Source organism: Streptomyces lacrimifluminis, from assembly GCF_014646095.1.
Classification (GTDB): domain Bacteria; phylum Actinomycetota; class Actinomycetes; order Streptomycetales; family Streptomycetaceae; genus Streptomyces; species Streptomyces lacrimifluminis.
Map to the genome: position 1 here is coordinate 57,672 of NZ_BMMU01000008.1, position 111,352 is coordinate 169,023.

Genomic DNA, 111,352 nt, shown 5'->3' on the forward strand with positions numbered 1-111,352 from the left:
GTACGCCCTTCGAGTACCGGGTGAGGTCGTCGGTGCCGTGGCTGGTGGTGGACCGGCCGAGGGGGCGGGTCGAGCAGCAGGTGCGGTTGAGGGTGGGAGTGGACTGGGCCCGGGTGCCTGACGGTCGTACGGACGCCTCGTTGACGGTGTCGGGAGCGGGGGCGTCGGTGACCGTCGCCTGCGTGCTGGAGAAGCCGTCGCGCAGAGAGCGGCGAGGGCTGCGCGGATTCGTGGAGGCGGGTGGCTATGTGGCGATCGACGCCGACAACCACGCCCGGATGGTGGAGAGTTGGCGGCGACTGGACCGCGTCGGCCGCACCGGCGCGGGGATGACGCCGTGGCCGGTGACGGCTCCGCGCCGCACGCCGGGCGGGGCTTCGGCACGGTTGGAGTACGAGGTCGGCCTGCTGTCGGCGGGTGAGGTGACGGTGTGGGCGTATCTGTCTCCGCGCAACCCGGCGCTTCCGACGGGCGGGCTGCGGTACGCGGTGTCGTTCGACGAGGCAGAGCCGCAGCAGGTCGACATCCACGCGGTCACGGGCGCGGACGACGGACTGATGAACAAGCAGTGGGCCCGCCATACGTCCGACAACGTGAACGTGACGGCGACCAGGCACACGCTGGCCGCGGCGGGCGTCCACCGGCTGAAGTTCTGGGTGGTCGACCCGACGGTGCTGGTGCAGCGGCTGGTGATCGACACGGGCGGGCTGACACCGACGTATCTGGGGCCCTTGGAGAGCCGTCGCATCCGCTGAGTACGTACAGGCAGCACACCGAGTGAGGGGACCGTACATGAACGTCTTCCGTATGCCCGTTTCCGCCGTGGCGCTGGCGGGGGTGGCTCTCCTGATCACCGGGGCAGCCGCCCAGCCCGCGTCGGCGCACCCGAAGCCGGTCCCGCTGAGGGCGCTGGCGGCCGGCACCGGCGTACGCATCGGCACCGCCGTGGACATGGCGGCGCTGGCCGACGACACGACGTACCGCAGGACGACCGCACGGGAGTTCAACTCGGTGACCGCCGAGAACGTCATGAAGTGGGAGTCGGTGGAGCCGAGCCGGGGGACGTACGACTGGCAACCGGCGGACGACCTGGTCCGCTCCGCGAGGGCGCACGGGCAGGCGGTACGGGGGCACACGCTGGTGTGGCACAGCCAGTTGCCGGGTTGGCTGACGACGGGGGTGGCGGACGGCTCGATCGGGGCGACTGAGCTGCGCGGGATCCTCAGGAACCACATCACCACGGAGGTGAAGCGGTACAAGGGCAGGATCTACCAGTGGGACGTGGTGAACGAGGTCTTCGAGGAGGACGGTTCGCTGCGGAACTCGATCTGGTTGCAGCAGCTGGGCCCCTCGTACATCGAGGACGCCTTCCGCTGGGCGCACGCGGCCGACCCGAAGGCCAAGCTGTTCCTGAACGACTACAACGTCGAGGGGATCAACGCGAAGTCGACGGCCTACTACGACCTGGCGAAGCGGCTGCGGTCAAAAGGGGTCCCGGTACAGGGTTTCGGCATCCAGGGACACCTGGCCATCCAGTACGGCTTCCCGGGCCAGGTCGCCGAGAACCTCGCCCGCTTCGAGAAGCTGGGCATGCAGACGGCGTTCACCGAGGTCGACGTACGCATGATCCTGCCGGTGGACGAGGAGAAGCTCGCGACGCAGGCGACGTACTTCCGGGGACTGCTGGACGCGTGTGTCCAGGCGCGGCGGTGCACCTCGTTCACGGTGTGGGGGTTCAGCGACAAGTACTCGTGGGTGCCGGGGGTCTTCGACGGGCAGGGAGCGGCGACGCTGATGAACGAGGAGTTCGCGCGGAAGCCGGCGTTCGCGGCGGTGGGGGAGGGGCTTGCGGAGGGCGCCTGACGGTCCTGGGTGACGCGTTCCGGGTGACGGGTTCCAGATAACGGGCTCTGGTGGCTCTGGCAGCACGGCAGGTCAGAGGAAGTGTCCGCTGGCGAGGTAGGGCGCCGGTGCGGGCATCCCACGGACGGCGATGTAGCCCTCCTGCCCGATGTCGAGACGGGCGGCGAGGCCGATGTCGACCGCCCACTGGTACTGGTCAGCAGGCGGGCCCGCACCAGGCGTACGCGGGAGGCGCGGGTCACCGATTCCGTCAGCAGCGCGCTCCACGCGTCGAGGGACGAGACCCGGGGGGTTCTCCGACAGGCTCTGCCGCCGAGAGGAAGAAGGCACGCGCCCGGCCGGCTCCGCGCAGCTCCACGGTGATCTGGACCTGCCAGGACGGGAACTCGATCCGTACGGCCAGGGCGTCCGCGGCCCTTGCCCACAGGACGTCCGAGACGCGCAGGCCCTCCGCCCGACAGACCCGTATGTGCGATTCCAGGCGGGCCACCGCCAGGTTCAGGTCCATGTCGTGCGTCACACCAGGGATCATGGCCGGTGCCGCCGACCGGGGGACATGCCCCGGCCGGGTTTGACCTTCGTCACCCTGGGGGTATTCTCTCCGGCTCGATTGGCAAAGGCCCCGCCCCGTATGGCAGACTGTCGGAGTTGCTCGGTCGAGCGCCGATGCTGCGCGCCTCCCGTCGGGAGGACCGGAAGCGAGTCCCACAGTACTCGTCGCCTCAACTGCCGTAAGGCAGCGCTGGGGCGGACGTACGGGAATCTTTCGGGAAGTGTCAGCGGGGTGCAGACCAGGCACCCGGTGGGTGTTTCAACCCCCGGTCCTGCGGTTGCTTTCGGGCGGGCCGCGTCCCTCGTAGGGAAATCCGTAACGGATATCTGTGCGGCAGGAGCGCGACACACCCGACCGCGTGGGTCGGAGGACGGGACGCGAACCCCCGGGTTCCGGAGCGTTTCACTAGACAAAGGACTACTGAGTAGCCATGGCGGGACAGAAGATCCGCATCCGGCTCAAGGCCTACGACCACGAGGTCATCGATTCCTCGGCGAAGAAGATCGTCGAGACGGTGACGCGAACTGGTGCGTCGGTCGCGGGCCCGGTGCCGCTGCCCACTGAGAAGAACGTGTACTGCGTCATCAAGTCGCCGCACAAGTACAAGGACTCGCGCGAGCACTTCGAGATGCGCACGCACAAGCGCCTGATCGACATTCTCGACCCGACGCCCAAGACCGTTGACTCTCTGATGCGACTCGACCTCCCGGCCGGTGTCGACATCGAGATCAAGCTCTAGGGGACGGTGATCTGAGAATGGCTAAGCAGATCAAGGGCATCCTGGGCGAGAAGCTCGGCATGACGCAGGTGTGGGACGAGAACAACCGTGTTGTTCCCGTCACCGTCGTCAAGGCCGGTCCGAACGTCGTGACCCAGGTCCGTACGAATGACTCCGACGGCTACGAGTCGGTCCAGATCGCCTTCGGCGAGATCGACCCTCGCAAGGTGAACAAGCCCCTCAAGGGTCACTTCGCCAAGGCTGACGTCACCCCCCGCCGCCACCTCGTCGAGATCCGTACCGCTGGTGCCAGCGAGTACACCCTCGGCCAGGAGATCACCGCCGAGACCTTCGAGGCCGGCGTCAAGGTGGACGTGACCGGCAACAGCAAGGGCAAGGGCTTCGCCGGTGTCATGAAGCGTCACAACTTCAAGGGCCTCGGCGCCGGCCACGGTGTCCAGCGCAAGCACCGCTCTCCCGGCTCGATCGGTGGCTGTGCCACCCCCGGCCGTGTGTTCAAGGGCGTCCGCATGGCGGGCCGCATGGGCAACGAGCGGGTCACCACCCAGAACCTGACCGTCCACGCCGTTGACGCGGAGAAGGGTCTGCTGCTCATCAAGGGCGCGATTCCTGGTCCGAACGGCGGCCTCGTCCTGGTCCGCACCGCGGCCAAGGGGGCCTGAGGTACCGATGAGCACTGTTGACATCCTTTCGCCCGCTGGCGAGAAGGCCGGAAGCGTCGAACTCCCCGCGGAGATCTTCGACGTAGAGAAGATCAGCATCCCGCTGCTTCACCAGGTCGTCGTCGCACAGCTGGCCGCTGCCCGTCAGGGCACGCACAAGACCAAGACCCGCGCCGAGGTCCGTGGTGGCGGTAGGAAGCCCTACCGTCAGAAGGGCACCGGCCGCGCCCGTCAGGGTTCGACCCGTGCGCCGCAGTTCGCGGGCGGTGGTGTCGTTCACGGCCCCACCCCGCGTGACTACTCGCAGCGGACCCCGAAGAAGATGAAGGCCGCGGCCCTGCGCCACGCCCTCACCGACCGGGCCCGCAACGCTCGAATCCACGTCATCACCGGCGTGATCGAGGGCGACACCCCCTCCACCAAGGCCGCGAAGAGCTTCCTCGGCAAGGTCAGCGAGCGCAAGAACGTGCTCCTGGTCATCGAGCGCTCCGACGAGGCCGGGCTGCTTTCCGCCCGCAACCTGCCCCAGGTGCACATCCTGGACCCGGGCCAGCTGAACACGTACGACGTTCTCGTCTCGGACGACGTGGTCTTCACCCAGGCCGCTTTCGAGTCCTTCGTGTCCGGCCCCAAGGCCACTGACACCGAAGGGAGCGAGGTCTGATGGCGATCCGTCACCCCGCCATTGCCTCCAAGGCGGCCAAGGCCGCCAAGGCCGCGCGCGTCGCCAAGGCGAAGCGCCACGAGGCCGAGGGCAAGAACACCGTCGTCACGCCGATCAGCAAGTCGTTCACGGACCACCGTGACGTCCTGCTGAAGCCGGTCGTGTCCGAGAAGAGCTACGCGCTCATCGACGAGAACAAGTACACGTTCATCGTCGCTCCCGGAAGCAACAAGACCCAGATCAAGCAGGCCGTCCAGGCGGTCTTCTCGGTCAAGGTCACCGGGGTCAACACGATCAACCGCATCGGCAAGCGCAAGCGCACCAAGAGCGGTTTCGGTAAGCGCGCTGACACCAAGCGCGCGATCGTGACCCTCGCCGAGGGCGACCGTATCGACATCTTCGGCGGTCCGGCCGCGTAAGCGGGTCGGATCGTCCGATATCGGACGAGGACTGAGAAATGGGAATCCGCAAGTACAAGCCGACTACGCCGGGCCGCCGTGGCTCCAGCGTCGCCGACTTCGTCGAGGTCACGCGGTCCACGCCGGAGAAGTCGCTGGTTCGCCCCCTGCACAGCAAGGGCGGCCGTAACAATTCCGGTCGTGTGACCGTTCGCCACCAGGGTGGCGGACACAAGCGCGCCTACCGAGTGATCGACTTCCGTCGTCACGACAAGGACGGCGTGCCGGCGAAGGTCGCGCACATCGAGTACGACCCCAACCGCACCGCGCGCATCGCGCTGCTGCACTACGCGGACGGCGAGAAGCGCTACATCCTCGCCCCCCGCAACCTGTCGCAGGGTGACCGCGTCGAGAACGGTCCTGGGGCCGACATCAAGCCGGGCAACAACCTGGCGCTCCGCAACATCCCGGTCGGTACCACGATCCACGCGATCGAGATCCGTCCCGGTGGCGGCGCCAAGTTCGCCCGCTCCGCAGGCGCCTCGGTACAGCTGCTGGCGAAGGAGGGCACGATGGCCCACCTTCGTATGCCCTCCGGTGAGATCCGTCTGGTCGACCAGCGCTGCCGCGCCACGGTCGGCGAGGTCGGCAACGCCGAGCAGAGCAACATCAACTGGGGCAAGGCCGGCCGTAAGCGCTGGCTGGGCGTCCGCCCGACCGTCCGCGGTGTGGCGATGAACCCGGTTGACCACCCGCACGGTGGTGGTGAAGGCAAGACCTCCGGTGGTCGTCACCCGGTCTCGCCGTGGGGTCAGAAGGAGGGTCGTACTCGTTCGCCGAAGAAGGCTTCGAACAAGTACATCGTCCGCCGCCGCAAGACGAACAAGAAGCGCTAGGAGCGGGTTTAGATGCCGCGCAGTCTCAAGAAGGGACCCTTCGTCGACGGACACCTTGTAAAGAAGGTGGACGTACAGAACGAAGCCGGTACCAAGAACGTCATCAAGACCTGGTCCCGTCGCTCGATGATCATCCCGGCCATGCTCGGCCACACGATCGCGGTGCACAACGGCAAGACCCACATTCCGGTGTTTGTCACCGAGTCGATGGTCGGCCACAAGCTCGGCGAGTTCTCGCCGACGCGCACCTTCCGGGGTCACGTCAAGGACGACCGGAAGTCGAAGCGCCGCTAACGCGGGGTGGAATCGACCATGACAGACACTGGAAGGACAACCATGGAAGCCAGGGCCCAGGCGCGGTACATCCGCGTTACGCCCATGAAGGCCCGCCGCGTGGTGGACCTTATCCGTGGCATGGATGCCACGGAGGCTCAGGCGGTCCTGCGTTTCGCCCCGCAGGCCGCGAGCGTGCCGGTCGGCAAGGTGCTTGACAGCGCCATCGCCAACGCCGCACACAACTACGACCACACCGACGCCGGCAGCCTCGTCATCACCGAGGCGTACGTCGACGAGGGTCCGACTCTGAAGCGGTTCCGTCCGCGTGCCCAGGGTCGCGCCTACCGGATCCGCAAGCGGACCAGCCACATCACCGTGGTCGTCAGCAGCAAGGAAGGAACCCGGTAATGGGCCAGAAGGTTAACCCGCATGGGTTCCGGCTCGGCATCACCACGGACTTCAAGTCCCGGTGGTACGCCGACAAGCTGTACAAGGACTACGTCGGTGAAGACGTCGCCATCCGTCGGATGATGACGTCCGGCATGGAGCGCGCCGGCATCTCGAAGGTTGAGATCGAGCGCACCCGTGACCGCGTCCGCGTCGACATCCACACCGCGCGTCCGGGCATCGTCATCGGCCGCCGTGGCGCCGAGGCCGACCGTATCCGCGGCGACCTGGAGAAGCTGACCAAGAAGCAGGTCCAGCTCAACATCCTCGAGGTCAAGAACCCCGAGCTCGATGCTCAGCTGGTCGCTCAGGCCGTCGCTGAGCAGCTGTCCTCCCGCGTCTCCTTCCGTCGGGCCATGCGTAAGAGCATGCAGTCGACGATGAAGGCCGGCGCCAAGGGCATCAAGATCCAGTGCGGTGGCCGTCTCGGCGGCGCCGAGATGTCCCGCTCGGAGTTCTACCGCGAGGGCCGTGTGCCCCTGCACACGCTCCGCGCGAACGTGGACTACGGCTTCTTCGAGGCCAAGACGACCTTCGGCCGTATCGGTGTGAAGGTCTGGATCTACAAGGGCGACGTCAAGAACATCGCCGAGGTCCGCGCCGAGAACGCCGCTGCCCGTGCGGGTAACCGCCCGGCTCGCGGCGGTGCCGGTGGCGGCAGCGACCGTCCGGCCCGTGGTGGTGGCCGCGGTGGCGAGCGTGGCGGCCGTGGCCGCAAGCCGCAGCAGGCTCCCGCTGCCGAGGCCCCCAAGGCCGAGGCTCCGGCGGCTGCCGCTCCGGCTGCTGAAAGCACCGGAACGGAGGCCTGACCGAAATGCTGATCCCCCGTAGGGTCAAGCACCGCAAGCAGCACCACCCGAAGCGCCGTGGCATGGCCAAGGGCGGTACGGCGGTCTCGTTCGGCGAGTACGGCATTCAGGCCGTCACGCCGGCATACGTGACCAACCGCCAGATCGAGGCGGCCCGTATCGCGATGACCCGCCACATCAAGCGTGGCGGCAAGGTCTGGATCAACATCTACCCGGACCGCCCGCTCACGAAGAAGCCTGCCGAGACCCGCATGGGTTCCGGTAAGGGTTCTCCCGAGTGGTGGATCGCGAACGTGCACCCGGGCCGGGTCATGTTCGAACTGTCCTACCCCAACGAGAAGATCGCCCGTGAGGCCCTCACTCGCGCAGCCCACAAGCTGCCGATGAAGTGCCGGATCGTCAAGCGCGAGGCAGGTGAAGCGTGATGTCGGCCGGTACCAAGGCGTCCGAGCTGCGCGAACTGGGTGACGAGGAGCTTCTCAACAAGCTCCGCGAAGCCAAGGAAGAGCTGTTCAACCTCCGCTTCCAGGCGGCGACCGGTCAGCTCGAGAACCACGGTCGGCTCAAGGCCGTCCGTAAGGACATCGCGCGGATCTACACCCTGATGCGTGAGCGCGAGCTGGGCATCGAGACGGTGGAGAGCGCCTGATGAGCGAGAGCAACGTGACTGAGCAGAGCAGCACCGAAGCCCGAGGCTTCCGCAAGACCCGTGAGGGTCTCGTCGTCAGCGACAAGATGGACAAGACCGTCGTCGTCGCCGTCGAGGACCGCGTGAAGCACGCGCTGTACGGCAAGGTCATCCGCCGTACGAACAAGCTCAAGGCTCACGACGAGCAGAACGCCGCCGGCGTCGGCGACCGTGTCCTCATCATGGAGACCCGGCCGCTGTCCGCCTCGAAGCGGTGGCGCATCGTCGAGATCCTCGAGAAGGCCAAGTAATTCCTCCTGCGGCCCTACGAAAAATAGGGGCCCCGCAGGTCAGTTCCGCCAGGCTCGGTGGGCTCCGTAAATCACTTACGGAGCCCACCGGGAACCGGCAGACAATCAGGAGATAGACGTGATCCAGCAGGAGTCGCGACTGCGTGTCGCCGACAACACTGGTGCGAAGGAAATCCTTTGCATCCGTGTCCTCGGTGGCTCCGGTCGCCGCTACGCGGGCATCGGCGACGTCATCGTCGCCACCGTCAAGGACGCGATCCCCGGTGGCAACGTGAAGAAGGGTGACGTCATCAAGGCCGTCATCGTTCGCACCGTCAAGGAGCGCCGCCGTCCCGACGGCTCGTACATCCGCTTTGACGAGAACGCCGCTGTTGTTCTGAAGAACGACGGCGACCCTCGTGGCACCCGTATCTTCGGCCCGGTGGGCCGGGAGCTGCGCGAGAAGAAGTTCATGAAGATCATCTCGCTCGCGCCGGAGGTGCTGTAAGCATGAAGATCAAGAAGGGCGACCTGGTTCAGGTCATCACCGGTAAGGACAAGGGCAAGCAGGGCAAGGTCATCGCGGCCTTCCCCCGCGAGGACCGCGTCCTGGTCGAGGGTGTCAACCGGGTCAAGAAGCACACCAAGGCCGGCCCGACCGCAAAGGGTTCGCAGGCCGGCGGCATCGTCACGACCGAGGCGCCCGTCCACGTCTCCAACGTCCAGCTGGTCGTTGAGAAGGACGGCAACAAGGTTGTCACGCGTGTCGGTTACCGCTTCGACGACGAGGGCAACAAGATCCGCGTTGCCAAGCGGACGGGTGAGGACATCTGATGACTACCACCACGACTCCGCGTCTCAAGACGAAGTACCGCGAGGACATCGCGGGCAAGCTGCGTGAGGAGTTCTCCTACGAGAACGTCATGCAGATCCCCGGCCTCGTCAAGATCGTGGTCAACATGGGTGTGGGCGACGCCGCCCGCGACTCCAAGCTGATCGAGGGCGCCATCCGCGACCTCACCACGATCACCGGTCAGAAGCCGGCCGTCACCAAGGCCCGTAAGTCCATCGCGCAGTTCAAGCTGCGTGAGGGCCAGCCGATCGGTGCCCACGTCACGCTTCGTGGCGACCGCATGTGGGAGTTCCTGGACCGCACCCTGTCGCTCGCGCTGCCGCGCATCCGCGACTTCCGTGGTCTGTCCCCCAAGCAGTTCGACGGCCGTGGCAACTACACCTTCGGTCTCACCGAGCAGGTCATGTTCCACGAGATCGACCAGGACAAGATCGACCGCACCCGGGGTATGGACATCACCGTGGTGACCACGGCGACCAACGACGCTGAGGGCCGCGCGCTCCTCCGTCACCTCGGCTTCCCCTTCAAGGAGGCGTAAGCGAGATGGCGAAGAAGGCTCTGATTGCCAAGGCTGCTCGTAAGCCCAAGTTCGGCGTACGTGGCTACACGCGCTGCCAGCGCTGTGGCCGTCCGCACTCCGTGTACCGCAAGTTCGGCCTGTGCCGCGTGTGCCTTCGTGAGATGGCTCACCGTGGCGAGCTGCCGGGCGTGACCAAGAGCTCCTGGTAATCCCTCTTTTTAGGGATTCCCGAAGCTCTCGGTAAGCAATGGGCGTGTCAGGCGCCCACCCTTTCATGGCTTAGGCTTGGAGGGTTGGGCGCCTGATTGCCGCCCGTACGACTTACTACGCCGTAGGTCCCCCGCACCGCACCCGTCCCGCCACTGAGTGAGTGGGGAGAGGGATGGCGCATCCAGGAAACCCCGGCGAGAGAGGCCGAAGGCCAATTCATGACCATGACTGATCCGATCGCGGACATGCTGACTCGTCTGCGTAACGCGAACTCGGCGTACCACGACGATGTCGCGATGCCGCACAGCAAGATCAAGTCGCACATCGCGGAGATCCTCCAGCAGGAGGGCTTCATCACCGGCTGGAAGGTCGAGGACGCCGAAGTCGGCAAGAAGCTCGTCCTCGAGCTGAAGTTCGGCCCGAACCGTGAGCGCTCCATCGCGGGCATCAAGCGGATTTCGAAGCCTGGTCTGCGTGTGTACGCGAAGTCCACCTCCCTGCCCAAGGTGCTCGGTGGCCTCGGCGTGGCGATCATCTCCACGTCGCACGGTCTCCTCACCGACAAGCAGGCCGGCAAGAAGGGCGTAGGCGGAGAAGTCCTCGCCTACGTCTGGTAGAAGGGAACGGAGGAAACAGCTATGTCGCGTATTGGCAAGCTCCCCATCACGGTTCCCGCCGGCGTGGACGTCACCATCGACGGCCGTACGGTTTCGGTGAAGGGCCCCAAGGGCTCTCTCTCCCACACCGTCGCTGCGCCGATCGACATCGCCAAGGGTGAGGACGGCGTTCTCAACGTCACCCGCCCCAACGACGAGCGTCAGAACAAGGCCCTGCACGGCCTGTCCCGCACGCTGGTGGCGAACATGATCACCGGCGTGACCACGGGTTACGTGAAGAAGCTCGAGATCAGCGGTGTCGGTTACCGCGTGGCGGCGAAGGGCTCGAACCTCGAGTTCGCGCTCGGCTACAGCCACCCGATCACCGTCGAAGCGCCCGAGGGCATCAGCTTCAAGGTCGAGAACCCGACGCGGTTCTCGGTCGAGGGCATCGACAAGCAGAAGGTCGGCGAGGTTGCGGCCAACATCCGCAAGCTGCGCAAGCCCGACCCGTACAAGGCCAAGGGTGTCAAGTACGAGGGCGAAGTCATCCGCCGCAAGGTCGGAAAGGCGGGTAAGTAAGCCATGGCATACGGTACGAAGATCGCTAAGGGCGACGCTTACAAGCGTGCTGCCATCAAGCGGCGTCACATCCGGATCCGTAAGAAGGTCAACGGAACGGCTGAGCGTCCCCGCCTGGTTGTCACCCGCTCGAACCGCCACATCGTGGCCCAGGTGATCGACGACATCCAGGGTCACACCCTGGCGTCGGCGTCGACCCTGGACGCTTCGATCCGCGGTAACGAGGGCGAAGACAAGTCGGCGCAGGCAGGCAAGGTCGGCGCACTCGTCGCCGAGCGTGCCAAGGCCGCAGGTGTCGAGGCCGTCGTGTTCGACCGTGGTGGCAGCCGGTACGCCGGGCGTATCGCCGCCCTGGCCGACGCCGCCCGCGAAGCCGGGCTCAAGTTCTGAGCCGCCCGTCGCGCTCGCGACTTAACCGTCGCAGCGCAGCGTAGCTAGCGGAAAAAGAGAGAGGTAATCCAATGGCTGGACCCCAGCGCCGCGGAAGCGGTGCCGGTGGCGGCGAGCGGCGGGACCGGAAGGGCCGTGACGGCGGCGCTGCTGCCGCCGAGAAGACCGCGTACGTTGAGCGCGTTGTCGCGATCAACCGCGTCGCCAAGGTTGTGAAGGGTGGTCGTCGCTTCAGCTTCACTGCGCTCGTCGTAGTGGGCGATGGCGATGGCACCGTCGGTGTCGGTTACGGCAAGGCCAAGGAGGTGCCGGCCGCGATCGCCAAGGGTGTTGAAGAGGCCAAGAAGCACTTCTTCAAGGTCCCCCGTATCCAGGGCACCATCCCGCACCCGATCACGGGCGAGAAGGCCGCGGGCGTCGTCCTGCTCAAGCCTGCTTCCCCCGGTACCGGCGTTATCGCCGGTGGCCCGGTGCGTGCTGTCCTCGAGTGCGCCGGCGTTCACGACATCCTGTCGAAGTCGCTCGGCTCGTCCAACGCGATCAACATCGTGCACGCGACCGTGGCGGCCCTCAAGGGCCTGCAGCGTCCCGAGGAGATCGCGGCTCGCCGTGGTCTGCCCCTCGAGGACGTCGCCCCCGCGGCTCTGCTCCGTGCGCGTGCGGGAGCGGGTGCGTAATGGCTCGCCTCAAGGTCACGCAGACGAAGTCGTACATCGGCAGCAAGCAGAACCACCGTGACACCCTGCGGTCCCTTGGTCTCAAGGGGATCAACACCGTGGTCGTCAAGGAGGACCGCCCCGAGTTCCGCGGAATGGTTCACACCGTCCGCCACCTCGTGACGGTTGAGGAGGTCGACTGATCATGGCGGAGAACAACCCGCTCAAGATCCACAACCTCCGTCCTGCCCCGGGCGCCAAGACCGCCAAGACCCGTGTGGGTCGTGGTGAGGCGTCGAAGGGTAAGACGGCTGGACGTGGTACCAAGGGCACGAAGGCTCGTTACCAGGTTCCGGAGCGCTTCGAGGGTGGCCAGATGCCCCTCCACATGCGTCTCCCGAAGCTCAAGGGCTTCAAGAACCCGTTCAAGACCGAGTACCAGGTCGTGAACCTCGACAAGCTGGGCGCGCTGTACCCGGAGGGTGGCGAGGTCACCGTCGAGGGTCTCGTCGCCAAGGGTGCCGTTCGCAAGAACAGCCTCGTCAAGGTCCTCGGCCAGGGCGAGATCTCCGTGGCGCTGCAGGTGACGGTCGACGCCGTCTCCGGCTCCGCCAAGGAGAAGATCACCGCCGCCGGCGGTACCGTCACCGAGCTGCTCTGAACACCACAGGCGTCTCGATGACTTGAGCGATCCCTGCCGGGGATACCCCACAAATGGGGTATCCCCGGTTGGTCGTTCCTAGGAAGCATGGTCGCCGGTAAGGTGGCCAGCACTGTCAAGTTGAGTCCGTTGTGTTCGCGAGGAACTCCGGACGCCTCTTGGCTGTTAGTTATCTGTCAACGTATTCGTCGAACCTCAAAACCGTCACCTCTACGCAGTAGCGCGGGGGTCGCAGGAGGCACCGTGCTCACCGCGTTCGCCCGGGCGTTCAAGACGCCCGACCTGCGCAAGAAGCTGCTCTTCACGCTCGGCATCATCGTGGTCTATCGGGTGGGTACGCACATCCCGATCCCAGGTGTCGACTATCAGAACGTCCAGACGTGTATCGACGCCGTCTCGAAGGATGGAAGCCAGGGCCTGTTCGGTCTGGTGAACATGTTCAGCGGCGGGGCGCTGCTGCAGATCACGATCTTCGCGCTGGGCATCATGCCGTACATCACGGCGAGCATCATCCTGCAGCTGCTGACGGTGGTGATCCCGCGTCTGGAAGCCCTCAAGAAGGAGGGCCAGGCGGGCACAGCGAAGATCACGCAGTACACCCGTTACCTGACAGTGGCGCTCGCCATCCTCCAGGGCACCGGTCTCGTCGCCACCGCGCGCAGCGGTGCGCTCTTCAGCGGCTGCACGGTCGCGAGCGAGATCGTCCCGGACCAGTCGATCTTCGTGACCGTCACCATGGTCGTCACCATGACCGCCGGTACGGCCGTCGTCATGTGGCTCGGTGAGCTCATCACCGACCGTGGTATCGGCAACGGCATGTCCATCCTGATGTTCATCTCCATCGCCGCGACCTTCCCGTCGGCGCTGTGGGCCATCAAGACCCAGGGTGACCTGGCGGACGGCTGGATCGAGTTCGGCACGGTCATCGCCGTCGGCCTCGTCATGGTCGCGCTGGTGGTCTTCGTCGAGCAGGCGCAGCGCCGGATCCCGGTCCAGTACGCGAAGCGCATGATCGGCCGCCGGTCCTACGGCGGCACGTCGACGTACATCCCGCTCAAGGTCAACCAGGCCGGCATCATCCCTGTGATCTTTGCCTCGTCGCTGCTCTACATCCCCGCGCTGGTCGCGCAGTTCTCCGGGGGCACGTCCGGCTGGAAGACGTGGATCGAGGCGAACCTGACCAAGGGTGACCACCCGATTTACATCACCACGTACTTCTTGCTGATCGTTTTCTTCGCGTTCTTCTACGTCGCCATCTCCTTCAACCCCGAAGAAGTAGCCGACAACATGAAGAAGTATGGTGGCTTCATCCCGGGCATCCGGGCTGGCCGGCCCACTGCTGAGTACCTGAGTTACGTACTCAACCGGATCACCTGGCCGGGTTCGCTGTACCTGGGTCTGATCGCTCTCGTACCGACGATGGCGTTGGTAGGTTTCGGGGCAAACCAGAACTTCCCGTTCGGCGGGACCAGCATCCTCATCATCGTGGGTGTCGGTCTTGAGACCGTGAAGCAGATTGAGAGCCAGCTCCAGCAGCGCAATTACGAAGGGTTCCTCCGCTGATGCGAATCGTCCTCGTCGGGCCGCCTGGTGCCGGGAAGGGAACGCAGGCCGCGTTCCTCGCCAAGAACCTGTCGATCCCGCACATCTCCACGGGCGACCTCTTCCGGGCCAACATCAGCAAGCAGACGGAACTCGGGAAACTCGCGAAGTCCTACATGGACGCGGGCAACCTGGTGCCGGACGAGGTCACGATCGCGATGGCCAAGGACCGCATGGAGCAGTCCGACGCGGTGAACGGCTTTCTGCTGGACGGCTTCCCGCGGAACGTCTCGCAGGCCGAGGCGCTGGACGAGATGCTGAAGGCCGAGTCCATGAAGCTGGACGCGGTCCTCGACCTGGAGGTCCCCGAGGACGAGGTGGTCAAGCGCATCGCCGGCCGCCGCATCTGCCGTAACGACTCGGCGCACGTCTTCCACGTCACGTACCAGGCGCCGAAGGCCGAGGGTGTCTGTGACACCTGCGGCGGCGAGCTGTACCAGCGGGACGACGACTCCGAGGAGACGGTCCGCAAGCGGCTGGAGGTCTACCACACCCAGACCGAGCCGATCATCGACTACTACAAGGCCCAGGGCCTCGTGGTGACGATCTCGGCGCTGGGCAAGGTGGAGGACGTCACAGGCAAGGCGATGGCCGCGCTGAAGGGTGACGGCGAGGGCGAGTAGTCCTTTGGTCAGTGCCTTAGTGCCTTAGTGCCTTAGTGCCTAGGTGCTTGGTGGTTGGTGCTTGTCAGTACGTAGGACAGCCGCGGTTTCCTCTCAGGGGACCGCGGCTGCTGCGTGGGGGCGGGTCGCCGTATCGTTGGCTTGTTGTGTGTTCGTTCGGTTCCCAGACTGATCGGTTCAGGAAAGGCCGTAGTTCCCATGGTGCAGATCAAGACCCCCGAGCAGATCGCCAAGATGCGCGAGGCGGGGCTTGTCGTCGCCGCCATCCACGCGGCCACTCGTGAGGCGGCCGTGCCGGGCGCCAGTACGAAGGATCTGGACGAGGTCGCGCGGAAGGTGCTCGCGGAGCACAACGCGAAGCCGAACTTCCTGGGGTACGGCGGGTTCCCGGCGACGATCTGCACCTCCGTCAACGAGGTCGTCGTCCACGGCATCCCGTCCGACGAGGTCGTGCTGAAGGACGGGGACATCATCTCCATCGACTGCGGCGCGATCATCGACGGCTGGCACGGGGACGCGGCGTACACGGCGTTCGTGGGGTCGGGGCACGCTCCGGAGCTGATCGAGCTGTCGCGGGTGACGGAGGAGTCGATGTGGGCGGGGATCGCCGCGATGAAGCTGGGGAACCGGCTGGTCGACATCTCGCGTGCGATCGAGACGTACATCCGTCGTCAGCCCAGGGCGGGGGGCGGGCGGTACGGGATCATCGAGGACTACGGCGGGCATGGCATCGGGACCGAGATGCACATGGACCCGCATCTGCTGAACTACGTCGAGCGCAAGCGGGGGAAGGGGCCGAAGCTGGTCCCCGGCTTCTGTCTCGCCATCGAGCCGATGGTGTCGCTGGGCACGCCGAGGACCGAGGTTCTTGCGGACGACTGGACGGTCATCACGACGGACGGGACGTGGTCGTCGCACTGGGAGCATTCGGTGGCGTTGACTGAGGCGGGGCCGTTGGTGCTGACGTCTCCCGACGGGGGGAAGGCGAAGTTGGCGGAGCTTGGGGTGACTGCGGCGCCGGATCCGCTGGCGTAGGGCTTTCCTCGCCCCCGCCGCCCCTACCCGTCCCATCCCCAGGGGCTCCGCCCCTTCGACCCCACCAGGGGGCGCTGCCCCCTGGCCCCCGGCGGGGACTGTGTCCCCTGCACCCCGCTTGGGGCGGCGGAGTCTGCATTCTGGCGGGGGCTGCGTACTCTGCACCTCGTTTGGTGCTCTGTCTTGGGGCGTTGGTGGCTTCACCCTGCTTGGGGCTCCGCCCTTCCCCCGGGTGGTGTCCGGCCCGAGCCTTCGCCTCCGGCCCCTGGCGGGAACCGTGCTGTCCCTGGTGCTCGGCGGGAGGCTGCGTCCCCTGTGCCCTGCCTGGGGCTGCGTCTCTGGGGCGTCTGCGGCTTCACCTCTCCTTGGGGCTGTGCCCTTTCCCCCGGTGGTGTCCGGCCTGGGGCTTTGCCTCTGGGTGCTGGTGGGAGCTGTGGACCTGCGCCCCCTGGTGGCCGGTGGGGACTTGCTTCCCCTGTATCCCGCCTGGGGTTGTTTCCCTGAGCCGTGGCGCCCGGCCTGGGGCTTTGCTTGTTGGAGGTCGGTGGGAGCTGTTGTCCTGCGACCCCACAACAGGGCGCTGGCCACTGGCTTCCGGCGGGTGCTGGGTTTTCTGGCGTTGGGGCTCCGGGGTGCGTGTCCTGCGTCCTCGGCCGGGGTTCCGGTTGCTCGTGTCGGGCCTGGGGTTCGGCAGGGAGTGTGTCTGCCCTGTGCCTTGTGTCCGCTGTAGTCCGCTTCGGGGCCTGTGGGGGGCCGGGCGGGTTAAGGATCACGGCTGCGGGGCATCCTTCCTCGATTCGTCTTTCCGGGTGTGCTGACGTAGACTGACTCGTCGGCTCTCGTGCACCCGCATGTCCGCATGCGCCCCTTAGGGGGACGCAAGGGAGTCGATCAAGGTAGTCGATTCGAAGGGCGAAGCGTGGCCAAGAAGCAAGGTGCCATCGAGATCGAGGGCACTGTCGTCGAGTCTCTTCCGAACGCAATGTTCAAGGTTGAGCTCCAGAACGGCCACCAGGTCCTGGCACACATCAGCGGCAAGATGCGGATGCACTACATCCGTATCCTCCCTGACGACCGGGTCGTGGTGGAGCTGTCTCCGTACGACCTGACGCGTGGCCGCATCGTCTACCGATACAAGTAGATCTTGCCCACGTCCCGTGCAAGCGGGGCCGCAGGCAACTGACCCGGAGAACCTCACCCCATGAAGGTCAAGCCGAGCGTCAAGAAGATCTGCGACAAGTGCAGGGTGATCCGCCGTCATGGTCGGGTCATGGTCATCTGCGAGAACCCGCGGCACAAGCAGCGCCAGGGCTGACGCACGACCCACCTTCTGCACCCGCAGAAATTCGCGCGACGCGAGCAGCAGTACATGTTCATACGCAGGGCCCAGGTCCGAAGTTCGGTGGTCGCGGTTCGACCGTCGTTCAGTGGAGCTGATACCCCCGGTCGGAGGCCGGGGACCCAGTTCGTACCTCATACGGCGGCTGGGAAACGGCTTTGTGGAAGACCTCCGAACGACAACTGGAGCCATTGAATGGCACGCGTTTCCGGTGTTGACATCCCGCGTGAAAAGCGTGTGGAGGTCGCCCTCACCTATGTGTTCGGCATCGGCCGGACCCTTTCCCAGCTGACGCTGGCGGAGACGGGCATCGACCCGAACACCCGTGTTCGGGACCTCTCCGAGGAGCAGCTCGTCGCGATCCGCGAGTACGTGGACGCCAACATCAAGACCGAGGGTGACCTCCGTCGCGAGATCCAGGGCGACATTCGCCGGAAGATCGAGATCGGCTGCTACCAGGGTATTCGCCACCGCCGTGGCCTGCCCGTCCACGGTCAGCGCACCAGCACGAACGCTCGTACCCGCAAGGGCCCGCGTCGCGCCATCGCCGGCAAGAAGAAGCCGGGCAAGAAGTAGTCCTCAGCGGACAACGCTTCATCAGCGGTCTTCGCTGTAGGACCGACCACCTCCCCGTAGGAGTAGTAGATGCCCCCCAAGGGTCGTCAGGGCGCTGCCAAGAAGGTGCGCCGCAAGGAAAAGAAGAACGTCGCTCACGGGCACGCTCACATCAAGAGCACGTTCAACAACACGATCGTCTCGATCACCGACCCCTCGGGCAACGTGATCTCCTGGGCCTCCGCCGGCCACGTCGGCTTCAAGGGCTCGCGCAAGTCCACCCCCTTCGCCGCGCAGATGGCCGCCGAGTCGGCTGCCCGTCGCGCGCAGGAGCACGGCATGCGCAAGGTTGACGTCTTCGTCAAGGGCCCGGGCTCGGGTCGTGAGACGGCCATCCGTTCGCTTCAGGCGACCGGTCTTGAGGTCGGCTCCATCCAGGACGTCACCCCCACCCCGCACAACGGTTGCCGTCCGCCCAAGCGCCGTCGCGTCTGACGCACCGGTTCAGGGTGGCTCGGCTGCTTTCGGCTGGGGGTGTGGGGGTTAGCCCCCACATGGCGGAGCACGGTTGCCGTCCGCCCAAGCGCCGTCGCGTCTGATCTGACGTTCGGCTGTCGTTTGGCGGTTTGAGGTTTCGGGCGGTATGGCTCCTTGGAGCTGTATCGCCCGTACCCTTGTCTTACTAGTCGGGCATCAAATAGCGGGTGTCCATGACTGAAGGATCTCCACATGCTGATCGCTCAGCGTCCCTCGTTGACCGAAGAGGTCGTCGACGAGTTCCGCTCCCGGTTCGTCATCGAGCCGCTGGAGCCGGGATTCGGCTACACCCTCGGTAACTCCCTCCGCCGGACTCTTCTGTCCTCGATTCCGGGTGCGGCTGTCACCAGCATCCGTGTCGACGGCGTTCTGCACGAGTTCACCACCGTGCCGGGCGTCAAGGAAGACGTCACGGACCTCATCCTCAACATCAAGCGGCTGGTCGTCAGCAGCGAGCATGATGAGCCGGTCGTGATGTACCTGCGCAAGCAGGGCCCGGGCATCGTCACCGCCGCCGACATCGCGCCGCCGGCCGGTGTCGAGGTGCACAACCCCGACCTCGTCCTCGCCACGCTCAACGGCAAGGGCAAGCTGGAGATCGAGCTGACCGTCGAGCGCGGTCGCGGCTATGTCTCGGCTGTGCAGAACAAGCAGGTGGGGCAGGAGATCGGGCGTATTCCGGTCGACTCGATCTACTCGCCGGTTCTGAAGGTCACGTACAAGGTCGAGGCCACGCGTGTCGAGCAGCGCACCGACTTCGACAAGCTGATCGTCGACGTCGAGACCAAGCAGGCCATGCGTCCCCGTGACGCGATGGCGTCGGCCGGTAAGACGCTCGTGGAGCTGTTCGGGCTCGCCCGTGAGCTCAACGTCGACGCCGAGGGCATCGACATGGGTCCGTCCCCGACGGATGCCGCGCTGGCCGCCGATCTCGCGCTGCCGATCGAGGAGCTGGAGCTCACCGTCCGGTCGTACAACTGCCTGAAGCGGGAGGGCATCCACTCCGTGGGTGAGCTCGTGGCCCGCTCCGAGGCGGACCTGCTGGACATCCGCAACTTCGGTGCGAAGTCGATCGACGAGGTCAAGGCTAAACTCGCGGGGATGGGTCTTGCGCTCAAGGACTCGCCTCCCGGGTTCGACCCGACCGCCGCGGCTGATGCCTTTGGCGCCGACGACGACGTGGACGCGGGCTTTGTGGAGACCGAGCAGTACTGAGAGCTCGGTACTCACGATCTGATTTTGGGTGCGGGTGCGCTGTGCTTGCGCAGTTCCCCGCGCCCCTTCCGAGCCTCGCTCCTTCGGGGCTTAGCTCGGATCTTCGACGGGCATCCGCCCGCTCGGATACTGACTTCGGTACCTGATACGGCCGGGGCAGACAACAAGGAGAAAGATCATGCCGAAGCCCGCCAAGGGTGCCCGTCTGGGCGGCAGTGCCGCGCACGAGAAGCTGCTTCTCGCGAACCTCGCGAAGTCGCTCTTCGAGCACGGCAAGATCACGACCACCGAGGCGAAGGCGCGCCGGCTCCGTCCGTACGCCGAGCGTCTGGTCACCAAGGCGAAGAAGGGCGACCTTCACAACCGCCGTCAGGTGCTCCAGGTCATCACGGACAAGAGCATCGTGCACACGCTCTTCACCGAGATCGGCCCGCGCTACGAGAACCGCCCGGGTGGTTACACCCGTATCACCAAGATCGGTAACCGTCGTGGCGACAACGCGCCCATGGCTGTCATCGAGCTGGTGGAGGCCCTGACCGTGGCCCAGCAGGCCACCGGTGAGGCCGAGGCGGCGACCAAGCGTGCCGTCAAGGAAGACACCCTCAAGAAGGACGAGGCCGTCGAGGCCAAGTCCGACGAGGTCGTCGAGGACGCGGCTCCGGCCGCGGACGAGACCACCAAGGCTCCCGCCGAGGAGTCCAAGGACGCGTAAGCGTTCTGCCGGGGACTGTTCGTTGGCGGCTGCGGCTTCGTCGTGGTTGTTCGCGCCCACGCGGCGGTAGCCGCAAATCGACACAGCCCCGCGCCCCTAAAGGCGGGTCCGTTCCTTTCGAGGGGCGGGCCCGCTTTTGTGTTGTTGAGAGGATCTCCGTGTGAGCGATGACGTAGCGCCCGGGTTCGTACGGGTGCGGCTGGACCTTTCCTATGACGGCACCGCGTTCTCCGGGTGGGCCAAGCAGGCCGGTGGCCGCAGGACCGTACAGGGGGAGATCGAGGACGCCCTGCGGACGGTGACCCGGTCCGGGGAGACCATGTACGAGCTGACCGTGGCCGGGCGTACCGATGCCGGGGTGCATGCGCGGGGGCAGGTCGCCCATGTCGATCTGCCGGTGGAGTTGTGGGGCGAGCACCAGGAGAAGCTGCTCAAGCGGCTTGCCGGGCGGCTCGGCAAAGACGTGCGGGTGTGGAGTGCGGTGGAGGCGCCGGCCGGGTTCAACGCGCGGTTCGCCGCCCTGTGGCGGCGTTATGTGTACCGGGTCGGTGATCGGGTCGGTGGTGTGGATCCGTTGCTGCGCAATCATGTGCTGTGGCACGACTGGGAGTTGGACGTCGTCGCCATGGACGCTGCGGCCAAGTCGCTTGTCGGAGAACATGACTTCGCCGCGTACGCGAAGAAGCGCGAGGGGGCGTCGACGGTCCGGGAGATCCTCGGCTTCGGGGTACGCCGGCGGCTGGACGGCATCGTCGAGATCGAGGTCCGCGCCGACGCCTTCTGCCACAACCAGGTGCGGTCCATGGTCGGCGCGCTGCTGTTCGTGGGCGATGGGCACCGGGGGGTGGAGTGGCCGCGGCGGGTGCTGGACGCGCGGGTGCGTGACAGCGCCGTCCACGTCGTACGGCCGTACGGGCTGACCCTGGAGGAGGTCGCCTATCCGGCGGACGACCAGCTCGCCGGGCGGCAGCTGCTGGCTCGGCGGGTGCGGGGCGAAGTGCACCGAGAAGTGCGCTGAGCGTGCTGAGACGTGCATGACGTGAGATGGCCGACGATCAGGGATCGTCGGCCATCGAGAGCGGGAGGGGGGCTCCCGGGGTGCACTACTGGCTGGCTGCTGAAGCCTGGGCCTCGCCGCGGCGTCTGATCTGGCGGAAGGCGAACTCGCCCAGGTCGTCGCCCGTGGTGAAGACCGCCGTGCTCTTCGTCGTCACGTTCTTGCCGTCGGTGAAGCCGGCGATCGTGAAGTAGGCGTAGCGGCCGTAGGAGTTGGTCGTCGAGCGGCAGATCGCCGCGCGGCAGAAGGTCGGGACGCCGCCGCCGGACAGGGACTCGACGATGCTCTTCTTGTCCGCCGTGGCCTTGACCTTCGTGGCCTGCGCCTCGGTGTCGAAGACGGCCACGCCGACCGTCACCGCGATGCCGTCCTTGCTGTACGTGACGCGCAGGAAGCGCGTGCACCTGTTGTCCGTGAGGATCTTCGGAAGGGTGTTCTTCGCGGCCGACGCGCAGTTCGTGGTGTCGGCGGTCGGACCCTTCTTGTAGAGGCGCTCGCCCATCGTCAGCTGCGTACCGGGGAAGAGGATGTCCGGGTTCAGCGGCGCCGTGTCCTTCTTCGCACTGGATATGAAGTCCTTCGGATCCAGCGGCGGCGGCGCGCTCGTCGGCGCGAACGACGGCACCGTCGAGGCGGTGTCGCTGGGGATGTCCGCGGTGGCGGGCAGGCCGGAGGTCGGTCTGTTGGATGCCTGGCTGTCGCCGTCCGCGTTGACCACGGCCATGGCGACGGCCGTGCCCACGCCGACGGTGGCCACCGCGGCCCCGACGATCAGCAGGAGTCTGCGGCGTCTGTTACGGGTCTCGGACGCCTCGGCGAGCGCCGCCCAGTCGGGGGCCTGGCCGCCGACCTGGCCGCCCCACGGCTGCTGCGGGGCCCGGCCGCTCTGGTCGTCCCACGGTTGTTGCGGGGAATTCGGTTTCCAGGGATCCCACTGAGGTCCCCCCTGCCCAAAGCTCATGCGCGCATCTTAGACGCCGTGAACCCCTGTGCCGATGCGTCTCAGGGCCTTCTCCTGGGCCACAGGGGCAACGTCGTCGGGGTTCTGTCGGGGTTCGGTCGGGGTTGAGGAGGGTTTCTCACACACCGGCCCGTACTGTCCCTTGCGGCGGTCGTTGGGCGGTTCCACACGTGGCCGTCCGCTTGCGTTCGCCCGGTGCCCGCCGGGCTCGTTTTGACCCGTCCGGGGCAGCGCGGGTAGCCTGGGCGTTCGTTATGCGTATCGGCTTGGTCGCTCTCACGCGAGAGGCCCTTACGTAGGTTCCCTGGAGCAGTTTCCAGTGGGCGGCATACGGGCAGCAGCGTTCCCGGCATTGTCGTCCCCAGCTGCACGATCGCTTCAGTGATGCCATGTGTCAGGACCCATCCACTGAAGAAGCGAAGGCTACGAAGTGCGTACGTTCAGCCCTAAGCCCGGCGACATCACTCGCCAGTGGTACGTCATCGACGCCCAGGATGTCGTCCTGGGCCGTCTGGCCACCACTGCCGCGAACATTCTGCGCGGCAAGCACAAGCCGATTTACGCGCCCCACGTCGACGCTGGTGACTTCGTCATCATCATCAACGCCGACAAGGTGCACCTCTCCGGCAACAAGAAGACCCAGAAGATGGCGTACCGCCACTCCGGCTACCCGGGTGGTCTGCGCTCCGTCCGTTACGACGAGCTTCTGGCGAAGAACCCCGAGAAGGCCGTCGAGAAGGCCATCAAGGGCATGATCCCCAAGAACACCCTGGGCCGTCAGTGCCTGTCGAAGCTGAAGGTCTACTCGGGCGACCAGCACCCCCACGCTGCCCAGCAGCCGGTGCCGTTCGAGATCACCCAGGTCGCGCAGTAGTTCCGGCCACCCCCTAAGACGTAGAGAATTCTGAGGAGAATCGTGGCCGAGACCACTGTCGAGCAGCCGCTCGACGAGACTGCCGACGTCGAGTTCGAGAACGCCGACGTCGAGAGCTACACCACCGAGTCCGAGGCGCCCGTAGTCGAGGGCGAGTACACCTCGGAGGCGCTGGACGGCCGCTTCGGCGACCCGCAGCCGGCCGCCGGCCTGGGCCGTCGCAAGAACGCCATCGCCCGCGTCCGGATCGTCCCGGGCACCGGCAAGTGGAAGATCAACGGTCGCACCCTTGAGGACTACTTCCCCAACAAGGTGCACCAGCAGGAAGTCAACGAGCCCTTCAAGGTGCTCGAGCTCGAAGGCCGCTACGACGTTGTCGCCCGTATCTCGGGTGGCGGTGTCTCCGGTCAGGCCGGCGCCCTGCGCCTCGGCGTGGCCCGCGCGCTGAACGAGGCCGACGTGGACAACAACCGTGGCGCCCTCAAGAAGGCCGGCTTCCTCCGTCGCGACGACCGTGCGGTCGAGCGCAAGAAGGCCGGTCTCAAGAAGGCCCGCAAGGCCCCGCAGTACAGCAAGCGTTAATCGCTCCGCTGTTCTCGGACGTTTCACACGTCTCGTACGCATCGCCCCGGCGGCACTTTCCGTGCCGTCGGGGCGGTTCGTTTACAGGGGACGTTACTTTTCAGAGGCTCATGGCTACCTATCACAGGCCTGCGGCACAGGATCGGGGAACGCTCCCGACAGCCTGGAAACAGGCACAGGGGATATACGTAGCCAGGTCCGGCATGGACACTCGGTCCAATGAGCCGCACGACACACAGGCCCCTCAGCGCATGAGCCGTATGTACTGTGCGCACATTCCCAGCATCTTCGGAGGACACCAGTGGGACGACTCTTCGGCACGGACGGCGTGCGCGGTGTCGCCAACGTGGACCTGACGGCCGAGCTGGCTCTCGGCCTGTCCGTCGCGGCGGCCCATGTACTCGCCGAGGCGGGTTCGTTCGAGGGCCACCGGCCGGTCGCCGTGGTCGGACGGGACCCACGTGCGTCGGGGGAGTTCCTGGAGGCCGCCGTGGTCGCGGGCCTCGCCAGCGCGGGCGTCGACGTCCTGCTGGTCGGCGTGCTGCCGACTCCGGCGGTGGCGTACCTCACCGCCGAACTGGAAGCCGACCTCGGCGTGATGCTCTCGGCCAGCCACAACGCCATGCCGGACAACGGCGTCAAGTTCCTGGCCCGCGGCGGCCACAAACTCGACGACGAGCTGGAGGAGCGGATCGAGGCGGTGTACGAGGAGCACCGCACCGGCGCTCCCTGGGACCGTCCGACGGGCGGCGGCGTGGGCCGGGTGCGGTCGTACGACGAGGGCTTCGAGCGGTACGTCACCCATCTCGTCGGGGTGCTTCCGAACCGACTGGACGGTCTGAAGGTCGTACTGGACGAGGCGCACGGCGCTGCCAGCCTGGTCTCGCCCGAGGCGTTCACCCGGGCCGGCGCCGAGATCGTCACCATCGGCGCGGAGCCGGACGGCCTCAACATCAACGACGGCTGCGGCTCCACCCACCTCGGCAAGCTCCAGGCCGCCGTTCTCGAACACGGCGCCGATCTCGGCATCGCCCACGACGGTGACGCCGACCGCTGCCTCGCCGTCGACCACACCGGCGCGGAGGTGGACGGCGACCAGATCATGGCCGTACTCGCGCTGGCGATGCGGGAGCGTGGCGTACTGCGCGCCGATACCGTTGTCGCGACGGTGATGTCGAACCTGGGCTTCAAGCTGGCGATGGAGCGGGAAGGGCTGTCGATCATCCAGACGGGGGTCGGGGACCGGTATGTGCTGGAGGAGATGAAGGAGCACGGGTACGCGCTGGGCGGTGAGCAGTCCGGGCACGTGATCATCTCGGATCACGCGACCACCGGTGACGGGACGCTGACCGGGTTGCTGCTGGCGGCTCGGGTCGCGCAGACCGGTCGTACGCTGAAGGATCTGGCGGCGGTGATGGAGCGGTTGCCGCAGGTGCTGGTGAATGTGCCGGACGTCGATCGGGCCCGGGTGGGTTCTTCGGCTGAGCTGGCGGCTGCGGTGGCCGAGGCCGAGCGGGAACTCGGGGCTACGGGGCGGGTGTTGTTGCGGCCTTCCGGGACCGAGCCGTTGGTTCGGGTGATGGTCGAGGCGGCGGATATTGATCAGGCTCGGTCTGTGGCTGGGCGGTTGGCGGATGTGGTGAAGTCGGCGTTGGGGTAGTTCGGGGTGCCGGGTTCGGGGCGGGGGTTCTCTGCGTGGCGGGCTGCCTGTCCGTTGTGGCTTGTCGCGCCCACGCGGCGGAGCCGCAAATGTCAGAGCCCCGCGCCCCTTATAGGGGCGCGTCTGCTTGCGCCTCTTAGGAAGCTCGGCTTGATTTTCTTTGGGTGCTCCACAGCCATTTCTGGGCCAGCAGGGTGAGGGTCGCGGCCAGGGCGATGCCCAGGAGGTTCAGGAGGAGTTGGACCGTGGAGCCCCAGGTCTGGCCCATGTCGCCGTAGCTCAGTGCCACGGCGGCGTTGGCCGCGGCCGGGATCGTGGTCACGGAGATGGCCACGCCTACCAGGGCGCCGGACTTCGCGGAGGTCAGGGAGAGCGTGCCGGCGATGCCGGCGAGGGCCGCGACGACGAACGAGAACCAGTCGGGGGCGTAGACGAAGCCGGTGTTGGGGCGGTCCGCCTCCAGTTTCTCCTCGGTGAACAGGCCCACGGCGTCCATGAAGTAGCTGAAGCCGACCGTCACCGCCATCGCCGCCGCGAAGCCCACCAGCAGGGCGATCAGGGAGCGGGCCGCCAGTCTCGGGCGGCGTTGGACGAGGGCTGTACTCAGGCCGGCCAGGGGGCCGAACTCCGGGCCCACCGCCATCGCGCCCACGATCAGGATGGCGTTGTCGAGGACCACGCCGCAGGCCGCGAGCATCGTGGCGAGCGTGATGAAGGCGACGTACGTGATCGACAGCGTCGACTCCTCGTGCGTCGCGTCCGTGAGGTGCTCCCACAGGACCGCGTCCGCACTCTCGCCGGGCGCGTCCTTCTCCGCCTTGTCGGCGCGCTTGGAGAGCGACAGGTCGATGTTCTCGACGGCGATCGAACCGGTGGTGTCGAGGTCCAACTCCCGCAGACCGGCGATGAGTTCGTCGCCCGCCTCCCGGGCCACGTCACACATCACGACGTCCCCGGCGGGGTTGCGGGCAGCGCCGGGGAGGACGACGAGGTGGGCGGTGCCGATCGTCTTCTCGATCAGGCGGACCACGTCGTCGGTTCTGTCGGTCGGGGTGATGAGGCGTAGGTGGAGCATGGGGGCAGGGTAACCGGGCCGTGTGCGGTGACGGTTGTGGCGGGGTTACAGCTTGCGCAGGCTGAGGCGTTGCACCTTGTGGTCCGGGCCCTTGCGGATGATGAGGGTGGCGCGGCCCCGGGTGGGGGCCACGTTCTCCAGGAGGTTCACCTTGTTGATGGTGCGCCAGGTGGTGCGGGCGTAGTCAAGGGCCTCCTCCTCCGACACCTGTGTGTACTTGCGGAAGTACGAGGACGGGTTCTGGAACGCCGTCTCGCGCAGCCGGTGGAAGCGGTTGAGGTACCAGCGCTCGATGTCCTCGGGGCGGGCGTCGACGTACACGCTGAAGTCGAAGTAGTCGGCGAGACCGACGCGGGTGCGGCCGTCGTTGCCGGGGAGGGCGGGCTGGAGGACGTTCAGGCCCTCGACGATCAGGATGTCGGGGCGGCGGACCGTGAGCCTCTTGTCGGGGACGATGTCGTAGATGAGGTGGGAGTAGACCGGGGCCGTGACCTCGTCCTTTCCCGCCTTGATGTCCGCCACGAAGCGGGTCAGGGCCCGGCGGTCGTACGACTCGGGGAAGCCCTTGCGTGACATCAGGCCACGGGACGTCAGCTCCTCGGTGGGGAGCAGGAAGCCGTCTGTGGTCACCAGTTCTACGCGTGGGTGTTCGGGCCAGCGGGAGAGCAGGGCCTGGAGGAGACGGGCGACGGTCGATTTGCCCACCGCGACCGAGCCCGCGACCCCTATGACGAAGGGCGTGCCGGTCTGGGCGCCCTGTTCGCCCAGGAAGGTGTTCAGGGCTCCTCTCAGCCCGTGTGTGGCGCCCACGTAGAGGTTGAGGAGGCGGGAGAGCGGGAGGTAGATGTCCCGCACCTCGTCGAGGTCGATGACGTCGCCCAGGCCGCGCAGCTTCTCCACCTCCTCGGCGTTGAGGGGGAGGGGCGTCTTGTCGCGCAGGGCGCTCCACTCGGCGCGGGTGAGGTCGACGTAGGGAGTCGCCTCCGGCCGCTGCCGGTGGGCGCTCCGGGGCATCGAGGAGACCGGAGAGATCACAGTCCATTGTTACGGGAGTGTGGACGGGGTGGGGGGTGGGGCGGGGTGGGGTGCGTCACGCCGGGTGTGGCGCGGTATGTCACGTCACGACTGGGTGTCGAATGCGAGTTCGAGGATTTTCCTGTGGGGTCCCTACGTAAAGTGCGTGCGAAACAGTTATTGCGAAGATCCAAAGAGCCCGAAGAGAAAGAGCTTTCCCCCTTGAGGAACACCGTCGTTCGCCGTACCGCACTCACCGCCTCCGTCGCCGCGCTCGCCCTTCTCGGCACCGCCTGCGGCAGCTCCCCCGAACCCGCCGCCGACGCCGTCGGCGGAGGAGGCGACAAGGCCGGCGAGAGCACGACCGCCGCCAAGGCGCTCACCGCCGCCGAGCTGGGGAAGGCCGCTCTCGTGCAGGCGGACGTCAAGAGCGGGACCCTCAACGAGAAGGTGCCGGCGAAGGACGACATCGCGCAGGACAAGGTGTCGTCGGCAGACGCGGCGTGCGCGCCGCTGGCGTACCTCCAGTCCGCCACCTACGTCGGCAAGCCGGCGGCCGTGGTCAAGCGGACCTGGAAGGGTGACGCGGAGAAGCCCGCCGCCGGGGCGAGCGATGAGGAGCAGTTCCTCGCCGCCCTCGACCTTGAGCAGGCCGTCATCACGCTGGCCTCGTACGAGGACGGCGGCGCCGAGCAGGCGATGAAGGACCTCGACACGGCCGTCGGCAAGTGCGCCGGAGGGTTTTCCTACACCGTGACCGGCACGAAGAACGACACCGTGAGGGTCACCACCACCACGGCGCCCGAGGGGGCCGACGAGGCGCTCGCGCTGACGGTGAGTGTGGACACCGGCGAGTTGAAGGCGCCGATGAAGTCCGTCGTCGTCCGCAAGGGCGCCACCCTCGTCTACATCCCCACCGTCAACTTCGCCGCGGCCTCCACCGGCAAGGACTTCCCCTTCCCCACGGAGCTCGTTGACGCGCAGCTGGCCAAGCTCGGCTGAGCAGCTCACTTTCGGGCTCAGGCTCGGCCCGTTCCCGTCGGGGGCTTCGTGCCACCGGCAGGAATTCCCGATATCGGGCACGCGGTGCCCGGATGCGGCGCGTCTTCGATCGTAGGCTGCGCAGCATGTGCGGAATCGTGGGTTACGTGGGGTCGCAGTCGGCTCTCGATGTCGTGATGGCCGGGCTGAAGAGGCTGGAGTACCGGGGGTACGACTCGGCCGGTGTGGCTGTGCTGGCCGATGGCGGGCTGGCCGGTGCCAAGAAGGCCGGGAAGCTCGTCAGCCTGGAGAAGGAACTCGTCGAACGGCCGCTGCCGGCCGGCGGTACGGGCATCGGGCACACCCGGTGGGCCACCCACGGCGGGCCGACCGACGCCAACGCCCATCCACACCTCGACAACGCGGGGCGCGTGGCCGTCGTCCACAACGGGATCATCGAGAACTTCGCCTGTCTGCGGGCGGAGTTGGCCGAGCGCGGGCATGAACTGGCCTCCGAGACCGACACCGAGGTCGTCGCCCATCTGCTCGCCGAGGCGTTCTCCTCCTGCGCCGACCTGGCCGAGGCCATGCGGCTCGTGTGCCGACGGCTGGAGGGTGCGTTCACGCTGGCCGCGGTGCATGCCGACGAGCCCGATGTAGTGGTCGGGGCGCGGCGGAACTCGCCCCTCGTGGTGGGCGTCGGGGAGAGCGAGGCCTTTCTCGCCTCCGACATCGCCGCGTTCATCGCCCACACGCGGTCGGCGATCGAGCTGGGTCAGGACCAGGTGGTCGAGCTGCGCCGGGACGGGGTCACGGTGACGGGCTTCGACGGCAGTCCGGGGGAGGCACGGTCGTACCACGTCGACTGGGATGTGTCGGCCGCGGAAAAGGGGGGCTACGACTACTTCATGCTCAAGGAGATCGCCGAGCAGCCCAAGGCCGTCGCCGACACCCTGCTGGGCCGTATCGACCCGGCCGGGTCACTGACGCTCGACGAGGTGCGGATTCCCGCGGGTGCGCTGCGGGAGGTCGAGAAGGTGGTCGTCGTCGCCTGCGGTACGGCCTTCCACGCCGGGTTGATCGCCAAGTACGCCATCGAGCACTGGACGCGCATTCCGTGCGAGGTGGAGCTGGCGAGCGAGTTCCGGTACCGGGATCCCATTCTCGACGCGCGGACCCTGGTCATCGCCATCTCCCAGTCCGGCGAGACCATGGACACCCTGATGGCGCTGCGGCACGCCCGTGAGCAGGGTGCCAAGGTGCTGGCGGTCTGCAACACCAACGGCTCGACGATCCCGCGCGAGTCGGACGCGGTGCTGTACACGCACGCGGGGCCCGAGGTCGCGGTCGCCTCGACGAAGGCTTTCCTCACGCAGTTGGTGGCCTGCTATCTGGTCGCCCTCTATCTGGGGCAGGTGCGCGGCACCAAGTGGGGTGACGAGATCCGGGCCGTCGTGCGGGACCTGGCGGACATCTCCGGTGCGGTCGAGCGGGTGCTGGAGACCATGGAACCCGTGCGTGAGCTGGCACGTTCGCTCGCGGACAAGAACACGGTGCTGTTCCTGGGGCGGCACGTCGGATATCCGGTGGCGCTGGAGGGCGCGCTCAAGCTGAAGGAGCTCGCGTACATGCACGCCGAGGGCTTCGCGGCGGGCGAGTTGAAGCACGGTCCCATCGCGTTGATCGAGGAGGACGTGCCGGTCGTCGTGGTCGTGCCTTCGCCGCGTGGACGGTCCGTTCTCCACGACAAGATCGTGTCCAACATCCAGGAGATCAGGGCCCGGGGTGCGCGGACCATCGTCATCGCGGAGGAGGGGGACGAGACGGTGGTGCCGTACGCGGACCACCTGATCCGCATTCCGGCCACACCGACTCTGCTCCAACCGCTCGTCGCCACGGTGCCGTTGCAGGTCTTCGCCTGTGAGCTGGCGACCGCTCGGGGTAACGAGGTGGACCAGCCCCGGAACCTGGCGAAGTCGGTGACGGTGGAGTAGGCAGGGGAGTAGTTCGAGCACCGGGAGCGGCCAACCCGCCTGACGGGGTTACGGGTTCACGGCGCCGCCCGCGCCACCGTGCTCGCCCGTTCCGTCAGGCCGGGTGGCAGGAGTGTCGCCTCCGGGGCGTGGCCCGTGCCGTTGAGCTTCCTCATCAGCAGGTCCACGGCCCGTGTCCCGATCTCCGCCGACGGTATGGCGACCGAGGTGACCGGTACCGGCAGGTTCTCGGCGACGTCGTCCGGGCAGATCGCGGTGACGGAGAGGTCGCCGGGGACCCGTAGGCCGAGGTGTTCGAAGGCGTCGATCAGGGGTTCCAGGATCGCCTCGTTGTGGACGACGACCCCCGTCAACGCCGGTTGCTCGCGCAGGAGTTGCTCCGCGACCACCCTCGCCGCGGCCGGTGTCGCCTCGCACGGGTGCACCGAGGACGACAGTCCGCCCCGGTCCGCCGCCGCCGTGAACCCCTGGACCACGCGCTGGGCGAACGCGGTCCGGCGTACGTACACCTCGGGCGGTGAGCCGACCAGGGCGATCACCCGGTGGCCGAGGGCCGCGAGCCGTTCGACGCACAGTTCGCCCGCCGCCCTGAAGTCCAGGTCGATACAGGTCAGGCCCACCGGGTCGGACGGGAAGCCGATCAGAACCGACGGCAGGTCCAGCGCACGCAGTAACGGCAGCCGGGGATCGTTGAGTTGGACATCCATCACGATCAGCGCGTCCACCAGGGCCGTGTCCGCGACCCGGCGCAGACCGTCCTCGCCCTCCTCCTGGGTGAGGAGCAGCACGTCGTGGTCGTGGCGGCGCGCCGCCGTCACCACCGACACCGCGAACTGCATCGCGACCGGGACGTGGATGCCGGTCCGCAGGGGGATCACCAGCGCCAGTACGTTGGAGCGGCTGCTCGCCAGGGCACGGGCGCCCGCGTGGGGGCGGTAGCCGAGTTCGTGGATGGAGCGTTCGATGCGCTGCCGGGTCTCCTCGGAGATCGGGCGCTTGCCGCTGAGGGCGTACGACACCGTGCTCGGGGAGACCCCGGCATGCCGTGCCACATCGGTGATCTTCACCATCACTCGCCTCCCGGCTCGACCGACTCCAGTGCCACCGACCCCTGTTCCGCCGATCCCTGTTCCACCGGCTTCGGTTCGGCCGGTCCCAGCTCCACCGTCAGGAACCCGGTGCCCGCCTTCGCCCGCACCTCACGTCTGCCGGCCGCCAGTCCCCACGGCGCCGACGGGTCGCTGCACGACGCCCGCAGCGTGTCGCCCTCGCGGACAACCGTGAACGTCAAGTCTCCTATCGGGACGGTGACTTGGGCCCCGCGTTCCAGGCCGTACGCGTGCAGCGTGACCCCGTCGGCGTACGCGTAGTCGGGGCGGTCGTCCACCGCGCCCACCGGGATCACCGACCCGGGGCGCACCAGCAGCGGCACGCTGTCGAAGCCGTGGCGTTCCCGTATCCAGCGGGGGCCGGTCACTGTGCGGCCGGTCAGGAAGTGGGTCCACTCACCCTCGGGGACGTAGTACGAGACCTCGCCCTCGTCGCTGAACACCGGCGCGACCAGCAGGTCCCGGCCGAGCATGAACTGCCGTTCCAGGTGGGCGCATCCGGGGTCCTCGGGGAACTCCAGGACCATCGCGCGCATCATCGGGACGCCGTCGGTGTGGGCGGTGCGGGCGGCCTCGTACAGATACGGCATGAGGCGGAGCTTGAGCCGGGTGAACAGCCGCAGGACGTCCACGGCCTCCTCGTCGAACAGCCAGGGCACCCGGTAGGTGGAACTGCCGTGCAGGCGGCTGTGGGAGGAGAGGAGGCCGAAGGCGATCCAGCGTTTGAAGAGCGCCGGGCTCGGTGTGCCCTCGAAGCCGCCGATGTCGTGGCTCCAGTAGCCGAACCCGGAGAGCCCGAGGGACAGGCCGCCGCGCAGTGACTCGGCCATCGACTCGTACGTCGCCTCGCAGTCGCCGCCCCAGTGGACCGGGAACTGCTGGCTGCCTGCTGTCGCCGACCGAGCGAACACGACCGCCTCGCCTTCTCCGCGATGCTTGCGCAGCACGTCGAAGACGGTCCTGTTGTAGAGGTACGTGTAGTAGTTGTGCATCCGCTCCGGGTCGGAGCCGTCGGCGAACTCCACGTCCAGCGGGACCCGTTCACCGAAGTCGGTCTTGAAGCAGTCGACGCCCTGCGCGAGCAGCGCCTCCAGCTTCGAGGCGTACCAGTCGCGGGCGGCAGGGCTGGTGAAGTCGACCAGGGCCATCCCGGGTTGCCACAGGTCCCACTGCCACACGCTGCCGTCCGGTCGGCGCAGCAGGTGGCCAAGTGCCTTGCCCTCCGCGAAGAGTGGCGACCGCTGGGCTATGTAGGGGTTGATCCAGACGCTGATGTGCAGGCCCTTCGCCTTCAGCCGCTGGAGCATGCCCTCGGGGTCGGGGAACACCCGCGGGTCCCACCGGAAGTCGCACCAGTTGAACTCGCGCATCCAGAAACAGTCGAAGTGGAAGACGGACAGCGGGAGTTCGCGCTCCCGCATGCCCTCGATGAACGACGTCACCGTCTCCTCGTCGTAGGAGGTGGTGAAGGACGTCGACAGCCACAGGCCGAACGACCACGGTGGCGGGAGTGCCGGGCGGCCGGTCAGGGCCGTGTACTTGCGGAGGATGTCCTTGGGGGTCGGGCCGTGGATGACGTAGTACGTCAACTGCTGTGTCTCGGCGCTGAACTGAACCCGCGAAACCGCCTCCGAGCCGACCTCGAAGGACACCCGGCCGGGATGGTCGACGAAGACTCCGTAGCCCGCGTCCGTGAGGTAGAATGGGACGTTCTTGTAGGCCTGCTCGGTCGCCGTGCCGCCGTCGGCGTTCCACATGTCGACGACCTGGCCGTTCTTGACCAGCGGGCCGAAGCGCTCGCCGAGGCCGTACACGCTCGTCCCGACCCCCAACCCCAGTTGCTCGCGCAGATAGTGGGCGCCCGTCGTCGCGTCCCGCATGATGCCCATGCCCTTGGGGCCGCTGCTGGTGAGGACGCGGCCGTGGGCGAGGAAGTCGACGTGCCAGGGGCTGGTGCGGCTGACCCGGACGGAGAGGGTGCCGGAGGTCAGGGTCGCGTGCTCCTCGTCGTACTCGGTGTGGGCCGTCAAGTCCTCCTTGCGCAGCTCGAATTGAGGACTCTGCGGCTGCTCGCCCTGGAAATGCGTGAACGTGACGCCGATGACGTCGGGCATCGGGGCGTGGGCGCTGATCGTCACGACCGGTCCCTTCAGCAGGTCGCCGCGGTGGCGGATGGGCTGGGTCGGCGCGTGGACGTCCAGCGTGCCGTCGGCGTCCGTGACATCGAGGACCTCTACCGGGTGGGCGGCGGTGACGCCTTCGCGCAGCAACCAGTAGCCGTCGGTGAACTTCACAGCCGGAACCCCTTCACTTGACGGCACCCACGGCGATGCCGCGCGTGAGCGTTCGCTGGAAGACGAGGAAGAAGACGAGGGCGGGCAACACGCCCAGCAGCGCAGCCGCGTTGGTCATCGTGGCGTCCATCAGGCGCTGGCCCTGGAGGACGCCGAGGGCCACCGACACCGTCTGGTTGTCGTTGGAGATCAGCATCACCAGGGGGAGCAGGAACTCGTTCCAGGTCCAGATGAAGAAGAAGACGAGGAGCACACCGAGGGTGGGGCGGCTGACCGGGACGACGATCCGCCACAGCACCTGCCACTTGTTCGCGCCGTCGATCCGCGCGGCCTCGATGATCTCCCGGGGGAACTGGCCCAGCACCGAGGAGAGGAGATACGTACCGAAGGCGGCCTGGATCACCGTGAAGACGATGATCACGCTCAACCGGGTGTCGTACAGGCCGACTTGCTTGCTCAGGTAGTACACCGGGTAGACCAGCGCCTCCTGCGGCAGCATGTTCGCGAGGACGAAGAAGGCCAGTACCCAGGTGCGGCCCCTGATCCGGCCGATGCCGATCGCGTACGCGTTCAGCACGGACAGGACGACCGCCAAGGCCGCCACCGATCCGCTGATCAGTACCGAGTTGACGAGCTTCTGCCCGAAGTCGACCCGCTCCCAGAAGTCCTTGACGCCGTCGAGGTAGAGGCCCTCGGGGAGGCTGAGCGGGCCGTTCGCGGAGTACTCGGCGGGCGACTTCACGGCGTTGACCGCGACGATCAGGAACGGCACGACCATGAACAGGGCGGCGAGGACGAGGGCGATGAGCACCGGGTGGCGGCGGTAGCGGCGCAGGGCGGTCGTCATGCCCGTCCCCCCGTCGGAGCGTCCTCGGCGTCCTCGGACCGGGTCTGGAGCTTCAGCCCGATGAGGGAGACGGCGAGGATGATCACCGTCAGGACGGTCGAGACGGCCGCGCCGTAGCCGACCTGGGTCTTCTCGAAGAACGTGGTGAAGGAGAAGTAGGACGGGACATTGGTCGCGCCGCCCGGGCCGCCCTTCGTCAGGACGTACACCGCGCCGAACACCTTCAGCGCGGCGATCGTGCACCAGGTGAGGACGACGTAGATCTCGGGGCGGATCTGCGGGACCGTGATGTGCCGGAAGCGGCGCCACCAGCCGGCGCCGTCGAGTTCGGCGGCCTCGTAGAGCTGGGGGTCGACGCGTTGCAGGCCCGCCATGAAGACGACCAGTGGGAAGCCGAGTTGGACCCAGACCATCACCCCCATCACGCTGTAGAGCGCGAGGTCCGGGTCGCCGAGCCAGTCCTGCTGCCAGGAGCCGAGCCCGACGGCCTTCAGGACCTCGTTCAGCGAGCCGTTCTCGGGCGCGAGGATCCAGCTCCAGACGATGCCGGCGACCGCGATCGGCAGCACCTGGGGGAGGTAGAAGCAGGCGCGGAGCACGGCCGCCCAGCGACTCCCGAAGTGCTTGCCGACGTAGTCGAACAGGGCGGCGGCGAGGACGAGTCCGACCGCGGTGGGCACGGCGGCCATCGCCACCACCATGAACAGGCTGTGCCGGAACGACGCCCAGAACTCCGAATCGTCCGGCAGCACGCGGTAGTTGGCGAGCCCCGACCACCCCGGAGTGCCCACGCCCCGCCAGTCGGTGAAGCTCACCGCGGTGTTCATCAGGAACGGCACGACGATCACGGCGAGGAAGGCGACCGCTCCGGGGAGGAGGAAGAGGGTGTAGGAGTCCTTGCGGCGGAGCGAACTCCTGTGCCGCCGGGCGCCGTTGCTGACCCGGCCCCGCCCGCCGGGCCGTTCGACGGTGACCGTCATGTCTTCGGTACGCCCTTGTCGTAGGCCTCCTGCAACGAGTCGAGGACCTCGTCCGGTTTCGCGCTGCCTGTGATCAGCTTCTGGATCTCGGAGACGAGGACGTCGTAGTAGCCGGGGACCGGCCAGTCGGGGTAGAAGGCGAGTCCGTCCCGCTCGGAGAGGGTGTTGAAGTCGGCGATGAGCGACTTGGCCTGCGGGTCGGTGATGGCGGCCGGGTCGGCGGCCACCGGGACCCCGCCCTTGTTGCCGAGCAGGTTCTGGATCTTCTTCGACATGGTGATGTCGATGAAGTCGTAGGCGAGTTCCTTGTTCTTCGCGCCCTTGGGCACGACCCACAGGTTGCCGCCGGAGCCGAGGGTGAGGCCGGTGCCGGGCCACAGGAACGTGCCCCAGTCGAACTTCGCCTCGCTCTTGAAACGGCCGTACCACCAGCTGCCGGAGAACAGGATCGGGCTCTTGCCCTGGATGAAGGAGACGCCGGCGTCCTCCGCCTTCAGGCCGCTGGAGTTCTTGCCGAAGTACCCCTTCTTCACCCAGTCGGCGAAGGTCTCGGCGCCGTACGTCCAGGCGGCGTCGTGGAAGTCCGTCTTGCCCTTGTACAGCTCGTACGTGTCGACCCAGGCGCGGTCCGCCTTCGACAGGGCCAGCTGGTACAGGTACTGCTGGGCCGGATACTCGGCGCCCGCGCTCGCCAGCGGGGTGATGCCCTCGGCGACGAACTTGTCCATGGCGGCGGTGAGTTCGTCGATCGAGGTCGGTTCGGCGATCCCGTGCCGCTTGAAGAGGTCCTTGTTGTAGAACACCATCGTGTACTCGGCGTAGTTGGGCACTCCGTACCAACTGCCCGTACCCATCACGCCGTTGGCGTCGTACTGGCTGGTGGTGCGGACACCGGCGCCGATCTTCCTGTCCCAGCCGCGCTTCGTCACCTCGGCGGTCAGGTCGGTGAGCAGGCCCTGCGTGGAGAGCAGGCCGGCCGTCGCGTTGCCCTTGTTGTACTCCATCAGGTCGGGCGCGTCGGAGGAGTTGAGGACCATCGGGGCGGTCTTCTGGATCTGTTCGAAGCCCTTCTCCTCGAACTCCACCTTCACACCCGGATGCGTCGCCTCGAACTCCTCGACGGCCACCTTCCAGGCCGCGCCCATCGCGCTGTCGGGGCCCTCGTAGTGCCAGAGGCGTAGGGTCTTCCCGTCGGACGATCCGCTGTCCGAGCCGCCGCAGGAGGCCAACAGCAGCGCCCCGACCAGGGTCGAGGCCGCCGCGATCATGAATCTGCCATGCCTTGTCGCCGTCAACATCCAGTGCCTCCAGGGGAGTCGGATGGATCTCGGTCACCTGTCGTGCAGGGTCGTCGAACTGATTCGACGTGTGTAGTCGAAGCGCTTCGACGGGCGAAGGTATGTGTGGCGTGTGAACGAGTCAATGGGGTGCGCGCGAATTGGCCCGCGGGTCACGCCGTTGGCGCGGTTGACGCGGGTCGTGAAGTGCGGGTGGCGGGGCCCCGGTTCGTGCGGGTGAGCAGTGCCAGCAGCAGCGCGCTCGCCGCCGCCGCGACCGGGACGCCGTACCCCGCCGTCGCCGACACGCGTTCCGCGGCCCAGCCGCCGGCCGCCGCACCGCAGGCCATGCCGCCGAGGAGGCCGGTCACCGCGAGGGTCATGCCCTCGTTGAGGCGGTCCTCGGGGGTGCGGCTCTGGACCAGGGCCATGTTGGTGATCATGGTGGGCGCGGTGGCCATCCCCGCCACGAGCAGCGCGCCCGCGAGGACGAGGAGCGACCCGGTCAGGGCGGCGGCGAGCAGGGGCAGCGTCATCAGTGCCGTCATCGCGGCCAGGCACCAGGGGTGACGCCGTTCGGCGGGCCCGGCCGGCCGCAGCGACCCGTACAGCAGACCCGCCGCGCACGACCCGGCCGCCTGGAGGGCGAGGACGGCACCGGCAGCCGCCCGGTGCCCCCGCTCGTCGGCGAAGGCGATCGTGACGACCTCCATCGACCCGAACACGGCACCCGTGGCCAGGCACACGGCGAGCAGCGGGCGCATCCCGGGGGCGCGCAGCGGAGGCGTACCGCGCGGGTGAGGCCCGGCGACCCGGGGCCGGACCGGCGGTTCGGTCGATCGCTGGGCGGTGAAGAGGAGGACGCCGGTCATCATCAGGACCGCCCCGACCAGTGTGCCCGCCTCCGGGAACAACGCCCCGCAGAGGAAGGCCGCGAGGACCGGGCCGAGCATGAAGCAGAATTCGTCGGCGGCCTGTTCGAAGGAGTTGGCGGTGTGCAGGGCTTCCCCGTCGGCCCTGCTGTTGTCTTCGCTGTTGTCCCTGCCGCCACCCGTGCCGCCGTCCTTGAGGAGATGGGCCCAGCGGGCGCGTGACATACCCCCCGTGTTGGGGGTCGTGGCGGTGGCGGCGTACGCGGCGAACAGGGCCCAGTCGGGAGCGCCGTAACGCGCGCAGAGCAGCAGGGTGAGGGAGCCGAGGGCGGCAAGTGCCGTGGCCGGTACGGCGATTCGGGCCTGGCCGTAGCGGTCGACGAGCCGTGCGGTCCAGGGGGCGACCACGGCCGTCGCGGCGAGCCCGGTCGCGGTGACGGCGCCGGCGAGGGCGTACGAGCCGCGCGACCCGGCGATCATGATGACCGCGCTCACGCTGAACATGCCCATGGGGACCCGGGCGATCAGGTTCCCGGCGGTGAAGGCGCGGGCGCCGGGGACGGCGAAGAGGCGGCGGTACGGGCCGGGCGGGCGGTGGCCGCCGTTCGTACCGCTCCGGTCGCGGGGGCCGAAGTCGGCGATGACCAGACTGTCCTGGGTGACGGCGAAGAGTGGCTGGGAGGGCGGGCGGGGTGGTGGTTGCGGCATGCGTCCACCGTCGCCCGGAGTCGATCACGGGGTCCAACACCTGATCCCCCGCGATTAACGCACTTTCGTTGTAAGTTCGCCGGCATGTCTGCCTCGACGCATCTGGACCCCCGTCTCCTCCGCGCCTTCGTCGCCGTGGCCGAGGAACTGCACTTCACCCGGGCCGCCGCCCGTCTCTACGTGGCCCAGCAGGCGCTGAGCCGCGACATCCGGCGCCTGGAACGGGAGTTGGGCGCCGATCTCTTCGTACGGTCGACCCGGCGGGTGACGCTGTCGGCCGACGGTGAGCGGCTGTTGCCGTACGCCAGGCGGGTGTTGGCGGCCCACGACGAGCTGCTCGCCGCGTTCGGGGAGGCCCGGCCGCTGCTGGTGGACCTGAACTCACCGGGACTCGCGACCGGGCGGCGGGTGCTGCACCGGGCGCGTGAACTCGCCCCGGAGTACGAGCTGATGGCCCGGTTCGAGAGCGGGCTCACCTTCGCGGTGGGGGAGATGCTCGCGGGCCGGCTCGACGCGTCGTTCGGACGGTTCGCCGGCCTGGATCCGGTGCTCCGGGCGCAGTTGGTCCAGCAGATCGTGCGCTACGAGCCGATGGCGGTCGTCCTGCCCGAGGACCACCGGCTGGCCGCGCTGCCCGAGGTGCCGTTGGCCGCGCTGGCGGGGGAGAGCGTGTACGCCGGTGCCGGGAACCCCCGGACTCCGGAGTGGACCGACCTCGCTCGTCAACTGTTCGAGGGGCGCGGCATCGGGATCGCGTCACCCGTGCCGCTCGCCGTGGGTGACGAGGAATTCCAGCGGATCATGGCCAGGATGCGGACCCCGGTCCTCGCCGTGATGGACTTCCCCGCCCTGCCTCAAACGGTGGTGCGGCCGTTGGTCGGCCCCGTTCCGCTGTCCCCCGTGTCGCTGGTGTGGCGGAGGGGTCTGACGCATCCGGGATTCGACGCCCTTCGGCGGGCCGCCGCCCAGCTCGCGGGGGAGGAGGGGTGGCTGCGGCGGCCTGTGGGTAGCTGGATTCCAGCCACGGACATCAACATCATTTCATCGCACAAGTGACACATGGCAAACACCGGACCCCCAACTGCGCTACATTCGTGGCCCGGGTGCAGTGTGACAAATGGGGGCGCTCGGACCGGATGGGGGTCCGGTTCGAACATAGGTAGTACGAAAATCCCGGAATCGTACGCGCACCCGAAAGGTTCCCGTGGGGGGATGTGCGTGCGTGTGAAGAATTGGCGTGAAGAGGCCCAACCTGAGTCCGTTTCTGACACTCCGGCCGGTGGCCGGTCAGGAGCCGGATCCGGGTGGCCCGAGGCCGCGACGGAGACGAAAGGGCTTTCCGGGAGGGCGGGCAGCACAGCCGCGAACTCCGCGCCTGTGCCCAGGCAGAGACACACGGATGCTCCGCGGGATCCCGGGGACAGCGGAATCTCCTTCGGGGTCCCCTACCAGCGTCCCTGGGAGAACCCTGTCGAGGCCGGGCACACCCATGACCCGCACGAGGTGACCGTCCAGCTCGACGGCGTGGGCCGGCAGGTCGACGAGCTTCTCGTACGACAGGCCAAGGAGGGCCAGGACGCCGACGGGGTCGGCGACGGGCCCGTCTTCGTCGACGAGACCGGCCGCCGCAGCCGCAGATACCGACGGATCGGCATGGTCGTCGGCATCTCCTGCGCGGTGTACGCCGTCGTCATCGTCGCCACGCTCCTGTCGGGCAACTCGAACGCGCCCTGGCTGCCCGTACCGGGCCAGAAGGACGAGCAGCCGGCCGGTCAGGTCGAGACGAGCCCGCTGCCCACCGATTCGGCACCACCGTCGGAGGCGGCGGCCGGAGTGTCGCCCGCACCGGACGCACCGGTTAGTACGAGCGCCACGCCGTCGCGGAAGGCAGGCGCGTCCCCGGCCCCGTCCGTGAGCGCCGCCCCGAAGCCGAGCGCGTCCGCCAGCTCCAAGCCCGCGCCCAGCACCACCCGCCGCGATCCGGGTCCCAGCCCGAGCGTCTCGGAGGCCGGACCGTCCCCGTCGGTGTCCGTCTCCCCGTCCCCGTCCCCGTCCGACGGCGGCAACACCTCACCCGACCCGTCGCCGTCGACCGACCCCGGCACCGATCCGGTCGCGAGCGGTCCGCAGGAGCCCTCGCCCATCGCGTCCGAAAGCCCGAGCGGCGAGGCCCCGAGCCCCGCCGAACCGAGCACCGCCAGCTCCACGTCCACGGAGTACGTCATCTGATGGCATCCCGCCCCAGCCGCCGAGCCCGCAAGTCCGCTCCCCGAGCCCGGCGGCGGCTCCCCATGCGCCAGCTGCTTCCCTCGCTCGTCCTCGTCGCCCTGATGGCGATGCTGATGCTGCGCGGGTACGTGCACAACGAGATCCTCGCGGATCACCGCGTCCAGCCGCCCGCGTCCGCCGACCAGGTTCCGAAGGAGATCCTTGAGGGCGGTCCGGTCATCGACACCCGCAGCGGCCAGGGAACCAGTCTGAAGGTGCCGGACCGTGAGCTGGTCCTCACGTTCGACGACGGCCCCGACCCCACATGGACCCCCAAGGTCCTCGACGTACTGAGGAAGAACGACGCGCACGCCGTCTTCTTCATCACCGGCAGCATGGCCTCGCGCTACCCGGACCTGGTCCGGCGCATGGTCGCCGAGGGCCACGAGATCGGTCTGCACACCTTCAACCACCCCGATCTCTCCCTCCAGTCGAAGAAGCGCATCGACTGGGAGCTGACCCAGAACCAGCTGGCGCTCGCGGGCGCGGCCGGGATCCGCACCTCGCTCTTCCGGCCGCCGTACTCGTCGTTCGCCGCCGACATGGACAACCGGACGTGGCCGGTCACCGAGTACATCGGCAGTCGCGGCTACATCACGGTCGTCACCAACACCGACAGCCAGGACTGGCAGCGCCCCGGCGTCGAGGAGATCATCCGCCGGGCCACACCGAAGGGCGACGACGGCGCGATCGTCCTCATGCACGACTCCGGCGGCGACCGCTCACAGACCGTCGCCGCCCTCGACCGCTACATCGGCCGGCTCCAGGACAGGGGCTACGAGTTCCACACGCTCACCGCCGCGCTCAAGGCCCCGAGCGCGCACACCGCCGTGGCCGGGATGGACCGCCTGAAGGGCCAGGCGTGGGTGTACGCCGTCCAGGCGTCCGAGCACACGACCGGTGTCCTGGTGGTCGGCCTCGCCGTGATCGGCGCGCTGGTCATCGCCCGCTTCGGACTGATGCTCCTGCTGTCCGTCCTCCACGCCCGCCGCGTGCGCCGCCCGAACTTCCGCTGGGGCCCGCCCGTCACCGAACCCGTCTCCGTCCTCGTCCCCGCCTACAACGAGGCCAAGTGCATCGAGCAGACGGTCCGTTCACTGATGGAGAGCGACCATCCCATCGAAGTGATCGTCATCGACGACGGGTCGAGCGACGGCACGGCCCGCATCGTCGAGAACATGGGCCTGCCCAACGTACGCGTCGTCCGCCAGCTCAACGCGGGCAAGCCCGCCGCCCTCAACCGGGGTGTGGCGAACGCCCGGCACAACCTGATCGTGATGATGGACGGTGACACGGTCTTCGAACCGTCCACCGTCCGCGAACTCGTCCAGCCCTTCGGCGACGCGCGCGTGGGCGCGGTCGCGGGCAACGCGAAGGTCGGCAACCGGGACCGGCTCATCGGTTCCTGGCAGCACATCGAGTACGTGATGGGCTTCAACCTCGACCGCCGTATGTACGACGTCCTGCGCTGCATGCCGACGATCCCCGGCGCGGTCGGGGCCTTCCGGCGCAGCGCGCTGAAGCGGGTCGGCGGGATGAGCGACGACACCCTCGCCGAGGACACCGACATCACCATGGCGATGCACCGCGACGGCTGGCGCGTCGTGTACGCGGAGAACGCCCGCGCCTGGACCGAGGCCCCCGAAACGGTCCAGCAACTGTGGTCCCAGCGCTACCGCTGGTCGTACGGCACCATGCAGGCGATCTGGAAGCACCGCAGAGCCGTCATCGAACGCGGCCCGTCGGGACGCTTCGGCCGGGTCGGCCTGCCCCTGGTCTCCCTCTTCATGGTGCTGGCTCCGCTCCTGGCGCCCCTGATCGACATCTTCCTCCTCTACGGGCTGGTGTTCGGCCCGACGGAGAAGACGATCCTCGCCTGGCTGGGCGTCCTGGCGATCCAGGTGGTGTGCGCGGCCTACGCGTTCCGCCTCGACAAGGAGCCCATGACCCACCTGATCTCCCTGCCGCTCCAGCAGATCCTCTACCGCCAGCTCATGTACGTCGTCCTGCTCCAGTCCTGGATCACCGCGCTCACCGGAGGCCGGCTGCGCTGGCAGAAACTGCGGCGGACGGGAGCGGTGGGCCTGCCCGGCGGGGCTCCGGCAGCGGGGACGCAGCAACGACCGCAGGAGCGGAAGCCGGTCGGATGAGCACGCACCCTCCCCAGAAGGCACCGCACGCGATGACCGTACCCAGCACCCGGACCGGCGTCACCGACCAGCCGTCCGAGCCGGACCAGGCTCCCGGGCCGGCCCCGTCCACCCGGGACCGCTACTTCGACCTGCTTCGCGCGCTCGCCCTCTTCCGCGTGGTCCTCTACCACCTCACCGGCTGGGCCTGGCTCCCGCTCCTCTTCCCGTCCATGGGCGTGATGTTCGCCCTGGCCGGCAACCTGATGGCCCGCTCGCTGAAACGCCCGGCCGGCCAGGTCATCAAGAGCCGCGTCCGCCGACTCCTGCCTCCGCTCTGGCTGCTGGGCGTCGTAGGAGTCACCGGCATGGTGCTCCAGGGCTGGGGACCCGACTCCGAGGGCCACCCCGGCTGGTGGCTGCTCCACCTCACCTTCTGGATCCTCCCGCTGAGCGACCCGCCGTACGCCGAGGGACTGCCCGGCGTCCAAGGCTTCATCGGCGAGAACTGGGCCGCCGACCTCGCCGGACCGCTGTGGTACCTCCGTGCGTACCTCTGGTACGTCCTCCTCTCGCCCTTCCTGCTGCGTGCCCTGCGCGCGATGCCGGCGGCGACCGTCGCCGCGCCGATCGCGCTGTCCGCCGCGTTCGAACTGGGGTACCTCACCCTCCCCGGGGAGCGGATTCCCTCGGCGCTCACGGACTTCAGCACCTTCGGGGCCTGCTGGATCCTCGGCATGGCCCATCAGGAGGGCATCCTCCAGCGCCTGCCGGGCTATGTGATCCCGTCCGTGGCCCCGGTCGTCGCTCTGGTGGGCCTCTGGTACGCGCTGAACCACGACTTCGGCGAGGGCCACGACCTGGACAGCATGCCCCTGGCCCAGGCCCTCTGGTCCTGCGGCACGGTCATGCTGTTGCTGCACATCAGCCCGTCCTGGTCGGAGTGGCCGCGCCGCCTGCGCCGGTGGGGCGGAGCGATCACGCTGCTCAACTCCCGGGCGGTGACGATCTATCTCTGGCACAACACCTGCATCCTGGTCGCGGCGACCCAGTGGGACCGGCTGTGGAGCGTCGAGCCACTCGAACAGCACGCCTCCTGGCTGCTGGAGAGCCCATGGCCGGTACTGGCGATCACCTGGGTGCTCATCGCCGGGTGCGTCGTCTGTTTCGGCTGGGCGGAGGACCTGGCCGCGAACCGCAAGCCGAGGATCTGGCCGAGCGGCGCGGAACCTCGACGACGGCCGGCGCGGAGCGGCGCGGGGCACCGGAGGTGACAGACGTTTGGGAACGGCCCGGCGCCCTGGGGGTGCCGGGCCGTTCTGTGTCGTGTTCGCGAGGTGAAGGCCATGGGCATCTCATGATTCGCTCTGGTGCCCGCCCCTCGCGCCCGGCTAGCGTGACGCTGCCCCCGCGGCAGTCCCCTTTTTGTGTCGAGTGAGAGAACGAAGTTGAGCAAGGCACCGCCAACCCAGCCGTCCCCCGGACGCGCGCCGGTCTTCGGACTGATCACGCCCGAGGACTGGTACCGCATCCCGCTCCAGCCCCGGGAACGCCGCGAGGCGTCCGTGAACGCGCTGATCAGGCGGCAGTTCACCGGCGTCGACGACCAGCCGATCCTGCGCCGCAAGGCCGAGGAGCAGTTGCTGGGCACGGCCGAGGCCGGGGCCGAGCAGGGCGGTGTCGTGCTGTACCTGTCGTTCCTGGAGGTCGGTGGCATCCCGCTGTCCGCCTCCCTCCTGGTCTCCCGCCTGCACCGGAAGTTCGACGGCTTGGACGCCGTCGCCGCGCTGGCCGGTTCGGGCGAGGTCGAGCTGATGACGCTGCCCGCCGCCGGACGGGCGGCCCGGCTGGTCCGGCGTGAGCGGTCCAAGCAGTCACGGAAGATGGGCTCCGAGTTCGCGGACACCGTCGTGGAGTACTTCGTACCGGTCCCGGACCGTGACGAGGTGCTGATGCTGACCTTCAGCACTCCGCTGGAGCCCATCGCGGACGCCATGGTGGGGCTGTTCGACGCGGTGGCCGGTACCTTGCGGTGGCAAAAAGCCGACAACGCGGGCAACGGCGTAGAGGGCAAAGGCGTAGAAGGCAACGGGGAGGAAGCAGCGGGATGGGCGAGCGACTGAGGGTCGAAACGGCCGACCTGGCAAAGGCCGGCACCGGTCTGCGGACGGTGGCGACCGAGCTGGAAGGGCTCGACAAGCTCATGGACGCGTACGACCGCCGTACCGTCGGACACCAGCAACTCCACGAGCGGCTGCAGGACTTCTCGGACGGTTGGGACGACAACCGCAAGAAGATGATCGAACAGATCCAGGGACTCGGGCAGGTCGCCCACGAGTCCGCCAAGGCGTACAAGGAGCTCGACACCGCGCTGTACGACGCACTCGTGGGCAAGGGGAAGAAGAAGTGAGCCGCCCGGCGGACCACCGGTGGCAGGTGCTGGGGGAGAGCGGCGACCCGGTGCCCGGTGACGTCCACGACCTGCAGGCCCTCTCGCGCCGGTTCGAGGCCACGGCCAAGACCATCACCGACACGACGGAGGCGCTGCGCCGGCTCGGAAACCTGGAGAGCTGGGACTCCGAGGCCGGGAAGGCCTTCGCCGAGAAGGCCAACGACACCGCGAAGACGGTGAGCAAGGCGCACGACCGCTACGCGGGCGCCGCGACCGCGCTGAAGACGTACTACACCGACCTGGAGACCATCCAGGAGGACGCGGACAAGCTCCTGCGCGACGCGGAGACGAAGAGCGGCGACCTGACCACGGCCAGGTCCGGCGCCGACAACCCGCCCAAGGGCACCACCGAGGGCGACCAGAAGAAGCTCGACAAGAAGGTGACCGTCCTCCAGGAGGGCCTGGACGACCTGCGCGGAAAGCTCGCCGCGGTGAAGACCCGCCACAAGGAGGCCGGGGACAAGGCGGCCAAGGCGATCCACGACACCACCGAGGGCGACGGTCTCAACGACGGGTGGCTGGACGATCTGCGGGACTCGCTGAAAATCATCAGTGACATCTCCGGGGCGATCGCGGCGTTCTGCGGGATCGCGGCGTTGGCGGTCGGCTGGATTCCGATCATCGGCCAGGCCCTTGCGGGAGTGCTGGGCACGGTCGCCCTGGTGATGACGGTCGTCTCACTCGTCTGTCACGTCCTGCTCGCCATCAACGGCGACGGGTCCTGGGGCGATGTGGCGATGGACGTTCTCGGGCTCGCGACGTTCGGTATCGGGCGGGTCTTCGGCGCGGGCGCGAAACTCGCGGCCACGGCCAGCCGCAGCCGGGTCTGGAATGCCGCGAGGCAGTACGTCCGCGCCTGGAACCCGGGAATGAACTCGCGAGCGACGCGTGCGCTCGTCGAGTCGATGGTCGGACCGCGCGCCGGAGCCGTCGACGACGTGGTGCTGCCGAACGTATCGCTGGCAGCCGCCTTCAAGGGCTTGCCGAGATCCTTCGCGGACGACATGAGCACGGTGACCAGCCGTATCGGAGACCTGTTCAAGGGAAGCGACAACATGGCCGCGCTCCGCAACGCCTACAACACGGCGGGACCGCGCGGCGTGGCCAGCATGTACGTGGGGCCGGGCATGGTCGACGAGCTCGGGCGCATGAAGAACATCGGCGCGACCGATCTCGCCCTCATCGGTACCCCCGATGCCTTCAAGCAGGCCCTCACGTACAACTCGATCGGGCTCGGTGGCACCGCGGTGGGCGCTGGCTCCGACCTCAACAGCTTCATCGGCCTGTTCACCGAGGGCCCGGAGCCCGACGTCACCGGGTCCGACGCCTCGCTGGCGGGGCGGTGACGTCCATGGTCACGAACGACTGGCGGGAGTGCCGGGTCATGCTGCCCGCCCCGCAGAACTGGCTGGTCCTGGACCTGCGCAGCGAGGACCCCGAGACCTGGGCCCGCGAGGTCGCGGAGGTGCATCTCGCCGAGGACGCCCTTGCGGAGTTGCGCGACGCGTTCGCCACGGACGTCCTGTGGTACTGGGGCGTGGCCGTCCGGCAGCGGGCGCTGTGTGCGGCGGTACTGGCTCCTCCGGCGAGCGCGGTCATCGCCTCGTACACGGTCCGGGAGCTGAGAATCCCGCCGGAGTCCCTCTCCGTCGCCGCCTTCCGCGCTGAGGCGGCCCGTGCGAAGGGGCCGTACTTCGGCAGGCAGGGGCTCACGCAGGTCGAGCTGCCACTGGGACCGGCCCTCAGGGTCCACCGGCTGGAGCCGTCGGCGCCGGACTCCGACAGCGGCACCATCGTGGAGGGGGTGATCCACTACGTACTGCCGCACGCGCATCCCACAGCGCTGGAGTGCCGACTGCTGTGGTCGACCCTGGGTTTCGGCGAGGAACTGGAGAGGATCGCCGACGAACTGGCGGACTCAGTCCGTCTGGGGTGAGGCCGAGGGGCGCGGAGACCCTGGGCGGCGGATTCCGATCACGCCGTCCAGGCCGAACTTCTCCCAGGGGAACAGCATCACGGGTGCGTAGCTGAAGCCGAGGACGACGACCGCGACCAGGTTCATGACGAACTCGGGCAGAATCCATCCCAGCAGGGACACGACGACTGCCAGGACGAACACATAGACGTCGAAGGCGAGCAGCACGAGGATCTTTCGGGACGCCTCGCCGGCCCCCAGCCGGGGAATGTCCTTGCTCCCCCGCACCACGCGGAACAGAGTGACCGGAAGGAAGAGCCCCGTGACTGCGCCCAGAACGATCCCTCCGACCACCAGGCCGCCCCGCCCGTCCTCGTGAATCAGGGACGACAGAGGTGCGGAGTCCCCCAGCCTCAGCATCAGGAACACACAAGCGAACGCGCCACCCAGCGTCGTCGCGGCGACCGAGAGGAAACCCGTCGCGAAGAGCACGTTCCCGGCGAAGGTGCGCTGAGCATGCTGTGCCGTGGGCCTGTCGGACCTGGGCTCGGCGGACATGGACCCTCCCGTTCCCTGTGTGGGGTCCGGTAGAGGATAGCGGGACGCGGTGCCCCGCCAGAGGGGCGCCGTGCTCTGGCCGTGACCTCCGTCTGCGTAACCTCTCATCCCACCTCCTCGCGGGGTGAGAGCAAAGTTCCCTTCCGGTCACCCACAGCCACAGTGCGGAAACGCGCCCTCTCTACCTTCGGGACTCATCACCGCTCAGCACCCCAAAAAGAACCACCCGAGCCCCGGACCACCGTGGAGGCGTCATGACAGCCCCTAGTTCAGCCCCCGCACCCGGCAGGGGAGGCCGCTGGATCGAGCACTGGGATCCCGAGGACGAGGCCTTCTGGAACGCGACCGGCGAGAAGGTCGCCCGCCGCAACCTGTACTTCTCCGTGCTCTCCGAGCACATCGGCTTCTCCATCTGGACGCTGTGGTCCGTGATGGTGCTGTTCATGGGACCGGAGTACGGGCTCACCCCGGCCGACAAGTTCTTCATCGTGTCGATGGCCACGGCCGTCGGCGCCGTCGTCCGCGTCCCCTACACCTTCGCCGTCGCCCTCTTCGGTGGCCGGAACTGGACCATCGTCTCCGCGGCGCTCCTGCTCATCCCGACGACCGCGGCGTTCATCGTCATGGAGCCGGGGACGTCCTTCAACACGTTCCTCGCCTGCGCCATGCTGGCCGGCATCGGTGGCGGCAACTTCGCCTCCAGCATGACCAACATCAACGCCTTCTTCCCGCTCAGGAAGAAGGGGTGGGCTCTGGGGCTCAACGCCGGCGGCGGCAACATCGGCGTCCCGGTCGTGCAGCTCATCGGTCTCGCCGTCATCGGCGCGAGCGGCGGGCCGCGGGTGCTCCTGGGGATCTACATCCCGCTCATCCTCATCGCCGCCGTCCTCGCCGCGGTCAAGATGGACAACATCGCGCACCTGAAGAACGACACGGGCGCCGCCAAGGAGGCCGTCAAGGACGCGCACACCTGGATCATGTCGTTCCTCTACATCGGGACGTTCGGGTCGTTCATCGGCTACAGCTTCGCCTTCGGCCTGGTCCTCCAGACCCAGTTCGGGCGTACGCCGCTCCAGTCCGCGTACGTCACCTTCATCGGCCCGCTGCTCGGCTCGCTGATCCGGCCCATCGGCGGCGCCCTCGCGGACAAGTACGGCGGCGCGAAGATCACGCTGTGGAACTACGTCGCCATGGCGGGCGCCACCGGTGTCATCGTCATCGCCTCCATGCAGAAGTCGCTGCCGCTGTTCACCGTCGCGTTCATCGTGCTCTTCGTCCTCAGCGGACTCGGCAACGGCTCCACCTTCAAGATGATCCCCGGCATCTTCCAGGCCAAGGCCCTCGCCAAGGGGCTTGAGGGCGAGGAGGCCGCCGCGTACGGGCGCCGGCTCTCCGGTGCCACCATGGGCATCATCGGCGCGGTGGGCGCGCTCGGCGGCCTCGGTATCAACCTCGCCTTCCGCCAGTCCTTCCTGAGCGTCGGCTCCGGTACCGGAGCCTTCGTCTCCTTCCTCGCCTTCTACGGACTCTGCTTCCTGGTCACCTGGGCCGTATACCTTCGCCGCCCGGCGTCCGCCCGGACCGCGGAAACCACCGCCTCGGAAGCAAAGCCGCAGCTCAGCTACGCCGAGGTGTGACATTCGCCCGAAGCGGCTTAAGTAACACCAGCGACATGAAGCCGAACCGAGCCTGTCACGCGCTGTTGACAGGCTCGTTCGGCACGCTTGTGCAGATGTGACCCGACTGCGGGACGAGAGCCATGTACGACGAACAGCAGCGACCAGAACACGGGCCACCGGATCACGGCCCCCTCGCGGGGTTCACCGTGGGTGTCACGGCCGCGCGTCGGGCCGACGAACTCGGGACCCTGCTCCAGCGGCGGGGTGCCGCCGTGCTCCACGCCCCCGCTCTGCGGATCGTGCAGCTCGCCGACGACAGCGAGCTGCTCGCGGCCACCAAGCAGTTGATCGCCCAGGCGCCGGACATCGTCATCGCCACCACCGCCATCGGTTTCCGGGGCTGGATCGAGGCCGCCGACGGCTGGGGGCTCGGTGACGACCTGCTCGCCTGTCTGGGCGGTGTGGAACTGCTGGCGCGCGGGCCCAAGGTCAAGGGGTCCGTCCGGGCCGCGGGGCTCACGGAGGACTGGTCGCCGTCCTCCGAGTCCATGGCCGAGGTGCTCGACCGGCTCCTGGAGGAGGGCGTCGAGGGACGCCGTATCGCCATCCAGCTGCACGGCGAGCCCCTGCCCGGTTTCGTGGAGTCGCTGCGTGCCGCGGGTGCGGAGGTCGTCGGTGTGCCCGTCTACCGGTGGATGCCGCCGGAGGACATCGGGCCCGTCGACCGGCTCCTCGACGCCACCGTCTCGCGGGGCCTGGACGCCCTCACCTTCACCAGTGCCCCCGCCGCCGCGTCCCTTCTCTCCCGTGCGGAGGAGCGGGGCCTGCTCCCGGAACTCCTCGCCGCCCTCCACCACGACGTCCTGCCCGCCTGCGTCGGCCCGGTCACCGCGCTGCCGCTCCAGGCCCACGGCGTCGACACGGTGTCCCCCGAACGCTTCCGGCTCGGCCCCCTCGTACAGCTCCTCTGCAAGGAACTCCCGTCCCGCGCAAGGGCGTTGCCCATCGCCGGGCACCGGGTCGAGATCCGTGGGCACGCCGTCATCGTCGACGGCGTCCTGCGACCCGTACCGCCCGCCGGGATGTCCCTGATGCGGGCACTGTCCCGGCGGCCGGGGTGGGTCGTCGCCCGCGCCGAACTGCTGCGCGCCCTGCCCGGAGCCGGCCGCGACGAGCATGCCGTGGAGACGGCGATGGCCCGTCTGCGTACCGCCCTCGGCGCCCCCAAACTGATCCAGACGGTCGTCAAGCGCGGCTACCGCCTGGCCCTGGACCCGGCTGCGGACGCCAAGTACGCCGACGCGTAGCCTCTCCCGCTCACGATCGGGGCAGTCGGGGCCGTGACCTGAGGCGAGGGCCGTGCGCTCAGCCTGGTCCGGGCGGCTGTCCTGCGCGGCCACCGCCTGGCCCGCCCGCCCCGGCCGCTGCCGACGCCGAGTACGCCGACGCGTAGCCTCTCCCGCTCACGATCGGGGCGCGGGTGGGGCAGTCCGGCCGGGGTCGGGTGCGAGGGCCGTGCGCTCAGCCTGGTCCGGGAGGCTGTCCTGCGCGGCCACCGCCTCACTCCCCGGCCCCGGTCGCCGCCGACGCCAAGTACGGCGACATCCGCCCCCTGCCCCCCCCTGCCCGCCACCATGACCCGGCGCGTACGGCGGCGGGGTCGGCGAGGGCGTACGCGAGCAGCGCGGACCCCACCCACCGGCGCACCGGGCGCAGCGCGCCGCCGCCCGGCGGCCAGACGCCCTTCGAGGAGTCGAGCCCCGCAAGGGGCGCGGGGCCCTGGCAATGTGCGGCTCCGCCGCGTGGGCGCGACCAGCCCGCACCGGCCCGCGGCGGACGAACCGCGCGGACGAACCGCCCATGATCAGGCCCGGGGCGGCCTCCGTGACCGTGACACGGCCCAGGCGCGTGGCCCCACAAGAGCGCGTCCACCTCAGTACGAGGGGTTCCGGCCGCGACAGTGGGCAGGCACTGTAGAGGGAACGGTTCCCCGGACCCCCTCACTGGCATCCCACCGGCATCCCGGCTGCCCCGCACGGTGGCGACTCCTAGGCGGTGACAGGCACATGGCATCGGAAACGACCGTGGCCACAGCCTCGTACGAACTGCGTTTCGACGCCGGGCGGATCTGCCTGGACCTGCTGGCGACCGCCCACCCCGACGAACGGCTCGGCGCCGTCGAGCCGCTCCGCGCCTGGATCGCCGTATCCGGACTCGTCCCGGCGGGCACGTCCCTGCATCACGCCGACGCCTCCTGGGTCGCGTACTTCCGCGAACTGCGGGACCTCACCGGCCGGTTGGTGCACAGCCCGCCGGCCGCCGACCCCCGCCCCCTCGACCAGGCACTCACCCGCCTCAACGAACTCGCCCGCCCGGCACCCCCGGCTCCCCGCGCGATCCGCGGCGTGGACGGCACGCTCGTCCGGGAGTTGCACGGGCCGCCCGACTGCGCGGCCCTGCTCGGCGCGGTCGCCCGGGACGCCGTGGAACTCCTCACCGACCCCGTGGCACGCGCGTGCCTGCGCCAGTGCGAGGGCGACAGCTGCTCGATCGTCTACCTCGACACCTCCCGGGGCAGGCGACGCAGATGGTGCTCCAGTGAAATCTGCGGCAACCGGGAACGGGTCGCGAGACACCGGCGACGGGCCGCCCTGGCACGCGCGTAGAACGTTCCCGGCACGCGCGTAGATCTTCGCAGACACCCTCCACAGATCCCCCATAGCGGGCCTGTCGGGCGGAATCGGGCCTATCAACTCCGCACGGTTGCAGTGACGTTGGTTACACGTGAGTTTCCGGTCGACATGCCACGGGCATCGCCCCGATCTTGCCAATGTGGCGAAAATGTAAAGCACTTGCGGCAGGAATGTGCTCCCTTGTCCCTCACGTCGCGTCCAGATAAAGAAAGTTGTGGTCGCACGTTGAACATCCCGCAGCCCCCTTCCGTACCTCGGGGGGAGCGACCGGCCGGGGGAACCCGGGACAGCGGAGGTGGGCGTGCGCAAGGATTCCGTCGTGGCCAATGAACGAGCACCGAGGGCCCGACATCGCATGTCCCAGCCCTCGGAACCCGACGAGGACCTGATGCGTGCGCTGTACCGAGAGCACGCAGGGCCCCTGCTGGCGTATGTCCTCAGGCTGGTCGCCGGAGACCGGCAACGAGCCGAGGACGTCGTGCAGGAGACACTGATCCGTGCCTGGAAGAACGCCGGTCAGCTCAATCGAGCAACCGGTTCGGTACGCCCCTGGCTGGTGACGGTCGCCCGGCGCATCGTCATCGACGGCCACCGCAGCCGGCAGGCCCGGCCGCAGGAGGTGGACCCGTCGCCGCTGGAGGTCATCCCCGCGGAGGACGAGATCGACAAGGCGTTGTGGCTGATGACGTTGTCGGACGCGCTGGACGACCTGACCCCCGCACACCGGGAGGTCCTGGTCGAGACCTATTTCAAGGGGCGTACCGTGAATGAAGCCGCCGAAACGCTGGGCATACCCAGCGGCACGGTGCGCTCACGGGTCTTCTATGCCCTGCGTTCGATGAAGCTCGCACTGGAGGAGCGGGGGGTGACGGCATGAGCATTTACGGGGGGTTCGGAGCGGGTAGTCCTGGTTCCATGCGAGGAATGCAGGGTTCCCAAGGCCCGAACGAACACGAGACCGTAGGCGCCTACGCCCTCGGCATCCTCGACGACGCGGAGGCCACGGCCTTCGAGGCACATCTCGCGGGCTGCGAGTGGTGCGCCCAGCAGCTCGACGAGCTGGCCGGGATGGAACCGATGCTGGCCGCCCTCGCGGACCTGCCCGGTGCCCAGGGATCTCCCGCCATCGGCGAGTCGCTGTCCGCCCGCCCGAGCCCACAGCTCGCGACGCGCCTGGTCGACGAGGTCGCGGAACGGCGTGCGAGCAAGCGCCGGCGCAGCTTCTACATGGTGGCCGCCGCGGCGGCCCTCATCGTCGGCGGCCCGGCGACGGTCTTCGCGACCACCGGCGGCGACACCAGCAGCGTGGCCACTCCCGCGCCGACGGTGACGACGAAGACGGCCTCCGCCAAGGAGGACTTCTCCACCATGACCGACCGCGTCTCCGCCACCGACCCCGCCACCAAGGTCACCGCGACCGTGGCGATGTCGTCGAAGGCCTGGGGCGTCGGCGCGGTGCTGGAGCTGGGCGGCGTCAAGGGCCCGATCAAGTGCTCCCTCATCGTGGTCGGCAAGGACGGCTCGCGCGAGACCATGTCCAACTGGTCCGTCCCCAAGTGGGGATACGGCATCAAGGACGCCACGACCGAAGCGGCCCGCAGCCCGCTCTACATCCACGGCGGAACGGCCTTCAACGCCGACGAGATCGACCACTTCGAGGTCGTCACCTCCGCGGGCAAGAAGCTCGTCGAGGTCGACGCCTGACCTTCCACAACCGCTCCAGCACCGCTCCGTGACCGCCCCGGGACACCTCGTACGAAGACTCGTACGGTGTCCTGGGGCGGACTCGTAGCATCAGGGCCTCTTTTTCGCGTACGGTTGACGGCTGCCCAGCACGTCAGAAGGGGGCCCGGTGGCCGCTCAGGCTCAGCAGGAAACGGCGCTCGTACCGGTCGAGGACTCCTCAGTACAGGACTCCGTCCGCGACCGCGAGATCAGCGTCGAACAGGAACACCTGGACCGGGTGTACCGGCGTCTTGAGGAGAAGATCGACGAGGCCGAGTTCCTCATGCACGACGCGGCCAAACGAGGCCAGGTCGGCACCCCCGGCGCGCTCGCCGAACGGGACGCCCAGGTGTTCCGCGCCGGCATCCACCTCAACAGGCTGAACAACGAGTTCGAGGACTTCCTCTTCGGCCGTATCGACCTGCTCCGGGGCATGGACGGCAAGAAGGGCCCGGACGGCGCCTACACGGCCGTGGAGGCCGCGGAAGGGGCCGTACGCCCCGACAGCACCGCGGACATCGCGGAGACCCTCCACATCGGCCGTATCGGCGTCCTCGACGCGGACTACTCGCCCCTCGTCATCGACTGGCGCGCCCCGGCCGCCGCGCCCTTCTACCGCTCGACCCCGGTCGACCCGGGCCGGGTGGTCCGCCGCCGCGTCATCCGCTCCAAGGGCCGGCGGGTCCTCGGCGTCGAGGACGACCTGATGCGTCCCGAGCTGACGGCGTCCCTCGACGGCCAGGAACTCGCGGTGATCGGCGACGGCGCCCTGATGGCGGCCCTCGGCCAGGCCCGCAGCCACACCATGCGGGACATCGTGTCGTCCATCCAGGCCGAACAGGACCTGGTGATCCGCGCCCCCGCCGCCTCGGTGACCTACGTCGAGGGCGGTCCGGGCACCGGCAAGACGGCCGTGGCCCTGCACCGCGCCGCCTACCTCCTCTACCAGGACCGCCGCCGGTACGCGGGCGGCATCCTGATCGTCTCCCCGACGCCCTTGCTCGTGGCGTACACGGAGGGTGTCCTGCCCTCCCTCGGCGAGGAGGGCCAGGTCGCCATCCGTGCCATCGGCTCCCTCGTCGACGGCGCCGAGGCCACCCTGTACGACTCCCCGGCCGTGGCCCGCGCGAAGGGCTCGTACCGCATGCTCGCGGTGCTGCGGAAGGCCGCGCGAGGCGCCCTGGAGCAGCACGACTCGCCGACGGTGACCAGCCGTCTGAGGGTCGTCGTCTTCGGCCGCCGGATCGAACTGGAGGCCCCGGAACTGGCCCGCATCCGCGAGTCGGCGCTCAGCGGCACGGCCCCCGTCAACCTGCTGCGCCCCCGCGCCCGCAGGCTGCTCCTGGACGCCCTGTGGGCCCGCTCGGGCGCCCAGGGCCGCCACACTGACCCTGAGCTGGCCGCGGAACTGCGCTCCTCCTTCGACGAGGACGTCACGACCGAGGACGACTTCATCGCGTTCCTGGACGCCTGGTGGCCGGAACTGACCCCCGCGTCGGTCCTCGCCGCCATGTCCGACGAACGCCGCCTCGGCCGCTGGGCCCGCCGCATCCTCAACCCGGGCGAGGTCCGCCGGGTCGCCCGCGCCCTCAAGCGCGACGGTCTCTCGGTCCACGACGTGGCCATGCTGGACGAGCTGGGAGCGATCCTCGGCACCCCGGCCCGTCCCCGCAAGAGACGTGACCTGGACCCCATGGACCAGCTCAGCGGCCTCGAAGAGCTGATGCCGGTACGGGAGGAGTCGCAGCGCGAACGGGCCGAGCGGCTCGCCCAGGAGCGCACCGAGTACGCCCACGTCATCGTCGACGAGGCCCAGGACCTCACCCCGATGCAGTGGCGCATGGTCGGCCGCCGCGGCCGGCACGCCACCTGGACGGTCGTCGGGGACCCGGCCCAGTCCTCCTGGTCCGACCCCGACGAGGCTGCCCAGGCCCGTGACGAGGCCCTGGGCAGCCGCCCGCGCCGCCGCTTTACCCTCACCGTCAACTACCGCAACCCGGCCGAGATCGCCGAACTGGCCGCCAAGGTGCTGGCCCTGGCGATGCCGGGCTCGGAGTCCCCGAGGGCGGTCCGCTCGACGGGCGTGGAGCCCCGCTTCGTGGCCGTACGGGATTCCCTGGCCCAGTCGGTCCGGGAGGAGGCCGCCCGCCTCCTGGATCTCGTCGACGGCACGGTCGGCGTCGTCGTGGCCATGAACCGCCGCGAGGAGGCGGCCCGCTGGCTGGCGGGTCTCGGCGACCGCGTGGTGGCCCTGGGCAGCCTGGAGGCCAAGGGCCTGGAGTACGACGCCACCGTGGTCGTCTCCCCGGCGGAGATCGCCGACGAGAGCCCGGCCGGCCTGCGGGTCCTGTACGTCGCCCTGACCCGCGCCACCCAGCAGCTCACGGTCGTCTCGGCGGACCGCGACGAGCCCGATGCGCAGGGGGTGCCCGACCTTCTCCGTGACTGAGGCCAAGACTGGCCAAGACAGAGCCCGATGGGAATTGCCTTACGGGGATCGTTTGTTACCGTTGACGATGGCACCGGCTCGATCCAAGCCCCCGGGCCCAACCTTCGTCGCTACGAGCGACCACTTGCCGCGAGGCGAGCATGGCGGGTCGGTGCCACTGAACGTCGCAGTGCAGGAGAGGCCCACGTCACCAGTGACGTGGGCCTCTCCTGCACTGCGTTTGCCCTGAAGAACTTATTGAGAACAAAACGTTCGCAATCGAGGCCCCGCTACCAGCTACTCCGCGGTAGGTGCGACGATCGGACGGCAAACCAAGCATCAGGGTGAAAGCAGAAGGAAGTCGGCCATGGCAACGGCGCCCAGCGTCTCCTACTCGATCACGGTCCGGTTGGAGGTGCCCGCGAGCGGAACCGCGGTCTCCCAGATCACCACCGCCGTGGAGTCCTCCGGAGGCTCGGTGACCGGCCTCGACGTCACCGCCTCCGGCCACGAACTGCTCCGGATCGACGTCACCATCGCGGCGACCTCGACCGCGCACGCCGACGAGATCGTCCAGAAGCTCCGCGGTATCGAGGGCGTCAGCCTCGGCAAGGTCTCGGACCGTACGTTCCTCATGCACCTCGGCGGCAAGATCGAGATGCAGTCCAAGCATCCGATCCGCAACCGGGACGACCTCTCCATGATCTACACCCCGGGCGTGGCCCGCGTGTGCATGGCGATCGCCGAGAACCCCGAGGACGCCCGCCGCCTCACCATCAAGCGCAACACCGTCGCGGTCGTGACGGACGGCTCCGCGGTCCTGGGCCTCGGTAACATCGGCCCGATGGCCGCCATGCCGGTCATGGAGGGCAAGGCGGCCCTCTTCAAGCGCTTCGCCGACATCGACGCCTGGCCGCTGTGCCTGGACACCCAGGACACCGACGAGATCGTCGCGATCGTCAAGGCGATCGCTCCCGGCTTCGCCGGCATCAACCTCGAGGACATCTCGGCCCCGCGCTGCTTCGAGATCGAGGCCCGCCTCCGCGAGGCCCTGGACATCCCCGTCTTCCACGACGACCAGCACGGCACCGCGATCGTCGTCCTCGCCGCCCTCACCAACGCCCTGCGCGTCACGGGCAAGGCCATCGGCGACATCCGGGTCGTCATGTCGGGCGCCGGCGCCGCCGGTACGGCCATCCTCAAGCTGCTGATCGCGGCCGGCGTCAAGCAGGCCGTCGTCGCCGACATCCAGGGCGTCGTCCACGCCGGCCGCGCGGACCTGGTCAACGCGGCCCCGGACTCCCCGCTGCGCTGGATCGCCGACAACACCAACCTCGAGGGCCTCACCGGCACCCTCAAGGAGGCCGTGCGCGGCGCCGACGTCTTCATCGGCGTCTCGGCCCCGAACGTCCTCGACGGCGACGACGTGGCCGCGATGGCGGAGGGCGCGATCGTGTTCGCGCTCGCGAATCCCGACCCCGAGGTCGACCCGGCGATCGCCCGCCAGACGGCCGCCGTCGTGGCCACCGGCCGCTCGGACTTCCCGAACCAGATCAACAACGTGCTGGTCTTCCCGGGTGTCTTCCGCGGTCTCCTGGACGCGCAGTCCCGCACGGTCAACACCGAGATGATGCTCGCTGCGGCGAGCGCACTCGCGAACGTCGTCACCGAGGACGAGCTGAACCCGAACTACATCGTGCCGAGCGTCTTCAACGACAAGGTCGCGGGCGCGGTGGCGGGTGCGGTGCGGGAGGCCGCGAAGGCGGCGGCCGAGTAGTTCCCGGTTCCCCGTGCCGTGTATGTGACGGTTACCACGGGCCCTCGTACCGGCGCGTCGGGGGCGCACGGCCCCCGGGCGCCTCTAGGGTGGCGGCCAGGTTCAGCCTGTCGGTCCCGGCCGCTGACGCTTTCCGTCTTACTCCCAAGGGTGTGCGTGTGACTCCCCCAGGGGTTCCGGATTGGCTTTCCCGCCGCAGGTGGGGGCAGGATGCGTCTTCGGGCGTGAGGGTCCGACGGCGGACCCGGGTCCGGGGACCCACCGAGGACCCTGGCAGCATCGGCTTCGCTGTGCCCCCCATGCGGCTCCGCCGCGGGGCACGCCTCAACAGCAAGAAGAACACGGGAGTAACAACATGAACCGCAGTGAGCTGGTGGCCGCCCTGGCCGACCGCGCCGAGGTCACCCGCAAGGACGCCGACGCCGTTCTGGCCGCGTTCGCCGAGACCGTCGGTGAGATCGTCGCCAAGGGCGACGAGAAGGTCACCATCCCCGGCTTCCTGACCTTCGAGCGCACCCACCGTGCCGCTCGCACCGCGCGCAACCCGCAGACCGGCGACCCGATCGACATCCCCGCCGGTTACAGCGTCAAGGTCTCCGCGGGCTCCAAGCTCAAGGAAGCGGCCAAGGGCAAGTAAGGGCGCCTGTTCGCCGACATGGCTTGGCGCCATGGGCGACTGCGGGGCCGTCGTGGCTGGTCGCGCAGTTCCCCGCGCCCCTTGAGGGTGCTGCAGTTGACGCCGATGGGGCGGTCACCCGGGTTCGGGTGGCCGCCCCATCGGCGTTCGTACGTCTGGTGGCTATCCGAGGGCCTTGCCGGGCAGCTCGACCTTCGCGCCCAGTTCCACGAGCTTCTCCATGAAGTTCTCGTAGCCCCGGTTGATCAGGTCGATGCCGTGCACCCTGGACGTCCCCTGGGCGGCCAGGGCGGCGATGAGGTACGAGAAGCCGCCCCGGAGGTCCGGGATGACCAGGTCGGCGCCCTGGAGGCGCGTGGGGCCCGACACGACCGCCGAATGGAGGAAGTTGCGCTGGCCGAAGCGGCAGTGGGAGCCGCCGAGGCACTCGCGGTAGAGCTGGATGTGCGCACCCATCTGGTTGAGCGCGGAGGTGAACCCGAGGCGGGACTCGTACACCGTCTCGTGGACGATGGAGAGGCCGGTGGCCTGCGTCAGCGCGACCACCAGGGGCTGCTGCCAGTCCGTCTGGAAACCGGGGTGTACGTCCGTCTCCAGGGCGATCGACTTCAGCTGGCCGCCGGGGTGCCAGAAGCGGATGCCCTCGTCGTCGATCTCGAAGGCACCGCCCACCTTCCGGTAGGTGTTCAGGAACGTCATCATCGACCGCTGCTGGGCGCCGCGGACATAGATGTTGCCCTCGGTCGCCAGCGCCGCCGACGCCCACGACGCGGCCTCCAGGCGGTCCGGGAGGGCTGCGTGGTTGTAGCCGTCGAGCTTGTCGACCCCGGTGACGCGGATGGTGCGGTCCGTGTCCATGGCGATGATCGCGCCCATCTTCTGCAGTACGCAGATGAGGTCCTCGATCTCGGGCTCCACGGCCGCGTTGGACAGCTCCGTGACGCCCTCCGCCAGCACGGCCGTCAACAGCACCTGCTCGGTGGCGCCCACGGACGGGTACGGCAGCGCGATCTTCGTGCCGCGCAGCCGCTGCGGAGCCTCCAGGTACTGCCCGTCCGCCCGCTTCTCGATCGTCGCGCCGAACTGCCGCAGCACCTCGAAGTGGAAGTCGATGGGCCGGCCGCCGATGTCACAGCCGCCGAGACCCGGGATGAACGCGTGTCCGAGGCGGTGCAGCAGCGGGCCGCAGAGGAGGATCGGGATACGGCTCGACCCCGCGTGCGCGTCGATGTCGGCGACGTTGGCGCTCTCCACGTGCGACGGGTCCATGATCAGCTCGCCGGGCTCCTCGCCCGGACGGACCGTCACCCCGTGCAGCTGGAGCAGCCCGCGCACGACACGGACGTCACGGATGTCGGGGACATTGCGCAGTCGACTTGGCGCACTGCCCAGCAGGGCGGCGACCATGGCCTTCGGTACGAGGTTCTTCGCACCGCGGACACGGATCTCGCCCTCCAGCGGGGTGCCGCCGTGGACAATCAGTACGTCGTCTGTGCCGTTGACCGTCATGTATCTCGCGTTCCGATGAGTTGGGCGGGGAGTGTTGGCGGGCCCGTCGTACAGGACGCGGCCGTACAGGCACGCGCAGGAGCCGAAGAGCAAGGGTAAACGCCGCACACCCCCCTTCTGTAAGCCCAAGCGCCGCCCAGCCGTGTCATAGGTTTGCCACAACACGAACCGTTCGCCGCCGGGTACATGCCGTCACCGGCGCAGGCGCGCGCCCGCTCCGCTTCCGTACGCCCTGACCTGCCTTCACCCTGGTACCCCGATTGGCTCCCCTCAGAGGGGGAAGATGCGAGATCATGTCTGGCATGACCGAGGTGTCCTCGCTCACAGGGCGACTGCTCGTGGCCACGCCCGCCCTGGCGGACCCGAATTTCGACCGCGCGGTCGTGCTCCTTCTCGACCACGACCAGAAGGGTTCCCTCGGCGTCGTCCTCAACCGTCCGACCCCGGTGGACGTCGGGGACATCCTGGAGGGCTGGGCGGAACTCGCGGGTGAACCGGGGGTCGTCTTCCAGGGCGGCCCCGTCGCCCTCGACTCGGCGCTCGGCGTCGCGGTCATCCCCGGCGGCGGCGTGTCCGGCGAGCGCACCCCTCTCGGCTGGCGGCGCGTGCACGGCGCGATCGGCGTCGTCGACCTGGAAGCGCCGCCGGAACTGCTCGCGAAGGCGCTCGGGTCACTGCGCATCTTCGCCGGGTACGCGGGCTGGGGACCGGGGCAGCTGGAGACCGAGTTGACGGACGGCGCCTGGTACGTCGTCGAGTCGGAGCCCGGAGACATCTCCTGCCCGTCCCCGGAACGCCTGTGGCGCGAGGTTCTCAGACGCCAGCGCAGCGAACTGGCGATGGTCGCGACGTATCCGGACGACCCTTCGCTGAACTGAGGGGTGTGACCTTCAGTACCCTGGGCGCTATGAGCACTCTTGAGCCTGAGACCCAGCCCCAGCGCGGGACTGGTACGGGGACCCTCGTCGAACCGGCGCCGCAGACCTCGCACGGCGACGGCGACCACGAGCGCTTCGCCCACTACGTCCAGAAGGACAAGATCATGGCGAGCGCCCTCGACGGGACTCCCGTCGTGGCGCTGTGCGGCAAGGTCTGGGTACCGGGCCGCGACCCGAAGAAGTACCCGGTGTGTCCCATGTGCAAGGAGATCTACGAGTCCATGGGCTCCGGTGGCGACGAGGGCAAGGGCGACGGCAAGAAGTAGGCCGCGCTGGTTGGCCGTTCAGTAGTGCGAGGTCCCCAGGTGCGTTTTGCGCGCCCTGGGGACCTTTGTGCTGTCTGTCGTTGCACGGGATGCGTCGGCCGGTCACAGAGTGGTGGAGACGTGGTCAAGACCTCTTGTGGCCATGTCCGTGGAGTCCATAACCTCCGTGGTGTTGTGCAGAGCGAAACATCCATTGCGTATGTTGCAACGCTTTCACCGGAGGAAACGCCAGATGAAGCCCTCTGTCCGATCTGTTCGATCCGTCCGACTGGTCGCCCCCGTTGCCGCCCTGGCCCTCGCCGGGTTCACCGCCACCGCTTGTGCCCCCGAGACCTCCGACAACTCCTCCTCCGGCAAGGACGAGCAGACCGGCACCCTGCGCGTGTGGCTCTTCCAGGAGGTCGGCAACACCCCGAAGGAGAAGGTCGTCACGTCGGTCGTCGACGCCTTCGAGAAGGCCCACAAGGGGGTCGACGTCAAGGTCGAGTACATCCCCGTCGAGACCCGCGCCCAGCGCATCAAGGCCGCCTTCAACGACCCGAAGAGCGCCCCCGACGTCATCGAGTACGGCAACACGGACACCGCCGGCTATGTCGCCGACGGTGGACTCCTAGACGTCAGCAAGGAGTTCGCGGCCTGGGACGAGGCCACGGACACCGACCCGACCGCCCGTCAGTCCGTCACCGTCGACGGCAAGGTCTACGGCGCCCCCTTCTTCGTCGGCGTCCGCGCCCTCTACTACCGCACCGACGTCTTCAAGGAGCTCGGCCTCGACGTCCCGAAGACCATGGCCGAGTTGACCACGACCGCCCACGAGATCCGCGCGGCCGAGCCCGACCTGTACGGGCTCGTGGTCGGCGGCGCCTTCACCTATGGCGCGATGCCCTTCATCTGGGCCAACGGCGGCGAACTCGCCACCGGCCGAGGCGGTTCGTACGCCTCCGCCATCGACAGCACCGCCGCCCAGAAGGGCATCAAGGCCTACACCTCCCTCTTCGGCGACGACAACTGCCCCGCCGCCAAGTGCGCGGGCATGGGCGGCAACGACACCATCACCGCCTTCGCCGCGGGCAAGGCCGGCATGGCGATCGGCGGCGACTTCAACCACGCGGCCGTCCAGGCGGGCAAGGTCAAGGACGACTACGCGGTCGTACCGCTGCCGGGCGTCGAGGCCGGCTCGGTGGCACCGGCGTTCGCGGGCGGGAACAACCTCGGTGTGCTGAACAGCACTTCGCATCGCACGCTCGCCGTCGACCTCATGGAACAGCTCGCCTCCAAGCAGACACAGACCCGACTGTTCGACGCCATGGGCTTCCTGCCGACCTTCGCCGACGTGCGCGAAACCGTGGCCAAGAAGCAGCCGTACGTCGCGCCCTTCGTGAAGACCCTCGCCGCGGGCACCAAGTTCGTGCCGGCGTCGCCCGCCTGGTCCCGGATCGACTCCTCGCTGGTCCTGCCGACGATGTTCCAGGAGATCGTCAGCGGCAAGAAGGACGTCGCGGCGGCTTCCGCGGAGGCGGCGAAGAAGATGGACGACGCGTTCGGCTCCGCCGGGTGACGCAGAGTGCAGCGCCTAGTAGCTCGCGGGCTGATGAGCGTCGGCGGGTGCGGGTGGTCCGTGGCTTGTCCCGCAGTTCCTCGCGCCCCTCTGGTGGGTCCAGCACCCCTTGGTTGTATCTTGCCCCTGCTCTTGTGGTCCTTGGGGGGCTGCTCCTCTACCCCATTTACCAGCTCGGGCTGATCTCGTTCTTCCACTACACCCAGGCACAGGTCAGCGGTGGTCAGCCGGCCACCTTCGAGGGGTTCGGCAACTACCGGGAGATCTTCTCCGACGCCCAGTTCTGGCAGGTGCTGCTGGCGACGGTCGTCTTCGCGGCGGCCTGTGTGGTCTCCACGCTCTCCGTCGGCTGCGCCCTCGCGGTCCTGCTGACTCGTGTCCGTGCCCTGCCCCGCCTCGCGTTGATGCTGGCGGCGCTCGGCGCGTGGGCGACCCCCGCGGTCACCGGCTCCACGGTCTGGCTGCTGCTCTTCGACCCCGACTTCGGGCCGGTCAACCGGATGCTGGGCCTCGGCGACCACTCATGGACGTACGGCCGGCTCAGCGCCTTCCTTCTGGTGCTGCTCGAAGTGGTGTGGTGCTCCTTCCCGTTCGTGATGGTCACGGTGTACGCGGGCATCCGCGCCGTACCGGCCGAGGTCCTGGAGGCGGCGGAACTGGACGGCGCCTCCCAACTGCGCGTCTGGCGCTCGGTGCTGGCGCCGATGCTCCGCCCGATCCTGGTGGTCGTCACCATCCAGTCGGTCATCTGGGACTTCAAGGTCTTCACCCAGATCTACGTGATGACGAACGGGGGCGGCATCGCCGGCCAGAACCTCACCCTCAACGTGTACGCCTACCAACAGGCCTTCGCCTCCTCCCAGTACAGCCTCGGCTCGGCGATCGGGATCGTGATGCTGCTGATCCTGCTCGCCGTGACCCTCGTGTACCTGCGGCTGCTGCGCAGGCAGGGGGAGGAGCTGTGATGTACGGCAACGTTGTCCAAGCCGGCCGAGGTGTCCGAGGTGTCCGCCGCTTCGTACGGCGGCCCTGGCGACTGGCCGCCGAGGTGTCGGCGCTGCTGATCGCGGCCGTCGTCGCCTTCCCCCTCTACTGGATGGTGCTCAGCGCCTTCAAACCGGCCGGTGAGATCGAGTCGACCGAACCGCGCCCCTGGACGTCGGCCCCCTCCCTGGACTCCTTCCGGCGCGTCTTCGGGCAGCAGGAATTCGGCCGGTACTTTCTCAACAGCCTTGTGGTCGCCTGCTCCGTGGTCATCGTCTCGGCGCTGATCGCGTTTCTCGCGGCGACCGCGGTGACCCGATTCCGGTTCCGTTTCCGGACCACCCTGCTGATCATGTTCCTGATGGCCCAGATGGTGCCCGTGGAGGCGCTCACGATCCCGCTGTTCTTCCTCATGCGGGACTTCGGGCAGCTGAACACGCTGGGCGCGCTGATCCTGCCGCACATCGCCTTCTCGCTGCCCTTCGCGATCTGGATGCTGCGGGGTTTCGTGAAGGCGGTTCCGGAGGCGCTGGAGGAGGCCGCGTACATCGACGGGGCGAGCCGGTCGCGATTCCTGTGGCAGATCCTTTTCCCGCTGGTCTTCCCGGGGTTGGTGGCCACCAGCGTGTTCTCCTTCATCTCGGCCTGGAACGACTTCCTGTTCGCCAAGTCGTTCATCATCAGTGACACCTCCCAGTCGACGCTGCCGATGGCTCTGCTGGTCTTCTACAAGCCGGACGACCCGGACTGGGGCGGCGTGATGGCCGCCTCCACGGTGATGACGATTCCGGTGCTGGTGTTCTTCGTACTCGTACAGCGCCGACTGGTGTCGGGGCTCGGTGGAGCGGTTAAGGACTGACGTGACTGAACTGATTCCGGCGCCCTTGCGGGACGTCGGCAACGCGGGCGGCTTCGTCCTCGACGAGACCACGGTGATCGACGCCGGGCCCGGCACCGAGGCGACAGCGCGCTGGCTGCGCGGTGTCCTGGGGGCTGCGACGGGCCTCGCGCTGCCGCCCGGAGCGGGGGCCGCGGGCGAGACCGTCCGGCTGCGGGTCCTGCCCGAGGACGCCGGTCACCTGGGCCCCGAGGGCTACAAGCTGTACGTCGACGGGGACGCCGTCTCCCTCCACGGCGGCGGGCCGGCCGGGGTGTTCTGGGGCGCGCAGACGCTCCGTCAACTGCTCGGCCCCGATGCCTTCCGGCGTGCCCCTGTCACTCCTGGCCGACAGTGGCTCGTCCCCGGCGTATTCGTCGAGGACACCCCCCGTTTCCGCTGGCGTGGCCTCATGCTGGACGTGGCCCGGCACTTCATGCCCAAGGAAGGCGTCCTGCGCTACCTGGACCTGATGGCGGCGCACAAACTCAACGTCTTCCACTTCCATCTGACGGACGACCAGGGCTGGCGCGTAGAGATCAAGCGGTACCCGAAACTGACGGAGGTCGGCTCCTGGCGGGCCCGGACCAAATTCGGCCACCGGGCCTCACCACTGTGGGAGGAGAAGCCGCACGGTGGCTTCTACACCCAGGACGACATCCGCGAGATCGTCGCCTACGCCGCCGAGCGGCATATCGGCGTGGTCCCCGAAATCGACGTACCGGGGCACTCGCAGGCCGCCATCGCCGCGTATCCGGAACTCGGCAACACAGACGTCATCGACACCACCTCCCTCTCCGTCTGGGACAACTGGGGGATCAGCCACAACGTACTCGCCCCCACTGACAACACCCTGCGCTTCTACGAGGGCGTCTTCGAGGAAGTCCTCGACCTGTTCCCGGCGGGCGCGGGGAACTTCTCGGAGTTCGTCCACATCGGCGGCGACGAGTGCGCGAAGGAGCAGTGGCGGGAGTCGCCCACCGCGCAGGCCCGCATCGAGGAACTCGGGGTCGGCGACGAGGACGGGCTCCAGTCGTGGTTCGTACGGCACTTCGACACCTGGCTCACGGAACGCGGGCGCCGGCTCATCGGCTGGGACGAGATCCTGGAGGGCGGCCTCGCACCCGGCGCCGCCGTCTCCTCCTGGCGCGGATACGCGGGCGGCATCACGGCCACGCGCGCGGGTCACGACGTCGTCATGTGCCCCCAGGAGCACGTGTACTTGGACCACCGTCAGCACGGAGGCGCCGACGAACCCGCCCCCATCGGGTACGTCCGCACCCTTGAGGATGTCTTCCGCTTCGAGCCGGTTCCGCCGGAGTTGGGCCCCGAGGAGGCCCGGCACGTCCTCGGCACGCAGGCCAACCTGTGGACCGAGGTGATGGAGGACACCGGGCGGGTGGACTACCAGGCCTTCCCTCGGCTGGCCGCCTTCGCCGAGGTCGCCTGGAGCGCTCTGCCCGCGCCCGCCGAACGGGACTACGCCGACTTCGAACGCCGGATGACCGCCCATTACGGGCGACTTGACGCCCTCGGCGTCGGTTACCGGCCGCCCGCGGGGCCGCATCCGTGGCAGCGGCGGCCAGGCGTCCTCGGACGTCCGATCGAGGGGACGCCCCCGAACGTGTGAGGCGGACCGGGGCGCGGCGTGTCCCCGCGCGCGTGCCCCGAAACTCTTTCCCCACAGCACCCCATGAGGCCTCATGAGGAGAAACGCGCACAAAAGTCAACGAAGCGTGCCAATCGGAACTGATCGGCGATGCCGTGTGAAAACGGACCATCCCACTGGTGAGAGGGGCGAATGCCTCCTAGCGGACCCCTGCGTTCGGGTCTCGCGAGAATGTGCCAGAGTTGCCACGTCCGCCCTGTCAGCACGTACCGTACGGCAACACAGGTGGGACCAGGTGGGGCAGCGGGAAGGGGCAGCCGGTTTGACCACGCACGCACCGCAGGCGGCGCAGGCCGTGACGCTGCCCGCCTCGCTGGACGAGGCCGTCGCGGCGCTCGCCGCCATGCCGGCGGCCGTCCCCGTGGCGGGCGGCACCGATCTCATGGTCACCGTCAACTCCGGGCAGCTCAGGCCCGCCGCACTCGTCGGCCTCGGCCGGATCAGCGAGATCCGGGGCTGGCAGTACCAGGACGGCCACGCCCTGCTCGGCGCCGGCCTCACCCACGCGCGGATGGGCCGCCCCGACTTCGCCGCCCTGATCCCGGCCCTGGCCGCCTCCGCGCGCGCCGCGGGCCCGCCGCAGATCCGCAACGCGGGCACCCTGGGCGGCAACATCGCCACGGCCGCTCCCACGGGGGACGCGCTGCCCGTGCTGGCCGCTCTGGAGGCGACGCTGATCATCGCGGGCCCCGGTGGCGCCCGCCGTGAGATCCCGGTGTCGCACCTGCTGGCCGGGGTGGAAATGTTGCGTGCCGGTGAACTCATCGGCTTCGTGCGCGTGCCCCTGCTGCACGCGCCCCAGGTCTTCCTGAAGGCCACCGGACGGACCGGCCCCGGGCGCGCCCTCGCGTCCGTCGCGCTCGTCCTCGACCCCGCCCGGCGTGGAGTCAGGTGCGCCGTCGGCGCCATAGCGCCGATGCCGCTGCGCCCCCTGGACGCCGAGCAGTGGGTCGCCCGGCTCATCGACTGGGACAACAACCGCACGATCGTCCCGGAGGCACTGGGTGCCTTCGGCGAGTACGTCGCCGCGGCCTGCATCCCGGACCCGGTTCCGGCCGAGGACGGCTCCGTACCATCGCTTCCGCCCGCGGTCCTGCACCTGCGGCGCACCGTCGCCGCGCTGGCCCGACGAGCACTGGGGAGGGCTCTGTCGTGACCGACGACCAGTACGGCGACGACCAGTACGGCGACCCGCGCGGGAGCCGGCAACAGGAGCAGCACGGGGATCAGCGCGCAGAGGGCGCGCCCCGGGGCGCGGGCCGCTGGGACCCGCTGCCCCAGGGCGACTACGACGACGGCGCCACCGCCTTCGTGAAGCTCCCCGAAGGGGGCATCGACGCGTTCCTGGCCTCCGTGGACAGCCCGCTGGCCGCGCCCGGCCACGGGTACGTGCCCCCGCAGATAGCGGCGGCGCCGGGGGCCGAGGACGGTTCCCCGGACGCGCCGGGCGCGTGGGGGACGCCGCCCGCGCCCCCCGGGGGCACCCAGTGGCCGGACCCGAACGCCGTGCCCCAGGAGGCGCAGCGGCACGACGGGTTCAGCTACGACCAGAGCTCCACGGGGCAGTGGGCCTTCGACCAGGGAACGGGTGCGCCGGACGCCGCCGCCTCAGGGGCCGCGGGCCGCGAGGTGACCGGGGAGTGGCGGATCCCCGTCGCCGGTGGTGACCTTCCGGACGAGTCGGGTGAGTTCAGCACCTCGGCGCTGGTCGAGCAGTGGGGCGGCACGCCGCCCGCCACGCTCCCCGGCGGCGCGTCAGCGCCCTGGGCGACGGAGGCCCCGGCACAGCCCTGGTCGCCCGGACCCGGCCCGGAGCCGGAGTCCGACCGTACGAACGGCGCGGGGGCGACGCACGCGCCCGAAACAGCGCACGAAACGGACGGGGCCGGTCGCGCTGCCGACGGGATCGGTCACCGGTCCGACGCCCCCGGTCACACCGCCACCGAAGCCGGTCACGCGGTCGCGGACGAGGGTCAGGACCCCGCCGCGGTCACCCCCGGCCCCGAAGAGGCCCCTGACGGCCTCGCAGAGGCCGCCACGGAGTCCGACCCCGCTCCTGGGCCGGAAACCTCGCCGGAGGCCGCTGAGGGGGCCGTGGAAGGCGAGCCGGAGGCGGACACCGAGGCATCCGGTGCCACGGCGACCGCCACGGAGCCCGCCGAGAAGCCCGCCGCGGAGCCCGACGCGGCCGATCCGGCCGAAGACGCCCCCGGACTGCCCGGTGAGGAACACCCCCTCGCCTCGTACGTGCTGCGCGTCAACGGCTCCGACCGGCCCGTCCCCGACGCCTGGATCGGCGAGTCGCTGCTCTACGTCCTGCGCGAGCGCCTCGGCCTCGCCGGTGCGAAGGACGGCTGCTCCCAGGGCGAGTGCGGGGCCTGCAACGTGCAGGTGGACGGACGGCTCGTCGCCTCCTGCCTGGTGCCCGCGGTCACCGCGGCCGGCAGCGAGGTCCGTACCGTGGAGGGCCTCGCCACCGACGGGCAGCCCTCGGACGTCCAGCGGGCGCTCGCCAAGTGCGGGGCCGTGCAGTGCGGTTTCTGCGTCCCCGGGATGGCGATGACCGTGCACGACCTCCTGGAGGGCAACCCGGCCCCGACCGAACTGGAGACGCGCCAGGCCCTGTGCGGCAACCTGTGCCGCTGCTCCGGCTACCGGGGCGTCCTGGAGGCGGTCCGCGAGGTCGTCGCCGAGCGCGAGGCGCACGCCGCCGACGCCGAGGGCGAGGACGGCGAGGCCCGCATCCCGCACCAGGCCGGACCGGGCGGGGGCGGCGTCAACCCCTCCGCGTTCGACGCCCCGGGCTTCGAGCCCGCCCGGAACCACGACTCGCACGCGTACGACCAGACTCACGGCCAAGACGGAGGCCAGACGTGAGCAACGAAGCCGCCACCGCCACCGCGACCACGGCCGCGGAGGCCGCCCCCGACGCGGAGGCACTCCCGCACGGCCTCGGCGTGTCACTGCCGCCCGCCGACGCGCGCGCGAAGACGGAGGGCACCTTCCCGTACGCGGCCGACCTGTGGGCCGAGGGCCTGCTGTGGGCCGCCGTACTGCGCTCACCGCACCCGCACGCGCGCATCCTCTCCATCGACACCACCCACGCGCGGGAGATGCCCGGCGTACGGGCCGTCGTGACGCACGAGGACGTACCCGGGGTCGAACTGCACGGCCGTGGCAGAGCCGACCGCCCGATGTTCGCCTCCGAGGTCGTACGCCACCACGGGGAGCCCATCGCCGCCGTCGCCGCCGACCACCCGGACACCGCGCGCATGGCGGCGGCGGCCGTCATCGTCGAGTACGAGGTACTCGACCCGGTGACCGACCCCGAGCAGGCTTTCGAGGCCGAACCGCTGCACCCCGACGGCAACCTGATCCGGCACATCCCGCTGCGCCACGGCGACCCGGACGCGGTCGGCGAGATCGTCGTGGAGGGCCTCTACCGGATCGGCCGCCAGGACCCGGCCCCCATCGGCGCCGAGGCGGGCCTCGCGGTACCGCGCCCCGACGGCGGCGTGGAGCTGTACCTCGCCTCCACGGACCCCCACGCCGACCGTGACGCCGCCGCCGCCTGCTACGGCCTGGAACCCGAGCGCGTGAAGGTGGTCGTCACGGGAGTCCCCGGCGCCACCGCCGACCGCGAGGACCAGGGCTTCCAGCTCCCGCTCGGCCTCCTCGCCCTGAAAACGGGCTGCCCGGTGAAGCTGACGGCGACCCGCGAAGAGTCCTTCCTGGGCCACGTCCACAGACATCCCACCCTCCTGCGCTACCGCCACCACGCGGACACCGACGGCAAGCTGGTGAAGGTCGAGGCGCAGATCCTGCTCGACGCGGGCGCGTACGCGGACACCTCCGGGGAGGCCCTCGCGGCGGCCGTCTCCTTCGCCTGCGGCCCGTACGTCGTCCCCAACGCCTTCATCGAGGGCTGGGCGGTGCGCACCAACAACCCGCCCTCCGGCCATGTCCGCGGCGAGGGCGCGATGCAGGTCTGCGCGGCCTACGAGGCCCAGATGGACAAGCTGGCCAAGAAGCTGGCCGTCGACCCGGCGGAGCTGCGCCTGCGCAACGCGATGGCCACCGGGGACGTACTCCCGACCGGCCAGTCCGTCACCTGCCCGGCCCCGGTCGCCGAACTCCTCCAGGCGGTACGGGACTTCCCGCTCCCGGCGCTTCCCAAGGACACCCCCGAGGAGGAGTGGCTGCTCCCGGGCGGCCCCGAGGGCGCGGGCGAACCGGGCGCCGTCCGACGCGGCGTCGGCTACGGCCTGGGCATGGTCCACATGCTCGGCGCCGAGGGCGCGGACGAGGTCTCGACGGCCACCGTCAAGGTCCACGACGGCATCGCCACGGTCCTGTGCGCGGCCGTGGAAACAGGCCAGGGCTTCACCACGCTGGCCCGCCAGATCGTCCAGGAGACCCTGGGCATCGACGAGGTCCACGTGGCCCCGGTCGACACCGACCAGCCCCCGGCCGGCCCGGGCGCCCGGGGCCGCCACACCTGGGTGTCGGGCGGCGCGGTGGAACGGGCGGCGAAGATGGTCCGCACCCAGCTGCTCCAGCCCCTGGCGCACAAGTTCGGCATGTCCACGGAACTGCTCCAGATCACCGACGGCAAGATCACCTCGTACGACGGTGTCCTGTCGACCACGGTGACGGAGGCGATGGACGGCAAGGAACTCTGGGCCACCGCCCAGTGCCGCCCCCACCCCACGGAGCCACTGGACGAGGCGGGCCAGGGCGACGCCTTCGTCGGCCTCGCCTTCTGCGCGATCCGCGCGGTGGTGGACGTCGACATCGAGCTGGGCTCGGTACGCGTGGTGGAACTGGCGCTCGCCCAGGACGTCGGCCGAGTCCTCAACCCCGCCCAACTGGCGGCCCGTATCGAGGCGGGCGTCACCCAGGGCGTCGGCATCGCGCTCACGGAGAACCTGCGCTCCGCGCGCGGGCTGATCCGCCACCCCGACCTCACGGGCTACGCTCTCCCGACCGCCCTGGACGCCCCGGACATCCACATCGTCAAACTGGTCGAGGAACGGGACGTGGTGGCCCCCTTCGGCGCGAAGGCGGCGAGCGCGGTACCGGTGGTGACGTCCCCGGCGGCCATCGCCTCGGCGGTACGCGCGGCGACCGGCCGCCCGGTGAACCGCCTCCCGATCCGCCCGCAGGCGGCGGTGGTGACGACGACACCATGACGGCTCCGACTCCGAATCCGACTCCGACTCCGGAGGAGCCGCAGCGCTACGAGCCCGGGCCGACGCCCGGCAAGGTGCTGGTGTGGGTGCTGCTGTTCCTGGTGGCGGCGGTCGTGGTCGTCGTGGGTGGCGTGTACTTCGGCTGAGGTCTTTTTATGCTCCCTTGCAGGTCAGGGGCGGTTGTCAGTGGTGCCGCGTAGTGTTCTGGTCAGTGGGAGGGCCTGCCGGGCAGCGGACGTTTTCGACGTCACGCCGGGGGCCTGCGAACAACCATGCGCGGGGGAAACCATGAGCACGACGATCACTCCGACCAGGGACGAGTACGAGTCGCTGACGCGCGTGGAACTGCCGTTCGGCAGGGGCCGGTCGAGGTGCGGCGCACTGCGCACCGGGGCTGTGCGGACCGGGGCCCTGCGGACGGTGGTGAACTCGACGGGAGAGACACCCTCGACGCAGCTCCCGCGCAACCGCCCCGCCCCGACGAACCGGCGCCGGCCGACGTCCTCCCTGGAGTTGCTGCTGCGGTTCGCGGCGGCGACTGAGGAGATGACAGCCGCGCGACGCCAACTGGCTTTCTCCGTAGGCCCATCCGGCCCCCGGACGCTGGCGGAGACGTCCCGGCACCTGCTGACGGTGTTCGCGCAGGGCACCGGCGGTGGTGGTGATGTGCTGCCGTACTGGAAGATGGCGGCCTCGATCCGCCCGCTGGCCCGGATCGCGGCCTCCGGCGCGGAGTCGGGCCTCGCCCTGGACCTGCCCGCCCGGCTCCTTGAGCAGGCGTTCGGCCACGCCAGGGTGGCGCGCTTCGAGGACGTCGACTTCCCGGCACCCCTCACCCACGAGCCGACGCGCCGCTTCCTCAGCGGCACGGGACTCCCGGAGGACGGCTCCCTCTTCCAGCTGGACACGGAGATACCGCTGCCGACACTCGCCGAGTACTGCGCGGACGAGGACACGGCAGCGGAACTCCCGCAGGGAGCGGGCGACTTGATCCGCCTGGGCCACTTGGGTCACCAGGGCGGCCTGGCCGAGGGCAACAGCCTGGTGCTGGACGGCAGAACGGGCACGATCCTCACCTGGAACGAGCCCGAGACCACGCTTCACCCCCTGAACACGGACATCTCGACCCTCGCGTACACCCTGTGGCTGATGCACCGGGCGAAGACGATCGACTTCGACGGCGAGGCGGGCAGGGTGCTCTGAACGCGGGGCAGTCGCCACCTACCGTTCCTTGGCTCGCGTCAGCCGGTTTTCCGGACGGGCGTACTGCTGCGCCCGTGCTCTCGACCAGCGAGCTCGGCGTCGAGCGTCTCCTGGGCCACGCGCATGGCCTCGGCGTACACGGGGTCCTGCAGCCGCCTCCACATCTCGTCCTCGGCGACGTCCTCGACGTGGCTGACCACCCACCAGATGTTGCCGAAGGGGTCCTTGACGCGCCCTCCGCGCTGCCCGAAAGCGTTGTCCGACATGGCGGTGACGACCTGGCCGCCGGCGGCGACAGCTCGTGAGAACGCCTTCTCCGCATCGGCGACGAACACGCGCAGCAGACTCGGCATGACGGGCCAGTCCGCATGCCGGTCGAAGGCAAGCACAACGGTGTCACCGACCCGGATCTCCCCGTGCCCGACCGAGCCGTCCTCCGTCAGCACCCGCCCGAGCTCCTCCCCGTCGAACACCTGGGCGACGAAGTCGAGAAAGGCCCCCGTGTCATCGGTGACGACCCAGGGCGCGACGGTGGTGTAGCCCTCCGGGGCGATGTTGGGTTGCTTGGACATGGGGGATCCTCTCGCCGATGTTGGTTGTGCCAGCAACGACGCTAGGTGGGGTATAGGCCTGTTTCTGTCCTAGACGCAGCGAACTTGAGTCGCGACAGGTCTCCCCCGGGGCCGGAGAAGGGGCAGTCGTTCACAGCCACATAGCGGCTACGTCTCTCCGGTCCAGGTTCGGTTCGGCTCCCTCTCCCAGGGCGAGGGAGCGTCTTTGTGGGGCCGCCATCCTGTGGGCACTTCGCTCCCCGGCGGTGCTCCCTGTTGCTCCCACGTGGACCAACGGCGATAGCAGCTCTGTAGCCATGCCTCAGCGCCGGCACGGCTGTCCCATTCGAGAGGGAGAAGCGTGGCCGGGTCCTCGTCGTCAGGGAGCGTGCAATAACCCCACATCTGTAAGTCGAGGATGACCCAACGCTTGTGGTCTGGGGTCATCGTGGGCACGTAGCGACTAGGCATGAACAGAAGGAGAGCCCAATGACGCCAGCAAGCGGCTCGTCCAGCGCTGGGAAGCAGGCACGACAGGTGCTCCCCGAGCTGTCTACGCAAGGGCCCTGGAGCGAGTCACGGGGCGACCGATCGACCCTTTGGGCTTCGCGACCCCGGTGGCGGTGGCGAGCGTCCGCAGCGACGGCCATGGTGGCCATGACCTGGAGTCGTCATCGGTTACCGCTCCCGGTGCTGTGCCCAAGCGGCAGACGGAGACTCGGAAGCCGAGCGGGAACTACTCGGGTATCTGGGTCAGCCGCTACGAGTTCTTCTCCAGCGGACGCGACAGCAGCTTCACTGGCCTCCACTACGTCGTGCTCTTGGAGCACGGCAACAAGCTCACGGTCCGCTCTCTGCCGAACGGCTCCCTGAACCCCAACTCCCCACTCTCCATGGACCTGACCGTTGATGGAAACGTGGTCACGGGCACGTGGGTGGAGGAGACGGCGATCGACGGGTACTACGCGGGTGCGCGGTATCACGCTGCCATTCAGATGCTCATCGAGCCCACGGGGCGTCGGATGCAAGGTAAGTGGATCGGGTTCGGCAGGGAATTCGACGTGAACACGGGTCCGTGGATACTGGAGTTCAAGGACGCTTCCACCAACAAGGAATCCCTGGAGAAGTGGAACGTACGGCCGGAAGCCTGACAGGTCGGGGGCTGAGACGGATGATTGGAAGGGGGTCTGAGGAGTCCACCCTCCCAATCATCCAGTCAGGGCATCAAAGGCCGTGGCGGGAATCGAACCCGCGTAATTCGCTTTGCAGGCGAATCCCTGAACCACTCGGGCACACGGCCGGGTTGGGAGCGGAGGGTGGGGGTGGTCCTGGTGACCGTTTCCCTGATCCGTTCCGAACTTCGTGACTTGACCGTAGGGGCCGGGAGTGTGGGGGATCAAGGGAACCGGGCGCGCTGCAACGGGACTGCCATACGCCGTTCATGAACCGGGGCGGGGGAAGGGCAGGGTCGGTCGGCGGCCGGTGGTCGTACGACCATGGTCCCGGGTGGGGTCCCTCCCTCCGACAGGGGTCAAGGTGGGGGACGACCCTTACGCTGGCCTTCATGACCTCACTGGAACCGGGCGACACCGGCGTCGCTGACGACACCGCCGACGAGACCGCCGGCGCGGACAACCCTTTGGCTGCCGTACCCGGTGAGGGGGTGCTGGGGCGTTCCTATCGGGCGCTCAGTGTCGGGATCGTCTCCGTCGTGCTGCTGATCGCCTTCGAGGCGACCGCCGTGGGGACGGCCATGCCCGTCGCGGCGCGGGAGCTGGACGGGGTGTCGCTGTACGCGTTCGCGTTCTCCGGGTACTTCACGACCAGTCTCTTCGGGATGGTGCTTGCCGGGCAGTGGTCGGATCGGAAGGGGCCGCTTGGGCCGTTGACCACCGGGATCGCAGCCTTCGCCGCCGGGTTGTTGCTGTCCGGGACCGCCGGGGTCATGTGGCTGTTCATCGCCGGGCGGGCCGTGCAGGGGCTGGGGGGCGGACTGGTGATCGTCGCCCTGTATGTCGTGGTCGGGCGGGCCTATCCGGAGCGGTTGCGGGCCTCGATCATGGCCGCGTTCGCCGCCAGTTGGGTCGTGCCGTCGGTCGTTGGGCCTCTTGCCGCGGGTGCCGTCACCGAGCACCTCGGCTGGCGCTGGGTGTTCGTCGGGATTCCGGTCCTCGTCGTCTTTCCGCTCGCCCTCGCGCTGCCTCAGATCCGGCGGCTGGCCGGCGGGCCCGTGAAGGCGGGGGAGCGGGGTGCGGAAGGGGGCCGGCGTCGTATTCGGCTCGCCCTTCAGATTTCCCTCGGCGCCGGGCTGCTTCAGTACGCGGCCCAGGATCTGCGGTGGTTCTCGCTCCTTCCCGGGCTTCTGGGCGTCTCGTTGCTCGTGCCCGCCGCGCTCGGGCTGCTTCCCCGGGGGACCTATCGGGCCGCGCGCGGGCTGCCGTCCGTTGTCCTGTTGCGCGGAGTCGCCGCGGGGGCGTTCATCGCTGCCGAGTCCTTCATCCCGCTGATGCTCGTCACGCAGCGGGGGCTGTCGCCGACCATGGCCGGGTTCTCGCTCGCCGCGGGAGGCGTTACGTGGGCGCTGGGGTCGTCCGTGCAGGCGCGGGCGCGGATGGAGCCGTATCGGGAGCGGCTGATGACGGTCGGGATGGTCGTGGTCGCCGCCTCCATCGCAGCCGCGCCCGCCGTGCTGATCGACGCCGTGCCGGTGTGGACCCTCGCGGTCGTGTGGGCGTTCGGGTGCTTCGGGATGGGGCTCGTCATCGCCAGCACCAGCGTGCTGCTGCTTCAGCTCTCCGCCCCCGAGGAGGCCGGCACCAACTCCGCCGCCCTGCAGATCTCCGACGGGCTCTCCAACGTGGTGTTGCTGGCCGGCGGGGGTGCGGCCTTCGCCGCGCTGGGTGGGGGGACGGTGGCCCATGCCTCCGCCGCGTCGGGCGGCGGCTCCCATCCGGGTGCCTTCGCCGCGGTGTTTCTGCCGATGGCGGGGGTGGCGTTGGTGGGGGCTTGGGTGACTACGCGGGTGCGGGTCGCTTCTTCCTGAGTGGTGCCAGTCTGGCCCTATTTGCCGATACCGTTCTGGTATGGCTATGAACCTGCGCCTCCGTGATGACCAGACGCCAGCTCTGAAGCTGCGTGCCGAGGCGGAGGGCGTGAGCATGCACGCCATCGTGCTGAGGGCTTTGGACGACTACCTGGCCAGAACAGCTCACGAAGCGCTGGTCCGTAGAGCCGCCAAGGAGCAGACCGCCAAGTGGGCCGAACTGTTGGAGCGGCTGAAGTGACGTACGTCTATCTGTCGGCCGAAGACGTTCTGGGCATCGCCGGACTCGCTGTCGAGGGTCGGCGCGTCATAGTGCGCGACGTGGGTCTCGTGGCGGCAGCCGCACATCGTCCCTCGGCCACACCGCTCGGGCAGGAGGCGTACACCGACCTGTTCGACAAGGCGGCGGCGTTCCTGCAGTCGCTCGCGATCGACCGCCCTTTCGTCGACGGCAACAAGCGCACCGCGTGGACGTCCTGCGTCGTCTTCCTGGCGCTGAACGGCGTTCAGCTGCGGCCGGACATCGATGCCGCCGAACGTCTGGTGATCGCGGTGGCCTCCGGCAGCGTGGACGAGGTCAAGGTCATCTCCGAGGTGCTGCGAGACCTGGCCGAGCCGTCGGTGTGAGCTGAGTCCCATCCCTGGACACCCTCGCGTCGTACGCACGTTGACAGCCCCGGGCCGCCGGTAGGGTGGCCCGGTTGTCATACGTAGCCCCAGCCGTCGCTGTGGCTGCAGCCGCCGCAGAGCCGCCCGACCCAGCACCCCCGGAGACCGTGACTACCACCGCAGCCAGTGCCGCCACGACTGTCGCCTCGAACCATCAGCTCTCGCCCGCCTTCCCCGGCCGTGCCCCCTGGGGCACCGCCAGCAAGTTGCGTGCCTGGCAGCAGAAGGCGATGGAGAGGTACCTCAAGGAGCAGCCGCGTGACTTTCTCGCCGTCGCCACTCCCGGCGCCGGCAAGACGACGTTCGCGCTGACGCTCGCCTCCTGGCTGCTGCACCACCATGTCGTGCAGCAGGTGACCGTGGTCGCGCCCACCGAGCATCTGAAGAAGCAGTGGGCCGAGGCGGCGGCGCGGATAGGGATCAAGCTCGACCCCGAGTACAGCGCCGGGCCGCTCAGCAAGGAGTACCACGGCGTCGCCGTCACGTATGCGGGTGTCGGCGTGCGGCCCATGCTGCATCGCAATCGCTCCGAGCAGCGCAAGACGCTTGTCATCCTCGACGAGATCCATCACGCCGGGGACTCGAAGTCCTGGGGTGAGGCCTGCCTTGAGGCCTTCGAGCCCGCCACCCGGCGGCTCGCGCTCACCGGTACGCCGTTCCGCTCCGACACCAACCCCATTCCCTTCGTCACGTACGAGGAAGGGAACGACGGGATCCGGCGGTCCTCCGCCGACTACACCTACGGGTACGGGAACGCGCTGGCCGACCACGTCGTGCGGCCCGTCATCTTCCTCTCCTACAGCGGACAGATGCGGTGGCGGACGAAGGCGGGGGACGAGATCGCCGCCCGGCTCGGCGAGCCGATGACCAAGGACGCCGTCTCGCAGGCCTGGCGTACGGCCCTCGACCCGCGCGGCGAGTGGATGCCCAGCGTGCTGCGCGCCGCCGACAAGCGGCTGACCGAGGTGCGGAAGGGCATCCCGGACGCCGGGGCGCTCGTCATCGCCACCGACCAGGAGTCCGCCCGCGCCTACGCCAAGCTCATCCGGGACATCACGGGGACCAAGGCGACCGTCGTCCTGTCCGACGACACCGGCGCCTCCAACCGCATCGACGAGTTCGCGCACAACGACTCCCGCTGGATGGTCGCCGTCCGCATGGTGTCCGAGGGTGTTGACGTGCCGCGATTGGCGGTCGGGGTGTATGCCACGACCATCTCCACCCCCCTCTTCTTCGCCCAGGCCGTGGGGCGCTTCGTGCGTTCCCGGCGGCGCGGCGAGACCGCCTCCGTGTTCCTGCCGACCGTCCCCGACCTCCTCACCTTCGCCAACGAGATGGAGGTCGAGCGCGACCACGCCCTCGACAAGCCCAAGAAGCAGGGCGAGGAGGACCCGTACGCCGAATCCGAGAAGGAGATGGAGGAGGCGAACCGGGAGGAGGACGAGGACACCGGCGAGCAGGAGCAGTTCTCCTTCGAGGCGCTGGAGTCCGACGCCGTCTTCGACCGGGTGCTGTACGACGGTGCCGAGTTCGGCATGCAGGCGCACCCGGGGAGCGAGGAGGAGCAGGACTACCTCGGGATCCCGGGGCTCCTGGAGCCGGACCAGGTGCAGATGCTGCTGCAGAAGCGGCAGGCCCGGCAGATCGCGCACAGCCGTAAGAAGCCCGACGACGAGGCCGACCTCCTCGAACTGCCCGCCGAGCGCCGGCCCGTGGTCTCCCACAAGGAGATGCTGGAGCTGCGGAAGCAGCTCAACACCATGGTCGGCGCGTACGTCCATCAGACCGGCAAGCCGCACGGGGTCATCCACACCGAGCTGCGGCGCGCCTGCGGCGGGCCGCCGAGCGCGGAGGCGACCGCGGGACAGTTGCGACAGCGCATCGCCAAAGTGCAGGAGTGGGCCACCCGGATGCGGTGATCGCCCCACCGACGGCCCGCGTTTCCGGTGAGAGGGCGTGTGCGGTCGCGCACGCGCCGTTCATATCGGGAGGAAGCGGAGTAGTCCGTACCGCGGAGTGACCGGATTCTGGACGCAGCCTTCCGCTGAGCGAACCGCCTTCGCTACTGTCCCCGCAACGCACACGTCCCGTGGCAGCGCCGCCGCGGAGCGCAGTCGTGAAGCGACAGTGTCCGGGAGAGCCCCGGACCGCCGCCGATCGGCCGCCTCTGACGCGCGTCGCCCACGGGACCGGCGACGCGACCGCCGCCAGGGAGCAGCCGACCTCACCACGTGAAGGAGTGGGCGTCGTGACCGCGGAGACCTCCCAGACGCTCGACCGGGGACTGCGCGTCCTCAAGCTGCTCGCCGACACCGACCACGGCCTGACCGTCACCGAACTGTCCACCCGGCTCGGCGTGAACCGGACCGTCGTGTACCGCCTGCTGGCCACCCTGGAACAGCACGCGCTCGTACGCCGTGACCTGGGCGGCCGGGCCCGCGTCGGACTCGGGGTGCTGCGCCTCGGCCGTCAGGTGCATCCCCTCGTACGGGAGGCGGCGCTGCCCGCGCTCAGGTCGCTGGCCGAGGACATAGGCGCGACCGCCCACCTGACCCTGGTCGACGGGACGGAAGCGCTCGCCGTCGCCGTCGTCGAGCCGACCTGGACCGACTACCACGTGGCGTACCGGGCCGGTTTCCGTCACCCCCTGGAGCGGGGCGCGGCCGGCAAGGCCATCCTCGCCGCCCGGCAGCAGCCTCCCACCGACCCCGGATACACCCTCACGCACGGGGAGTTGGAGGCCGGCGCGAGCGGGGCCGCGGCTCCGCTGATCGGGGTGACGGGGGTCGAGGGGAGCGTCGGGGTCGTGATGCTCGCCGACGCGGTGCCCGAGCGGGTGGGGCCACGGGTCATGGACGCGGCCCGGGAAGTGTCCGAGGCGCTGCGCTGACCGGCGGGCCCCCGTGAACCAGGGGCCGGGGCAGCCGCCCCTGGCCGGAAGAGGCCCCCACGTTAGATTGACCCCGTGCTCTCTCGCCTCACGCGCCCCCGGGCCGTCGCCGTCTGTGCCCTGCCCGTCGTGGCCCTGCTCGCCACGGCCGCGTTCGCGCCGCTGCCGTTCGTCCTGGCGCAGCCCGGCATGACGGCGAACGTCCTCGGCGACAACGACGGCGACCCGGTCATCACCATCACGGGCGCGACGACCCGCGAGACGCGCGGCGAGCTGCGGATGACGACGATCGAGGCGACCGGCCCGGGCACCCGCGTGAGCCTCGCGGACGTACTCGACGGCTGGTTCGGTACCGACCAGGCAGTGATGCCGCGCGACTCGGTCTACCCGAGCGGCGACAGCACCAAGGAGATCGAGGAGCACAACGCGGCCGAGATGAAGGAGTCGCAGGACGCGGCGACCGAGGCCGCCCTGAGGTACCTGGACGAGGACTCCGGCGGGATCAAGGTCAGCCTCAGGCTCTCCGACGTCGGCGGTCCCAGCGCGGGGCTGCTCTTCTCCCTCGGCATCGTCGACAAGCTGGACGGCGACGGCAAGGGCGGTGATCTGACCGGCGGTCGCACCATCGCCGGTACGGGGACGATCGACTCGGACGGGACTGTCGGCGCGGTGGGGGGTGTTGCCCTGAAGACGCAGGCCGCGCGGCGGGACGGGGCGACCGTCTTCCTGGTGCCGAAGGCGGAGTGTTCGGACGCGGAGTCGGAGCTTCCCAAGGGGTTGCGGTTGATTCCGGTGACGACGCTCAAGGGAGCGGTCGGGGCGTTGGTGGCGTTGGAGACGGGGCGGGGGAAGGTGCCGAGTTGTTAGCGCGGCCTCGGCTCGGTTCTCCGGCCACGGGCCGGTGGCGCTTGCCGCGCGGTTCCCCGCGCCCCTGAAAGGGCGCGTTTTCCCCGGCCCGTCTCCCTCACCTCCTCTCTCCCCCACCTCCCCTCACCTCCTCTCTCCCTCACCTCCCCTCACCTTCACTTCACCTGACCAGTTCCCAGTCCTGCGAGCCGTCCGTAGTCGCGTTCTGCAAGGTCGGAGGCGCGTCGGTCGTCGCACCCGTGAGGTACACGTTCGTGTTCCGGAGTGACTGGAGCTTGTAGAAGCCGCCGTCTGTCCTGATCAGGTTCCAGCTGCCCGTGGCGCTGTTGTCGACCCACTGGCCGATGCGCTGGCCGACCGTCGCGTTGCCGGTCCAGATCGGCGCCGCACGGCGCGCCGGCGCGGCTACTCGGTCAGCGTGGCCCACACCACCGAGGACGACGAGCACAGCACCGCCGAGGCCATCGACAGCCTCCTCGAACAGGGCGTCGACGGCATCGTGCTGTCGGAGGCGGTCGACGAGGGGAGCCCCGTCAAGGTCTGGCTGGACGTCCCCATCCTCACCATCGGTCGCTTCCCCGGTCTGGTCGCGGCGCGACGGATCCGGTCGGCGGAGAAGTCGGACCGCAGTGGGTATGTGGCGACCCGGCACCTCATCGACCTGGGGCACACGGAGATCCGGCATGTCTCCGGGCCCGGTCAGTGGTGGGCGTCCCGCGACCGTGCGTTCGGCTGGCGGTCGGCGCTGACCGAGGCGGGCCTGCCCGTTGCCGAGCCCGTCGAGGGGGACTGGTCCTGTGCGAGCGGCTATGAGGCGGGCCTGCGGCTGGCGGCCGACGAGGCGATGACCGCGATCTTCGTGGCCAACGACGACATGGCGATCGGCCTGGTCAGGGCGTTGCACGAGCGGGGCCGCCGGGTCCCGGACGAGGTGAGCGTCGTCGGGATGGACGACATCCCGACCGCCCGTTTCCAGCAGCCCGCGCTGACCACGGTGGCGCAGGACTTCGACGCGGTGGCGACGGAGGGGATCGGGTCGCTGGTGGACGAGATCGCGAACCCGGGATCTGCGGAGCGGGTTCTGCGTGAGGTGGATCCGCCGTTGGTGGTGCGGGAGTCCAGCCCACGGCTGGGCGGGGGGTGAGAGTGCCGGGAAGGGTTGTCGGATTGCTGCGGCGCCATCGTGGCTGGTCGCGCCCGCGCGGCGGAGCCGCATATCGATACAGCCCCGCGCCCCTAGAGGGCCTGCGGCCCATCTAGAGCGCTCGCGGCCCATCGGGGCGCGCCCGCTCAGGCGATCTGCGGCTTCGGTGGTACGGAGGCCAGGCGCAGGCCGACCTCTACGAGGGTCCAGCCGACCCGCGTACGCAGGTCCTGTGCGGGACGCCTGGCGGCGAGGGCGAGACGGTGGGCGTCCGCCTCGGCGCGGAGCTCGGCGGCGCGGAGGTGATGGGCGGCGAGGTGGATCTCGGGGTTCATCGGGAGGCAGCCTCTCAGGTCGTGTGGGTCGGGAAGACGTGGGTGTGGACGCGCACCGTCTCGGCGTCCGGGGTGCCCTCGGCCGGGGCGTGGGCGCGGTAACTGTCGACGAGTTCGTGCATCCGGTGGATCAGTTCGAGGGCGGTCTCGGGTGTCAGCCGTAGCGTGAAGTCACTCAGGTCCGAGGAGCGCCTCCAGTCGTCGGACCAGTCGCTCGGGTTGCCGAGCCAGGTCGAGATCTCCCGGGTGTGGCTGTTCGCGACCTCGTGCATGAACAGGTCGGCGGCGCCCCGGACCGCCGGGTCCGGGTCCTTGAACAGGGCGTCGTCGAACCGCACACCTTGGTGGACGGCCCTCCACCAGCGCTCCCGCCCCTTGCCGTGCTCCGGCGCGTCCTCGACGAAGCCGTGCGCGGCGAGCTGGCGCAGGTGGTAGCTGGTCGCGCCACTGGACTCGCCGAGTTTCGCGGCCAGTTGGGAGGCGGTGGCGGGCCCACCGCGCCGCAGTGCGGTCAGGAGCTCCATCCGTAGGGGATGGGCGAGACCGCGCAGTGAGCGGGCGTCGAGCACGTGGGGTGTGAGTTCTTCGGGCTGCTCCGGCATGTGTACAAAGGTAGCGTTGCAAAGAAATGGCTGCAAGGGTTTCTTTGCAACTACCTTTGTATGTCGCGGAGGCCGCGAACGCGGCAGGCCGGCTACTTCACGAACCCCTCCGCCCGCATCCAGTCCAACGCCACCTGATGCGGATCCTCCCCCTCCACATCCACCCTGGCGTTCAGCTCCCGCGCCACCGCGTTCGTCAGCTTCGCTGTCACCGGGTCGAGGATCTCCTTGATCGCCGGCCACTTCTTCAGGGTCTTCGAGTTGATCTCCGGGGCCGCGTTGTAGTTGGGGAAGAACCTCCGGTCGTCCGCCATCACCGCGAGGTTCATCGACTGGATGCGGCCGTCCGTCGTGTAGACCTCCCCGTACGTGCAACTCCCCTTCGCCGCCTGCGTGTAGATGATCCCGGTGTCCATCTGCGTGATGCTCCCGGCGGGCAGGCTCATGCCGTACGCCTTATCCATACCCGGCAGACCGTCCGCGCGGTTGGCGAACTCGCCCTCCACACAGAGGGTCACCGCCTTCGGCCGAGTCCGCGCCAGCTCGGCCACCGCCGACAGCGTCTTGGTGCCGTACTTTCCGAAGTTCGCCTGGTTCATGGCCAGGGCGTACGTGTTGTTCAGGGCGGACGGGGACAGCCACGTCAGCCCGCTCTTCAGGTCCGCGTCCCGTACCGCCTGCCACTGCGCGCGCGGGTCGGCGATCGGGTCGCTGTTGCCCTGGTACGTGATCCACGCGGTGCCCGTGTACTCGTACATGCCGTCCGCGTCACCCTTCTTCACCGCCTCGCGCGCGCCGAACGAACCCTGGATGCCCGTACGGTCGAGCACATCCGCGCCGGCCGCCTCGAAGGCGATGCCCATCATCGCGCCGAGGATCAGGTTCTCGGTGAACGCCTTTGCCGTCACCGTCAGTTCGGCGCCCCGCAGCGGCTTCCCCCTGCCGATGGAGCCCGGTTCGACGTCGTCGACCATCGGGGAACCGCTGGTCAGACCACAGGCCGAGGCCAGGAGGAGTACCCCGGCCGGCAGCAGGGACGACGTACGGCGCCTCACGTGCCCGTCTCCAACCCCCGGGGCCGCAGCAGCAGTTCGGCCAGTGAGGCCACCCAGTCCACCAGTAGCGCCAGGACGACGGTCAGGATCGAGCCCAGCATGAGCACCGGCATCCGCTGGTTGGTGATCCCGGTCGTGATCAGTACGCCCAGTCCACCGCCCCCGCCGAACGTGGCCAGCGTCGCCGTGCCCACGTTCAGGACGAGCGCCGTCCGCACGCCCGCGAGGATCAGCGGTACCGCCAGCGGGAGTTCGACCCGGGCCAGCACCCCCAGCGGCGACATGCCGATGCCCCGCGCGGCCTCCAGGAGCGTCGGGTCGTTGGCCTTCAGGCCGGCGACCGTGTTCGACAGAACGGGCAGGACCGCGTACGCCACGATGCCGATCAGTGCCGCCGTCCGGCCGATGCCCAGCCAGATCACCAGCAGTGCCAGCAGCCCGATCGCCGGGGTCGCCTGCCCCATGTTGGCGACCGCCATCGCCACCGGGGTCGCCCGCCGGAACGCCCTGCGCGTGAGCAGGACACCCAGCGGGATCGCGATGACGAGCACGAAGAACGTCGAGATCGCCGTCAGCTCCACATGCTGCCGCAACGCCTTCGGCACCTGGCCGTTCGACAGCGCGTTCTCGGAGATCGCGTCCAGGTCGGCCTGCCGGAACCACAGCCAGGTGGCGAGCAGCACGGCGAGGAGGAGCCCGGGCAGGAGCGTCATCCGCTGCCAACTCAGCCTGGATGTACGGGATTTGGCGGGAGGCGTCGGAGTCTCGCCGGTCTCGGTCTCGGTCTCGGTCTCGGACTCGGGCTTGGCCTCGGCCTCGGACTTGGTCTCGCTCTCCGCCTCCGCCTCCGCCTCCTTGTCCTCGTCCTTGTCCTCGATCTCCGGATCCGCCGTCGGAGTGGTCACGCCCGCACCTCCCCGCTCTTTCCGCCCGTTCTGTCGTCGCCCTCCTGCTCGGCGTGCGTGCGGTCCGTCCGCGCCGCCTCCAGCTCGGCCCGCGCCTCCGCCGCCTCCAGCCGGTCGGCCTCCAGGAGTTCGCGCACGGAGTTCATCAGGGTCTCCATGTCGACAACGCCCTCGTACTCACCCCGCCGCCCGGTCACCGCGACCCGCCCCGCGTTGTCCGTGAGCACCGCCTCCAGCGCGTCCCGCAGGGTCGCGTCCCGGGTCACCGTGTCGGAGACGAGCGTCCCGGCGCGCGCGAGCGAACCCCTGGCCCGCATCAGGTCGCCCCGCCGCAGCCACTTGTAGGGCCGACGCAGCTTGTCGAGCAGCAGGATCTCGTTCGTACCGCTGGACCGGAGCTTGTTGAAGATCTCCTGGAGCGGGTCGTCGACGGCCACCGTCGGATAGTCGGTGATCTCCACGTTCCGTACGCGGGTGAGGTTCAGCCGCTTCAGGGCCGCCCCCGCGCCCACGAACCCGGACACGAAGTCGTCGGCGGGGTTGGTGAGGATCGCCTCCGGGGTGTCGAACTGGGCGATGTGCGACCGCTCGCGCAGGACCGCGATCCGGTCGCCCAGCTTGATCGCCTCGTCGAAGTCGTGGGTGACGAAGACGATCGTCCTGTGCAGCTCGTGCTGGAGCCGGATCAGCTCGTCCTGGAGGTGGTCCCGGGTGATCGGGTCCACCGCGCCGAACGGCTCGTCCATCAGCAGGACCGGCGGGTCGGCCGCCAACGCCCTTGCCACGCCCACCCGTTGCTGCTGACCGCCGGACAGCTGGCGGGGGTAGCGATCGTGGAACTCGCCGGGGTCCAGGCCGACCAGGTCGAGCATCTCCTCCACCCGCGCCTTGACCCGCCCCGCCGGCCAGCCCGTCATCCTCGGGACGAGCGCGATGTTCTGGGCGACCGTCATGTGCGGGAAGAGACCGGACGACTGGATCGCGTACCCGATCCGGCGGCGCAGCTTCACCGGGTCCATGTCGGTGACGTCCTCGCCGCCGATGCGGATCCGGCCGCCGGTCGGCTCGATCAGCCGGTTGATCATCTTCAGCGTCGTCGACTTCCCACAGCCCGACGGACCCACGAAGACGACGGTCTCGCCCGCCCTGATCTCCATCGAGACGTTGTCGACGGACGGCCCGGAGCTTCCCGGATACCTCTTGGTGAGGTTCTCCAGCTCGATCGTGGCACCGTGGCCACCCGTCCCAGCGGTCTCTGACGTTGTCACGGTCTCAGACACGGGTCCCCCTCGGAATCGTCAGCCGGCCGACGACCACGTACGCCGCGTCGAACAGGAGCGCGAGCACGATGATCCCCAGCGTGCCCGCGAGGACCTGGTTCAGGGCGTTCTTGCTGCCCAGCGAGGCGATGCCGCGGAAGATCTCGTTGCCCAGCCCCGGGCCCGAGGCGTAGGCGGCGATGGCCGCGATGCCCATCAGCATCTGTGTCGAGACCCGGATTCCGGTGAGGATCGGCGGCCAGGCCAGCGGCAGCTCCACCCGGGCCAGCCGCGCCACCCGGGACATCCCGATGCCCTTCGCCGCGTCCACCAGCGACGGGTCGACACCGCGCAGGCCCACGATCGCGTTGCGCACGATGGGGAGGAGACCGTAGAGGGTGAGGGCGACGACCGTGGGCGGCACGCCCAGGCCCACGACCGGGATCAGCAGGCCGATCATCGCGAGCGAGGGGATCGTCAGGATCGTCGACGTCGCCGTGGTCGCCAGATTCCCCGCCCACTCGCTCCGGTAGGTGACGGCACCGAGCGCCACCCCGAGGACGGTCGCCAGGATCATGCACTGGAAGACGGCGCCGGCGTGCTGGAACGCGTCTGTCAGCAGCTGCTGATGGCGGTTTCCGAGGTACTCCCAGAAGCTCACCGCCCTCACCCTCCAGCCCGTCTCGGTTCACCCGTCCGGTTCGCCCGTCCTGGTTCGGTCGCCGTGCTCCGAAGCCGCCTGCTCCACCAGCGGGATGATCCGCAGCGGAACGGGGTTCTCCATGACGATCGCCGTGGCGGCCCGGTCGATGCCATCAAAACCGACGACCCGGTCGATCACCCGCTGGAGATCGGCGTTCGAGCGGGCCACCAGCCGGCACAGCATGTCCCCGCTGCCGGTGGTCGTGTGCAGCTCCAGCACCTCCGGTACGGATGCCAAGTGGGCCCGGACGTCAGGACCTTGGCCCTGCCGGATCTGGAGCGTCGCGAAGGCGGTCACCGGGTAGCCGAGGGCCGCCGGGTTTACCTGCGGCCCGAACCCCCGGATGACGCCATTCGACTGAAGCCGGTCGAGACGCGCCTGCGCCGTCCCCCTGGCCACTCCCAGCCGCCGGGACATCTCCAGTACGCCGATCCGCGGCTCCCGCGCGAGCAGCACGATGATCCGCCCGTCCAGCTCGTCGATCGTCACAGCAGCCCCCAGGTGGGATGGTCATCCTGTACATAAAGCCCGCACATCCGTGCCTCCAGCTGAGCAGAGTGTCCAGCTCCCGCGCAAACTGTTGCGCATCTTGCCGTGGCGGGATCAGGCTGCGGTCATGACGCAGACCACACACCACACTCCCGACACCGCCCGGCAGGCAGATCCCTTCCCGGTCAAGGGAATGGACGCGGTCGTCTTCGCCGTGGGCAACGCCAAACAGGCGGCGCACTACTACTCCACGGCCTTCGGCATGCGGCTCGTCGCCTACTCCGGACCGGAGACGGGCAGCCGCGAGACGGCGTCGTACGTCCTGGAGAACGGCTCCGCCCGGTTCGTGTTCACCTCCGTCGTCAAACCCGCCACCACCTGGGGCCACTTCCTGGCCGCCCATGTGGCCGAGCACGGCGACGGCGTCGTCGACCTCGCCATCGAGGTCCCGGACGCCCGCGCCGCGTACACGTACGCCGTCGAGCACGGCGCCCGCTCGCTGGCCGAGCCGTACGAGGTGAAGGACGAGCACGGCACAGTCGTCCTCGCCGTGATCGCCACGTACGGCCAGACCCGCCACACCCTCGTCGAGCGCACGGGGTACGACGGCCCGTACCTCCCGGGGTTCGCCGCCGCCTCGCCGATCGTCGAACCGCCCGCCCGGCGCACCTTCCAGGCGATCGACCACTGCGTGGGCAACGTCGAGCTCGGTCACATGAACGAATGGGTCGGCTTCTACAACAAGGTCATGGGCTTCACGAACATGAAGGAGTTCGTGGGCGACGACATCGCCACCGAGTACAGCGCGCTGATGTCGAAGGTCGTCGCCGACGGCACCCTCAAGGTCAAGTTCCCCATCAACGAGCCGGCCATCGCCAAGAAGAAGTCCCAGATCGACGAGTACCTGGAGTTCTACGGCGGCGCGGGCGTCCAGCACATCGCCCTCAACTCGGGCGACATCGTCGAGACCGTACGGACCATGCGGGCGGCCGGCGTCGAGTTCCTCGACACTCCCGACTCGTACTACGACACCCTGGGGGAGTGGGCCGGAGAGACCCGCGTCCCGGTCGAGACCCTCCGCGAGCTGAAGATCCTCGTCGACCGTGACGAGGACGGCTACCTGCTCCAGATCTTCACCAAGCCGGTCCAGGACCGCCCGACCGTCTTCTTCGAGATCATCGAACGGCACGGCTCGATGGGCTTCGGCAAGGGCAACTTCAAGGCCCTCTTCGAGGCGATCGAACGGGAGCAGGACAAGCGCGGCAACCTGTGAGCAGCCAATAGGCGTACGAGCAGGGGGCGTTGAGGCTTACGACGCCCCCGGTTCAGTCAGTCCGTCCAGTGCCTCCTTCGCCGCCGGCGCGCCCACCGGCGAGAAGTACGGGTTGATCCGCAGCGCCTCCTCCAGATGCCGGCGCGCGGCCCCCGTCAGCCCCAACTCCCGCTCGATCATGCCCCGGTGGTACACGTACAGGGCACTGCGCACCTCGCCGCCGTGCTCCTTGTCGGTCGCCCGCTTCGCCCAGCCGAGCGCCTCCTCACCCTGGCCCGCCCGGTGCAACGCCCAGCCCAGCGCGTCCGCGACGTCGAGCCCCGGCTGCCGCGCCCACTCGGCCCGCAGCCGCCGTACGGCCGACCCCGCGTCCCCGTGGTCCGCCTCGAACCGCCCGAGCAGCAACTCGCCGTCCACACCGCCGGCCCGCTCCTTCGCGACCCGCGCCCGCAGTACGGCGTACTGGGCCTGTGCGTCCTCCGGCCGGCCCAGGGAGTCGTACAACTCGCCCAGTTCCAGCGCGTATTGGGGCGAAGGCTGCTTGGCGAGGGCAGCCCGGTACGCGATCGGCGCCTCCCGCGTGCGGCCCAGCGCGGCCAACGCCCGTCCCTTGCCCGCCCGCGCGGACGAGAGCCCGGGGTCGAGCCGCAGGGCGGCCTCGAAGTGCCGCAGGGCGTCGGCCGGTTCGCCGCGCTCCCAGGCCAACTCGCCCGCCCGGTACTGCCATTCGGCCTCCTCGGCCGGGGTCGCGGCCCGCGCCGCCGCGTCCGCGAGCGCCGCCTGCGCGTCCTCGCGCCACCCCCGGTCCCGGTACACGCCCGCCGCCCGCGCCAGCACCGCCGGCACCGCCGTCCCGGAAGGCAGCCCCCGCAGCCGCTCCAGTGTCCGCCGGACCGCCTTGTAGTCGCCGAGGCCCGTGTACGCGTCGAGCAGCGGCGGGTACGACGTCCAGCGCTTCGGCGCCTGACGCAGCGCCGCCTCACCCCACTCCCGGGCGGCCGGGAAGTCCCGCCGCGCGTTCGCCAGCGCGGCCATCCCCACCAGCCCCTCGGTGTTCCGTGCCCCGCTCGCCGGGCGCACCCTCAGCGACGTACGCAGCGCCCGCTCCGCCCTCGGGAAGTCGGCGGCGTCCGCCGTCCGCCGCCCGCGCTCCACATAGGCCGAGCCGAGCTGCGCCCAGCCCTGCCCGTCACGCGTATGGGTGCGTACGTATGCCTCACGGTCGCCGATGAACGCCGCCAGGTCGGGCAGCGCGGCGGGCACCCCGCCGGTCACCGCCATCTCCGCCCGGGCCGCCGGACCCGGCGCCGGTGCGGGCGCCGGGTCCGGACGGTCGAGGGGCAGCAGCATCAGTGCGCCGCCGAGTACCGCACACCCCGCGAGTGCGGCGATCAACGGGCGGGGGAGGACACGAACGCGGACTCTCTCCATCTCCATGGCGCTCACTGTGCGTCAATACGACGACCGGATTCCCGTACCGAAAGCTCCTCGCGGACGGGGTTCACACCGATGGCCCCGGGTGCGACGCTGTGATCATGAGCCGTATCCAAGCCGCACCCGACGAAGCCCAGGGCAACCTCACGGACCGGCTGCTCGCGGAGCTGCCGGCCGAGGCCGTGCTCACCGATCCGGACGTCACCGCCGCCTACGCCAACGACATGGCGAGCTTCTGCGAGGCCGGCACCCCCGCCGTCGTGGTCCTGCCGCGCACCGTCGAACAGGTCCAGCACGTCATGCGCGTCGCCACCGAGCTGCGTGTCCCGGTCGTCCCGCAGGGCGCCCGTACCGGACTGTCGGGCGCGGCCAACGCCTCCGAGGGCTGCATCGTGCTGTCGCTGGTGAGGATGGACCGGATCCTGGAGATCAATCCGGTCGACCGCATCGCCGTCGTCGAGCCAGGCGTCATCAACGCCACGCTCTCCCGCGCCGTCAACGAACACGGCCTGTACTACCCGCCGGACCCCTCCAGCTGGGAGATGTGCACGATCGGCGGCAACATCGGCACCGCGTCGGGCGGGCTGTGCTGCGTGAAGTACGGCGTCACCGCCGAGTACGTCCTGGGCCTGGACGTCGTGCTGGCCGACGGGCGGCTGATGTCCACCGGGCGGCGGACCGCGAAGGGCGTCGCCGGGTACGACCTCACCCGCCTGTTCGTGGGCTCGGAGGGCTCCCTCGGCATCGTCGTACGGGCGGTGCTCGCGCTGAAGCCGCAGCCGCCCCAGCAGCTGGTCCTGGCCGCCGAGTTCGGGTCGGCCGCCGCTGCCTGTGACGCCGTGTGCCGGATCATGGCAGGCGGCCACGTGCCGTCCCTCCTCGAACTGATGGACCGTACGACGGTCAAGGCCGTCAACGACCTGGCGAACATGGGACTGCCGGAGACCACCGAGGCCCTGCTCCTCTGCGCCTTCGACACCCACGACCCCGCCGCCGACCTGGCCGCCGTAGGCGCCCTCTGCGAGACGGCCGGAGCGACCCAGGTGGTCCCCGCCGACGACGCCGCCGAGTCCGAACTCCTCCTCCAGGCAAGGCGGTTGTGCCTCGTCGCGCTCGAAGCGGTCAAGGGCACGACGATGATCGACGACGTGTGCGTACCCCGGTCCCGGCTCGGTGAGCTGCTGGAAGGGGTCGAGCGCATCGCCGAGAAGTACCGGCTGACCATCGGGGTGTGCGCCCACGCGGGCGACGGAAACACCCACCCCACCGTCTGCTTCGACGCCCAGGACGCCGACGAGTCCCGCCGCGCCCGCGAGTCCTTCGACGAGATCATGGCCCTCGGCCTGGAACTCGGCGGCACGATCACCGGGGAGCACGGCGTCGGCATCCTCAAGAAGGAGTGGCTGGCGCGCGAGCTGGGCCCGGTGGGCGTGGAGATGCAGCGGGCGGTCAAGGCGGCCTTCGACCCGCTGGGCCTCCTTAACCCGGGCAAGCTGTTCTGAACCACCCGGGACGCGTGTCATACGTATCCCTCCCCGTCCTGGGACTCGTCCGACGGCCACGGATCGCGCAGCCACAGGTCGTCGTGACAGCCCACGGTGGGAGCGAGCAGCTCGGCGAGGCCGTCGTCGATGCCGAGCTGCTCGGCCTCAGAGCCCGGGGGGACCGCCCGCAGGGTGCGCTCCAGCCACGCCGACACCTGAGCGGTGGGCGCCTCCAGCAGGGCGTCTCCGTCGGGTGAACTCAGCGCCATCAGGACGACGCTGTGCCCGTCGACCTTCGTCGGCCACACCCGGACGTCACCGTGACCGCACGGCCGGAACACCCCCTCGACGAGGAGTTCACGGGCGAACGTCCAGTTCACTGGGTTCTCCGAGCCGATGTGGAAGGCGATGTGGACGGCGAACGGATCGATGGTCCGGTAGGTGAGGCGGGCGGGGACGGGGATGCTCCGCTCCGGCGACAGGATGAGTTTCAGCTCAAGTTCCCGTTCCACCACGGTGTTCATGGCGTGACTCATGGCGGGCACTTCCTCTCGTTGCGGGGGCCCACATCGGGCCCGTACGAGGAGAGAGCGCGGGACGGCGTCAGCATTACGCGGGTTCCGAGAGGTTTTTCGGAGAAGTTTTTTGCGAACGGTGTCGGAGCCGTCGCGACAGATGGCAGAAGCTGTCACGAAGGGAGTAGGTAGCGCGGGAGGGGCATCGGCGCGTGCGCCCGTCTGATAGATGTGGGGCACCCCAAATGACCCCCGAGCAGATACGGGACGACGGACAATGAGCGCCCCAACCCCGGCCCCCGGTGACGACAGGCCCCGCGAAGGGTTTTACCCGGACCCGTCCATTCCTGGATATGTCCGGTTCTGGAACGGCACCGCCTGGGTGCCGGGCACCAGCCGCCCGGCGCAGTCCGACGGCGCGCCCGCCGCCGCGCGGGTCGAGGAGACCGGGCCGCACTTCTTCGACGAGGAGCCACCGTCACCGGCCGCCGAGCCGCGCCGGGCGACCCCGGCCGAGGCCCAGCACGGCAGCCGGCCCGAACCGGCGTCCGCCTGGGGTGCCGACCGCTCCCATCAGTCCGGGTTCGGCGGCGACCGGGACCGCCAGGTCTCCTGGGGCTTCCCGGCACCGTCCGCCGACCCCAGGCCCGCCGACCCCAGGGCGGCGAACGAGCCCCCGGTCCAGCCGGACGGGCGGTCGGCCCGTACGGACGGTTCGGCGACGATCCCGCCGGTGGAGCCGGACGCCGGTGACGTGCCCGAGTCGGGCACCTTCGTGTTCCGCCGGCCCACCCCGGGACCGGCCGCCGTCGACGCCGGGGGAGGCGTCCCCGGCACCCGTGGCCCCGTGCCCTCCGAGGGCACCATGACCTTCCGTGCGCTCTCCCCGCGCACGGGGCGCGACGGCGGGACGGGCGGCGCACAGCCGGGGAGCACGGGCTCGCCGGAGGGCGCACAGGGCCCGGTCACGGCACCCGCGCCCACCCCCACTCCCGCGCCCGGAAACGGACGCGGCTTCGGCGCCGGAAAGGCAGCGGCGGCCCGCGCGGCGGCGGCCCAGGGCGCGAACCCCGCCCTGCTGCCCGCGACCCCGGCCGTCCCCCAGCAGAACACCCCCGGCGGCGGTGCGGCCATGGCCCCCGGTGTCGGCGGCGGCCAGCCCTCCTGGGCCCAGCAGGTGCACCGACTGGGTGGGGCCGAGGACGGCGGAGAGCAGCGCCTGGCGCCCTGGAAGCCGCCGGTCGAGGACGTGTTCCAGGCCGCCGCCCGCCGCCAGGCGTCGGCCCGTCCGGCGGGCCTGGGCAAGCGGCTGTTCGCGCGGCTCGTGGACACCCTGGTCCTCGGCGCCCTCACCGCCGCGGCGGCCGTACCGCTGGGCACCATGGCCGTCGACCACATCACGGAGAAGATCGACGCGGCCAAGCTCTCCGGCGAGACCGTGACGGTGTGGCTGCTGGACGGCACGACCGGGCTGTACCTGGGTCTCGTGCTGGCCGCGCTGCTGTTCGCCGGGATCCTGTCCGAGGCGTGGCCCACGGCCAAGTGGGGCCGCACCCTCGGCAAGAAGCTGGTCGGTCTGGAGGTCCGGGACATCGAGGGCCACGAGCCCCCGTCGTTCGGCGGGGCCCTGCGCCGCTGGCTCGTCTACGCCGTCCCGGGGCTGCTCGGCATCGGCGTCGTGGGTCTCCTGTGGTGCCTGTTCGACCGCCCGTGGCGCCAGTGCTGGCACGACAAGGCGGCGCACACCTTCGTGGCGGGCTGACACACACAGACGTACAGCGGCCGTACGTTCGACGCGGGGCGGCCGGGTACGACGTACGCACCGTCCGGTCCGGTACCCCGGACGGCCCCTCGCCGGATGCGGAGCAGGGCGGTTCGCGGTCCACTCGGGCCATGAGCAGCGAACCGCCCCCCGGCTCCGGTCAGCAGCCACCGGACGACGACCCGTTCAGGAAGCAGCCGCCGCCTCCGTCGTACGGCGCAGGCGATCCGTACGGCAGCCCAGGCCCCGGCGGCGGCTCGCCGTACGGTGGTGGCCCGCCGTACGCAGGCGGTGGCGGTGATCCCTACGGCGGTGCCGGGGACCCCCTCGCGGGGATGCCCCCGCTCGCCGACGGCGGCCGACGCGTGCTCGCGCGGCTCATCGACATGATCCTCGTCGGTGTCGTCGTCTGGCTGCTCACCCTGGGTTTCAACGTCAACGAGTACGAGGTCGACGGCGACAGGATGGAGTACGGCCGCCAGTTCGGCCAGTCGTTCATCGCCGCTGTGCTCTACATCGCCTACGACACGATCCTGATCTCCCGCACCGGGCAGACACTCGGCAAGAAGTGGCTCCGGCTCCGGGTCGCCAACCTCGACAACGGCGCCACGCCCTCCGTGCAGAGCGCGCTCATCCGCTCGCTCGTGCTGTGGATCCCGTTCGCGTTCTGCTGCGCCTGTATCTGGACGGCGATCTCGGGCGGCTGGAGCTTCTTCGACAAGCCGTACAAGCAGGGTCTGCACGACAAGGCGGCCAAGACGGTGGTGGTCAGCGCCGGTTGATCCGGTTGATCGACTCCGGAGACGGCAACGGCGGTTGGGCGGGGCCCGCATCACGCGGGCCCCGCCCAACCGCCGTTGGCGCAGCAGAGGGGGCGGTTCAGTCGTGCTGTCCCGAGGAGGCCTCTACCGGGACGCGCTCGCGCGGCGCCGGGGCGGGCGACGACGAGGCGACGATCTGTGAGGACGCCCGGGCCGGCTTCGGCCGGGGCACGGTCATGGCGACGAGCAGTCCCAGGGTGAGTCCCACGAGGGCGATGAGTGCGACCCCCGGACCCGAATTCGTCTGAGACAGCAGCAGCATGGCGAGCGTCGAGAGAATCACGGTGCACGACCCGTAGGTGAGCTGTGCGACGGTCGGACGAGGCGCGGTCTGACGAGGCATGGCAATCGAGTCCTCGTGGGAATCGGGGGTGAGGGGGGCGGGTCGACCTGGCTTTGCACCGGACATCCGGGGTTCCGCCGACCGACTCTAATCGCGTCCATGCCCGACTGGAACGCGCAGTAAGCGTGACCTAACACACGGCTCCGGAGCACAGGGGGCGCACGGATTCATGGCGTCCACCAAGTGGACGCGCCCGCGCGCCGGTTGGGGACGGGCGGGACATGATCCCGGTGTCCGCATGGCGAACACATGGAGGACGTCGACTCCGCATAGTGCACTTGACCTGTCCAAGTCAAGGTCTGTCTTTTCTTCCCAAACTCTAGTCAAATTGCGTCACTTGACTACACGCGTATACCGCCCGCGGACAGCTTCCGAACCAGGAACCCCCCATCCGCGCGGACGGACGCGGGGGAGGACCCTCAAGTGACCAGCAGACCCTGGACGTTCAGAACGGCGGCCATCGGCGTGGCACTCGCCACAGCCGCCGCCACCTTCTCCACCTTCGCCATCGCGGAGGCCGACTCGGGCAAGGGTGCGTCGGCCGCGCCGGCCGCGAACCGGCACGACCCGGCGGAGCATCAGCACGCCGAGCACGACCTCGACGGCCCGCTCAGCAAGACCCAGGAGGCCCAGCGCGAGGAAGCCCTCAACCAGGTCATCTCCGGCCAGGCCACGGCCAAGAACCGCAACGGTTCGCAGGTCGTGCAGTTGAAGAGCGGCAAGGGCAAGGGCAAGTACGTCGAACTGGGCCGGGAGAAGACCGACAAGATCTTCACCATCCTGGTCGAGTTCGGCGACCAGATCGACAGCCGTTACGGCGGCACGGTCGGCCCGCTCCACAACCAGATAGCCAAGCCGGACCGTACCCAGGACAACAGCACGGCCTGGCAGGCGGACTACAACACCGAGCACTTCCAGGACCTCTACTTCGGCACCGGCAAGCGTGTCGAGTCGATGAAGAAGTACTACGAGAAGCAGTCCTCGGGCCGCTACTCGATCGAGGGCACCGTCTCGGACTGGGTCAAGGTCCCCTACAACGAGGCCCGTTACGGCTCCAACCTGGCGAACGACGGTGCCTGGTACGCGGTCCGGGACGGTGTCACGGCCTGGGTCGCGGCGCAGAAGGCAGCAGGCGCGACCGACGCGGAGATCAAGGCGCAGCTGGCCGAGTACGACCAGTGGGACCGCTACGACTTCGACGCCGACGGCAACTTCAACGAGCCCGACGGCTACATCGACCACTTCCAGATCGTGCACGCCGGTGAGGACGAGTCCGCGGGCGGCGGCGCCCAGGGCGAGGACGCCATCTGGGCCCACCGCTGGTACGCGTTCGGCACCGACGCCGGCTCGACCGGCCCCGCCGGCAACCGGCTCGGCGGCGCGCAGATCGGCGACTCCGGCATCTGGGTCGGCGACTACACCATCCAGCCGGAGAACGGCGGACTCGGCGTCTTCGCCCACGAGTTCGGCCACGACCTCGGTCTGCCGGACCACTACGACACCACCAACACCGGTGAGAACTCGACCGGGTTCTGGACCCTGATGTCGTCCGGTTCCTGGCTCGGCACCGGTGGCGACAACATCGGTGACCTGCCCGGCGACATGACCGCCTGGGACAAGCTCCAGCTGGGCTGGCTCGACTACGACACGGCGAAGGCCGCGACGAAGTCGAACCACAAGCTGGGCGTCGCCGCGTACAACACCAAGAACCCGCAGGCGCTCATCGTCGAACTGCCCAAGAAGACGGTCTCCACCGAGGTCGTCACCCCGGCGCAGGGCGCGACCCAGTGGTGGAGCGGCAGCGACAACAACCTCTCCAACACGCTGACCCGTGCGGTCGACCTCACCGGCAAGTCCTCGGCCACGCTGACCCTGGACGGCTGGTACGACATCGAGGCCGACTACGACTACCTCTACACCGAGGTCTCCACCGACGGCGGCGCCACCTACACGCCCCTCGACGGCACGGTCGACGGCGCTGCCATCCCGCGCGACGGCAGCGGCAAGCCGGCGCTCACCGGCACGGTCGACGCGTACAAGAAGCTGGCGTACTCCCTGGACGCGTACGCGGGCAAGAAGTTCGACCTGCGCTTCCGCTACACGTCCGACGGCGGTGTCTCCCAGAAGGGCTTCGCGGCCGACCAGATCACCGTCACCGCCGACGGTGCCACGGTCTTCGCCGACAACGCGGAGAGCGCGGACGCGGCGTGGACGACGAAGGGCTTCTCGCGCATCGGCGCGGCCATCACGGACGACTACCCGCAGTACTACATCGCCGAGAACCGCCAGTACGTGTCGTACGACAAGACCCTCAAGGTCGGCCCGTACAACTTCGGCTTCTCGACGACCCGTCCGTCCTGGGTCGAGCACTACCCGTACCAGAACGGCCTGTTGATCTGGAAGTGGGACACCTCCCAGAAGGACAACAACGTCACCGCGCACCCGGGTACCGGTCTGCTCCTCCCGGTGGACGCGCACCCGACCCCGCTGAAGTGGGCGGACGGCACGCTGATGCGCAGCCGCATCCAGTCCTACGACTCCCCCTTCAGCCTGTACCGCACGGACGCGCTCCGGCTCCACAACGCGGACGTGCTCACGAAGGTCGCCTCCCAGAAGGGCGTGCCGATCTTCAACGACCGCACCTCCACGTACTACGACGCGGCGACCCCGCTCGCGGGTGTGAAGATCACTGACACCAACACCAAGATCAAGATCGTCAAGGAGGCCTTCGACGGCTCCACGATCTCGGTCCAGGTGGGCCCCGCAGTGAAGTAACCCACATATCTGCAGGTCAGAGCATGATCGGCCGTGACCCCCTGGCGGGTCGCGGCCGATCGTGTTTAGGTGCCTCCTGTGGCTTTCTTATTGACACCGAGTCCCACGGGGGGTGTGACCGCATGGCCGCAGGAGGTTTCTGCAAGTTGCCCAGTGGCAGCGTGGTGGTGGCGTTGAACCTGCCCAGCCCCACCGCCCCGGCCCCGGCGCGCACGGGTGCCGGCCTGGACGACGTGCGCGTCCTGGTGCTGGCCCAGAACCGGGCCAGGGCACTGACCCGTCTGCGCAACCTCGGCCTGCGAGCGGTCTACCTCCGGGGCAACGCGGCCCCGCCCACCCCCGACGAGATCACGGCCGTCCTCCACCACCCCGACGGCCTGATATGGCGTACGGCCCCGGACAACCGCGTCCCCTCGACACCGGAGCGCACGGAGCTGTGGCACCCGATCAGGTCCCTGCTGCGGAGGCCGACGGCACGGGTGTGACGGTCGGGCACGCCCGGGCGTGCCCGACCGGGCCGGTCCTCCGCCCCGCGACCTAGGACCGCCGCCGGATGTGAAGGGCCGACGCGGGCCGTAACCTCGCCGCATGACGGCAGCCGAAGCGCACCCCGACGGACCCCGCAGCATCGAGCAGCGCAGGCGCGAGGCGCTGGAACGGCTCGCGCGGGACATCGACGTATGGGTCGCCACGGCGGACGCCGACGGCGAGCCGACCCTCGTGCCCCTGACCTTCTGGTGGGACGGCGAGACGGTGTGGCTGGCCACCCGTGACACCAACCCGACCGGCCGCAACCTGCGCGCCTCGGGCCGGGTCCGGCTCTGCTTCGGCCACACCCGGGACGTGGTCCTGATCCACGGCACCGCGCGCACGCTGACCCACGACGAGCTGCCCGCCGGCGTCGGCGACGCCTTCACCGCGAAGGACGGCTGGGACCCGCGGGGGAGCGGTCCCTCGTACGTCTGGTTCCAGGTCACGCCCGAGGTGATCCAGGCGTGGGGAACCGTGCCCGAGATGACCGACCGGGATCTGATGCGCGACGGAAAGTGGCTGGTCCAGGGCGACTGAATCCGGGGCCCTTGGTTTTCTCGCCCCCGTCGCCCCTACCCGTTCCATCCCTGGGGGCTGCGCCCCCGGACCCCCGCATCGGTCCTGAAGGGGCCTTGTCCTCAAACGCCGGACGGGCTGAAAGATCAAGCCCCGGCCAGCATCATCCAGCCCCTCCGGCGTTTGAGGAGCGGGGGTTCGGGGCGGAGCCCCCGAGGACGGGACGGGTAAGGGCGGCGGGGGCGAAGAAACCGCGCTACACCACCGGCTTCCCCGACAGCTCCACCCCCGCCTCCCGCAGCTCCTCCAACGCCCGCTCCGTCGTCTCCTCGGCCACCCCGGCGGTGAGGTCCAGCAGGACCTGGGTGCGGAAGCCCTCGCGGGCCGCGTCCAGGGCGGTGGCCCTGACGCAGTGGTCGGTCGCGATGCCGACCACGTCCACCTCGTCGATCTCGCGGGCCCGCAGCCAGTCGGCCAGCGTGACGCCGTTCTCGTCGGCGCCCTCGAAGCCGCTGTAGGCCGCCGCGTACGCGCCCTTGTCGAAGACGGCGTCGATCGCGCCGGAGGCGACCGCCGGGGCGAAGTTCGGGTGGAAGCCGACGCCCTCCGTGCCGGCCACGCAGTGCGCGGGCCAGGAACGCTGGAAGTCTGGGTTGTCGGCGAAGTGCCCGCCGGGTGCGATGTGGTGATCGCGGGTCGCCACGACATGCCGGTATCCGGCAGGTGCCTGCCCGATCAGTTCGGTGATCGCGGCGGCCACGTCGGCACCCCCGGTCACCGCGAGACTGCCTCCCTCGCAGAAGTCGTTCTGCACGTCTACGACGATCAAGGCGCGGCGCATGGGCGGTCTTCCTTCGACGGTTTCGGCCGTACGGCCGTTTCGGCGGTGACGGCGGGTCGGTCGTGTGGAGGGGTGCGGGCCCGGCCGGTGTGACTATGTGAACTACTGAACCACCGAGCCTAGAGACTTCCGCACCAGTTCGGGAGGGGGCATTCGGGGCAATCGGCGCGCACGGACGCCCGTAGCCCCTGGGTACCGGGCGTGTCAGGCGCTCACGGGCACGTACTCCGTCGGAATGACGGCCTCCCCGCGCGACAGCTGGGTCGCCGACAGCGGCAGGTTGGCGCGCGCGGCGACATGCCGGTCCCGTACGACGTCCAAGGCCTCGCGGGCGACGACCTCACCGCCCTTGACCAGCTCGACCAGCAGCTGACGGTCGGCCAGCTCGGCGGGCACCGGTCCCGTACCGATCACCTCGGCCTCCGCGGTCCCGTCCCGGTCGAGCCGCCGGGCCGCCCACTTCCGGCCGCCGACGGAGGTCTTGCCGCCGCTCGACTTCTTCGCCACCGGGACGAGCGGAGCCTTCGGGTCCGCCGACTCGGCGCGGGCCACCAACTTGTAGACCATCGAGCAGGTGGGGTGGCCGGAACCCGTCACCAGCTGGGTGCCGACCCCGTACGCGTCCACGGGCGCCGCCGCCAGCGAGGCGATCGCGTACTCGTCGAGGTCCGAGGTCACGATGATCCGCGTCCGCTCGGCCCCCAGCTCGTCCAGCTGCTGCCGCACCCGGTGCGCGACCAGGAGCAGATCCCCTGAGTCGATGCGCACCGCGCCGAGCTCCGGCCCGGCGACCTCCACCGCCACCCGTACCGCCTCGGTGACGTCGTACGTGTCCACCAGCAGCGTCGTGTTCCGGCCCAGCGAGTCCACCTGGGCCTGGAAGGCGTCCCGCTCGCGGTCGTGGAGCAGGGTGAACGCGTGGGCGCTCGTCCCGACGGTCGGGATGCCGTAGCGGAAACCGGCGGCCAGGTCGGACGTGCTCGTGAAGCCGCCGACGTACGCGGCGCGGGAGGCGGCCACCGCGGCCAGCTCGTGGGTGCGCCGGGCGCCCATCTCGATCAGCGGGCGGTCACCGGCGGCCGAGGCCATCCGGGACGCCGCCGCCGCGATCGCCGAGTCGTGGTTGAGGATGGAGAGGATCACCGTCTCCAGCAGCACGCACTCCGCGAAGGAGCCCTCGACCCGCAGGACCGGCGAGCCCGGGAAGTAGACCTCGCCCTCGGGATAGCCCCAGATGTCCCCGCCGAACCGGTACGAGGCCAGCCACTCCAGGGTCTCCTCGTTGACGATCCGGCGCTCACGCAGGAAGTCGAGGACGGCCGCGTCGAAGCGGAAGTTCTCCACCGCGTCGAGCACCCGCCCGGTGCCCGCGACGACGCCGTAGCGCCGGCCTTCGGGCAGCCGCCGGGTGAAGGCCTCGAAGACCGACCGCCGGTCGGCGGTGCCCGCCTTCAGGGCTGCCTGGAGCATCGTCAGCTCGTAGTGATCCGTGAAGAGAGCCGTCGAGGGAACGTCCACCGGCAGCCCAAGGTCCGCTGTGTTCATGGACGGGATGCTACCCCCATCTCGTCACTTTGACGATTTCTGCTCGCGAGCGGTCCCGGTCCGAGGCTCGGGCCGGCTCCCGGACCGGGCCTCGTCCGGGCTCCGTTTGGCCCGTGACCCCCTTCTGGTGGCAGCATGGGCCGTGTGACGTCACCCGCTCCCGTAGAGATCGAACGCACCGAGTCGGCGGAGGAGGCCTTCGCCGTACCCGAGCCCGACGTCCCGTGGGTCACCATCGTCCACAACGACCCGGTCAACCTCATGAGCTATGTGACCTACGTCTTCCAGACGTACTTCGGCTACCCGAAGGACAAGGCCACCAAGCTCATGATGGACGTCCACCACAAGGGCCGGGCCGTCGTCTCCAGCGGCAGTCGCGAGGAGATGGAACGCGACGTCCAGGCGATGCACGGCTACGGCCTGTGGGCCACCCTCCAGCAGGACCGGAAGTAGCGAACCACCTGAGGGGGTGTCCTCTGGGTCAGTCCGGCGTCGCGGGGCCCGGCACGCACTCCCCCAGAGGGGGGACCCCCAGCCGCGTTGTCGTCACTCGCCGACTCCCCCACTCTCGACTTCGCCCGACCGGGGCCCCATCGCGTCGACTCCCTCCTCCGCCTTGCAGCTGCACGCACCGGACCCCGCTCGGGTCGGCCACCAACGCACTCGGCGCCACTGCCGATCTGACCCAGAGGACACCCCCTAGTGCCAGGACACTTCGAACCGCTCCCCGGCGGCGGCGCCGCCGTCGCGCTCGACGACGTCGAGATCTCCATCATCCGGTCGCTGGCCGTGCAGCTCCTGGAGCTGATCGGCCCCGGCCCCGCCGAGGACGCATCCGGCGACCCGCTCGCCGAGCTGTTCGCCGAGGGTCCGAGCGAACCGCCCTCCGACCCGGTGCTCAGGCGCCTGTTCCCGGACGCCTACAGCGACCCCGTCGACGTACCGTCGTCGCCCGGCAAGGCCGAGGAGCAGCGGGAGTACTCCGCCGAGTTCCGCCGGTTCACCGAGAACGACCTGCGGACCGGCAAGCGGGAGAGCGCCCTCACGGTGATCCGCTCACTGGACGCGCTGACGCCGGCCGGTGACGGGGGCGCGGTGCTCAAACTGGCGCGCGAGGAGTCCCAGCAGTGGCTCGGCACGCTCAACGACCTGCGTCTCGCGATCGGCTCCCGGCTGGACGTCGTCGACGAGGAGGACGCCGACCTCCTCTACCGGCTGCCGGACGAGGACCCGCGCAAGCCGATGGTGATGGCGTACCTCTGGCTGGGCGGGTTGCAGGAGACGCTCGTCTCCACGCTCATGCCGTGAACCTGGCGGGAGAACGGCGTGAGATCCGACGGCTTTGCCCTCATGTGTGAGGGTTCTGTGTTCGCTCAGAGGACGCTCAAATCCGGATAACGATCGCATTACCGCCGCCGTCGGCTGTGTCCCTTCCGTGTGCCGTTTGACCGCTTCTCCCTGTGGTGTGCGCCACAACTCGCCCCGGTGCCCCTTAACGCCGTCGTGATAGATCTTCACGCTCACCAGTCCGGGGGGACCGAGGAGAAAGGCGCACCACATGACCTCCGCTCAGGTCGACGGCGACTCGGAGAAGACATCCGTGGAGTCCGCGGGATCCGCACAGTCCGAAGAGGGATACGAGCGCGGGCTCGGCAGCCGCCAGGTCCAGATGATCGCGATCGGCGGCGCCATCGGCGTCGGCCTCTTCCTGGGCGCCGGGGCGAACATCGCCAAGGCCGGCCCCAGCCTCATCTTCATGTACGCCCTGGCCGGCGTGATCGTCTTCTTCATCATGCGGGCCCTCGGCGAACTGCTCCTCTACCGCCCGGTCTCGGGTTCCTTCGCCGAGTACTCACGGGAGTTCCTCGGCCCGTTCTTCGGCTACTTCACCGGCTGGACCTACTGGCTGATGTGGGTGGTCACCGGCATGGCCGAGCTGACGGCCGCCGCCATCTACGTCAACTACTGGGCCCCCGGCGTCCCCCGGTGGGTGACGGCCCTGGTCTTCCTGGTGATCCTCTTCGGCCTGAACCTGATCTCCGTGAAGGTCTTCGGCGAACTGGAGTTCTGGTTCTCGATGGTCAAGGTCACCGCCCTCATAGGCATGATCGTGATCGGCCTCGGCGTCCTCACCTTCGGCTTCAGCTCCGCCGGTGACACCGCCGCCGTCTCCAACCTGTGGGCCTTCGACGGCTTCTTCCCCAAGGGCGTCGGCTCGTCCCTGATGACCCTCCAGGGCGTGATGTTCGCCTACCTCGCCGTCGAACTGGTCGGCGTCACGGCCGGCGAGTCCGAGAACCCCGAGAAGACCCTCCCCAAGGCGATCAACACCCTCCCGTGGCGCATCGCCCTCTTCTACGTCGGCGCCCTCACCGTCATCCTCTGCGTCGTGAAGTGGACCGAGTTCGCCCCCGGCGTCAGCCCGTTCGTCGAGGCGTTCGCGAAGATCGGCATCCCGGCGGGCGCCGGCATCGTCAACTTCGTCGTCCTCACCGCCGCCCTCTCCTCCTGCAACTCGGGCATGTACTCGACGGGCCGCATGCTCCGCACCCTCGCGGACAACGGCGAGGCCCCCAGGATCTTCGGCAGGCTGTCGACGACGAAGACCCCGGCCTTCGGCATCGCCCTCTCCGTCGCCTTCATGGGCATCGGCGTCGTCCTCAACTACGTCGTCCCGGAGAAGGCCTTCGGCTACGTCATGTCCGTCGCCACCGCCGCCGGCATCTGGACCTGGCTGATGATCCTGATCAGCCACGTCCTCTACCGCCGGGGCGTCGTCGCGGGCCGCCTGCCCGCCTCGTCCTTCCCGGCGCCGGGCGGCTCGGTGTGCAGCTGGATCGCCATCGTCTTCCTCCTCTTCGTCACCGGCCTCATCGCGTACGACGCCGACTCCCGCGTCTGCCTCTACGTCATGGCCGGCTGGGCCGCCGCCCTCGGCATCGGCTGGGCGCTCCTGAAGGCCCGCAACCCGAAGGTCGCGGCGCGCGGCTGAACGTCGGCCGAACAGATTCCGACATGTGGGCCGTCCCGTACCACGCCTTGGTACAGGACGGCCCATCCGTCTGTCCGGGCTGCTTATCCTGGCCAGCATGCTGACCATCACCCAGGCCCTCGTCGACCAGATCGTCGCCCACGCGCGCAAGGACCACCCCGACGAGGCGTGCGGAGTCGTCGCCGGACCGGCGGGCACGGACCGCCCCGAGCGCTTCATCCCGATGCTGAACGCGGCCATGTCGCCCACGTTCTACGAGTTCGACTCCGGCGACCTGCTGAAGCTCTACCGCGAGATGGACGACCGCGACGAGGAGCCGGTGATCATCTACCACTCCCACACGGCGACCGAGGCCCACCCCTCCCGCACCGACATCTCCTACGCCAACGAGCCCGGCGCCCACTACGTCCTCGTCTCCACGGCCGACACGGACGGCCTGGGAGAATTCCAGTTCCGCTCGTTCCGGATCGTCGAGGGCGAGGTCACGGAGGAAGAGGTCACCGTCGTAGCGGCGTACTGACAGCCGCCACGACCTGCTGATCTCACCTGGCGGCCCGAAAACGTCCAGAATGCGGGACAGGGCTCCGGAATCCGGACCGGGAATCGATACGATGAGCCCATGGTTTCCTACGACGTGAGCGAGAAGACGCCGGGCACCCCGCTGCTCGTGGCGCGGCTGCACGTCGACCTGTGCAGGCTGGCCAGCGCCATCTGTTGATGCTGCCCCCTGCCGCCGTACGGCCGTGAGCCGCGGCGCCTCACATGCACGACCTGCATCAACCGGCATTTCGCGCCGCCGCGCGCCCATCGACCTACCACTCCCGACAGGAGCCCCGAGCCATGGCCATCGAGGTCCGCATCCCGACCATCCTCCGCACCTACACCGACGGCGAGAAGGCCGTCACCGGTGCCGGCGACACCCTCGCCGAGCTCTTCGCCGACCTCGAGACCCGGCACACGGGCGTCAAGGCCCGCATCGTGGACGAGGAGAAGGACGGCCAGCTGCGCCGCTTCGTCAACGTCTACCTCAACGACGAGGACGTCCGCTTCCTCGACGGCATCAACACCAAGCTCGCCGACGGCGACACCGTGACCATCCTGCCGGCCGTGGCCGGCGGCATGGCCTGATCGGCCCCTGGCACCCATGCGCTACGACTCGCCGCTGGCCGCGGTAGGCAACACCCCCCTGGTGCGCCTGCCGCGGCTGTCGCCGTCCGCCGACGTACGGATCTGGGCGAAGCTGGAGGACCGCAACCCCACCGGCTCGGTCAAGGACCGCCCCGCCCTGCACATGGTCGAGCAGGCCGAGAAGGACGGCCGGCTCACCCCCGGCTGCACGATCCTCGAACCGACCTCCGGCAACACCGGCATCTCGCTCGCCATGGCCGCCAAGCTCAAGGGCTACCGCATGGTCTGCGTGATGCCCGAGAACACCTCGCAGGAACGGCGCGAACTGCTCGCCATGTGGGGCGCCGAGATCATCCCCAGCCCCGCCGCCGGCGGCTCCAACACGGCCGTACGGGTCGCCAAGGAGCTCGCCGCCGAGCACCCGGACTGGGTGATGCTCTACCAGTACGGCAACCCCGACAACGCGGGCGCCCACTACGCAGGCACCGGCCCGGAGATCCTCACCGATCTCCCCTCCATCACCCACTTCGTGGCCGGCCTCGGCACCACGGGCACCCTGATGGGCGTCGGCCGCTACCTCCGCGAGCACAAGCCCGACGTGAAGATCGTCGCCGCCGAGCCGCGCTACGACGACCTGGTGTACGGCCTGCGCAACCTCGACGAGGGCTTCGTACCCGAGCTGTACGACGCCTCCGTCCTCACCACCCGCTTCTCCGTCGGCTCGGCGGACGCGGTCACCCGCACCCGGGAACTCCTCCAGCAGGAGGGCATCTTCGCGGGCGTCTCCACCGGCGCCGCGCTGCACGCCGCGATCGGCGTCGGCAACAAGGCCGTCAAGGCCGGCGAGAGCGCGGACATCGTCTTCGTCGTCGCCGACGGTGGCTGGAAATACCTCTCGACAGGCGTCTACACGGCGGCCACGACAGAGGAAGCCATCGAGACCCTGCAGGGCCAGCTCTGGGCGTAAGGCCGTACGGCAGTCGTACGGCAGGACGGCGGTAAGGCAGCACGGCGGTAAGGCACCGACAGGCCGATCACAGGCCGGTCCGCACTACGGGGCGAGGTGTCGGACCTGGTCCCACAGGGCCGGGTCCACCACCCCCACCCGCCGCCGGAACTCGCCCACGGGCAGGTCACGCAGCTCGTCCGTCTCCAGGAAGCTCGGCCGGCCCTGGGCGTCGCCCACGGCACCCGGCGGCAGCGGAATCACACCGGGCCGCTCGTCGTGGTACTTGCTGGTGATCTTCGCGACGGTCGCACGCCGCCCCCGCACCGCGAGCACCAGACACGGCCGGTCCTTGCCGCCAGGCCCGTCCTCGAAGGGCACGTTCGCCCACCAGATCTCCGCAGGCTGGGGCCGCGCAGCCCGCCCTCGCTGCCCTTTCGGCCCCTCGGCCCGCCCCGGCGGCCTGCCTCCGCGCCCGCGCCTTCGGGGCCGATGCCCGCGTCCCCAGCCGTCCACCAGCGCCGCGACCAGCGCGAGCAGCACGACGGCCGCCAGGGCGAGCCACCATGACGTGTCCATACGGAAGACGGTACCGGCGCACTCCCCGCGCCGCCCGCGCTACCGGCGCTTCCCGTCCAGCCGAACCGGTGACAGCACAGGTGAGTTCGCCCACAACAGCCCTTGGCGGAGGAGCGACGGGAGGTTTTGCGCCTTACGCTCGACGCACCGCAAGAACCCCGTCACGTTCGTTTTGACGCTCCCCGCCCGCGGAGGTTTCTGCTTTATGAAGCTCACCGTCGTCGGCTGCTCGGGGTCGTTCCCGTCCGCGGAATCGGCCTGTTCGAGCTACCTCGTAGAGGCCGACGGCTTCCGGCTGCTCCTCGACATGGGCAACGGTGCCCTTGGCGAGTTGCAGCGCCACTGCGGTCTCTACGACCTCGACGCGATCTTTCTCAGCCATCTGCACGCCGACCACTGCATCGACATGTGCGCGTACTTCGTCGCCCGGTACTACCGCCACGACGGCGGGCGCTGCGACCCGATCCCGGTCTACGGCCCCGAGGGCACCGAACACCGCCTCACCACCGCCTACGCCGACACCCCCACCGCCTCCTCCATGAGCGAGGTCTTCGACTTCCACACGGTCAAGCCGAGCACCTTCGACATCGGCCCCTTCACCGTCCACACCGAGCGGGTGCGCCACCCGGTGGAGGCGTACGGCATCCGCATCGAACACGCCGGGAAGTCGCTGACGTACTCGGGGGACACCGGCGTCAGCGAGACGCTGGAGCAACTCGCCCGGAACACCGACCTGTTCCTCTGCGAGGCCGCGTTCACGCACGGCAAGGAGAACATCCCGGACCTCCACCTCAACGGCCGCGAGGCAGGCCAGACGGCGAAACGCGCGGGCGCGCGCAAGCTCGTCCTGACCCACATCCCCCCGTGGACCGACCCGCAGGTGAACCTGTCCGACGCCCGCGAGGAGTTCAGGGGGCCGGTGGAGCTGGCGGCGCCGCGGGCGTCGTACGAGATCTGACGCGTCGTAGACGTTCACAGGCGTTGATATAAGCGCACGAGGGCCCCGGAACCGACTCCTTCTCGGGTTCCGGGGCCCTCGTCATGCGGTGCAGTGCCTTGCGTTGCCGTACGGCCGGGCTCTCACGCCTTGGTGAGATCCTCGACCTCCTCATCGGGTTCGCGGCCGGGGGTGGGGAGGTTGAACCTGGTGATGGCGAAGCGGAAGACGACGTAGTAGATCGCGCCGAAGACCAGGCCGACGGGAATCAGCAGCCAGGGCTTGGTGGAGATGCCCCAGTTGATGAAGACGTCGATGAAGCCGGCCGAGAAGCTGAAGCCCATGTGCATGCCCAGGGCCCAGGTCACGGCCATCGAGATCGCGGTGAGGACCGCGTGGATGGCGTACAGCACCGGGGCGATGAACATGAAGGTGAACTCGATCGGCTCGGTGACACCTGTGACGAACGAGGTCAGCGCCATCGACATCATCATGCCCAGCACGGCCTTGCGACGCTCGGGGCGGGCGGAGTGCGCGATCGCCAGGGCGGCGGCCGGCAGACCGAACATCATGATCGGGAAGAAGCCGGTCATGAACATTCCGGCGGACGGGTCGCCGCCGAAGAAGCGCGGCAGGTCGCCGTGGAAGACCGTGCCGGCGGAGTCGGTGAAGTCGCCGATCTGGAACCAGGCCACCGAGTTCACGAACTGGTGCATGCCGATCGGGATCAGCGCGCGGTTGATGAGGCCGAAGAGAGCGGCACCGAAGGAACCCAGACCGGTCATCCACTCGCCGAAACTGGTGATGACCTCACCGATGGGCTGCCAGCCCAGGACGACCAGAACACCGAGCACGGTACCGAGGGCGGCCGTGATGATCGGAACAAGCCGGCGGCCGTTGAAGAAACCGAGCCAGTCGACGAGCCTGGTGCGGTGGAAGCGCTGCCACAGCAGGGCCGTGAGCAGGCCGAGGATGATGCCGCCGAGCACGCCCGGGTTCTGGAAGGTCGCGGCCTGCGCGGCCTCGTTGCCCTTCTGCCAGAAGCCGCCGCCGAGTCCGGTCCCCGTGTAGGTGGCGCCCTCGTGGCCGTCCTTGATCGGGTACTGGTGGATCACCGCGTAGTAGGTAAGGAATCCGACCACGGCGGCCAGCGCCGTCGAGCCGTCGGACTTCTTCGCGAAGCCGATGGCCACGCCTATGCAGAACAGCAGGGGCAGACCGAAGGAACCGTCCAACAGGGCGCCGCCGGCTCCGGCGAACACCTTCGCCACATCGGCGGGGATGTGGAACCTCTCCTGGGAGTCCGCCTGGCCGAGCCGGAGCAGAAGTCCCGCCGCCGGAAGTACGGCGATCGGCAACTGCAGGCTGCGGCCGACCTTCTGCAGGCCCTGGATCAGGCCGGATCCCCTCTTCTTCGCGGGGACCGCCGCGGTGGTGGCGGTGCTCATACTTCCTCCAACGGGTGGAACATGGTCTACACCAGTCAGTGGTGTAGACCATGTTGTAGCACGGTGAAGGCCGCATAAGGAACCCACGATTTCACAACGGATGCAGACTGGTGTAGACCAGTCGCGAACGTGCGCGGACGGCGCGCAGACCGCTCGCGAAGATCGGTCACCTGTGGGTTACTGCGACAAAGCGGCTCGGACCAGGGAGTACGACATGTCCACCAAGGCAGAGAAGATCGTCGCCGGCCTCGGCGGCCTCGACAACATCGAAGAGGTCGAGGGCTGCATCACCCGGCTGCGCTGCGAGGTCGTCGACGCCTCGCTGGTCGACGACGCCGCCCTGAAGGCTGCCGGCGCCCACGGCGTCGTCAAGATGGGCACCGCGATCCAGGTCGTCATCGGCACGGACGCCGACCCGATCGCGGCGGACATCGAAGACATGATGTAGACCCCGGATTCGACCCGGATCTGACCCGGAACCGAACTCCCGTGCCCAGTGCGGGTGTTCGTGCCTGAGGGGCCCATTCCCCGTACGGGAAGGGCCCCTTCCGCCGTTACGGCTAGGCTCGTCGCCATGTCACGTATCGACGGCCGCACCCCCGAACAACTCCGCCCCGTCACCATCGAACGCGGGTGGAGCAAGCACGCCGAGGGCTCCGTCCTCGTCTCCTTCGGCGACACGAAGGTCTTCTGCACCGCCTCCGTCACCGAGGGCGTCCCGCGCTGGCGCAAGGGCAGCGGCGAGGGCTGGGTCACCGCCGAGTACTCGATGCTCCCGCGCGCCACCAACAGCCGCGGTGACCGCGAATCCGTCCGCGGCAAGATCGGCGGCCGTACGCACGAGATCAGCCGCCTCATCGGCCGCTCCCTGCGCGCCGTCATCGACTACAAGGCGCTCGGCGAGAACACGATCGTCCTCGACTGCGACGTCCTCCAGGCCGATGGCGGCACCCGCACCGCCGCCATCACCGGCGCGTACGTCGCCCTCGCCGACGCGATCGCCTGGGCACAGGGCAAGAAGCTGATCCGGGCCGGCCGCCAACCCCTCACGGGCACGGTGAGCGCGGTGTCGGTGGGCATCGTGGACGGGGTGCCGCTCCTCGACCTCTGCTACGAGGAGGACGTACGCGCGGAGACCGACATGAACGTCGTCTGCACCGGCGACGGCCGCTTCGTCGAGGTCCAGGGCACCGCCGAAGCCGAACCCTTCGCCCGCGACGAGCTCAACTCCCTCCTCGACCTCGCGGTCGCCGGCTGCTCGGATCTGACGGCACTCCAGCGCAAGGCGCTGGACGCCCCCCTGGAAAGGTAAAGGGCACACCAAATAAGGTGGCGCTCGCGGGCAACCGCGCGACTGCTCCACCGCGTCTCCAGAGATGCGCACTCATACGCGGAACCCGGGCGTACGGAACAACGCCGTACGCCCGATCAGTCACCGTCAAACGGAGGGAACCCGAACCATGCCCGTCAGCCGCCGAATCCGCACCGCACGAGGACTCGGAAAGGGGCGTCGTGTCACCGCAATCGCCGCCACCGTGGCGGCCGTCGCGCTGACCGCCGGGCTCACCACCGGATGCGACGCCGTCAACAAGGCCCTGGACTGTGTCCAGACCGCCGACGCCATCGCCACCAGCGTCGGCGACCTTCAGCAGGCCGTGGAGAACGCGGCGAACGACCCGACGCAGGCCTCCGAGGCCCTGGAGTCGATCGACAAGAACCTCACCGACATCGGCGACAAGACGGACAACGCCGACGTCAACAAGGCGGTCGACAACCTCAACGCGGCCGTGGACAACGTCCGTACGGCACTCGACAAGGGCGACGCGACCCCGGACATCAGCGGCGTCACGGACGCGGCGGGCGAACTGACGAAGGTCTGCACGTCGTAACCGTCGTAACCGTCGTAACCGTCGTCACCGTCGTAAACGGCGTGAGAGGCCGAGGGTGAGGGTGAGGCAGTGAAACGGGTCGGGTGAG

At 69.2% G+C, this 111,352-nt stretch carries 118 protein-coding genes, 1 tRNA gene and 2 pseudogenes (1 of these 121 running past the window's edge); 90 read left to right on the plus strand and 31 right to left on the minus strand.

Translation table 11 applies throughout. The annotated features are described in order from the left end of the window. A protein-coding gene (locus tag IEY89_RS14335; RefSeq protein ID WP_189147776.1) for a glycosyl hydrolase 115 family protein crosses the window boundary here: on the plus strand, window positions 1-755 show its final stretch. Its footprint begins 2,344 nt before the window's first position; 755 of the gene's 3,099 nt are visible here — the last part of the coding sequence; its start codon lies off the left edge, out of view; the stop codon is at window positions 753-755. A 37-nt stretch (window positions 756-792) separates the two neighbouring features. After that, a complete protein-coding gene (locus IEY89_RS14340) occupies window positions 793-1,863 on the plus strand; it encodes an endo-1,4-beta-xylanase (RefSeq protein ID WP_189147777.1) in 1,071 nt (356 codons plus the stop codon). 72 nt (window positions 1,864-1,935) lie between these two features. Here the strand turns inward: IEY89_RS14340 and IEY89_RS14345 are convergent, their stop codons facing one another. Both IEY89_RS14345 and IEY89_RS14350 read right to left on the minus strand, forming a co-directional pair. Then, a complete protein-coding gene (locus IEY89_RS14345; RefSeq protein WP_189147778.1) occupies window positions 1,936-2,130 on the minus strand; it encodes a hypothetical protein in 195 nt (64 codons plus the stop codon). Next, window positions 2,114-2,383: a hypothetical protein gene (locus IEY89_RS14350; RefSeq protein ID WP_189147779.1), complete on the minus strand. Its 270-nt coding sequence runs from the start codon at window positions 2,381-2,383 to the stop codon at window positions 2,114-2,116. The genes IEY89_RS14345 and IEY89_RS14350 overlap by 17 nt, the downstream gene beginning before the upstream one ends. A 463-nt stretch (window positions 2,384-2,846) precedes the next feature. On the opposite strand from IEY89_RS14350, the gene rpsJ reads away from it, so the two are divergent. From rpsJ to truA, 31 genes are all read left to right on the plus strand, one after another. Continuing rightward, the gene (gene rpsJ, locus IEY89_RS14355) at window positions 2,847-3,155 is read left to right on the plus strand and encodes a 30S ribosomal protein S10 (protein WP_003948644.1); all 309 of its coding nucleotides are present in this window, start codon (window positions 2,847-2,849) and stop codon (window positions 3,153-3,155) included. 17 nt (window positions 3,156-3,172) lie between these two features. Then, a complete protein-coding gene (gene rplC / locus IEY89_RS14360) occupies window positions 3,173-3,817 on the plus strand; it encodes a 50S ribosomal protein L3 (protein ID WP_189147780.1) in 645 nt (214 codons plus the stop codon). Window positions 3,818-3,824: 7 nt separating this feature from the next. Further along, window positions 3,825-4,481, plus strand: a complete 657-nt coding sequence (rplD, locus tag IEY89_RS14365; protein WP_006375997.1) for a 50S ribosomal protein L4 — start codon at window positions 3,825-3,827, stop codon at window positions 4,479-4,481. Then, a complete protein-coding gene (gene rplW, locus IEY89_RS14370) occupies window positions 4,481-4,900 on the plus strand; it encodes a 50S ribosomal protein L23 (RefSeq protein WP_189147781.1) in 420 nt (139 codons plus the stop codon). The genes rplD and rplW overlap by 1 nt, the downstream gene beginning before the upstream one ends. A gap of 38 nt (window positions 4,901-4,938) precedes the next feature. Continuing rightward, on the plus strand, window positions 4,939-5,775 hold the full coding sequence (rplB, locus tag IEY89_RS14375) for a 50S ribosomal protein L2 (protein WP_006376052.1): 837 nt from the start codon (window positions 4,939-4,941) through the stop codon (window positions 5,773-5,775). A 12-nt stretch (window positions 5,776-5,787) separates the two neighbouring features. Next, window positions 5,788-6,069: a 30S ribosomal protein S19 gene (gene rpsS, locus IEY89_RS14380; protein WP_024755409.1), complete on the plus strand. Its 282-nt coding sequence runs from the start codon at window positions 5,788-5,790 to the stop codon at window positions 6,067-6,069. A 42-nt stretch (window positions 6,070-6,111) separates the two neighbouring features. Next, complete coding sequence (gene rplV / locus IEY89_RS14385; protein WP_052859704.1) at window positions 6,112-6,459, plus strand: 50S ribosomal protein L22; 348 nt, start codon at window positions 6,112-6,114, stop codon at window positions 6,457-6,459. After that, window positions 6,459-7,307 carry a 30S ribosomal protein S3 gene (gene rpsC, locus IEY89_RS14390; protein WP_053746346.1) on the plus strand — a complete coding sequence of 283 codons (849 nt, stop codon included), beginning with the start codon at window positions 6,459-6,461 and terminating at the stop codon, window positions 7,305-7,307. The genes rplV and rpsC overlap by 1 nt, the downstream gene beginning before the upstream one ends. A gap of 5 nt (window positions 7,308-7,312) precedes the next feature. Further along, window positions 7,313-7,732, plus strand: coding sequence for a 50S ribosomal protein L16 (gene rplP / locus IEY89_RS14395; protein ID WP_164318975.1), 420 nt, complete (start codon window positions 7,313-7,315; stop codon window positions 7,730-7,732). Continuing rightward, window positions 7,732-7,956 carry a 50S ribosomal protein L29 gene (gene rpmC, locus IEY89_RS14400; protein WP_005481220.1) on the plus strand — a complete coding sequence of 75 codons (225 nt, stop codon included), beginning with the start codon at window positions 7,732-7,734 and terminating at the stop codon, window positions 7,954-7,956. The genes rplP and rpmC overlap by 1 nt, the downstream gene beginning before the upstream one ends. Further along, window positions 7,956-8,246, plus strand: a complete 291-nt coding sequence (gene rpsQ / locus IEY89_RS14405; protein WP_189147782.1) for a 30S ribosomal protein S17 — start codon at window positions 7,956-7,958, stop codon at window positions 8,244-8,246. Before rpmC ends, rpsQ begins: the two co-directional genes overlap by 1 nt. Window positions 8,247-8,364: 118 nt before the next feature. Further along, window positions 8,365-8,733, plus strand: coding sequence for a 50S ribosomal protein L14 (rplN, locus tag IEY89_RS14410; protein WP_006376015.1), 369 nt, complete (start codon window positions 8,365-8,367; stop codon window positions 8,731-8,733). A 2-nt stretch (window positions 8,734-8,735) separates the two neighbouring features. Continuing rightward, complete coding sequence (gene rplX, locus IEY89_RS14415; RefSeq protein WP_006376030.1) at window positions 8,736-9,059, plus strand: 50S ribosomal protein L24; 324 nt, start codon at window positions 8,736-8,738, stop codon at window positions 9,057-9,059. Next, window positions 9,059-9,616: a 50S ribosomal protein L5 gene (rplE, locus tag IEY89_RS14420; protein ID WP_006376054.1), complete on the plus strand. Its 558-nt coding sequence runs from the start codon at window positions 9,059-9,061 to the stop codon at window positions 9,614-9,616. Before rplX ends, rplE begins: the two co-directional genes overlap by 1 nt. A 5-nt stretch (window positions 9,617-9,621) precedes the next feature. Further along, on the plus strand, window positions 9,622-9,807 hold the full coding sequence (locus IEY89_RS14425) for a type Z 30S ribosomal protein S14 (RefSeq protein ID WP_003948630.1): 186 nt from the start codon (window positions 9,622-9,624) through the stop codon (window positions 9,805-9,807). 219 nt (window positions 9,808-10,026) lie between these two features. Beyond that, window positions 10,027-10,425: a 30S ribosomal protein S8 gene (rpsH, locus tag IEY89_RS14430; RefSeq protein ID WP_055614920.1), complete on the plus strand. Its 399-nt coding sequence runs from the start codon at window positions 10,027-10,029 to the stop codon at window positions 10,423-10,425. A gap of 21 nt (window positions 10,426-10,446) precedes the next feature. Next, the gene (gene rplF, locus IEY89_RS14435) at window positions 10,447-10,986 is read left to right on the plus strand and encodes a 50S ribosomal protein L6 (protein WP_189147783.1); all 540 of its coding nucleotides are present in this window, start codon (window positions 10,447-10,449) and stop codon (window positions 10,984-10,986) included. Between the two features lie 3 nt (window positions 10,987-10,989). Beyond that, entirely contained in the window at window positions 10,990-11,376 is a 387-nt protein-coding gene (gene rplR, locus IEY89_RS14440; RefSeq protein WP_053746342.1) for a 50S ribosomal protein L18, read from the plus strand. Window positions 11,377-11,447: 71 nt separating this feature from the next. Beyond that, window positions 11,448-12,053, plus strand: coding sequence for a 30S ribosomal protein S5 (gene rpsE / locus IEY89_RS14445; RefSeq protein WP_006376045.1), 606 nt, complete (start codon window positions 11,448-11,450; stop codon window positions 12,051-12,053). Further along, window positions 12,053-12,235 carry a 50S ribosomal protein L30 gene (gene rpmD, locus IEY89_RS14450; RefSeq protein WP_006376032.1) on the plus strand — a complete coding sequence of 61 codons (183 nt, stop codon included), beginning with the start codon at window positions 12,053-12,055 and terminating at the stop codon, window positions 12,233-12,235. The genes rpsE and rpmD overlap by 1 nt, the downstream gene beginning before the upstream one ends. Window positions 12,236-12,237: 2 nt before the next feature. Beyond that, window positions 12,238-12,693: a 50S ribosomal protein L15 gene (rplO, locus tag IEY89_RS14455; protein ID WP_067437940.1), complete on the plus strand. Its 456-nt coding sequence runs from the start codon at window positions 12,238-12,240 to the stop codon at window positions 12,691-12,693. Window positions 12,694-12,936: 243 nt separating this feature from the next. Next, window positions 12,937-14,256, plus strand: coding sequence for a preprotein translocase subunit SecY (gene secY, locus IEY89_RS14460; protein ID WP_189147949.1), 1,320 nt, complete (start codon window positions 12,937-12,939; stop codon window positions 14,254-14,256). Further along, window positions 14,256-14,918, plus strand: coding sequence for an adenylate kinase (locus IEY89_RS14465; protein ID WP_189147784.1), 663 nt, complete (start codon window positions 14,256-14,258; stop codon window positions 14,916-14,918). The genes secY and IEY89_RS14465 overlap by 1 nt, the downstream gene beginning before the upstream one ends. A 198-nt stretch (window positions 14,919-15,116) precedes the next feature. After that, entirely contained in the window at window positions 15,117-15,953 is an 837-nt protein-coding gene (gene map / locus IEY89_RS14470; protein ID WP_189147785.1) for a type I methionyl aminopeptidase, read from the plus strand. A gap of 919 nt (window positions 15,954-16,872) precedes the next feature. After that, window positions 16,873-17,094: a translation initiation factor IF-1 gene (infA, locus tag IEY89_RS14475; RefSeq protein WP_003948620.1), complete on the plus strand. Its 222-nt coding sequence runs from the start codon at window positions 16,873-16,875 to the stop codon at window positions 17,092-17,094. Between the two features lie 60 nt (window positions 17,095-17,154). Next, window positions 17,155-17,268, plus strand: a complete 114-nt coding sequence (gene rpmJ, locus IEY89_RS14480; protein WP_003998809.1) for a 50S ribosomal protein L36 — start codon at window positions 17,155-17,157, stop codon at window positions 17,266-17,268. A gap of 219 nt (window positions 17,269-17,487) precedes the next feature. Next, the gene (rpsM, locus tag IEY89_RS14485; protein ID WP_006376031.1) at window positions 17,488-17,868 is read left to right on the plus strand and encodes a 30S ribosomal protein S13; all 381 of its coding nucleotides are present in this window, start codon (window positions 17,488-17,490) and stop codon (window positions 17,866-17,868) included. A 69-nt stretch (window positions 17,869-17,937) separates the two neighbouring features. Further along, window positions 17,938-18,342 carry a 30S ribosomal protein S11 gene (gene rpsK / locus IEY89_RS14490; protein WP_003956432.1) on the plus strand — a complete coding sequence of 135 codons (405 nt, stop codon included), beginning with the start codon at window positions 17,938-17,940 and terminating at the stop codon, window positions 18,340-18,342. A gap of 234 nt (window positions 18,343-18,576) precedes the next feature. After that, window positions 18,577-19,599, plus strand: coding sequence for a DNA-directed RNA polymerase subunit alpha (locus IEY89_RS14495; RefSeq protein WP_189147786.1), 1,023 nt, complete (start codon window positions 18,577-18,579; stop codon window positions 19,597-19,599). 178 nt (window positions 19,600-19,777) lie between these two features. After that, window positions 19,778-20,311: a 50S ribosomal protein L17 gene (rplQ, locus tag IEY89_RS14500; RefSeq protein ID WP_189147787.1), complete on the plus strand. Its 534-nt coding sequence runs from the start codon at window positions 19,778-19,780 to the stop codon at window positions 20,309-20,311. Window positions 20,312-20,471: 160 nt separating this feature from the next. Further along, the gene (gene truA, locus IEY89_RS14505; RefSeq protein ID WP_189147788.1) at window positions 20,472-21,329 is read left to right on the plus strand and encodes a tRNA pseudouridine(38-40) synthase TruA; all 858 of its coding nucleotides are present in this window, start codon (window positions 20,472-20,474) and stop codon (window positions 21,327-21,329) included. Window positions 21,330-21,414: 85 nt separating this feature from the next. On the opposite strand, the gene IEY89_RS14510 is transcribed toward truA, so the two are convergent. After that, window positions 21,415-22,329 (minus strand): hypothetical protein, encoded by a 915-nt coding sequence (locus tag IEY89_RS14510; RefSeq protein WP_189147789.1) that lies wholly within the window; start codon window positions 22,327-22,329, stop codon window positions 21,415-21,417. 430 nt (window positions 22,330-22,759) lie between these two features. On the opposite strand from IEY89_RS14510, the gene rplM reads away from it, so the two are divergent. The 3 genes from rplM to glmM all read left to right on the plus strand — a co-directional run bounded on the left by rplM (window position 22,760) and on the right by glmM (window position 25,445). Then, the gene (rplM, locus tag IEY89_RS14515) at window positions 22,760-23,203 is read left to right on the plus strand and encodes a 50S ribosomal protein L13 (protein WP_006376008.1); all 444 of its coding nucleotides are present in this window, start codon (window positions 22,760-22,762) and stop codon (window positions 23,201-23,203) included. Window positions 23,204-23,245: 42 nt separating this feature from the next. Continuing rightward, on the plus strand, window positions 23,246-23,785 hold the full coding sequence (gene rpsI, locus IEY89_RS14520) for a 30S ribosomal protein S9 (RefSeq protein WP_189147790.1): 540 nt from the start codon (window positions 23,246-23,248) through the stop codon (window positions 23,783-23,785). A 301-nt stretch (window positions 23,786-24,086) separates the two neighbouring features. Next, window positions 24,087-25,445 carry a phosphoglucosamine mutase gene (gene glmM, locus IEY89_RS14525; protein ID WP_189147791.1) on the plus strand — a complete coding sequence of 453 codons (1,359 nt, stop codon included), beginning with the start codon at window positions 24,087-24,089 and terminating at the stop codon, window positions 25,443-25,445. A 136-nt stretch (window positions 25,446-25,581) separates the two neighbouring features. Here glmM and IEY89_RS14530 read toward each other — a convergent pair whose 3' ends face one another. Together IEY89_RS14530 and coaA are read right to left on the minus strand one after the other, a co-directional pair. Continuing rightward, entirely contained in the window at window positions 25,582-26,520 is a 939-nt protein-coding gene (locus tag IEY89_RS14530; protein WP_189147792.1) for a DUF389 domain-containing protein, read from the minus strand. A gap of 45 nt (window positions 26,521-26,565) precedes the next feature. After that, window positions 26,566-27,534 carry a type I pantothenate kinase gene (gene coaA, locus IEY89_RS14535; protein WP_373287243.1) on the minus strand — a complete coding sequence of 323 codons (969 nt, stop codon included), beginning with the start codon at window positions 27,532-27,534 and terminating at the stop codon, window positions 26,566-26,568. 222 nt (window positions 27,535-27,756) lie between these two features. Here coaA and IEY89_RS14540 point away from each other — a divergent pair, with 222 nt between their 5' ends. Together IEY89_RS14540 and glmS are read left to right on the plus strand one after the other, a co-directional pair. Continuing rightward, complete coding sequence (locus IEY89_RS14540) at window positions 27,757-28,536, plus strand: sensor domain-containing protein (protein ID WP_189147794.1); 780 nt, start codon at window positions 27,757-27,759, stop codon at window positions 28,534-28,536. A gap of 125 nt (window positions 28,537-28,661) precedes the next feature. Then, window positions 28,662-30,509 carry a glutamine--fructose-6-phosphate transaminase (isomerizing) gene (gene glmS, locus IEY89_RS14545; RefSeq protein WP_189147795.1) on the plus strand — a complete coding sequence of 616 codons (1,848 nt, stop codon included), beginning with the start codon at window positions 28,662-28,664 and terminating at the stop codon, window positions 30,507-30,509. 56 nt (window positions 30,510-30,565) lie between these two features. Here the strand turns inward: glmS and IEY89_RS14550 are convergent, their stop codons facing one another. From IEY89_RS14550 to IEY89_RS14575, 6 genes are all read right to left on the minus strand, one after another. After that, window positions 30,566-31,579, minus strand: a complete 1,014-nt coding sequence (locus IEY89_RS14550; RefSeq protein ID WP_189147796.1) for a LacI family DNA-binding transcriptional regulator — start codon at window positions 31,577-31,579, stop codon at window positions 30,566-30,568. Then, window positions 31,579-33,912 (minus strand): alpha-xylosidase, encoded by a 2,334-nt coding sequence (gene yicI / locus IEY89_RS14555; protein WP_229695227.1) that lies wholly within the window; start codon window positions 33,910-33,912, stop codon window positions 31,579-31,581. Before yicI ends, IEY89_RS14550 begins: the two co-directional genes overlap by 1 nt. Before the next feature lie 13 nt (window positions 33,913-33,925). Beyond that, window positions 33,926-34,759: a carbohydrate ABC transporter permease gene (locus tag IEY89_RS14560; protein ID WP_189147797.1), complete on the minus strand. Its 834-nt coding sequence runs from the start codon at window positions 34,757-34,759 to the stop codon at window positions 33,926-33,928. Continuing rightward, window positions 34,756-35,739, minus strand: coding sequence for a carbohydrate ABC transporter permease (locus IEY89_RS14565; RefSeq protein WP_189147798.1), 984 nt, complete (start codon window positions 35,737-35,739; stop codon window positions 34,756-34,758). Before IEY89_RS14565 ends, IEY89_RS14560 begins: the two co-directional genes overlap by 4 nt. Next, window positions 35,736-37,037 (minus strand): ABC transporter substrate-binding protein, encoded by a 1,302-nt coding sequence (locus tag IEY89_RS14570; protein ID WP_189147799.1) that lies wholly within the window; start codon window positions 37,035-37,037, stop codon window positions 35,736-35,738. Before IEY89_RS14570 ends, IEY89_RS14565 begins: the two co-directional genes overlap by 4 nt. A 152-nt stretch (window positions 37,038-37,189) precedes the next feature. Continuing rightward, the gene (locus IEY89_RS14575; protein ID WP_189147800.1) at window positions 37,190-38,596 is read right to left on the minus strand and encodes an MFS transporter; all 1,407 of its coding nucleotides are present in this window, start codon (window positions 38,594-38,596) and stop codon (window positions 37,190-37,192) included. 84 nt (window positions 38,597-38,680) lie between these two features. Here IEY89_RS14575 and IEY89_RS14580 point away from each other — a divergent pair, with 84 nt between their 5' ends. Next, window positions 38,681-39,652, plus strand: a complete 972-nt coding sequence (locus IEY89_RS14580; RefSeq protein WP_189147801.1) for a LysR family transcriptional regulator — start codon at window positions 38,681-38,683, stop codon at window positions 39,650-39,652. A gap of 716 nt (window positions 39,653-40,368) precedes the next feature. Here IEY89_RS14580 and IEY89_RS14585 read toward each other — a convergent pair. After that, entirely contained in the window at window positions 40,369-40,821 is a 453-nt protein-coding gene (locus IEY89_RS14585; protein WP_189147802.1) for a hypothetical protein, read from the minus strand. A 3-nt stretch (window positions 40,822-40,824) separates the two neighbouring features. Here IEY89_RS14585 and IEY89_RS14590 point away from each other — a divergent pair, with 3 nt between their 5' ends. The 6 genes from IEY89_RS14590 (at window position 40,825) to IEY89_RS14615 (ending at window position 47,381) form a co-directional block, all read left to right on the plus strand. Beyond that, on the plus strand, window positions 40,825-43,014 hold the full coding sequence (locus IEY89_RS14590) for a bifunctional polysaccharide deacetylase/glycosyltransferase family 2 protein (protein WP_189147803.1): 2,190 nt from the start codon (window positions 40,825-40,827) through the stop codon (window positions 43,012-43,014). A 32-nt stretch (window positions 43,015-43,046) separates the two neighbouring features. Then, a complete protein-coding gene (locus tag IEY89_RS14595; protein WP_189147950.1) occupies window positions 43,047-44,267 on the plus strand; it encodes an acyltransferase family protein in 1,221 nt (406 codons plus the stop codon). Between the two features lie 174 nt (window positions 44,268-44,441). Beyond that, window positions 44,442-45,116, plus strand: a complete 675-nt coding sequence (locus IEY89_RS14600; RefSeq protein ID WP_189147804.1) for a hypothetical protein — start codon at window positions 44,442-44,444, stop codon at window positions 45,114-45,116. Next, window positions 45,101-45,403, plus strand: coding sequence for a hypothetical protein (locus IEY89_RS14605; RefSeq protein ID WP_189147805.1), 303 nt, complete (start codon window positions 45,101-45,103; stop codon window positions 45,401-45,403). Before IEY89_RS14600 ends, IEY89_RS14605 begins: the two co-directional genes overlap by 16 nt. Continuing rightward, window positions 45,400-46,791, plus strand: coding sequence for an AAA family ATPase (locus tag IEY89_RS14610; protein WP_189147806.1), 1,392 nt, complete (start codon window positions 45,400-45,402; stop codon window positions 46,789-46,791). The genes IEY89_RS14605 and IEY89_RS14610 overlap by 4 nt, the downstream gene beginning before the upstream one ends. Window positions 46,792-46,796: 5 nt before the next feature. Then, the gene (locus IEY89_RS14615) at window positions 46,797-47,381 is read left to right on the plus strand and encodes a hypothetical protein (RefSeq protein ID WP_189147807.1); all 585 of its coding nucleotides are present in this window, start codon (window positions 46,797-46,799) and stop codon (window positions 47,379-47,381) included. Here IEY89_RS14615 and IEY89_RS14620 read toward each other — a convergent pair. Further along, window positions 47,364-47,918 (minus strand): hypothetical protein, encoded by a 555-nt coding sequence (locus IEY89_RS14620; protein ID WP_189147808.1) that lies wholly within the window; start codon window positions 47,916-47,918, stop codon window positions 47,364-47,366. The two genes, IEY89_RS14615 and IEY89_RS14620, sit on opposite strands and share 18 nt — an antisense overlap. Window positions 47,919-48,172: 254 nt before the next feature. On the opposite strand from IEY89_RS14620, the gene IEY89_RS14625 reads away from it, so the two are divergent. The 8 genes from IEY89_RS14625 (at window position 48,173) to IEY89_RS14660 (ending at window position 58,797) form a co-directional block, all read left to right on the plus strand. Next, a complete protein-coding gene (locus tag IEY89_RS14625; protein ID WP_189147809.1) occupies window positions 48,173-49,555 on the plus strand; it encodes a nitrate/nitrite transporter in 1,383 nt (460 codons plus the stop codon). Between the two features lie 122 nt (window positions 49,556-49,677). Next, complete coding sequence (locus tag IEY89_RS14630; protein WP_189147810.1) at window positions 49,678-50,844, plus strand: uroporphyrinogen-III synthase; 1,167 nt, start codon at window positions 49,678-49,680, stop codon at window positions 50,842-50,844. 759 nt (window positions 50,845-51,603) lie between these two features. Beyond that, a complete protein-coding gene (locus tag IEY89_RS14635; RefSeq protein ID WP_189147811.1) occupies window positions 51,604-52,203 on the plus strand; it encodes a CGNR zinc finger domain-containing protein in 600 nt (199 codons plus the stop codon). A gap of 382 nt (window positions 52,204-52,585) precedes the next feature. Further along, a complete protein-coding gene (locus tag IEY89_RS14640; RefSeq protein ID WP_044471680.1) occupies window positions 52,586-53,107 on the plus strand; it encodes a sigma-70 family RNA polymerase sigma factor in 522 nt (173 codons plus the stop codon). A gap of 47 nt (window positions 53,108-53,154) precedes the next feature. Further along, window positions 53,155-53,934, plus strand: coding sequence for an anti-sigma factor family protein (locus IEY89_RS14645; RefSeq protein WP_189147812.1), 780 nt, complete (start codon window positions 53,155-53,157; stop codon window positions 53,932-53,934). Window positions 53,935-54,082: 148 nt separating this feature from the next. Continuing rightward, entirely contained in the window at window positions 54,083-56,404 is a 2,322-nt protein-coding gene (locus IEY89_RS14650; protein ID WP_189147813.1) for a HelD family protein, read from the plus strand. Between the two features lie 346 nt (window positions 56,405-56,750). Continuing rightward, entirely contained in the window at window positions 56,751-58,160 is a 1,410-nt protein-coding gene (locus IEY89_RS14655) for an NAD-dependent malic enzyme (RefSeq protein ID WP_189147814.1), read from the plus strand. Between the two features lie 355 nt (window positions 58,161-58,515). After that, window positions 58,516-58,797: an HU family DNA-binding protein gene (locus tag IEY89_RS14660; RefSeq protein WP_006374476.1), complete on the plus strand. Its 282-nt coding sequence runs from the start codon at window positions 58,516-58,518 to the stop codon at window positions 58,795-58,797. A 162-nt stretch (window positions 58,798-58,959) separates the two neighbouring features. Here IEY89_RS14660 and murA read toward each other — a convergent pair whose 3' ends face one another. Next, a complete protein-coding gene (gene murA, locus IEY89_RS14665; protein WP_164407069.1) occupies window positions 58,960-60,306 on the minus strand; it encodes a UDP-N-acetylglucosamine 1-carboxyvinyltransferase in 1,347 nt (448 codons plus the stop codon). A 302-nt stretch (window positions 60,307-60,608) separates the two neighbouring features. Between murA and IEY89_RS14670 the strand changes: the two genes are divergently transcribed. From IEY89_RS14670 to IEY89_RS14720, 11 genes are all read left to right on the plus strand, one after another. Further along, complete coding sequence (locus tag IEY89_RS14670; protein ID WP_189147815.1) at window positions 60,609-61,184, plus strand: YqgE/AlgH family protein; 576 nt, start codon at window positions 60,609-60,611, stop codon at window positions 61,182-61,184. Between the two features lie 29 nt (window positions 61,185-61,213). Further along, the gene (locus IEY89_RS14675; RefSeq protein ID WP_053741615.1) at window positions 61,214-61,510 is read left to right on the plus strand and encodes a DUF3039 domain-containing protein; all 297 of its coding nucleotides are present in this window, start codon (window positions 61,214-61,216) and stop codon (window positions 61,508-61,510) included. Between the two features lie 232 nt (window positions 61,511-61,742). After that, window positions 61,743-63,068 (plus strand): extracellular solute-binding protein, encoded by a 1,326-nt coding sequence (locus IEY89_RS14680; protein ID WP_189147816.1) that lies wholly within the window; start codon window positions 61,743-61,745, stop codon window positions 63,066-63,068. Between the two features lie 47 nt (window positions 63,069-63,115). After that, a complete protein-coding gene (locus tag IEY89_RS14685) occupies window positions 63,116-64,033 on the plus strand; it encodes a carbohydrate ABC transporter permease (RefSeq protein ID WP_189147817.1) in 918 nt (305 codons plus the stop codon). Then, window positions 64,033-64,911 (plus strand): carbohydrate ABC transporter permease, encoded by an 879-nt coding sequence (locus IEY89_RS14690; RefSeq protein ID WP_189147818.1) that lies wholly within the window; start codon window positions 64,033-64,035, stop codon window positions 64,909-64,911. Before IEY89_RS14685 ends, IEY89_RS14690 begins: the two co-directional genes overlap by 1 nt. Before the next feature lies 1 nt (window position 64,912). Beyond that, window positions 64,913-66,559 (plus strand): beta-N-acetylhexosaminidase, encoded by a 1,647-nt coding sequence (locus tag IEY89_RS14695; protein WP_189147819.1) that lies wholly within the window; start codon window positions 64,913-64,915, stop codon window positions 66,557-66,559. Window positions 66,560-66,860: 301 nt separating this feature from the next. Then, window positions 66,861-67,754: an FAD binding domain-containing protein gene (locus IEY89_RS14700; RefSeq protein ID WP_189147820.1), complete on the plus strand. Its 894-nt coding sequence runs from the start codon at window positions 66,861-66,863 to the stop codon at window positions 67,752-67,754. Continuing rightward, the gene (locus tag IEY89_RS14705) at window positions 67,751-69,475 is read left to right on the plus strand and encodes a 2Fe-2S iron-sulfur cluster-binding protein (protein WP_189147821.1); all 1,725 of its coding nucleotides are present in this window, start codon (window positions 67,751-67,753) and stop codon (window positions 69,473-69,475) included. The genes IEY89_RS14700 and IEY89_RS14705 overlap by 4 nt, the downstream gene beginning before the upstream one ends. Beyond that, window positions 69,472-71,790, plus strand: a complete 2,319-nt coding sequence (locus IEY89_RS14710) for a xanthine dehydrogenase family protein molybdopterin-binding subunit (RefSeq protein WP_189147822.1) — start codon at window positions 69,472-69,474, stop codon at window positions 71,788-71,790. Before IEY89_RS14705 ends, IEY89_RS14710 begins: the two co-directional genes overlap by 4 nt. Then, on the plus strand, window positions 71,787-71,936 hold the full coding sequence (locus IEY89_RS14715; protein WP_189147823.1) for a hypothetical protein: 150 nt from the start codon (window positions 71,787-71,789) through the stop codon (window positions 71,934-71,936). The genes IEY89_RS14710 and IEY89_RS14715 overlap by 4 nt, the downstream gene beginning before the upstream one ends. 142 nt (window positions 71,937-72,078) lie before the next feature. Further along, window positions 72,079-72,993: an SUKH-4 family immunity protein gene (locus IEY89_RS14720; protein WP_189147824.1), complete on the plus strand. Its 915-nt coding sequence runs from the start codon at window positions 72,079-72,081 to the stop codon at window positions 72,991-72,993. A gap of 38 nt (window positions 72,994-73,031) precedes the next feature. On the opposite strand, the gene IEY89_RS14725 is transcribed toward IEY89_RS14720, so the two are convergent. Then, window positions 73,032-73,565: a VOC family protein gene (locus IEY89_RS14725; protein ID WP_189147825.1), complete on the minus strand. Its 534-nt coding sequence runs from the start codon at window positions 73,563-73,565 to the stop codon at window positions 73,032-73,034. A 458-nt stretch (window positions 73,566-74,023) separates the two neighbouring features. On the opposite strand from IEY89_RS14725, the pseudogene IEY89_RS14730 reads away from it, so the two are divergent. Continuing rightward, a pseudogene (locus tag IEY89_RS14730) lies at window positions 74,024-74,695 on the plus strand (XRE family transcriptional regulator); the annotation flags it as partial. 77 nt (window positions 74,696-74,772) lie between these two features. Here the strand turns inward: IEY89_RS14730 and IEY89_RS14735 are convergent. After that, window positions 74,773-74,844 (minus strand) — tRNA-Cys (locus tag IEY89_RS14735). A gap of 264 nt (window positions 74,845-75,108) precedes the next feature. On the opposite strand from IEY89_RS14735, the gene IEY89_RS14740 reads away from it, so the two are divergent. The 6 genes from IEY89_RS14740 to IEY89_RS14765 all read left to right on the plus strand — a co-directional run bounded on the left by IEY89_RS14740 (window position 75,109) and on the right by IEY89_RS14765 (window position 81,013). Then, window positions 75,109-76,587, plus strand: coding sequence for an MFS transporter (locus IEY89_RS14740; protein WP_189147827.1), 1,479 nt, complete (start codon window positions 75,109-75,111; stop codon window positions 76,585-76,587). A 40-nt stretch (window positions 76,588-76,627) separates the two neighbouring features. Next, window positions 76,628-76,828, plus strand: coding sequence for a ribbon-helix-helix protein, CopG family (locus tag IEY89_RS14745; RefSeq protein ID WP_189147828.1), 201 nt, complete (start codon window positions 76,628-76,630; stop codon window positions 76,826-76,828). Continuing rightward, complete coding sequence (locus IEY89_RS14750) at window positions 76,825-77,214, plus strand: type II toxin-antitoxin system death-on-curing family toxin (protein ID WP_189147951.1); 390 nt, start codon at window positions 76,825-76,827, stop codon at window positions 77,212-77,214. The genes IEY89_RS14745 and IEY89_RS14750 overlap by 4 nt, the downstream gene beginning before the upstream one ends. A 149-nt stretch (window positions 77,215-77,363) precedes the next feature. Continuing rightward, entirely contained in the window at window positions 77,364-79,175 is a 1,812-nt protein-coding gene (locus IEY89_RS14755; RefSeq protein WP_189147829.1) for a DEAD/DEAH box helicase, read from the plus strand. A gap of 329 nt (window positions 79,176-79,504) precedes the next feature. Then, a complete protein-coding gene (locus IEY89_RS14760) occupies window positions 79,505-80,146 on the plus strand; it encodes an IclR family transcriptional regulator (protein ID WP_189147830.1) in 642 nt (213 codons plus the stop codon). Window positions 80,147-80,221: 75 nt separating this feature from the next. After that, entirely contained in the window at window positions 80,222-81,013 is a 792-nt protein-coding gene (locus IEY89_RS14765) for a S16 family serine protease (protein WP_189147831.1), read from the plus strand. A 160-nt stretch (window positions 81,014-81,173) separates the two neighbouring features. On the opposite strand, the pseudogene IEY89_RS14770 reads toward IEY89_RS14765, so the two are convergent. Beyond that, window positions 81,174-81,404, minus strand: a pseudogene (locus tag IEY89_RS14770) (RICIN domain-containing protein); the annotation flags it as partial. A gap of 27 nt (window positions 81,405-81,431) precedes the next feature. On the opposite strand from IEY89_RS14770, the gene IEY89_RS14775 reads away from it, so the two are divergent. Further along, window positions 81,432-82,157: a substrate-binding domain-containing protein gene (locus tag IEY89_RS14775; protein ID WP_229695229.1), complete on the plus strand. Its 726-nt coding sequence runs from the start codon at window positions 81,432-81,434 to the stop codon at window positions 82,155-82,157. A gap of 146 nt (window positions 82,158-82,303) precedes the next feature. Here the strand turns inward: IEY89_RS14775 and IEY89_RS14780 are convergent, their stop codons facing one another. The 7 genes from IEY89_RS14780 to IEY89_RS14810 all read right to left on the minus strand — a co-directional run bounded on the left by IEY89_RS14780 (window position 82,304) and on the right by IEY89_RS14810 (window position 87,505). After that, the gene (locus IEY89_RS14780; protein WP_189147832.1) at window positions 82,304-82,492 is read right to left on the minus strand and encodes a hypothetical protein; all 189 of its coding nucleotides are present in this window, start codon (window positions 82,490-82,492) and stop codon (window positions 82,304-82,306) included. Window positions 82,493-82,506: 14 nt separating this feature from the next. Further along, complete coding sequence (locus IEY89_RS14785) at window positions 82,507-83,094, minus strand: ArsR/SmtB family transcription factor (protein WP_189147833.1); 588 nt, start codon at window positions 83,092-83,094, stop codon at window positions 82,507-82,509. Window positions 83,095-83,186: 92 nt separating this feature from the next. Beyond that, on the minus strand, window positions 83,187-84,149 hold the full coding sequence (locus tag IEY89_RS14790) for a glycine betaine ABC transporter substrate-binding protein (protein WP_229695230.1): 963 nt from the start codon (window positions 84,147-84,149) through the stop codon (window positions 83,187-83,189). Beyond that, window positions 84,146-85,054, minus strand: a complete 909-nt coding sequence (locus IEY89_RS14795; protein WP_229695231.1) for an ABC transporter permease — start codon at window positions 85,052-85,054, stop codon at window positions 84,146-84,148. Before IEY89_RS14795 ends, IEY89_RS14790 begins: the two co-directional genes overlap by 4 nt. Further along, window positions 85,051-86,322, minus strand: a complete 1,272-nt coding sequence (locus IEY89_RS14800; RefSeq protein ID WP_229695232.1) for a betaine/proline/choline family ABC transporter ATP-binding protein — start codon at window positions 86,320-86,322, stop codon at window positions 85,051-85,053. The genes IEY89_RS14795 and IEY89_RS14800 overlap by 4 nt, the downstream gene beginning before the upstream one ends. A gap of 4 nt (window positions 86,323-86,326) precedes the next feature. After that, window positions 86,327-86,974, minus strand: coding sequence for an ABC transporter permease (locus IEY89_RS14805; RefSeq protein WP_189147835.1), 648 nt, complete (start codon window positions 86,972-86,974; stop codon window positions 86,327-86,329). Window positions 86,975-87,001: 27 nt separating this feature from the next. Beyond that, the gene (locus IEY89_RS14810) at window positions 87,002-87,505 is read right to left on the minus strand and encodes an Lrp/AsnC family transcriptional regulator (RefSeq protein WP_189147836.1); all 504 of its coding nucleotides are present in this window, start codon (window positions 87,503-87,505) and stop codon (window positions 87,002-87,004) included. Between the two features lie 127 nt (window positions 87,506-87,632). Here IEY89_RS14810 and hppD point away from each other — a divergent pair, with 127 nt between their 5' ends. Continuing rightward, window positions 87,633-88,778, plus strand: coding sequence for a 4-hydroxyphenylpyruvate dioxygenase (hppD, locus tag IEY89_RS14815; RefSeq protein ID WP_189147837.1), 1,146 nt, complete (start codon window positions 87,633-87,635; stop codon window positions 88,776-88,778). Between the two features lie 36 nt (window positions 88,779-88,814). On the opposite strand, the gene IEY89_RS14820 is transcribed toward hppD, so the two are convergent. Continuing rightward, on the minus strand, window positions 88,815-90,215 hold the full coding sequence (locus IEY89_RS14820; protein ID WP_189147838.1) for a tetratricopeptide repeat protein: 1,401 nt from the start codon (window positions 90,213-90,215) through the stop codon (window positions 88,815-88,817). A 92-nt stretch (window positions 90,216-90,307) separates the two neighbouring features. Between IEY89_RS14820 and IEY89_RS14825 the strand changes: the two genes are divergently transcribed. Further along, complete coding sequence (locus IEY89_RS14825) at window positions 90,308-91,714, plus strand: FAD-binding oxidoreductase (protein ID WP_189147839.1); 1,407 nt, start codon at window positions 90,308-90,310, stop codon at window positions 91,712-91,714. A 17-nt stretch (window positions 91,715-91,731) separates the two neighbouring features. Here IEY89_RS14825 and IEY89_RS14830 read toward each other — a convergent pair whose 3' ends face one another. Next, a complete protein-coding gene (locus IEY89_RS14830; protein WP_189147954.1) occupies window positions 91,732-92,220 on the minus strand; it encodes an SsgA family sporulation/cell division regulator in 489 nt (162 codons plus the stop codon). Between the two features lie 268 nt (window positions 92,221-92,488). Between IEY89_RS14830 and IEY89_RS14835 the strand changes: the two genes are divergently transcribed. Both IEY89_RS14835 and IEY89_RS14840 read left to right on the plus strand, forming a co-directional pair. After that, a complete protein-coding gene (locus IEY89_RS14835) occupies window positions 92,489-93,973 on the plus strand; it encodes an RDD family protein (RefSeq protein WP_189147840.1) in 1,485 nt (494 codons plus the stop codon). Between the two features lie 131 nt (window positions 93,974-94,104). Then, a complete protein-coding gene (locus tag IEY89_RS14840) occupies window positions 94,105-94,755 on the plus strand; it encodes an RDD family protein (protein ID WP_189147841.1) in 651 nt (216 codons plus the stop codon). Between the two features lie 97 nt (window positions 94,756-94,852). On the opposite strand, the gene IEY89_RS14845 is transcribed toward IEY89_RS14840, so the two are convergent. Further along, on the minus strand, window positions 94,853-95,137 hold the full coding sequence (locus IEY89_RS14845; RefSeq protein WP_189147842.1) for a hypothetical protein: 285 nt from the start codon (window positions 95,135-95,137) through the stop codon (window positions 94,853-94,855). 423 nt (window positions 95,138-95,560) lie between these two features. On the opposite strand from IEY89_RS14845, the gene IEY89_RS14850 reads away from it, so the two are divergent. From IEY89_RS14850 to IEY89_RS14860, 3 genes are all read left to right on the plus strand, one after another. Further along, entirely contained in the window at window positions 95,561-97,912 is a 2,352-nt protein-coding gene (locus IEY89_RS14850) for an immune inhibitor A domain-containing protein (RefSeq protein ID WP_189147843.1), read from the plus strand. 122 nt (window positions 97,913-98,034) lie between these two features. Further along, the gene (locus tag IEY89_RS14855) at window positions 98,035-98,397 is read left to right on the plus strand and encodes a hypothetical protein (protein ID WP_189147844.1); all 363 of its coding nucleotides are present in this window, start codon (window positions 98,035-98,037) and stop codon (window positions 98,395-98,397) included. 103 nt (window positions 98,398-98,500) lie between these two features. Further along, window positions 98,501-98,980 carry a pyridoxamine 5'-phosphate oxidase family protein gene (locus IEY89_RS14860; RefSeq protein WP_189147845.1) on the plus strand — a complete coding sequence of 160 codons (480 nt, stop codon included), beginning with the start codon at window positions 98,501-98,503 and terminating at the stop codon, window positions 98,978-98,980. Window positions 98,981-99,215: 235 nt separating this feature from the next. Here the strand turns inward: IEY89_RS14860 and IEY89_RS14865 are convergent, their stop codons facing one another. Next, window positions 99,216-99,800, minus strand: coding sequence for a nicotinamidase (locus tag IEY89_RS14865; RefSeq protein WP_189147846.1), 585 nt, complete (start codon window positions 99,798-99,800; stop codon window positions 99,216-99,218). Window positions 99,801-100,004: 204 nt separating this feature from the next. After that, a complete protein-coding gene (locus IEY89_RS14870) occupies window positions 100,005-101,345 on the minus strand; it encodes a nicotinate phosphoribosyltransferase (RefSeq protein ID WP_189147847.1) in 1,341 nt (446 codons plus the stop codon). Window positions 101,346-101,480: 135 nt separating this feature from the next. Between IEY89_RS14870 and clpS the strand changes: the two genes are divergently transcribed. The 7 genes from clpS to IEY89_RS14900 all read left to right on the plus strand — a co-directional run bounded on the left by clpS (window position 101,481) and on the right by IEY89_RS14900 (window position 106,432). Further along, on the plus strand, window positions 101,481-101,798 hold the full coding sequence (gene clpS / locus IEY89_RS14875; protein WP_189147848.1) for an ATP-dependent Clp protease adapter ClpS: 318 nt from the start codon (window positions 101,481-101,483) through the stop codon (window positions 101,796-101,798). A 249-nt stretch (window positions 101,799-102,047) separates the two neighbouring features. Further along, window positions 102,048-102,653 carry a DUF2017 domain-containing protein gene (locus tag IEY89_RS14880; protein ID WP_189147849.1) on the plus strand — a complete coding sequence of 202 codons (606 nt, stop codon included), beginning with the start codon at window positions 102,048-102,050 and terminating at the stop codon, window positions 102,651-102,653. A 250-nt stretch (window positions 102,654-102,903) separates the two neighbouring features. Then, a complete protein-coding gene (locus IEY89_RS14885) occupies window positions 102,904-104,337 on the plus strand; it encodes an amino acid permease (protein WP_189147850.1) in 1,434 nt (477 codons plus the stop codon). Window positions 104,338-104,434: 97 nt separating this feature from the next. Then, window positions 104,435-104,857 (plus strand): M67 family metallopeptidase, encoded by a 423-nt coding sequence (locus IEY89_RS14890; protein ID WP_189147851.1) that lies wholly within the window; start codon window positions 104,435-104,437, stop codon window positions 104,855-104,857. Between the two features lie 99 nt (window positions 104,858-104,956). Beyond that, window positions 104,957-105,055, plus strand: a complete 99-nt coding sequence (locus tag IEY89_RS41915; protein ID WP_107090850.1) for a putative leader peptide — start codon at window positions 104,957-104,959, stop codon at window positions 105,053-105,055. Window positions 105,056-105,177: 122 nt separating this feature from the next. Then, complete coding sequence (locus IEY89_RS14895; protein WP_189147852.1) at window positions 105,178-105,465, plus strand: MoaD/ThiS family protein; 288 nt, start codon at window positions 105,178-105,180, stop codon at window positions 105,463-105,465. 16 nt (window positions 105,466-105,481) lie between these two features. Next, window positions 105,482-106,432: a PLP-dependent cysteine synthase family protein gene (locus IEY89_RS14900; protein ID WP_053741584.1), complete on the plus strand. Its 951-nt coding sequence runs from the start codon at window positions 105,482-105,484 to the stop codon at window positions 106,430-106,432. Window positions 106,433-106,516: 84 nt separating this feature from the next. Here IEY89_RS14900 and IEY89_RS14905 read toward each other — a convergent pair whose 3' ends face one another. Beyond that, window positions 106,517-106,990, minus strand: coding sequence for a type II toxin-antitoxin system PemK/MazF family toxin (locus tag IEY89_RS14905; RefSeq protein ID WP_189147853.1), 474 nt, complete (start codon window positions 106,988-106,990; stop codon window positions 106,517-106,519). 205 nt (window positions 106,991-107,195) lie between these two features. Here IEY89_RS14905 and IEY89_RS14910 point away from each other — a divergent pair, with 205 nt between their 5' ends. Then, entirely contained in the window at window positions 107,196-107,948 is a 753-nt protein-coding gene (locus IEY89_RS14910) for an MBL fold metallo-hydrolase (protein ID WP_189147854.1), read from the plus strand. A gap of 122 nt (window positions 107,949-108,070) precedes the next feature. Here the strand turns inward: IEY89_RS14910 and IEY89_RS14915 are convergent, their stop codons facing one another. Further along, a complete protein-coding gene (locus IEY89_RS14915; RefSeq protein WP_189147855.1) occupies window positions 108,071-109,375 on the minus strand; it encodes a PTS transporter subunit EIIC in 1,305 nt (434 codons plus the stop codon). A gap of 100 nt (window positions 109,376-109,475) precedes the next feature. Here IEY89_RS14915 and IEY89_RS14920 point away from each other — a divergent pair, with 100 nt between their 5' ends. The 3 genes from IEY89_RS14920 to IEY89_RS14930 all read left to right on the plus strand — a co-directional run bounded on the left by IEY89_RS14920 (window position 109,476) and on the right by IEY89_RS14930 (window position 111,264). Next, on the plus strand, window positions 109,476-109,823 hold the full coding sequence (locus IEY89_RS14920; protein ID WP_308437435.1) for a PTS sugar transporter subunit IIB: 348 nt from the start codon (window positions 109,476-109,478) through the stop codon (window positions 109,821-109,823). 126 nt (window positions 109,824-109,949) lie between these two features. Then, the gene (gene rph, locus IEY89_RS14925; protein ID WP_189147857.1) at window positions 109,950-110,687 is read left to right on the plus strand and encodes a ribonuclease PH; all 738 of its coding nucleotides are present in this window, start codon (window positions 109,950-109,952) and stop codon (window positions 110,685-110,687) included. A 148-nt stretch (window positions 110,688-110,835) separates the two neighbouring features. Then, on the plus strand, window positions 110,836-111,264 hold the full coding sequence (locus tag IEY89_RS14930) for a hypothetical protein (RefSeq protein WP_189147858.1): 429 nt from the start codon (window positions 110,836-110,838) through the stop codon (window positions 111,262-111,264). Window positions 111,265-111,352: the final 88 nt, after the last annotated feature.

Bases quoted from the DNA above. Each gene is read 5' to 3' on its own strand.
- IEY89_RS14860 (WP_189147845.1), top strand. From the start codon at position 98,501: ATGACGGCAGCCGAAGCGCACCCCGACGGACCCCGCAGCATCGAGCAG.
- IEY89_RS14865 (WP_189147846.1), bottom strand. From the start codon at position 99,800: ATGCGCCGCGCCTTGATCGTCGTAGACGTGCAGAACGACTTCTGCGAG.
- rplC (WP_189147780.1), top strand. From the start codon at position 3,173: ATGGCTAAGCAGATCAAGGGCATCCTGGGCGAGAAGCTCGGCATGACG.
- rplP (WP_164318975.1), top strand. From the start codon at position 7,313: ATGCTGATCCCCCGTAGGGTCAAGCACCGCAAGCAGCACCACCCGAAG.
- IEY89_RS14340 (WP_189147777.1), top strand. From the start codon at position 793: ATGAACGTCTTCCGTATGCCCGTTTCCGCCGTGGCGCTGGCGGGGGTG.
- IEY89_RS14675 (WP_053741615.1), top strand. From the start codon at position 61,214: ATGAGCACTCTTGAGCCTGAGACCCAGCCCCAGCGCGGGACTGGTACG.
- IEY89_RS14855 (WP_189147844.1), top strand. From the start codon at position 98,035: ATGGCCGCAGGAGGTTTCTGCAAGTTGCCCAGTGGCAGCGTGGTGGTG.
- IEY89_RS14840 (WP_189147841.1), top strand. From the start codon at position 94,105: ATGAGCAGCGAACCGCCCCCCGGCTCCGGTCAGCAGCCACCGGACGAC.
- IEY89_RS14495 (WP_189147786.1), top strand. From the start codon at position 18,577: ATGCTGATCGCTCAGCGTCCCTCGTTGACCGAAGAGGTCGTCGACGAG.
- IEY89_RS14425 (WP_003948630.1), top strand. From the start codon at position 9,622: ATGGCGAAGAAGGCTCTGATTGCCAAGGCTGCTCGTAAGCCCAAGTTC.
- IEY89_RS14580 (WP_189147801.1), top strand. From the start codon at position 38,681: ATGTCTGCCTCGACGCATCTGGACCCCCGTCTCCTCCGCGCCTTCGTC.
- IEY89_RS14890 (WP_189147851.1), top strand. From the start codon at position 104,435: ATGCTGACCATCACCCAGGCCCTCGTCGACCAGATCGTCGCCCACGCG.
- rpmC (WP_005481220.1), top strand. From the start codon at position 7,732: ATGTCGGCCGGTACCAAGGCGTCCGAGCTGCGCGAACTGGGTGACGAG.
- rpsM (WP_006376031.1), top strand. From the start codon at position 17,488: ATGGCACGCGTTTCCGGTGTTGACATCCCGCGTGAAAAGCGTGTGGAG.
- IEY89_RS14635 (WP_189147811.1), top strand. From the start codon at position 51,604: ATGGCATCGGAAACGACCGTGGCCACAGCCTCGTACGAACTGCGTTTC.
- rpsQ (WP_189147782.1), top strand. From the start codon at position 7,956: ATGAGCGAGAGCAACGTGACTGAGCAGAGCAGCACCGAAGCCCGAGGC.
- IEY89_RS14615 (WP_189147807.1), top strand. From the start codon at position 46,797: ATGGTCACGAACGACTGGCGGGAGTGCCGGGTCATGCTGCCCGCCCCG.
- IEY89_RS14595 (WP_189147950.1), top strand. From the start codon at position 43,047: ATGACCGTACCCAGCACCCGGACCGGCGTCACCGACCAGCCGTCCGAG.
- IEY89_RS14870 (WP_189147847.1), bottom strand. From the start codon at position 101,345: ATGAACACAGCGGACCTTGGGCTGCCGGTGGACGTTCCCTCGACGGCT.
- IEY89_RS14905 (WP_189147853.1), bottom strand. From the start codon at position 106,990: ATGGACACGTCATGGTGGCTCGCCCTGGCGGCCGTCGTGCTGCTCGCG.
- coaA (WP_373287243.1), bottom strand. From the start codon at position 27,534: ATGCCCCGGAGCGCCCACCGGCAGCGGCCGGAGGCGACTCCCTACGTC.
- IEY89_RS14830 (WP_189147954.1), bottom strand. From the start codon at position 92,220: ATGAACACCGTGGTGGAACGGGAACTTGAGCTGAAACTCATCCTGTCG.
- IEY89_RS14645 (WP_189147812.1), top strand. From the start codon at position 53,155: ATGCAGGGTTCCCAAGGCCCGAACGAACACGAGACCGTAGGCGCCTAC.
- rph (WP_189147857.1), top strand. From the start codon at position 109,950: ATGTCACGTATCGACGGCCGCACCCCCGAACAACTCCGCCCCGTCACC.
- IEY89_RS14900 (WP_053741584.1), top strand. From the start codon at position 105,482: ATGCGCTACGACTCGCCGCTGGCCGCGGTAGGCAACACCCCCCTGGTG.
- IEY89_RS14570 (WP_189147799.1), bottom strand. From the start codon at position 37,037: ATGTTGACGGCGACAAGGCATGGCAGATTCATGATCGCGGCGGCCTCG.
- IEY89_RS14920 (WP_308437435.1), top strand. From the start codon at position 109,476: ATGCAGACTGGTGTAGACCAGTCGCGAACGTGCGCGGACGGCGCGCAG.
- IEY89_RS14780 (WP_189147832.1), bottom strand. From the start codon at position 82,492: ATGAACCCCGAGATCCACCTCGCCGCCCATCACCTCCGCGCCGCCGAG.
- IEY89_RS14620 (WP_189147808.1), bottom strand. From the start codon at position 47,918: ATGTCCGCCGAGCCCAGGTCCGACAGGCCCACGGCACAGCATGCTCAG.
- rpsH (WP_055614920.1), top strand. From the start codon at position 10,027: ATGACCATGACTGATCCGATCGCGGACATGCTGACTCGTCTGCGTAAC.
- rplR (WP_053746342.1), top strand. From the start codon at position 10,990: ATGGCATACGGTACGAAGATCGCTAAGGGCGACGCTTACAAGCGTGCT.
- IEY89_RS41915 (WP_107090850.1), top strand. From the start codon at position 104,957: ATGGTTTCCTACGACGTGAGCGAGAAGACGCCGGGCACCCCGCTGCTC.
- rpmJ (WP_003998809.1), top strand. From the start codon at position 17,155: ATGAAGGTCAAGCCGAGCGTCAAGAAGATCTGCGACAAGTGCAGGGTG.
- IEY89_RS14605 (WP_189147805.1), top strand. From the start codon at position 45,101: ATGGGCGAGCGACTGAGGGTCGAAACGGCCGACCTGGCAAAGGCCGGC.
- IEY89_RS14885 (WP_189147850.1), top strand. From the start codon at position 102,904: ATGACCTCCGCTCAGGTCGACGGCGACTCGGAGAAGACATCCGTGGAG.
- IEY89_RS14680 (WP_189147816.1), top strand. From the start codon at position 61,743: ATGAAGCCCTCTGTCCGATCTGTTCGATCCGTCCGACTGGTCGCCCCC.
- IEY89_RS14895 (WP_189147852.1), top strand. From the start codon at position 105,178: ATGGCCATCGAGGTCCGCATCCCGACCATCCTCCGCACCTACACCGAC.
- IEY89_RS14575 (WP_189147800.1), bottom strand. From the start codon at position 38,596: ATGCCGCAACCACCACCCCGCCCGCCCTCCCAGCCACTCTTCGCCGTC.
- IEY89_RS14640 (WP_044471680.1), top strand. From the start codon at position 52,586: ATGTCCCAGCCCTCGGAACCCGACGAGGACCTGATGCGTGCGCTGTAC.
- glmS (WP_189147795.1), top strand. From the start codon at position 28,662: ATGTGCGGAATCGTGGGTTACGTGGGGTCGCAGTCGGCTCTCGATGTC.
- rpmD (WP_006376032.1), top strand. From the start codon at position 12,053: ATGGCTCGCCTCAAGGTCACGCAGACGAAGTCGTACATCGGCAGCAAG.
- IEY89_RS14725 (WP_189147825.1), bottom strand. From the start codon at position 73,565: ATGTCCAAGCAACCCAACATCGCCCCGGAGGGCTACACCACCGTCGCG.
- IEY89_RS14930 (WP_189147858.1), top strand. From the start codon at position 110,836: ATGCCCGTCAGCCGCCGAATCCGCACCGCACGAGGACTCGGAAAGGGG.
- IEY89_RS14510 (WP_189147789.1), bottom strand. From the start codon at position 22,329: ATGAGCTTTGGGCAGGGGGGACCTCAGTGGGATCCCTGGAAACCGAAT.
- IEY89_RS14565 (WP_189147798.1), bottom strand. From the start codon at position 35,739: ATGACGGTCACCGTCGAACGGCCCGGCGGGCGGGGCCGGGTCAGCAAC.
- IEY89_RS14785 (WP_189147833.1), bottom strand. From the start codon at position 83,094: ATGCCGGAGCAGCCCGAAGAACTCACACCCCACGTGCTCGACGCCCGC.
- clpS (WP_189147848.1), top strand. From the start codon at position 101,481: ATGGGCCGTGTGACGTCACCCGCTCCCGTAGAGATCGAACGCACCGAG.
- IEY89_RS14910 (WP_189147854.1), top strand. From the start codon at position 107,196: ATGAAGCTCACCGTCGTCGGCTGCTCGGGGTCGTTCCCGTCCGCGGAA.
- IEY89_RS14740 (WP_189147827.1), top strand. From the start codon at position 75,109: ATGACCTCACTGGAACCGGGCGACACCGGCGTCGCTGACGACACCGCC.
- IEY89_RS14820 (WP_189147838.1), bottom strand. From the start codon at position 90,215: ATGGAGATGGAGAGAGTCCGCGTTCGTGTCCTCCCCCGCCCGTTGATC.
- rplW (WP_189147781.1), top strand. From the start codon at position 4,481: ATGGCGATCCGTCACCCCGCCATTGCCTCCAAGGCGGCCAAGGCCGCC.
- IEY89_RS14715 (WP_189147823.1), top strand. From the start codon at position 71,787: ATGACGGCTCCGACTCCGAATCCGACTCCGACTCCGGAGGAGCCGCAG.
- map (WP_189147785.1), top strand. From the start codon at position 15,117: ATGGTGCAGATCAAGACCCCCGAGCAGATCGCCAAGATGCGCGAGGCG.
- IEY89_RS14690 (WP_189147818.1), top strand. From the start codon at position 64,033: ATGTACGGCAACGTTGTCCAAGCCGGCCGAGGTGTCCGAGGTGTCCGC.
- rpsS (WP_024755409.1), top strand. From the start codon at position 5,788: ATGCCGCGCAGTCTCAAGAAGGGACCCTTCGTCGACGGACACCTTGTA.
- IEY89_RS14530 (WP_189147792.1), bottom strand. From the start codon at position 26,520: ATGCTCCACCTACGCCTCATCACCCCGACCGACAGAACCGACGACGTG.
- IEY89_RS14835 (WP_189147840.1), top strand. From the start codon at position 92,489: ATGAGCGCCCCAACCCCGGCCCCCGGTGACGACAGGCCCCGCGAAGGG.
- rplE (WP_006376054.1), top strand. From the start codon at position 9,059: ATGACTACCACCACGACTCCGCGTCTCAAGACGAAGTACCGCGAGGAC.
- IEY89_RS14670 (WP_189147815.1), top strand. From the start codon at position 60,609: ATGACCGAGGTGTCCTCGCTCACAGGGCGACTGCTCGTGGCCACGCCC.
- IEY89_RS14625 (WP_189147809.1), top strand. From the start codon at position 48,173: ATGACAGCCCCTAGTTCAGCCCCCGCACCCGGCAGGGGAGGCCGCTGG.
- IEY89_RS14660 (WP_006374476.1), top strand. From the start codon at position 58,516: ATGAACCGCAGTGAGCTGGTGGCCGCCCTGGCCGACCGCGCCGAGGTC.
- IEY89_RS14655 (WP_189147814.1), top strand. From the start codon at position 56,751: ATGGCAACGGCGCCCAGCGTCTCCTACTCGATCACGGTCCGGTTGGAG.
- rplB (WP_006376052.1), top strand. From the start codon at position 4,939: ATGGGAATCCGCAAGTACAAGCCGACTACGCCGGGCCGCCGTGGCTCC.
- IEY89_RS14590 (WP_189147803.1), top strand. From the start codon at position 40,825: ATGGCATCCCGCCCCAGCCGCCGAGCCCGCAAGTCCGCTCCCCGAGCC.
- IEY89_RS14720 (WP_189147824.1), top strand. From the start codon at position 72,079: ATGAGCACGACGATCACTCCGACCAGGGACGAGTACGAGTCGCTGACG.
- IEY89_RS14560 (WP_189147797.1), bottom strand. From the start codon at position 34,759: ATGACGACCGCCCTGCGCCGCTACCGCCGCCACCCGGTGCTCATCGCC.
- IEY89_RS14630 (WP_189147810.1), top strand. From the start codon at position 49,678: ATGTACGACGAACAGCAGCGACCAGAACACGGGCCACCGGATCACGGC.
- rplV (WP_052859704.1), top strand. From the start codon at position 6,112: ATGGAAGCCAGGGCCCAGGCGCGGTACATCCGCGTTACGCCCATGAAG.
- rplQ (WP_189147787.1), top strand. From the start codon at position 19,778: ATGCCGAAGCCCGCCAAGGGTGCCCGTCTGGGCGGCAGTGCCGCGCAC.
- murA (WP_164407069.1), bottom strand. From the start codon at position 60,306: ATGACGGTCAACGGCACAGACGACGTACTGATTGTCCACGGCGGCACC.
- hppD (WP_189147837.1), top strand. From the start codon at position 87,633: ATGACGCAGACCACACACCACACTCCCGACACCGCCCGGCAGGCAGAT.
- IEY89_RS14465 (WP_189147784.1), top strand. From the start codon at position 14,256: ATGCGAATCGTCCTCGTCGGGCCGCCTGGTGCCGGGAAGGGAACGCAG.
- rplF (WP_189147783.1), top strand. From the start codon at position 10,447: ATGTCGCGTATTGGCAAGCTCCCCATCACGGTTCCCGCCGGCGTGGAC.
- IEY89_RS14745 (WP_189147828.1), top strand. From the start codon at position 76,628: ATGGCTATGAACCTGCGCCTCCGTGATGACCAGACGCCAGCTCTGAAG.
- rplO (WP_067437940.1), top strand. From the start codon at position 12,238: ATGGCGGAGAACAACCCGCTCAAGATCCACAACCTCCGTCCTGCCCCG.
- rpsJ (WP_003948644.1), top strand. From the start codon at position 2,847: ATGGCGGGACAGAAGATCCGCATCCGGCTCAAGGCCTACGACCACGAG.
- rpsK (WP_003956432.1), top strand. From the start codon at position 17,938: ATGCCCCCCAAGGGTCGTCAGGGCGCTGCCAAGAAGGTGCGCCGCAAG.
- rpsE (WP_006376045.1), top strand. From the start codon at position 11,448: ATGGCTGGACCCCAGCGCCGCGGAAGCGGTGCCGGTGGCGGCGAGCGG.
- rpsC (WP_053746346.1), top strand. From the start codon at position 6,459: ATGGGCCAGAAGGTTAACCCGCATGGGTTCCGGCTCGGCATCACCACG.
- rplD (WP_006375997.1), top strand. From the start codon at position 3,825: ATGAGCACTGTTGACATCCTTTCGCCCGCTGGCGAGAAGGCCGGAAGC.
- IEY89_RS14915 (WP_189147855.1), bottom strand. From the start codon at position 109,375: ATGAGCACCGCCACCACCGCGGCGGTCCCCGCGAAGAAGAGGGGATCC.
- IEY89_RS14550 (WP_189147796.1), bottom strand. From the start codon at position 31,579: ATGGTGAAGATCACCGATGTGGCACGGCATGCCGGGGTCTCCCCGAGC.
- rplX (WP_006376030.1), top strand. From the start codon at position 8,736: ATGAAGATCAAGAAGGGCGACCTGGTTCAGGTCATCACCGGTAAGGAC.
- IEY89_RS14845 (WP_189147842.1), bottom strand. From the start codon at position 95,137: ATGCCTCGTCAGACCGCGCCTCGTCCGACCGTCGCACAGCTCACCTAC.
- IEY89_RS14585 (WP_189147802.1), bottom strand. From the start codon at position 40,821: ATGACGTACTCCGTGGACGTGGAGCTGGCGGTGCTCGGTTCGGCGGGG.